This window comes from Sphingobium sp. SG1 (assembly GCF_057063145.1).
Genome location: NZ_JBVVOJ010000015.1, coordinates 1 through 106,443, shown reverse-complemented (window position 1 = coordinate 106,443; position 106,443 = coordinate 1). Strand labels below are relative to the sequence as shown.

Below are 106,443 nucleotides of genomic sequence, written 5' to 3'. Positions count from 1 at the left end.
CATCGCCGCTCCCTATCCGAGCGGCAATCAGCCCTTCATCCCCCAACCGCGCAAGGCGGCCTCGGCGCCACGGTTACCTGCGAAGTCCGGCAACCGCCGCAGCCACTCCTGCAACGCAACCTTCACCTCCAGACGCCCTGCGAAGGTCAAGGCTTTCTAATAAGCGGCCCAGCAAAGCTTGACAGACATATCTCTACTTAATTGGCAGATAAAGTCCTCTCATATCAGACGAGGACTTGGATATCATGGCGTGGACGCAGCGGTGGACGGATAGGCTGGCCCGGTTCAGGGCGGCGGCCCGGCGCGAATTGCTACGCGATCCGACGGTAATCCTGTTCGAACGTGATCCCAGCGCAGCAAGTGTGCGAGAAACGAGCGGCGGTCGCTGAGATGTTGTCCAGACGCAATCTGCTGGGTGCGGCGGCGGGCAGCCTGCTGCTCACCGCCTGCGGCACCGCTGGCAAGGGCCGGCCGAAGCTGCGCGTGTCGATCACCGGCAAGGGTGACGGGGACACGCGGCTGCTGTTCAAGGCGGCGGGCATCCAGCCCAAGGGTTTCGACCTTGTCTATAGCGAGTTCCAGTCCGGCCATCTGGTGGTCGAGGCGCTCAATGGCGGATCGCTCGACTATGGCGGGATGAGCGAAATTCCGCCCATCTTTGCGGCGGCTTCCACCATCCAGAGCTTCCGCCAGATTGCGGTCGCCCATGGCGACGTCAATAACCAGGTGGTGCTGGTTCCGAAGGGATCGAAGGCGCGCTCCATCGCCGACCTCAAGGGCAAGCGCGTCGGCTATGTCCGCGCCACCACCGCCCAATATTTCCTGATCCGCATGCTGGAGGAAGTCGGCCTGAGCTGGGACGACATCATCCCGGTCGCGATGGGCGTGTCCGATGGCGCCGCAGCCTTCTCGCAAGGGGCGCTCGATGCCTGGGCGATCTATGGCTTTCCGATCCAGCGCGCGATCGCGACCGAGGGCGCGCGGATATTGCGCACCGCTCATGGTATCCTGTCAGGCAATTATCTCGTCTCCGCTCATGTCGAGGCGCTGGCCGATCCCGACAAGGCGGCGATCCTCCGCGAATATCTGGCGCTGGTGCAGCAGGGCTTCGGCTGGGCGGCGGCGCATCAGGACGAGTGGGCCGGCATCGTCGCCCAGGATATCGGCGTGCCGCGCGACTATGTGCTCGACCAGTTCCGCCGTAAGAGCGCGACCTATGAACTGCGCCCGGTCACGCCCGAGGCGATCGGATCGCAGCAGCAGGTCGCCGATGTCTTCTTCAAGGCCGGGCTGGTGCCCAAGCGGGTGGACGTCCGCCCGCTATGGGACGCCCGCTTCAATGACGCCATTCCCAAGAGAGGCTGATATCATGGCGACCCAGGCAATTTCCGTGCAGCCGCAGCCGCCCGAAGGGCCGGTGCCCGCCGACCAGCTCGACCGGCTGACCCGGCTGCTGGCCGCCAATGCGGAGCAATATGACCGCAGCGCCGAATTTCCCCGCGCCAATTTCGACATATTGGCGCAACAGGGGCTGATCGCGCTGACCGTGCCACGCGCGCATGGCGGGCGGGGCGCGTCGGTTTCCGAAGCGCTGCGGGTGCTGGCGGCGGTGGCGAAGGGCGATCCTTCGACCGCGCTGATCCTGTTCATGACCTATCATTATCACGCCACGCCCAACCGGACGCGCGGCTGGCCGGCGGACATCTACGAGACGCTGGCGCGCGATGCGGTCGCGGGCCGGGGGCTGATCGGCGGGCTGCGGGTCGAACCGGAACTGGGCACGCCCGTGCGCGGCGGCCTACCTGCCACGATCGCGCGGCGCACGGCCCATGGCTGGGCGATCAGCGGCACGAAAATCTACTCGACCGGATCGACCGGGCTCGACTGGTATTCGGTCTGGGCCAAGACCGACGAGGATGTCCCGCGCGTCGGCAATTTCCTGGTTCGCGCCGGCAGTCCGGGGGTGGATATCGAGCCGGCCTGGGATCATCTGGGGATGCGCGCGACGGTCAGCCATGCCGTCCATTTCACCGACACGCCGACGCCGGCCGACCATGCGGTCGATATTCGCCGGCCGGAGGAATGGGGCGCGCCCGATCCGGTCCAGACGCTGTGGAATGCGCTCTCCATCTCGGTCATTTATGACGGGGTGGCGCGCGCCGCGCGCGACTGGCTGCGTGCCTATCTCAACGATCGGGTGCCGAGCAACCTCGCCGCATCGCTCGCTACCCTGCCGCGCGTGCAGGAGAAGTTCGGCGAGATCGAGGCGCTGTTGCAGGTCAACCGGACGCTGGTGCGCGACGCCGCCGCGCGGATCGACGCAGGCGATCCGCCACCGGCGGTCGAGGCCAATGCGATCAAATATGTCGCCACCGCCAACGCCATCCGCGCGGTCGAGATCGGGCTGGAACTGACCGGCAACCCCGGCATCAGCCGCCATAATCCGCTGGAGCGCCATTATCGCGACGTGCTGTGCAGCCGTATCCATTCGCCGCAGACCGACACCATCCTGATTGCCGCTGGTCGCGCGGCGCTGGGGAATTGAGCCCATGTCCCTGATCATCGCCAGCCAGATGGAGCCGGATTTCAACCGGAGTCTGGCCCGTCATCCGTCCGCCCCCGTGCTGATCGACGTTGCCGAGGACGCGCCCTGGAGCGCCGCCGACGAGGCCGACATATTGCTGATCCGCCCGTCGCCGGCCTGGCGCGCGCCGGAGGTGCGTCGTCCCGCACCCTGGCCGGGGCGCCTCAAATGGGTCTACAGCGCTTCGGTCGGGGTCGATTTCTATCCCGACTGGCTGCTTGACGCGCCGCTCGTCACCTGTGGCCGCGGCGTCGCGTCGGAGGAGATCGCCGATTATGCGATCGCCGCCATTTATGCCCATGCCAAGAATCTCGATGCCGTCACTGTCCGTTCGCGGGCGCAATGGGGACCGGCGCAGCTGGGCCGGGTATCGGGAACGACCATCGGCATCATTGGCATGGGCGCGATCGGCGCGGCGGTGGCGCGGCGCGGCCTGGCGCTGGGCGCGCAAGTAATCGGCGTGCGGCGATCCGGCGCGCAGCCCAGCGTGGCGGGCGTGCAACTGGTCGGCGATGTCGGCACTTTGGTGGAGGAGGCGGATCATATCCTGCTCGCCGTGCCCGCCACGGCCCAGACCCGCCATCTTGTCGATGATGCGCTGCTGGCGCGGGTGCGGCCGGGCGCGCATCTCATCAATGTCGCGCGCGGATCGGTGCTCGATCAGGCGGCTTTGGTGCGGGCGCTGGACGATGGCCGGCTGGGCTTTGCGACGCTGGACGTCACCGACCCCGAACCGCTGCCCGAGGGCCATGTCCTCTACACCCATCCCAAGGTGCGGCTGACCCCGCATATTTCCAGCAATTACCAACTGGTACGCCATCGCCTGCTGGAAAAGATCCAGGACGACCTGACCCGCTTCGTTCGGGGCGAGGCACCGTCCGACATCGTTGATCCGGCGCGCGGTTACTGACGTCTGGATGACCGGGCATTAATGCCCGGTCACCGTTTCGCGCGCCAGTTCCGCCAGTCGATGCGCGGCGCGGTCCAGCTTGTCGCTGGTGCGCAGGATCGCGGCGACGCGGGGCAGGGTGGGCAGCCGCTCATGCTCCAGCACCGTCATGTCATCCTGGAACAAATGGGTCCGTGCGGTGATGCCCAGCCCTGCGGCCACCGCTGCGCGCAGCGTGGCGAGGTTGGGTGTCTCGACCGCGATCCGCCATTGCAGCCCCATATCCTCCAGCGCGCGGATCGCCGCCTCGCGGAAACGGCACGGCTCCTCCAGCACCGCCAGCGGGATCGTGTCGCGCTCGACCAGTTCGGCCGTGCCATACCAGCTCATCGGCGCCACCGTGACCGCGCTGCCGTCATTGGGCGCGGCAAAGCCCAGCAAGATGTCCAGTTCGCGGCGGTCGAGCAGCGCCTGCAACTCCGCCGTGCCCGCGACCCGCGCATAGATTTGTGCGTCCGGGTGCAGCTCGGCAAAGCGGGAGAGCAGGCCCGAAAGCAGGCTGTCGGCAAAATCCTGGACCATGCCGATCCGCGCCGGGCCGGCAAAGCGTCCGGCGCTGACCGCCGCCACCGCCTCGTCATGCAGGCTCAGCACCCGGCGCGCATAGTCGAGCAGCACCTCGCCCGCCGCGGTCAGGTGCAGGCGGCGGCCTTCGCGCAGGAACAGCGACTGCTGGACCAGTTCCTCCAGCCGCTTGATCTGCAGGCTGAGGGCGGATTGGGTGACGAACACCTGTTCCGACGCATTGAGCATCGACCCGGTGTCGACGATCGCGACAAAGCTGCGCAGGAGATTGGTCGGCAAATTGACCGGCACGGCATATCCTTCTGATGGTGAAAGGGGCCGATCCGATGCCGGGCACGGGCCTGTGCTTATGATCCATGCCAATATATCAATCAAAATAGTAGAGTTTGTCCGGGGGCAGGAAAAGCTATCCCGCTCGTCGCGCGCCGAAATGCCCGGAATCGGGCCGGAATCAGCGGCGAATGACCACCTATGATTTTCCCTCATAGGCCCGTCGGATAAAACTCAATTGAATGAGTAGAGAATTGATGTTGGATGAAGGCGACTTCACCAGCATGACGGATGGACATGACCGCATTGGCAATAAGGGGCGACACGCCGTCGCAGCGCGCCAGACGCCGCTTCTCCCTCGCTCGCTTCGGCGGCCGATGGCTGTCACCTTTGCTGTTACTTTTGCTGTGGGAACTGGGCTCGCGCACGGGCCTCATCCCGGAACGCACGCTGGCCGCGCCCTCCGCCGTGATCGGCACGCTGATCCAGATGGTGCTGAGCGGCGAACTGCCCTCCAACCTGCTCGTCTCCTTCGCCCGCGTCGCGGTCGGCCTGCTGATCGGCGTCGGCCTGGGGCTGGCGCTGGGGCTGGCAGCGGGCCTGTCGCGCGGCGCGGAACTGGCGATCGACCCGCTGATGCAGATCAAGCGGACCATTCCCGCGCTGGCGCTGACGCCGCTGTTCATCGTCTGGTTCGGCATTGGCGAGACGCCCAAGATCGCGCTGATCGCCTTCGGCACCATCTTTCCGGTCTATCTCAACCTCTATGCCGGCATTCGCGGCGTCGATCCGCGCCTGCTCGATGCGGCCAAGAGTTTCGGCCTCAGCCGCTGGGAACAGGTCTGGCATGTCGTGCTGCCCGCCGCCTTGCCCTCGCTGCTGGTCGGGCTGCGCTATGCGCTCTCCATCTCGATCCTGGTGCTGGTGGTGGCGGAACAGATCAACGCCTCGGCCGGGCTTGGCTATCTCATCAACAATGCCCGCGACTTCATGCGCACCGACATCATCGTCGTCTGCCTCATGGTCTACGCCATTCTCGGCCTTGGCGCCGACTGGCTGGTCCGGTCCCTCGAAGCCCGCGCCCTCGTCTGGCGCCCCAGCATAGTGGAGAATTGATCATGGACGCGCGCCTCGGCTTTTCCACCATCGACAGCGCGGCGCACCAGCCGCATCCCGAACCGGTCGTCCGCCTGCAGCAATTCACCCGCAGCTTTGGCGCCAACCGCATCATCGACGGACTGGACCTGGAAATCGCGCCGGGCGAGTTCATCGCCCTGCTGGGCCGGTCGGGATCGGGCAAGACCACCTTGCTGCGCACCCTCGCTGGGCTGGACGATGCTGGCGCGCAGGATGTGGAGGTGCCCGACAGCCGCGCCGTGGTATTTCAGGACGCCCGGCTGCTGCCATGGAAGCCGGTCTGGAAGAATGTCGCGCTGGGCCTGAAGGGCGGCGCCATCCGCGACCGTGCGCAAGCCGCGCTGAAGGAGGTCGGCCTGGGCCATCGGCTCGACGCCTGGCCGCTCACCCTGTCCGGTGGCGAGGCGCAGCGCGCCGCGCTCGCCCGCGCACTGGTGCGCGAGCCCCAATTGCTGCTGCTCGACGAGCCCTTTGCCGCCCTCGACGCGCTGACCCGCTATCGCATGCACGACCTCGTTCTCTCGCTCTGGCGGACGCACCGGCCGGCGGTGCTGATCGTCACCCATGATGTCGAGGAAGCGATTGCGCTGGCCGACCGGGTGCTGGTGCTCGACAAGGGACGGATCGTCGCGGAGGAGCGCATCCACGCGGCGCGCGGCGAACGGTCGGGTCTTGCCGGCCGACTGCGCGAACAGCTTCTGTCCCATCTGGGCGGCGACCATCATGGTGAGGGTGTCGTGCCCTTCGCCCGCCAGGCGGAGGCGGCGGAATGAACGCGGTCACCACGATCGACCGGCCGGTCGATACCAGCCGCCTACGCGGTTTCGTCACGGCATTGGCCGATCTGATCGCCTGCACCCGCGACGAACAGGCGCTGCTGGAAAGTGGCCGCACGTTGCTCGCCCGGCTGATCGCCCGCGACGACTGGCTGCCGTCCGAATATGCCCGGCCCGATCCCGATCGCTATCAGCAATATCTGCTTCATTGCGACAGTCGCGAGCGGTTCAGCATCGTCAGCTTCGTCTGGGGACCGGGCCAGTCGACCCCGATCCATGACCATGGCGTCTGGGGGCTAGTCGGCGTGCTGCGCGGCAGCGAGCAGGTCGAGCGGTTTCACCGGCTGCCGGGTGGCGGGCTGGTCGCCCAGGGCACCGACATATTGCGCGAGGGCGAGGTTGATGCCGTCTCGCCCCGGATCGGTGACATTCACCGCGTCTCCAATGGCCGGGCCGACGCCCCGTCGGTCAGCATCCATGTCTATGGCGGCAATATCGGCGCGGTCGAGCGCGCGACCTTCGCTGCCGACGGCGCGCCCAAAAGCTTCATCTCCGGATACGCCAACCGCGTCATCCCCAACCTCTGGGACAGATCGAGAAACGCATGACCACCGACATATTGGACCGCATAGAGGTCGCTACCCCGGCCGATATCCGCACCGCGCTGATCGCCCGCGACGAGATCGCCCTGATCGACGTGCGCGAGGAGCATGATTTTGCGCAGGGCCATCCGCTCTTCGCTGCCCAGATCCCGCTGCGCCGCATCGATGAGGAAGCGCGCTGGCGCATCCCCCGGCTCGACACGCCGATCATCGTCTATGATGCGGGCGAGGGGCTGGCGCGCCGCGCGGCCGTGCGGCTGCAGGGGCTTGGCTATACCGACGTCCGCGAACTGGAGGGCGGGCTCAGCGCATGGCGCGATGCCGGTTATGAATTGTTCGAGGATGTGAACAGTTACTCCAAGGCGTTCGGCGAACTGGTCGAGCATCGCCGCCATACGCCCAGCCTCGCAGCCGAAGATGTGCAGGCGCTGATCGACGAGAAGGCCGACATCGCGATCCTCGACGCGCGCCGTTATGACGAATATCACACGATGAGCATCCCGACCGGGACCAGCGTGCCCGGCGCCGAACTGGTGCTGCGCGCCGGAACCATTGCGCCCGATCCCGATACCACCATCATCGTCAATTGCGCCGGCCGTACCCGGTCGATCATCGGCACCCAGTCGCTGGTCAATGCCGGCCTGCCGAACAAGGTCTATGCGCTGCGCAACGGCACGATCGGCTGGGCGCTGGCCGGGCAGGGGCTGGAAACCGGCCAGGTGCGTGCCGCGCCGGAGGTCGATGGCAAGGCGATCGAGGCGGCCCGTGCCCATGCCCGCGACGTCGCCTATCGCGCCGGGGTCAAGTGGATCGGCTGGGACGATCTGGAGCATCTGAAGGCCGACATCGCCCGGACCCTCTATCTCTATGACGTCCGCCAGCCGCGTGAATATGAGGCGGGGCATCTGCCCGGCTTCCGCAATGCGCAGGGCGGCCAGATGGTGCAGGAAACCGACCATAATGCCCCGGTGCGCGGCGCCCGCATCGTCGTCACCGACGATCTTGGCCCGCGTGCCGACATGAGCGCCTCCTGGCTCGCCCAGCTTGGCTGGGAAGTCTATGTCCTGTCCGTCGACTGGTCGGCGGTGGTGCTGGAACGCGGCAGTGACGGCGCGCCGGCGCCGCGTGGACCCGAGGGCCGCTACAAGCGCCCCTATGAGGGCACCGACAACAAGGCCGAGAAGATGCAGGCCTATCTCGATTGGGAATATGGCCTTGTCGCCCAGCTCGAAAAGGACGGCACCCACGGCTTCTACGTCATCTGATCAGCGGGAAGGAATGACCCCATGAGCGTCAAGTTCATCGGCTATATCGGCTTCAACAATGGCTCGGAAACCCAGGCGGCGGTGCGCAGCCGCGTGCTCGACAAGGATTATGTCGAGGCCGCAGCCAGGGCGCAGGAGGAGGGCGGCTTCGACCGTGTCCTCATCCCCTTCGGCTCCAACAGTCCGGAAAGCCAGATTGTCGCGGCCCATGCCGCTGCGCTGACCAGCAAGCTTGGTTTCCTTGTCGCCCATCGCCCCGGTTTCACCCAGCCGACCGTGGCCGCGCGCCAGCTGGCGACGCTCGACCAGCTGTCTGGCGGGCGGGTCGCGGTCCACATCATCACCGGCGGCGCGGACGATGAAATGGCACGCGATGGTGACACCGGCACGGTCAAGGCCCAGCGCTATCAGCGCACCGACGAATATCTGACCATCCTGCGCCAGGAATGGACGGCGGCCCAGCCGTTCGACCATCGCGGCGACTTCTACGACATTCGCCAGGCCTTCAGCGCGATCAAGCCGGACAATCTGCCGGTCTTCTTCGGCGGTTCCTCGGCTGAGGCGATCGAGGTCGCCGGGCGCCATGCCGACGTCTATGCGCTCTGGGGTGAAACGCTCGAAGCGGTGCAGGATACGGTACGCCAGGTGCGCCGTGCCGCCGCCCGTCATGGCCGCAATCCCGGCTTCTCGCTGTCGCTGCGCCCGGTGATCGCCGATACCGAGGAAGCGGCCTGGAAGCGCGCGGCGGAGATTGAGGAGCAGGTGCGCGCCAATCGGGTCGCCGCCGGACTTCCGCTGACCGGCCATCGCCCGCCCAATGTCGGATCGCTGCGCCTGCTGGAGGCGGCCAGGGCCAACCGGCAGGACAAGCGGCTGTGGACCGGCGTCGCTGCGCTCACCGGCGCGGCCGGCAATTCCACCGGCCTGGTCGGCACGCCCGAACAGGTGGCCGATGCGATGCTCGATTATTATGACATCGGCATCGATCATTTCCTGATCCGCGGTTTCGATCCGCTGGGCGATTCCATCCTCTATGGCCGCGAACTGCTGCCGGTCGTCCGCCGCAAGGTGGCCGAGCGGGAGAAGGTCGACGTCGCGCTCGCGGGCTGACATGGCGAGCAAGAAATCGATCCTGATCGTCGGCGCGCTGATCGCCTCCGCCGGTGTCGCCTTCGCTGTCACCCAATATCGCACTGAACAGGTGCCGGTGCTGCGCGTCGCCAACCAGAAGGGGCAGGTCAAGGCGATGATGCTTGCCTCTGGCGCGCTAGACGGCGCCTCCTACAAGGTCGAATGGTCGGAATTTCCCGCCGCCCAGCCGCTGCTGGAAGCGGTCGGTGGTGGCGCCGCGGACCTTGGCCTTGCCGCCGACGCGCCCTTCATCTTCGCCTATCAGAGCGGCAGCCCGGTCAAGGCGATCGCGGTGCAGGCACCCGCCAACCAGGCGGCCGAGGCGCTGGCGATCCTGGTGAAAAATGGCTCGCCCATCCGATCTGCCCAGGATCTGGTCGGCAGGACGATCGCCACCACGCGCGGATCGATCGGCCATCACCTGCTGCTCCAGGCGCTGGAGCGGGCGCATATCCCCGCCGACAAGGTCAAGGTCACCTTCCTGCCGCCGGGCGATGCCAAGGCTGCCTTCGACAGTGGATCGATCGACGCCTGGTCGACCTGGACCCCCTATACCAATGTCGCGGTCAAGGAAGGCGCGTGGGCGGTCGTCGATGCCAGGGATTATGGCCTGCCGCTCTATATCGACATCGCCCATGATGCCTCGATCGCGCCCAAGCGTGCGCTGCTGGCCGATTTCCTGAAGCGTGAGGCGAAGGCGGTTGCCTGGGCGCGCGCCCATCCCGACCAGTTCGCCGCCGTTCTGGCCAGGGAAACCGGCCTGCCGACGGACATCGCCCGCGCCAGTTTCGAACGCAGCAACCGCATTTCGCAGCCCGTCGATGCCAAGGTGATCGCCCATGAACAGGCGATCGTCGACCGCTACCGCCGCGCCGGCCTGATCGATCCCAAACGGGACGTGGCGCAGGCCTTCGACACCAGTTTCGGATCCTGACGCAAGGAGCTTTCCCCATGGCCACCATCCTCAAGGATGATCGTTTTTCGCGCACCGGCATCAGCGAAGCCGAATGGAAGGTGCGGGTCGATCTCGCCGCCTTCTATCGCCTCTCGGCGCTCTATGGCTGGGATGATTTCATCTACACCCATATTTCCGCCCGCGTGCCGGGCCCGGACCATCATTTCCTGATCAATCCGTTCGGCCTGATGTTCGACGAGATCACCGCATCCAGCCTGGTCAAGGTCGACCTCGACGGCAATGTCGTCGGGGAGAGCGACTATGGCATCAACTATGCGGGCTATGTCATCCATTCGGCGATCCACGGCGCGCGCGACGACGCCCATTATATCGCTCATTTTCACAGCGCCGACGGTATGGCGGTGTCCGCACATGCCAAAGGGCTGCTGCCCTTGAACCAGCGCGCGCTGGCCCTGATCCCGCGCCTGTCCTATCATGATTATGAAGGCGTGGCGCTGAACCTGGACGAGCGCGAGCGGCTGGTGGCGGATCTGGGCGATACCAAGGTCATGCTGCTGCGCAACCACGGCACGCTGGCGCTCGGCGCAAGCCCCGGTGAGGCGTGGAGCGGCATCTATCAGCTGGAATCCGCCTGCACCGCACAGGTTCGTTCGCTCAGCGTCGGGCGCGACAATGTGCTGATCGCGCCGGAGGAGGCGCAGGCGGAAGTGAAGCGCCAGATGTCGCGCGAGCGCCAACCGGTCGAGGGACGGCGCACCCATTATGATCTGGTCTGGGAAGCGGCGCTGCGCAAGGCATCGCGCCAGGCAGCGGGCTATGACGCCTGATCTATAAGGATTAATCGGCGGCTTTCCGCCAAGTCTCATTGGCGTCGCGTCACACGCGGCGCCATTTTCCTATCTCCAGCAAAGGAGACAGGCAGATGGCGACGATCGTCGGCGACAATTTGAGGGCGCGCTATGCCGCGCTTCAGGCAGAACGGGAACGGGACTGGCCGCCCGCCCAACTGGCGCGCAACGCGGCGCAGCGGCAGCAACTGGTGGCGCGCTTCGATGCCGCGACAGTGGCGCAGCCCGGCGATGTCCTGCCCGATCTGGGGTTTGATGATGTCGATGGCGGCACCCTGACGCTCGACGCGCTGACGGCGCAGGGATCGGCCTTGCTGATCTTCTTCCGCTTCGCCGGTTGCCCGGCCTGCAACATCGCCTTGCCCTATTATGCCGAAACGCTCTGGCCGGTGCTACGGGCGCGCGGCATCTCGCTGGTCGCGCTCAGCCCACAGCAGCCCGATCGGCTGGCGGAAATCAAGCGCCGCCATGATCTGCCCTTCGCTGTCGCGACCGATCGCGACAATCAGCTCGCCCGCCTGCTTGGCATCGCCTTCGTCCCCGATGATCGCCCGTCGCCGCCGCCCGCCGGCTGGATTGGCGAGGTGACCGGCACGGGCAGCTGGGAATTGCCGCAGCCCGCCGTGCTGCTGTTGGGGCCGGGCCGGGTGGTGCAGCGCTTGCAGGTCAGCCCCGACTGGCTCGACCGGCCAGAGGCGGACGACATCCTCGCCTGGCTGCGCTGAACGCCAGAAACAAAAAAGGCGCCCGGCAATCGATGTGCCGGGCGCCTTTTTGTTCGAGTGGATCAGGCGGCCGACTTGGCCTCGCGCGCAACGCTGTAGCGATTGTCCGGCACCGACAGGCCCAGATGCTCGCGGAAGGTCGTGCCCTCATAATCGGTCCTGAACAGGCCGCGCCGCTGCAGGATCGGGATCACCTTGTCGACGAACAGGGCCAACTGCCCCGGCAGCGGCTCGAACAGGACGAAGCCGTCGGCCGCGCCACTTTCGAACCAGCGCTGCAACTGATCCGCCACCGTTTCGGCCGAGCCCACGAAGGCGCCGCGCGGCGTCGCCAGCCGTTCGGCCACCTGGCGCAGCGTCAGCCCCTCCGCCTCGACTTCGGCCAGGATGCGCAGCGTCCCGCTCTGCTGGCTGTTGAGGCCCAGATGCGCGACATCGGGGAAGGGGGCATCGAGATCATATTGGCGGAAATCATGGTCGTTGAAGGTGCGCGACAGGAAGCCAAGGCCGGTGTCGATCGACTCCAGCGCGGCGAGTTCGCGGTAGCGCGCCTCGGCCTCCTCATCGCTGTCACCGACGATCGCGGCGATGCCCGGCAGGATGAACAACTGGTCGGCGTCCCGGCCAAAGCCCTTCGCCCGCGCCTTCACGTCGGCATAATAGGCGTGGCCCGCCTCGATCGTCTCGGCATGGGTGAAGATCACCTCGGCCCGGCGGGCGGCGAAGTTGCGGCCATCGTCCGACGCGCCGGCCTAGAAGATCACCGGCTGGCCCTGCGGCGTGCGCTTGATGTTGAGCGGCCCGCGCACCTGGAAGAACTCGCCCTTATGGTCGAGCGCATGCAGCCGATCGGGATCGACGAACTGGCCGCTTTCCTTGTCGGCGACATGGGCGCCGTCTTCCCAGCTGTCCCACAGGCCCTGGACCACATCGAGATATTCGGCGGCGATGCGATAGCGCACGGCATGGGCGGGATGTTCGCTCTTGCTGAAATTGGCGGCGGTGTCGCCCAGCCAGGACGTCACGACGTTCCAGCCGGCGCGCCCGCCGCTCAGATGATCGAGCGAGGCGAATTGCCGCGCGACGTTGAAGGGCTCGGAGTAACTGACCGTCAGCGTGCCGACCAGGCCGATCCGGCTGGTGGTTGCCGCCAGCGCCGACAGGATCGTGATCGGCTCGAACCGGTTGAGATAATGGGGGCTGGATCGTTCGGTGATCGACAGGCTGTCGGCGACGAACAGGAAGTCGAACTTGCCGCGTTCGGCGGTCGCTGCCTGTTCCTGATAGCGGGCAAGGCTAGTGCTGGCATTCACGTCACGATCGGGATGGCGCCAGTCATGCCAGGTGCGGCCGACGCCATGCAGGATGAAGCCGAGCTTGATATGCGGAGAACGGGCCATGGCCTTGTCCTTCTGCTGGAGGGGAGGGTGAGCCCATTCCATTTACGCCCGGACGGTTCGCGCGACCAACGCGGACTCATCAAGCGCATATGAAATGGGCCAATAGGGCAGGCGTCAGTAGGAGAAGCGGGCGCTCAGCAGCACCGTCGCGGGATCGGCATAATTTTTATAATAGACCCCGGTCGAGGGGATGTAGGTCGAACTGACCGGCTTGTTCGCGCCCAGGATATTCTTGCCCTGGATGGCGAACTGGAAGCGGTCGTCCGGCAATATCCAGGTAATCGAGCCGTTGACGAAGGTTTGGCCCGGCACCTGGTCCTGCGGCCGGGCAAGGGCGTTCTGATAGAAGCTGCTCTGATATTGGGCGTTGGCCGACAGGCGCAATGTGCTGCCGGATGCGCCCAGCGGCAGCGCATAATTGGCGCCGCCCGACAGGGACCATTTGGGCGCGTTCAGCAGCGGATTGCCATCGGCGTCCACGCCATTGCCCCCCGCACCCTTGTAATCGTCATAAATGGCCTTGAGGTAGCCGGCCGATGCCTGAAGCGAGAAGCGATCCGACAGGCGCAGGTCATTTTCCAGCTCCACGCCCCAGCTATGCGCCTTGCCGGCATTGCCGCGGCGTGATCCGACATAGGCAGGGTCGTAGAAGGATACCTGGAGATCCTTGTAATCATTGTAGAAGATGGCGAGATTGCTGCGCAGCGCGCCGCCGAACAAGGTGGCCTTGAGGCCGCCTTCATAGGTCGAGACCTTTTCCGGATCGAAGGGCAGGGTAGCCAGGTCCAGCCGGGTCGCGCGATTGTCGAACCCGCCCGATTTGAACCCGCGCGAATAGGTGAGGTAATTGAGCAGATTGGGCGTCCATTGCGCCTGCACCGACAATTTCGGTGTCAGCGCCTTCCAGGTCTTTTCCGCCTCGCCGGCGATCGACTGGGCCACGACATTGCGATCATCGTCGATCACCTTGTTGTCGAAGACGAAGCGCTTCTTTTCGATCGTGCCGCGCAGGCCGGCGGTCAGGCTGAATATGTCGTTTGCCTTCCAGGTGCCCTCGCCGAACACAGCATAGGCATCGGTGTAAGTGATGTTGTGGGCGCGCAACCGGTTGACCGGGGCGGTCGCGGCCGTGCCGGTGCGGCTGAAGCCGTCACGCTCCACGAAGAAACGTTCGTGCAGGTAGAAGAGGCCGCTGGTGAAGCTGAGGTCGCCAAAGTCGCCGTTCAGCTGCACCTCCTGGCTGAAGGCCCGGTCATTATAATGGATTAGGTTCTTCTGGATCAGCGCGGCCTCGCCGTCATTCTCGTAATTGACGGGGTTGAGGTTGAAGCCGGTATAGGCGCTGATCGACTTGATAGAGAGATTAGGCGACAGGTCATAGACCAGCCGCAGCGACGCGCTGCGCGAATTGAGATGCTGGTCCGGTTCGACCTCCGAATAGGATCGACGACGGCTGAAGCTGCCGGTCTGATTGACGGGGATATAGGATCGCGTATCGCTACGGTCGCGCAGGATATTGACGGTCAGCAGCGCGTCGAGATTGGCGATGCCGGTATAGCGCAGCTTGCCGCGCCAGGCGTCGAGGTCGATCCGGTTGACGTCATGGCCCAGCGTCGGGTCGTAAGTGACGCCGTCACGGGTGCGATGAATCCAGGCGATGCTGCCCGACAGGTCGCCCGCGATCTTGCCGCTGACCAGCGCCCGGCCCTGTACGTCATTATAGCTGCCATAGCCCAGTTCGGCGGTGACATGGGTGGTCTCGTCGGGCGCGCGGGTAATGATGCGCAAAGCACCGGCCGACGAGTTGCGGCCATAAAGCGTCCCCTGCGGCCCGCGCAGCAGCTCGATCCGTTCCAGATCGACAAATTCGCTCATCGAGGCGATCTGACGGGGGATGTAGACGTCATCGACATAGATGGCGAGCACCGGCTCCTGGATCGGATCGGATTCGCCCACGCCGCGCAGCGAGAAGGTCTGGGTGGTGTGGCTGATCGATGTCCGCGCGACGAAGAGGTTGGGTACCTGGCCGGCCAGGTCGCGGACATTGGTGATGTTGCGCTGCTCCAGCGTCTCGGGCGTGAAGGCAGAGATTGCGATCGCCGTCTTCTGAAGATCCGTGGCGCGCCGTTCGGCGGTGACGATGATGCCGCCACCGGCGTCGCCATCCTCTTCCGGCGCGGGCGCCTGTGCCCAGGCCGACCCGGCCATTGCCGCAGCCATGATCGCGCCGCCGCTGGCGCCCAGGAAAATCCCTTTTCTCATTGTTCCCCACTCAACCGTGATCCGCCGCGGCTTGGGGCCGAGCGTTGACTGTCAACTAAAGTTGTAGACAATTTGCGCAAATGAGTTCGGGCAATGTGGCGGGAGAATGGCTCATAGATTTGCGCGGCAGAGATGGTGGCGCCGATCATCGGCTGTGGTCAGCTTCGGCGTGCTCCGCGCCCGCTATAAAGAGTCAGGGGCGATAGCCGCAGATTATTCCGGATCAGCAGCTCCGCGCAGGAGCGGGTATCGGCGGTCAGCCGTTCGTCCAAGGGTATTGTGGGGGCAGAGCTGAGGCGTTGCGCATCGGCCAACGAGGCAAGCAGGACCAGTTCGTCGTCACTGACATAGCGGGTGCCGGGCGGCTGGATTCGGAGGCCGCATTCGATGGCGAGCTGGCGCAGGCGGGCAAAGCTGTCGATGGCCGCGAGACCGATCCGCTGCTCCTCGCCCCGCAGCATCGCGAGCACCCGGCGCTCGGTCCGCGTGCGGCGGTGGAGGGGCAGGGTGGAGCGGTTCACAGCGCACGCGCCAATGTCAGAGAGACGACGGCACCCTCCCACTGGTTGCGCTGTTCCTGCCCGCTATAGCTGCCTGCCCGGCTTGGACTGTAGAAGCGGCGCAGCCGATGATAATCCTGACCGTTGAGCGCGCTGGCCCGCAGCGTCGTCTTGAATCCGGCCAGCGCCGTGGTTTCGACATAGGCATCGCATGCGGCATCGTCGCGCCAGGTCAGTCGCTCACCGGTGTAGAAGACATCGCCCTGTTCGGCGGCGGTATAGCTGATCCCCCAGGATGAACGCAGTTTCGGCACGTCGTGGCGGAACTCGGCGGTCAGGCTGCGTGGCGCGATATCGTCCATCTTCCTGTTGTCTCCGGTTACAGGGTCGCGCATGCGCGATCCCCGTAGCGTACCGTCGAGCGTCAGCCGCGCGCCACGCAGGGCGGCATCGAGCGGCAGGGTTGCTTGCGTGCTGATGCCCCATTGCCGGGCATTGCCGATCGTCCCCAGCGCTTCGTCGCCGGTGGGGAGGAGGAGATAGCCGAGCATCCCCCGATGCCATTGATGATAGGCCTCGACCGCCAGCGCGCCGCCCTTGCCCCAGCGATGGTCGGCACGGGCAAGGGCGCGGGTAACGCGGGCTGGGCGCAATTGCGCGTTTCCACCGAGCGGCCGGCCGTCGGCCTGATTTACCGATGCGGCGAAGTCGCCGAAGTCGAGCTGATCGACCGTGCGGCGAATGCCCAGTCGCAACTGGCTGGTATCGCGTGGCGACCAGACCAGAGCGGCAGACGGTTTCCAATAGGACAGGCTTTGCTCGTTCGCAGCATCCCCCGTAACGCGGATACGCGACAGTTCGAACGCCATGCCGCTTTCCAGCGTCCAGCGCTTGCCCAGGCGCAGCGTGACATTGGCAAAGGCCTCGCCCCGCAGTTCGGATACACGGCTATTGGCATTCGCCAGGGTGATCGGGGTCAGGCCGCTGCCATTATCCTCCGCATAGTCGAGGGCGCTTCTGAGCCGGTTATAGGCGATCTCCATCCCTAGTTCCGGGCGGAGCACATGGTCGCCCCCCCGCGTCAGCGTCGTGCGACCGACCAGTTCCAACGGCTTCTGCGCCAGCGCCGAAACGCCACGATAGCCCGGCTCGACATAGTCCTCGCTGGTGGACAGGCGTTCGACCCGGCCAAGCCCCACCAGCTTTGCCGACCAGTCCTTGCCAAGGGCGCGGGTCCAGTCGAGCCCCAGCTCGCCACTGCGCCCCTTTTCGTCATAGCCGATGGTCCGCTCGATCATCGCTGTACTGTCCGTCGGGATGATCATGATCGCCCGGTCGGATTCATAGCCATCCCGATTGAGCCGCACATTGAGCGTCAGCGTACCGCCGGCCAGCGCGCCCGATGTCGATGCCGCAAGCCCTATCTCCGGCGCCTTGCCGATGATGCGCTCATGCCGCGTCTCGGTCGGCATGCCATTGCCGTCGCTGATATGGTAGATGCCGTCGATCGGATAGCGGACCTGCTCGACCGACAGTTCCACATTGCTCTGCCAGCCGGCAATCTTGCGTGCATGGCTGATCTGGGCAGAGGGCGATATTCGGCCGTCGCGGGTATGGCTGAGCTTCAGCGAGGCATTGCCCGATCCGCCCCCATCGGTGCGCAGGATGACATTGGCCACCAATGTCTGTCCCTGTGCCTCGGCCGCGTCGGTCCCGCGCAGCAGCACGACCCGCTCGACGCGTGCGGCACCGATCCGGCGCAGCACCTCGGTAATGCCGCCGGCCTTCACCGTAGGCCGCTGGCCATCGATCAGCACATTGCCAGCCGCGCCGCCAAAACCGCGCAGGCTGTTGCCCTCGCTCAGCAGGAAGCCGGGGGTGCGCTCCAGCATGTCGAGCGCGGTCTGGGGCTGGAAGGGCGCGTAGAAATCGGCCGGATAAACCGGATCAGGGCCGGCCGGGATGATTGGCGGATGGGCCGGCGGACTATTATCCTGCGCCCCTTCCTGTTCGCTCGCCATCGCGCCCGCCGTCATGGCAAGGCCGGCCATCAGCGCATGAAACAGCATCATTGCAGGAAAAACTCGACCGGCACGACTAGTTCGATGCTGTCGCCCTTCACATCCTCGGGCGGTTTGGGCAGCGGTTGCCGGGGCATAGGCTGCGACTTTTCCTTCTGGACCTGTTCGGGGTCGGGCGGCACTTCGCGTGCCGGTTCCGGTGGCGCAGCCGGCGGAGCAACGGCCAAGACACTCAGCGTCGCCGTCGATTTCGGCGCGACATAATCGCTCAGTGGCGCGCGGGCGAAAGTGAGCGAAGCCATATCTACTCCGAAAGCGCGAGCAGCAGCAGGGCGGGTGGCAGGGCGAGGAGGATCATGATGATCCAGGCCCGCACCGGATTGCGCGCGTGAAAGGCGCTCATCGCAATCACCGCGAACAGGGCGAAGCTGGCAAGCGTAACGCCGGTGACGGCTTCGACAGCATCAGTGCCAAGGCGAACGAGCAGGCGGGAAAGGGCGGCGGAGACGAGCGCAGTCAGGCCATAGGCGCCCAGCGTGCAGGCCGTGATCCGTCCGGCATTGGCCCAGCGCGCACGGGCGACAGAGCTGAACCCGATCATGGCCGCACCCGCGCGAGGATGCGCTCGCGATTGCAGTTGAGCGTCACGATCGTGACGGCGCCGGCGCTCAGCCAACCGAACCAGGCGACACTGCCATAGCCCCAGCCAAGGCCGAGGCCTGCGATCAGGAAGGCGATGCTCAGCAGCGCAAAGCCTGCGCGGCGCAACCGGCGTGATTGCGGGTCGGGCAGCTTGCGACGAAGCCAGTCTTGCTGGTGGCGGGCCATCGCCAGAAACAGCAGCGCAAAACCGCCGAGCGACAGCAGGGCTGTTGCGACATGGGTCATGCCGGCACCTCCTGAAAATCTGGCTTGGGCTGGCGCGTGCGGCGCGCCTTGGCCTTGGACTGGTGGGTCGCCACCTTGCGGGCGGCAAAGGCGAAGCCGGTGGCGGTCAGGATCATCATCAGGTCGAACAGGATGAAGATAGCGTCACCCGCCATCATGCTGGCAGGCAGGCCGCGGGCCGAAGTGGCGGCATTGGCCAGCGGAATGGCGGCATAGAGCAGGGCGCTGGCGGCCAGCGTCTCGAACCAGGCCTGCCGTGCCGGCCGGCCCAGGCTCCACACGAAGATCGCACCCCAGGCGATGAACAGGGCGTTGACCTCCCAATCGGCGCGTCCGGCCATGGCTGGATCGAGCAACCGGTTGGCGAGGAAATAGACCGCGATCCCTGCCGATGCGCCGGCGATGACGCCGATGTTCAGCCGTTCGACCAGACGGAAACCGAAATGGGGCCGGGCCGGGTCGGGCAGCTTGGCGCGGCGCTTGACCGTCCACAGCACCGGCCCGCTGCCGATCATGATCGTGCCGCCCACGCCGGAGAGGAAATAGAGCCAGCGCAAGGCCGGGTTGGCATAGCGGCCCGCATGAAGGTCGACCATCACCCCCTTGGTCGCTGTCGCTGCGCCGCCTTCGCGCGGGCCAGCCAGCGGCTTGCCGGTGGCGCCGTTGAGGTAGAGCATCGGCTGGTGGCCACCCAGCGTTTCGGTACGGGGCCAGATGCGGACGATAGCGGCTGCATTGCCAGGATGGCTGATGCTGACATAGCTGGGCTCGAAACCGGGACGCAAAGTGCGGGCACGCTGCAGCAGTTCGGGGATCGGGCGCAGGGCGGCCTTGGTTTCGCTCGGCTCGCTCTTCGGCCCGGACGGGAAGGCGGCCTCATAATAGGCGTCGGTCGACGGGAAATTGGCGCTGATCGCCCAGGGCATCAGGGTGAAGAGTAGGGTGACGAGCCCGGTATAGGTGATCATCAGATAGAAGGGCAGGGCGAGGACGGCGGTCACATTATGCGCGTCGAGCCAGGAGCGCTGGCCCTTGCCGAAGCGCAGCAGGAAGAAGTCGGTGAAGATCTTCTTGTGGGTGACGACGCCGCTCAGGATCGCGACCAGCATGGCGAGTGCAGCCAGGCTTACGAGCAGGCGCGCCCACATGACCGGCATATAATGAAGGTCGAAATGCATGCGATAGAGGAAGAAACCGCCGCGCGTGTCGCGTACGCTGGTCAGGGCGCCGCTGGTCGCGTCGAGCATGCGTTCCTGCTGACTTGAGCGGTCGCCGCCCGCCGGTGTCCAGCCGATGGAGAAGCCTTCGCCGCCGCGCGAACCGGGAAGGGAGAGCGTCCAGTCGTCTGCACCCGCGCCTTCCTTGCGCAGGATCGTGTCGGCGGCGTCGATTGCCTTATCACTGACCGGGGCGGGTGTCAGTTCAGGTCGCATCCATTGGGATATTTCCTGCTGGAAGAACGCAACCGTGCCGAACAGGAAGATGACAAACAGCAGCCAGCCAGGCAGCAGCCCGGTCCAGGTGTGCAGCGTCGACATGGTCTGGCGCAGCGATGCCTTCATGATGTCTTGCCTCCGGCGACCTCTGATGACCTGTGTTCGTGCATGTCCCGCTGTTCGCTAATGCCCATCAATGCCCTGTTTGGTTGACGTTTGGCGTGACTGGATTTCCAAAGAAAAACGTCGAGAAATATTGGAAAGCCGCCCCGTTGCCTACAAATTGCATACCCCATGGCGAGTGGCTCGCTTGGCACCTCGTCGCGTTGGGATGGTGCCATTAACGCAAATGAGATTTATTTGCAAAAAAAGATGTTTGATTTTTTGTGGTCGTAAGGGCTGCCATGTCCGGCAAATAGTCCTTGTCGAACGCGCAACATGCCCCGTACTGGACAGCATAAATCACAGCCCCTAATTCGCATATGCGAATCAATAGCAATAAAGAGGCTGGTATGCGACATATGAGATGGATGGGGGCGTTGCTGTCTGGGGGCGGTATCGTTGCCGCGGCGGTGCCTGCGTTTGGGCAGGAACAAGCCAGTCAGGATGGTCAGGCTGTCATGCTCGGGTCGGTCCGGGTCGAAGGGGAGGCCGTTGATGATGGGTTGACCAGCGATCCCGCATCTACCGAGGGGACCGGCTCTTACACGACCCGGTCGATGAAGACCGCGACGAAGCTGCCCATGTCGATCCGGGAGACGCCGCAGTCGGTGACCGTCGTCACCCGCCAGCGACTGGATGATCAGGTGATGACCAACATCACCGACGTGGTGAAAAATACGCCAGGCCTGTTCCTCAACTATTCCAGCGGGCCCGGCCGCCCGAGCTTTACCGCGCGCGGTTTCGATATCGACAACATCATGTATGACGGCCTGCCGTCCCGCTATCAGGGATGGGTCGTGGGAAGTCAGGCCAATATGGCCATCTATGACCGGGTGGAGGTGGTGCGCGGCGCTACGGGCCTTGTAACCGGTAGCGGCAATCCATCGGCGGCGATCAATCTGGTGCGCAAGCGCCCGACCCGCGACTTTCAGCTCAATCTCGAAGGATCGGCCGGCAGTTGGGACAATTATCGCGGGCAGATCGACATGTCGGGCGGTGTCGATCAGGCCGGTGATCTGCGGGTGCGGGTTATCGGCTCCTATCAGGACAGCAGCAGTTTCCGCGATGGCGAGGTCATTCATCGCGGCCTGATCCATGCGATCGGCGAATATGATATCGGCCCTGATACGACGCTCATGGTGGGCGCCACCCATCAGGATGATTTCTTCAACAGCTTCTGGGGCGGCTTGCCGCTCAGCGCTACCGGCGCGCATCTCGACCTGCCGCGCTCGACCCGACCCAGCTATGACTGGGAAGGCAAAAGCCAGAAGTCGAACACTGTCTTTGGCGAACTGACCCATCGGTTCGGTCACGACTGGAGCGTCCGGCTGGCGAGCATGAAGGTGTGGCAGGATGCCATGTTCTCCGGCACCTATGTCTATCGCCGGCCCGACCTGACGCTCACCCATTCCGCCTATCAGGCCGCCTATGACGAGGATCAGGCCAGTGTCGACCTCTATGCCAGCGGGCCGGTCACGTTGTTTGGTCGTGACCATGATCTGACATTCGGCGCCAGCCGACGCGAGACCTCGACAGGCACGCAAAATTACAGCGGGGGCGGGCTGCTCGCGGGCGATGTCGATATGTTCGATTTCGACCCGGCCAGCGGTGCTCGACCCAATTTCGTGCCGACGACCTACAGCCGGAACGTCATCACCCAGGGCGGTCTCTATGCCTCGACCCGGCTCAATCCGTTCGATGGGCTGAAGGTCATCCTGGGCGGGCGGCTGGATTGGTATGATTATGATAATCGCACGGCTGCGACCGGCGATTACAAGGTCGATGCCCACAAGACCGTCTATGCCGGCGCGATCCTGGACATCGATCGTCATCATTCTTTCTATGCCAGCTTCACCGACATTTTCCAGCCGCAGACGGCCAGGGGCTTTGCCGTAGACGCCGACAGCCAGACGATCCTGAAGCCGATCACCGGCCAGAACTACGAGGTGGGTATCAAGGGCGAATATCTCGACGGGGCGCTGAATGCGGCGATCGCGCTCTTCCGCATCGACCAACGGAATAGGGCATTTGTGCCGACCGATCAGAGCGGTTGTCCCAGCTTCCCGGCCAGCAGTTGCTCGACGGCTGCTGGCCTGGTGCGCAGCAAGGGCATTGATGCCGAGCTTCAGGGCGCGATTACGCCCGACTGGAACATTTCGCTCAGCTATACCTATACCAGCATTAAATTTGTGCGGGACACCAACCCCGAAAATGGCGGCAAGAATTTCGACACCGACATGCCCCGCCACATGGCTAAATTGTCGACCTTCTACACTCTGCCGGGGAAGCTCGACCGGCTGCGTGTCGGCGCCGGACTTAACTGGCAGAGTCGCATATACAACGACAATAACGGCGCCAATTTCAACAATGTCGCCTTCCGCGTCGAGCAGGGGGGCTATGCCGTTGCCGACCTGATGCTGGGATACAAGATCAGCGACCGGTTCGATCTTCAGGCCAACATCAACAATCTGTTCGACAAGCATTATTACAAGGCGATCGGCTATGATATCCGCTGGGGCTCGACCGATGCCTATGGCGATCCGCGCAATATTCTGGTGACCCTGCGCGGCAGAATCTGAAGGCATGCGCTCGCCAGCCATGGTTGGCGAGCGCCGCAATCGTGCGATGCGCTGAATTTCGGATTGTCTGGAGCCAGCCCGGCCTTGCCAAGGGCTGAAATAGTGGCTCCCCGAGTAGGATTCGAACCTACGGCCATTCGATTAACAGTCGAATGCTCTACCGCTGAGCTATCGGGGAGCAGCCCCGCTTGCGCCGGGCAGGCCGCGCATATGCAGCGGCTTGTCCCAAATGGCAAGCATGAAATTGCAGAAAATTACGCGATAAATTGTTCGGCCGCGATCCGGTCGTCCAGCGTATGTTCGGGGTCGAACAACAGGGTCAGCGGGGTGGCGCGGTCGATCTTGACCTCGACCTGGGCGACGTCGCGGACTTCGCGCTGGTCGGCGACGGCACTGACCGGACGCTTGACCGGATCGAGCACGGTAAAGCGAATCGCGGTATTTTCCGGCAGGATGGCGCCACGCCAGCGGCGCGGCCGGAACGGGCTGATCGGGGTCAGGGCGACCAGGGCGGACCCCAGCGGCAGGATTGGGCCATGGGCGGAAAGATTATAGGCGGTGGACCCGGCGGGGGTGGCTACCAGCACGCCGTCGCACACCAGTTCGGGCAGCACGGGGCGATCGTTGACCTGCACTTCCAGCTTGGCGGTCTGGCGGGTTTCGCGCAGCAGCGAGACTTCGTTGATCGCCGGGATGGAGAAACGCTCGCCATCGACCGTGTCGACCACCATGCGCAGCGGGTTGACCTTGAAGCTCTTGGCCTTTTCCAGTCGCTGTTCCAGCCGTTCCAGACGCCATTCGTTCATCAGGAAGCCGACCGTGCCGAGGTTCATGCCGAAGACCGGCAATATGCGGCGGGATTCCAGCATGGCGTGCAGCGTCTGCAGCATGAAACCGTCGCCGCCCAGCGCAATGACCGTGTCCGCCTGTTCCAGCGGCACGAAATCATAGGCGGCGCGCAACCGCTCTTCCGCTGCCCGTGCAGCCTGGGTCGGGGACGCGACGAGGGCGCGCCGGGGTTCGCTATTCATCCGCCGGTGACGCTCATATGTCGCTGGACCGCCGCAGTCGGAGCGCTCGCGCCGATCCGGAAATCATGGGCGGCGGGCTTGCGCTGCAGTGCGCGATCGACCAGCGGTTCGACTGCGGCGAGGCCGCCGCTGCGCAGGGCGGCCTTGAAATCGACATGGTCGTCATGGCCCAGGCACATGTAGATCTTGCCCTCGCAGGTCATGCGCATCCGGTTGCAGTCGGCGCAGAAATTGCGGGTGAGCGGGGTGATGAGGCCAAGGCGGATGCCCAGCCCCTCGACGTCATGATAGCGTGCAGGGCCACCCGTGCGCGCCGCGATCGGGGTGAGGGCATGATGGGCGTCAATCTCCTGCGCGACATACGACAGCGGCAGATAATGGTCGGTGCGATCCTCGCCGGTTTCGCCCAGCGGCATGGTCTCGATCAGGGTCAGGTCGAAGCCCTGGCTGTCGCACCAGCGCAGCATCGGCAGGATCTCGTCGGCATTGATATCCTTGAGCGCGACCATGTTGATTTTGACCGCAAGCCCCGCCGCGCGCGCTGCATCGACCCCGCGCAGCACGGCCGTCAGGTCGCCGCCGCGGGTGATATGGGCGAAGCGATCGGCCTGCAGGCTGTCGAGGCTGACATTGATGCGGCGGACGCCGGCGTCGTGCAGCGCCTCTGCATGATCGGCCAGGCGCGTGCCGTTGGTGGTCAGCGTCAGTTCCTGAAGGCCGGCATCCAGATGGCGACCGATTCGACGGATCAGGTCGATGATGTCGCGGCGTACCAGCGGTTCGCCGCCAGTCAGACGGATGCGGCGCACGCCGCGCGCAATGAAGAGATCGGCGAGCAGCGCGATTTCCTCCAGCGTCAGAACCTGATTTTTCGGCAGGAATTGCATCCGTTCGGCCATGCAGTAGCGGCAGCGCAGGTCGCATCGATCCGTAACGGAAATCCGCAGATAATCGATCCGGCGGCCAAGGCCGTCGGTCATGGAAGTTGCGGCAGGATCGACCATGGCCATGCCCCTAGCTAGGCCATGGGCATGGCGCGCGCAAGCTGGCCGGTTGCGGGGCGGTGAAGAGGTCGGTAACCGGTTGCTGTTACAAGAGCGGCATGCGCCTTGTCAGGGAGTCGATAAAAGAGTGAGCGGGCAGGCCGCCCCGGACGGGCAGCGCAGCATCTTCATCCTGTCGCCCGGCGACCGCGACCCCCTGTGCCGTGCCGCGCAGGAGGCGGGCTGGCGTGCGATCGGCGCGCGGCGTGCCACGGATGCGCCGCAACGTTTTCTGCGCAGCGATGCCCAGATCGCGCTGGTCGACATGCGCGGTGGGACGGCGGCCAAACTGATTGCGCCACTGGTGCCGGCGGTTGACGCTGGCGGCTGCGCGCTTGTGGTGCTGGTCGATGCGGCGGCGGTCGCGACGCTGCCGCAATTGTTCGATGCCGGCGCGACCCATTTTCTGGTGGCGCCGGTGACGCAACCCTTGTTGCAGGCGACGCTGGCATCGGCGCAGCGGCTGGTCGAGCGGTTAGGCGGCGGCGCGATGCAGAGCCAGCGGGCTCAACGCATCCGCCGGGGCGACGCGCTTTACTGGGAGATGGATCGTGACGGCGCCGGACTGCGGCTGAGCGAGAGTCTGGCCCGCAATCTGGGGATAGAGGCGTGGCAGCCGACGCCGTCGATCTTGATCCACCGGCTGGCGCGCAATGAACGCAAGGCGGTGCTGAACGCGCTGGAGGGGATGATGCAGTCGGGCCGTCCGGCGGCGTTTGCCCATGCCGTGCCGGATCGGCCGGGCAATCGGCTGGTGCATCATCTGCGCTTCGTCGACGGCACGGTGGCGGCCGATGTGGAGTGGTTGTCCGACGCGCAGGACCAGGATGTGGCGAGCCGCGACAATCTGACCGGGCTGCGTTCGCGCCAGGCGGCGCTGGACTGGCTGGATCGCCGGTCGGGGTTGCCGACGACGGTGGTGCTGCTGTCGATCAGCCAGTTCGATCGCATGAATGCGGCCTATGGCCAGGTGGTGGGCGACGCGCTGCTTGGGCGGATTGCGCGGCGGATCGAACAGATTGTCGATAGCGTGGCAGGCCATGCGATGGTCGCACGGATCGCCGGCACCGAATTTCTGGTCGGCCTGACCGGCGAGCCGGCGGCGGCGGAGCGGGCGACCTATCTGGCGCGGCAGTTGATCGAGGCGATCAGCCGGCCGTTCAGTGCGGGCGACCATCTGATCCGTTTGATTGCGCGATGCGGTATCGCTCAGGCGCGGGCGGAGGATGATGCGACCCAGTTGCTGCGGCGGGCAGGGGCTGCACTGGCCGATGCGCGACAGGGCGGGGGCGAAGGCATTCGCATCTTTTCCGCCGAGAAGCGCAGCCGCCAGCTCGACGCCGACCAACTGGAAACCGACCTGCGGCTGGCGCTGCACCGGGGCGAGATCGGCATCGTGTTCCAGCCGCAATATCCGGTCTATGACCATCGCATCAGCGGGGTCGAGGCGTTGGCGCGGTGGAACCACCCGATCTATGGTCCGCTGGGGGCCGGCATATTGTTCGGCACGGCGGAACGGTCCGACTATATGCTGCCGCTGTCGGCGCATATTCAGGCCGAGGCATTGCGGCAGGCGGCGGCCTGGCCGAGCGCGCTGTCCAATCTGCGCCTGTCGATCAACGTCACGGCGGCGGATATTTCGCAGCCGGGGTTCATGGCTGATTTCCTGGGCCAGGTGGATCGCAGTGGCTTTCCCCGGTCGCGGCTGACGGTGGAGATTACCGAAAGCGGGCTGATCCATGATGTCGACGCGGCGGCGGCGCTGCTGACGGCATTGCGGTCCGAAGGGCTGGCGGTGGCGATCGACGATTTCGGCACCGGCTATTCGAGCCTGGCCTATTTGAAGGGCCTGCCGCTCGACTATCTGAAGATCGACTCCAGCCTAGCCCAGGATATCGCCGGGTCGGCGCGCGACCGGATCATCGTGCGCGGGGTGATCCATATGGCGAAGTCGCTGGGCCTCAACGTCATCGCCGAAGGGGTGGAGACGGAGCAGCAGCTCGACCTGCTGGCACGGGAAGGCTGTGATTATTATCAGGGCTTCCTGCGCTCGGCCGGCGTCTCCACGCCCGAACTCATATCCCTGGTGCTACAGGGTTAGGCCGACCTTACCGATGAGGGCAGAGCCGGCGTGGCGCGCGTCGCGGTCGGCGATGTCGGTGTCGCTGTAGCGCAACTCCGCCGACCAGCGGCCGCGATACCAGACGATGGCAGCGCCATAATCCCAATAATCGTCGCCCGGCCGCAGCCGTTGCGATGCGATCGGATCGCGATCCGACCCGGAACTATGGCCGACCCGTGCCGAGGCTGTGAGCGGCGTGCCCGGAATGGCGAAGGAGGCGGCGGAGGACAGATAGAGATTGTCGCCGCCGATCGCCGACTGGCGCGGCGCATATTGGGCGCCGATGTCGATGCTGGCGGGGCCAATCAGGAAGCTGGCGCCGGCGCCCAATTCGCCATAGCCCTGATGATCGGCGCCGGGAAAGAGATGGTAGCGCGCGTCGAGCGACAGCCGCCACCCGCCCAGTTGATGGACATAGGAAGGGCCAAGATCGATCACGGCGTTGGCGCCGCCATGGCGATCGCTGCTCCAGAGGCTGGTCGCGGCGCCATCGAGCGACAGGCCCTGTGCGACCGGCACGGACAAGGTGCCGCGCAGCACCGGATCGCCATCGCTCCAGCTCAGACCGCGGCGGCGCTCGTCGCTGGCGACCTCGACCGTGGCGTTGGGGCCGCTGGCATATTGGGCGGCGGCCGGTACGGCATGGAGGGCGAGGCCAAGCCCGCCCAGCCATGCCAGGCCGATGGTCCGATCAGTTCGACGCAAGATTGCGCACCGAGTCCAGTTCGGCCAGCAGCGGCGCGCGATCGGCTTCCGCCACGGCGATCAGGTGCGCTTCGATCTTGTCCTGATACTGGGCCATGTTGCGTTCGCCCGATTGACGGCCGGTCGTGCAGGCACCAGCCTCGCTACCCGAAAAGCGTTTGTCGCTCGACACGGTGCGGGCGAGCGCAGGACCATGGTCCAGCTTGCGGTCGACGACGATCGTCGCGGTCCACTGGCAGCGCTGATTGTCCATGCGGTTGGGCGTCTTGGCGCCGATGGTCTTTGTGCGGATGTCGGCACGGGCGGTGTAGGTGGCGCCGATCTGGTTGCCATGATGCTCGACCGACACATTGTGGGTCGCGGCGGCGGCAAGCGCCATAAGGATCAAACTCATTTCATTCTCCTGCTGTGACGCCGCGCTTTGTTGCCCGGTCGTCACGAAGGCATGTAGGTTTCGACTGTTGCTGCTTCTTTTCCGGTTGATGATGAATGGCGACATGAGGGGCGCTGGGTCATGACAGGGGCATCGTGACGCGTCAGCCGCGAAGTTCACACCGTTCTTGCTCCGTATTTCTGGCTGATTTTGCGAAAAAGGTTATGGCAACGCGCCACGCAAGCGATAGCGACGCGTCAATTGAGTGCCGGTGACGCGACGGTCGGGTCATGGGGACGCGTCATCCGGGTCATGGGGACGCGTCATCCGGGGCATCAGGACGCGACAATCGGGTCATGATTTCATGCGGTGGTTGGGGCGCGGAGACAGGCGGCATCATCCGGCAGGATAGAGCAGAGAAAGTCCAAATAGGAAAGAAGTGGTTGCTGAACGTTTCTGTCGGCCATTGCGATTTGCAAGCCTGCGTCGATCCGCCACTATGAACTTGAGGAATGCAGGAGGGATATCATCATGTTCGCCCTTTTTCTTCTGTTGCAGGCAGCCGCGCCCGATATCGTCGTGACGGGCGAGAGGCTGGTCGAAGAGCAGGCGAAATGCGCGCGCGGCGAATGCACGCCACTGCGCGATGCGCAGGCGACGATCGCCCTGGCCGAGCAGCAGTTCCGCAATGGCGAATATGTGCATGCCAAGGGGCTGCTGGCCGCAGCGATCAGCCGCAACAAGGACAGAGGCGCGGAGGCGCCGCGAGCGGTTGCCGCCATCTATGAAGCGATGGCGACGGTGTCGCTGCATGAGGGCGATCAGGATGATTATCGCCGCGCGGTGGCGGGGCAGGTGAAGACGCTGCGCGACAATCTGCCGGCGGATGATGTGGCGGTGCAGGCGTCGGCCACGGCGCTGGGTGACATGTGGATCAAGCTGGGCCGCTATCGGCAGGCGGAATCGACCTTCCGTGGAATAGAGGAGCAGGCGCTGGCCGAAGGACAGGCCTATCCGGCGATGATGGCCGGGATGAAGCGGGTGTGGCTGGCCGGCGCGCTGGGCAAGGCGCGCGATGCGCGCGCGATGCTGGACGCGTTGGAGCGGCGGCCGATTGCGCGGGAACCGGGCTTTCGCACCGCCTTGCGCGTGGTGCGTCTGCGGCTGGCGGTGCGGGCCGGCGACGATGCGGAAATCACCCGGCTGGCCGGGATGATCGGTACGGACCAAGGCGGGCCGCCGGTGCTGATCTGGCAACCATCCTATCCAGGCAGTGCGGCGGTCGAGGCGAATAATAGTGCCCGGACCTTTGATCTCGTGGATGCGGTTCCGATCAATTCGTCCGACCTGGCTAGCATCCAGTGGGTGGATGTGGGCTTCTGGATCCGGCCGGATGGGCATACCGAGGAAGCGGAGATATTGCGGGGGTCGCGATCCCCCGCCTGGGCGCCGGCGATCCTGAAGCAGGTAGCGGGGCGGCGCTATGCGGCGCGTGCCAAGGTCGGCGAGGAAGATGCATCCGGCAGCTATCGGATCGAGCGTGTCACGCCCAAATATCAATATGTGGTTCCCAAGGGATCGGTGATCCGGCGTCGGGTTCCGGCAGCGGGTTTCGAGATACTGGACCTGACCGCATCGGAAGCGGCGATGCCGCCGCCCGGCGAATAAGGCCGGGCATGGGCATAGCGGTTCATGTGACAGGGTAGCTGACAGAAAGGAAGGAAATCATTATGTTCGCCCTTTTGCTTCTGGTGCAGGCGGCCTCGCCCGATATCGTCGTGACGGGCCAGCGGCTGGTCGAGGAGCAGGCAAAATGCGTGCGCGGCGAATGCACGCCGCTGCGCGATGCGCAGGCGACGATCGCGCTGGCCGAACAGCAGTTCCGCAATGGTGAATATGTGCATGCCAAGGGGCTGCTGGCCGCAGCGATCAGCCGCAACAAGAACAAGGGGGCGGAGGCACCGCGGGCGGTGGCCGCCATCTATGAAGCGATGGCGACGGTGTCGCTGCATGAGGGCGATCAGGATGATTATCGCCGCGCGGTGGCAGGGCAGGTCAAGACGCTGCGCGACAATCTGCCGGCGGATGATGTGGCGGTGCAGGCTTCGGCCACGGCCTTGGGTGACATGTGGATCAAGCTGGGCCGCTATCGGCAGGCGGAATCGACCTTCCGTGGAATAGAGGAGCAGGCTCTGGCCGAAGAGCGCGCCTATCCGGCGATGATGGCCGGGATGAAGAGGGTGTGGCTGGCCGGCGCGCTGGGCAAGGTGCGTGAAGCGAACATGATGCTGGATGCATTGGAGCAGCGGCCGATTGCGCAGGAACCGGGATTTCGTACCGCCCTGCGCGTGGTGCGCCTGCGCCTGGCGGTGCGGGCCGGCGACGATGCGGAAATCACCCGCCTGGCCGGAACCATCGCTGCGGACCAGGGCGGGCCGCCGGTCCTGGTCTGGCAACCGCCCTATCCGGGGGATGCGATGGCCGAGGCCAGCAATAATGTGCGGGCCTTTGGCGGCGTCGATGTGACGTCGGTCCGATCCACCGATGTGGCCAGCATCCAGTGGGTGGATGTGGGCTTCTGGGTTCGACCAGATGGGCATACCGAGGAAGCGGAAATCTTGCGCGGGTCGCGTGCGCCTGCCTGGGCGCCGGCGATCCTGAAACAGGTTGAGGGCCGGCGCTATGCGGCGAGTGCCAAGGTTGGCGAGGAAGATGGCCCTGGCAGCTATCGGATCGAGCGGGTGACCCGCAAGAACCTATATGCGACCCCGGTCGGGTCGAATATCCGGCGCCGGGTGGCTGCACCGGGCTTCGAGATACTGGACCTGACCGCATCGGAGGCCGCCATGTCCCCGCCGGGCGAATGAGGCAGGGGCAGCAGCGCAAAGTGCTTTCCACCCCGGACGGCAGGCTCTAAAGGCCCGCGCTCATCATTTTTCGAGACGGGAAGCCAGCGATGATTCAACCGGGTGCGACGTTCAAGGACAATCTACAGCTGCTGCCGCCGATCGATGGCATCGCCCGCATCGACCTGAAAGACGCGACCGGCGCGGTGGTCGCCAGCATCGAGAACCAGCCGGGCAAGCAGGGATCGTTGGCGGTTTATGCCTATTTGCAGCAGCTGTTCGGCACGCTCGACGCGGCCGCGGCCGAGCATGGGCTGGCGGTGTTTGCCGAACATACGGCGGACGCCCGCAACCGGCCGGGCGCGCACCCCAATGTCGATCGGTTGATCGCGATCGTGGACGGCGGCGATGCGCTGGCGATCGGGGTGGTTGCGGGCTGAACGAGCCGGGTAAATTATTGCCTTGACGCGCCATTTCTTTTGCCGCTGTCGGGGCATGACGCAGGGCCTGCCAGGTCGGGCGGGCGAAATCGGATGAGGACAGGTTGCTTCGAAAGGCCCTCACCCTCCCACGCCTGCGGCGCGGGCCCCTCCCTCTCCCGTGAACGGGAGAGGGCAATTGGCAATGGCGGGAATGGGGCGGGAAGCGGACTGACCGACAATCCTCCCCAAGCTTGCTTGGGGAGGGGGACCGCCGAAGGCGGTGGAGGGGCAAGTAGAGAAGGTCGCGCGTCAGCGCTTCGCGCTGCCACCTCCCCAAGACAAGCTTGGGGAGGAATGAGAAACGTCAGATTCTGGTCGTTTTCTCCCCGCGCGGCGGGGAGGAATAGAGGGCAGGCTTACCCTGCCGCCTTGGCCAGCCCCTTCGACAGTTGCAGCGCGCCGTTCAGGCGGGCGGCGGGGTCGGGCCAGGCGCGGGTGACGACCACCTTGCTGTCCGGGCGCAGGCGGGCGACGCCGTCGAGGCGCTGGACATAGGCGACCAGACCTGCGGGGTTGGGGAAGCGATCCTCGAAGAAGCTGACCAGCGCGCCCTTTGGCCCGACATCGATCTTGGCGATATTGGCCTTGAGGCAATTCTGCTTGATCTCGATGATCTTGAGCAGGTTCTGGGTCGGCGCGGGCAGCTTGCCGAAGCGGTCGATCAGCTCGGCGGCGAAGGCCTCCAGACCCTGGCGATCCTCCAGCTCGTTGATGCGGCGATAGAGACCCATGCGCAGGTCGAGGTCCGGCACGAATTCTTCCGGGATCATGATCGGCGCGTCGACGCTGATCTGCGGCGAGAAGCTGTCGCGGCGCGCTTCGAGACCGGCGCCGCCGGCCTTGGCGTCCATGATCGCGTCCTCCAGCATCGACTGGTAGAGTTCGAAGCCGACTTCCTTGATATGGCCCGACTGTTCGTCGCCGACGAGATTGCCGGCGCCGCGAATGTCGAGATCATGGCTGGCGAGCTGGAAACCGGCGCCCAGCGTATCGAGATCGGACAGCACCTTGAGCCGCTTTTCCGCGGTTTCGGTGATGATGCGGTTGGCGGGCGTGGTGAAATAGGCATAGGCGCGCGTCTTCGACCGGCCGACGCGACCGCGCAGCTGATAGAGCTGGGCAAGGCCGAAGCGGTCGGCGCGGTGGATGATGAGGGTGTTGGCGCTGGGGATGTCGAGCCCGGATTCGACGATGGTGGTGGAGAGCAGAACGTCATAGCGCTTGTCGTAGAAGGCGGACATGCGCTCCTCGACATCGGTGGCGCTCATCTGGCCATGGGCGACGATCGGCTTCACCTCGGGCACTTCGGTGCGCAGGAACTCCTCGACTTCGGTCAGGTCGGAGATGCGCGGCACGACGAAGAAGCTCTGGCCGCCGCGATAATGTTCGCGCAGCAGCGCCTCGCGGATGACGACGCCGTCCCAGGGCATGATGTAGGTGCGTACCGCCAGGCGATCGACCGGCGGGGTCTGGATGACCGAGAGTTCGCGCAGGCCCGACATCGCCATCTGGAGCGTGCGCGGGATCGGCGTGGCGGTGAGGGTCAGGACATGGACGTCGGTCTTGAGGGACTTCAGCCGTTCCTTGTGGGTGACGCCGAAACGCTGTTCCTCATCGACGATGACGAGGCCGAGGCGCTTGAACTCCAGCCCCTTGGCGAGCAGGGCGTGGGTGCCCACGACAATGTCGATCGTGCCGTCGGCCAGGCCCGCCTTGGTCGCCTTCGCCTCCTTGTCGGGGACGAGACGGGAGAGGCGGGCGATTTCCAGCGGGAAGCCGCGGAAGCGCTCGATGAAATTCATGTGATGCTGGCGCGCGAGCAGGGTGGTGGGGCAGATCACCACCACCTGCATCCCGGCCATGGCGGCGACGAAGGCGGCGCGCAGCGCGACCTCCGTCTTGCCGAAGCCGACATCGCCGCAGACCAGGCGGTCCATCGGACGGCCGGCGCCCAAATCCTCGATGACATCGCCGATCGCGCGGTCCTGATCGTCGGTTTCCTGATAGGGGAAGCGGTCGACGAAGGCGGGATAGCCGGCGGCGTCCGGCTCGGCGATTTCGGCCGGGCGCAGGGCGCGTTCGGCGGCGGTCTTGAGCAGTTCGCCCGCAATCTCGCGGATCCGCTCCTTCATCCGCGCCTTGCGCCGCTGCCAGGCCTCGCCGCCCAGCTTGTCGAGGCTCACGCCCTCGCTGTCGGAGCCGTAGCGCGAGAGGACTTCGAGATTTTCGACCGGCACATAGAGCTTGTCGCCGCCGGCATAGGAGAGGGCGACGCAGTCATGCGCGGTCTTGCTGACCGGGATCTGGGTCAGCCCCTCATAGCGGCCGATGCCATGGTCCATATGGACGACGAGATCGCCGGGCGAGAGGGTGGCGAGTTCGGCGAGGAAGGCGTCGGCGCTCTTCTTGCGCTTGGCGCGGCGGACCAGGCGATCGCCCAGCATATCCTGTTCGGTGAGGACGGCGACGTCGGGCGCGGTGAAGCCATGGTCGAGGCCGAGCACGGTGAGGACGGCGCTGCCGCCCGCCGCGGTGCCGAGTGCTTCCTGCCAGCTGTCGGCGGCAGCGAGGCGGGCGACGCCATGATCGGCGAGCAGGCCCGACAGGCGCTCGCGCGCGCCGGCGGAATAGCTGGCGATCACCACCTTCTTCTTCGTGCGGCGCAGGGCGTCGATATGCTTGCCGACCGCCTCATAGACATTGACGTTCTGCGCGCGTTCGGGCGCGAAATCGCGCGGGCCGTCGACCGCGAAGTCGAGGACGGTGGCGCTTTCGGGCTCGTGGAAGGGGGTGGTGGCGTGCATCGGCCAGACAGCGGCGGAGGCATCCCACTCGGCGGCGTCGAGATAGAGGGCTTCGGGCTTCAGCGGGCGATAGGCACCGGGATCGGCCGATTTCGCGGCGATGCGGTTGGCATGATAGTCGCGGATCGCCTCGAACCGGGCCTCGGCCGCGCCGACCACGCCATGGTCGCGGACGATGATCGCGTCATCGCCCAGATGCTCGGTCAGCGGAACCAGCTTTTCCTCGAACAAGGGTAGCCAATGTTCCATGCCGGCGAGGCGCCGGCCCTCGCTCACCGCCTGATAGAGCGGGTCGCCGGTCGCGGTCGCGCCGAAGGTTTCGCGATAGCGGCCGCGGAAGCGCTTGATCGTGTCTTCGTCGAGCAGCGCTTCGGACGCGGGAAGTAGGGTGAAGCCGTCGATGCTGCCGGTGGTGCGCTGGTCGGTCGGGTCGAAGCGGCGGACCGTCTCGATCTCGTCGCCGAAGAAGTCGAGCCGCAGCGGCTGGTCCTCGCCGCCAGGGAACAGGTCGACGATGCCGCCGCGAATGGCGAACTCGCCGCGATCATGGACGGTGTCGGTGCGGACATAGCCGTTAGATTGCAGCATGTCGGCAAGGCGCGTGATCGCGATCCGCTCCTTGGGCGCGAGGCGCGCGACCAGCTGGCGGACGCGGAACGGGGTGAGGGTGCGCTGGGTCAGGGCGTTGAGGGTGGTGAGGACCAGTTGTGGCCCTTTTGGTTTTGCCTGGAGCGCATGGAGGCCGGCAAGGCGCGCCGACGCGGTGCGCAGTGAGGGGCTGGCCCGGTCATAGGGCAGGCAGTCCCAGGCAGGAATTTCGATGAGCTCGATCTCTGGCGCAAAATAATGGGCGGTCTCGGCGACCGCGCGCATCAGCTGCTCGTCGGACGCGACGAAGACGGCGCGTGTCGCATCCGAACCATAGGCGGCGCGGGCAATGTCCGCCAGCAGCCAGGGCTGGAAGCCGGCGGGCACGCCGGACAGTGTGAGCGGCGCCTTCGCCTTCAGGATTTTCTGGAGATCGGTCATGGGTCCATCATCTTCAAAAATCCTCCCCTCTAAGGGGAGGTGGCTGGCCGAAGGCCTGACGGAGGGGTGTCACCCTATCGAGAGGGGGATACCCCTCCACCACTTCGTGGTCCCCCTCCCCTTGCAGGGGAGGAATGTTCAGTTCTCGATCTTGACGAAATCGAGCTTCAGGAACTGGTCCATCATCGGGCCTTTCCATTCTTCCGGCACCGGGATGGTGCCGAGCGCCCAGCCGATGATGTCGGCATCCTGTTCGTCCATGAAACGCTCGAACCAGGCGATCTGCTCTTCGTTCCAGCTCGCATGGTAGCGTTCGAAGAAGCCGCCGACCGTATAATCCGCCTCGCGCGTGCCCCGGTGCCAGGCGCGGAATTTCAGGCGACGCATCAGCGGGTTGTCGTTCACAATTTGTTCCTTTAACGGACGTGCCGAAACAGCCGATCGGATATTTGAATGACCGTCCCGGCTGCGTTAGAGAAGCCTCAGATAGCCATGCGACCCGATATTCTCAATCCGCTCTTTGCCGAAATCTCCGCGCTCAAGGGCATTGGCCCGGCGCTGGCCCGTCCGCTCGAACGGCTGGGGCTGGCGCGGGCGGTCGATGTCGCCTTCCATCTGCCGGTCAATTATGTCGACCGGAAACTGATCGACGAACTGGACATGGCGGACGCCGGCAAGGTGATCGGCATCATGCTGACACCGGTCGATTATCGCGCCAGCGGCAATGCGCGCGCGCCGTTCCGGGTGCAGGCGGTGGACGCCCATGGCAACGCCGTCTCCCTCGTCTATTTCGGTCGCAACAGCGCCTGGCCGCGCAAGCTGCTGCCGCTCAACGAACCGAAATTCGTGTCGGGCAAGCTGGAAGCCTATGGCGACAATCTGCAGATGGTCCATCCCGACTATGTGCTGCCGCCCGAGGAAGCCGACACCGTGCCGGCGCGCGAGAGCGTCTATGGCCTGTCGGAAGGGCTGACCAACAACCGGATGCGCGACCTGGTGGGGCAGGCGCTGGCGCGTGCGCCCGAACTGCCCGAATGGATCGAGCCGAGCCTGCTGGCGAGCAAGGGCTGGCCGGCCTGGCGCGAGGCACTGGAACGCTTCCATGCCGACCCGACCGACGCCCAGGCGCGCGAGCGGCTGGCCTATGACGAGATTTTCGCCGGGCAACTGGCGCTGATGCTGGTGCGGCAATCGTCGCGGCGGCGGCGCGGCGTGCCGATCAGCGGCGACGGACGGCTGCGCGCGATGCTGAAGCTGCCTTTCGCCCCGACCGGTGCCCAGCGCCGCGCGATCGGCGAGATTGAGGGCGACATGGCGCAGGCGACGCCGATGTTGCGGCTGCTGCAGGGCGATGTCGGATCGGGCAAGACGCTGGTGGCGCTGATGGCGCTGCTGAACGCGGTCGAGGCCGGGATGCAGGGGGCAATGCTGGCGCCGACGGAAATATTGGCGCGGCAACATTATGAGACGCTGCGCAAGATGGCATCGGGTCTGCCGATCGAGATCGCGATCCTGACCGGGCGCGAGAAGGGGAAGGTGCGTGAGGCGACGCTGATGGGGCTGGCCGATGGCAGCATCCATATATTGGTCGGCACCCACGCGATCTTTCAGGAGAAGGTGCAGTATAAGGCGCTGGGCCTGGCCGTGATCGACGAGCAGCATCGGTTCGGTGTGGCGCAGCGGATGATGCTGGCGAGCAAGGCCGAGCGATCCCCGCATCTGCTGGTGATGACGGCCACGCCGATCCCGCGCACGCTGACCCTGACCTATTATGGCGAGATGGACGTGTCGCGGCTGGACGAGATGCCGCCGGGCCGCCAGCCGATCCAGACTTTGGTGATGTCCGCCAACCGGCTGGACGAGGTGGTCGAGGGGCTGGCCCGCCATGTCGAAGGGGGCGGGCAGGCCTATTGGGTGTGCCCGCTGGTCGAGGAGAGCGAGACCAGCGACCAGGCGGCGGCCGAGATGCGGGCCGAGACGCTGCGCCAGCGCTTCGGCGACCGGGTAGGCCTCGTCCATGGCAAGATGAAGGGGCCGGACAAGGATGCGGCGATGGAGGCCTTTGCCGCCAACCGCACCCAGATATTGGTGGCGACCACGGTGATCGAGGTCGGCGTCGACGTGCCCAAGTCAAGCCTGATCGTGATCGAGGGGGCGGAGCGCTTCGGCCTGGCGCAGTTGCATCAGTTGCGTGGCCGGGTCGGGCGCGGCGACAAGCCGTCGGTCTGCCTGCTGCTGCGCGGCAATGCGCTGGGCGAGACGTCGCGGGCGCGGCTGGCGCTGATGCGCGAGACCAATGACGGTTTCCGCATCGCCGAGGAAGATCTGAAGCTGCGCGGCGCGGGCGAGGTGCTGGGAACGCGCCAGTCGGGCGAGGCGGAACTGAAGATCGCGACGCCCGAACATGTGTCGGCATTGGTGGACGCGGCGCGCGACGACGCCCATCTGCTGATCGATCGCGACGGTGGACTGGACAGCGAACGCGGACAGGCGGCGCGGACCTGCCTCTATCTGTTCGAGAAGGATGCGGCGGTGGGGTTGCTGCGCGGGGGGTGAGCGGCGCGGCCGTTCCCTTGACAGTATTGCTCGCATAGGACACCCCGTGGCGATGACGCCAGAACCGATCCGAAAGGTGAGCCGACGCGGCATTGTGGTCGAGATCGTGGCCTTTGTCGGCTTCGCGCTGTTGGCCAAATATGGGATGAGCCTGCTCTTCTGGCGCTACGCCGGCCCGGTGTCGCTGCTGCTGACGCTGGCCTTGCTGACGCTGTATATGCGTTTTTGCGGCCTGAGCTGGTCGGCGATGGGCTTGATCCCGCTGCCGGGATGGAGGGCCAAACTGATGGTCCTGCCCAAGGCGGGGTTGACGCTGCTGGCCTTTGCCATCGTCGTTGCACTGGTGACAATCGTCGGGCCGGCGATTGGACTGGCGTTCCTGGCGAAGGAATCCGCTGGCGTGGCCGATCGCTGGGGCGCGGTGGCGGGGAGCCTGTCGCATTTCCTGTTGTGGATCGGCATCGTGTGGAGTGCTGCGGCCTTTGGTGAGGAGATGTTCTTTCGCGGCTATCTGATCACCCGGTTGCAGGCGCTGTTTCCAGCCGGCCGCGTGGGCGCCATGCTGGCTGTCCTACTGTCCGCACTGATCTTTGGCTATGGCCATTTCTATTATCAGGGGTGGCGGGGGGCATTCGTGACGGGCGGGATCGGGCTGGCGTTCGGGACGATGTTCCTGCTGTTCAGGCGCAATCTGTGGCCGTTGATCCTGTTGCACGGCGTCATCGACACGCTCACCTTCACCGCCATATTCATGCGATGGAAGTAGCGATCGACCGGGGCTTCATCATGTAGGGCGTGGCGACAATCTCTGCTGCATCTGCGAAACAAAATGCGGGGCGGTCGCGTTGCCCCTGGCATGACCGACATCAGCCTGACCCATATCACACCGATGGCCGCGCTTTCGATCGCGCTGTCGGTGGTCGTCGCCTTCGCCGTTCACGGCGCGCTTTACTGGATTGCGGTGCGGATCGTCCGGCGGGCGCGGATCGAGCCTTTGTTGTTGCCGGCCATCTTCCAGCCGACGCGCTGGCTGGTGGTGCTGCTGGCTCTGGGCGCGGGGCTCAAGTCGATCGAGATGGGGCCACGGGTCGAGGATATCTGGTCCATCGGGGCGCGGATGATATTCGCGCTGCTGGTCGGCTGGCTGATCTTTCGCGCGATGCGGGCGGGCAAGGCGATGCTGGAGGCGCGCGCCGATGTCAGCGTCGAGGATAATCTGAAGGCGCGGCGGCAGCGCACCAAGATCAGCATCCTCTATCGTATCTGCCAGTGCATCGTCGGCTTCTTCGTGATCGCGATGATGCTGATCGCCATTCCGGGCGTGCGGACGATCGGCGTGTCGCTGATGGCGTCGGCGGGCCTCGCCGCGCTGGCGGTGGGCGCGGCGGCGCAACCGGCGCTCAAAAATCTGATCGCGGGCATCCAGATGGCCTTTTCAGAGCCGATCCGGCTGGACGATGTCGTCATCATCGAAGGGGAATGGGGGCGGATCGAGGAGATCAGGCTGACCTATGTGATCGTGCGCATCTGGGACGACAGGCGCATGGTGGTGCCGGTATCCTATTTCCTGGAGAAGCCGTTCCAGAACTGGACCACGAAGACATCGGACCTGCTGGGCACCGTCTTCCTCTATGTCGATCCGACCGCCGATATCGAGCGGATCCGCGCGCGCTTCGTCGAGGCGGTGAAGGCGAATGGACGCTGGGACGGGCGGGTGGCGATATTGCAGGTGACCGATCACCGCGCCGATGCGCTGGAACTGCGCGGGTTGCTGTCGGCGCGCAATGCCGGGATTGCCTTTGACCTGCGCTGCGAGGTGCGCGAGGCGATGCTGACCTTCCTGCGGACGGAGATGCCCGAGGCGCTGGTGCGCGGGCGTCAGACGCTGGAGAGGGATGAAGCCTTTACCAGGCGGTCCGGCGTGGCGGGATGAGCGCCATCATGGCGTCATAGCCGGCGGTCGGGATCGGCTCGACAAATTCGAGGCCGATCCGGCCTTCCTCGCTCCAGCGGACGAGCGCGCGACGATCCTTGAGCACCGGCAGCCAGATCAGCACCCGGCCGCTCAGCGAGAGCAACTCTTCCGTGCGGCACATCAGGCCGAGCGGCGAGATGTTGATGATCCGCACGCCATGGGTGCGGCCGTCCGCTGTGATATGGCTGACCATGTCGACCAGGTCGCGCGCCACCCGTCGCTGATCGACGGACGGGTCGCGCGACCGCATGACATGGCCAAGATTGGCGAAAACCGAGGAGGACATGGGTTTCAGCCTAGCGGGCGGAAAGTGGAGGCTTTCCTACCTGGTAGCGTTAACTGGGCTGAAACCCTGTTTGTCCTCAGGCGGTGACCAGGCCGTGCTTCTTGGCGCCGAAGCTGAGCTTGTCGCCGGCCTTGAGCGTAACGGCCGGGTCGGTGACGACCTCGCCATTCACCTTGATCGCGCCTTCGGCCAGCTTGCGGCGGACTTCCTTGTTGGAGGTCGCAAAGCCAAGGCCGGTAGTCGCCTGGATGACGGTCAGCCCCTCGGTGCCGAGCGCAACGGTCGGCAGATTGGCGTCCGACGCGCCTTCCTCGAAAGTCTTGCGCGCGGTTTCGGCGGCCAGAGCGGCGGCTTCGACGCCACGGCAGAGTGCTGTCGCCTCGTTCGCGAGGATCTTCTTGGCCTCGTTGATCTCCGCGCCCTGCAGCGCGGCGAGACGGTTGACCTCGTCCATCGGCAGGTCGGTGAACAGGCGCAGCCGGTTGAATACGTCGGCATCGGCGGTGTTGCGCCAGAACTGCCAATAATCATAGTCGGACAGCTGGTCCTGGTTCAGCCAGACGGCGCCGCCCACGGTCTTGCCCATCTTGGTGCCGTCGGCATTGGTCAGCAGCGGCGTGGTGAGGCCGAACACCTGCGTCCCATCGACGCGACGGGCCAGTTCGACGCCGTTGACGATATTGCCCCACTGGTCCGATCCGCCCATCTGCAGGCGGCAATCGCTGCGGCGCGACAGCTCCAGGAAGTCATAGGCCTGGAGGATCATGTAGTTGAATTCGAGGAAACTCAGCGACTGCTCGCGGTCTAGGCGCAGCTTGACGCTGTCGAAGCTCAGCATCCGGTTGACCGAGAAATGCTGGCCGATGTCGCGCAGGAAGGGGATATATTCGAGCTTGTCGAGCCAGTCGGCATTGTCGACCATGATCGCGTCGGTCGGGCCGTCGCCAAAGGTCAGGAAGCGTTCGAACACGCGCTTGATGCTGGCGACATTTTCCTGGATCAGGTCGACGGTCAGCAGCTTGCGCGCTTCATCCTTGAAGCTGGGATCGCCGATCTTGCCGGTGCCGCCGCCCATCAGGACGATCGGCTTGTGACCCGCCTTCTGCAGCTGGCGCAGCATCATGATCGACACGAGATGGCCGACATGGAGCGACGGCGCGGTCGGGTCGAAGCCGATATAGCCCGGCACCACCTGTTTGGCGGCCATGGCATCAAGCCCTTCCGCGTCGGTCAGCTGGTGGATGTAGCCGCGTGCTTCGAGCAGGCGGAGGAGATCGGACTGATAGTTGCTCATGACGCGCGCCTGTAGCATTGGGGCAGCAACTGGAAAAGAGGCGGAGTTTTCGATCATGTTGGCAATCGGTCTGATGTCCGGCACCTCGCGCGACGGGATCGACGCCGCGCTGATCGAGACGGACGGCGAGGGGCAGGCCGAGGCAATCATTTTCCACGCCCAGCCCTATAGCGATGATTTTCGCGAACGGCTGGCCGCCGCCTGCGCGCGGGCGATGGCGATGGACGCGCCGGGCGAGGACCCGCTGATCCGGGCGGTGGAGATGGACCTCACCAATTTCCATATCGATGCGATCGCCGACATGCTGGGTCGCAGCGGCCATGTGGCGGAGGATATCGGGGTGATCGGCTTTCATGGTCATACCGTTGCCCACCGGCCCGAGCGGCGCTGGACCTGGCAGATCGGCGACGGCGCAGTGCTGGCCGGCGCGTTCGGCATTCCCGTGGTTGCCGACCTGCGCAGCGCCGACGTGCAGGCGGGCGGGCAGGGGGCGCCGCTGATGCCGGTCTATCATCGGGCATTGTCCGATGGGCTGGCCAAGCCGGTCGGCATCCTCAACCTGGGCGGGGTGGCGAACATCACCGCGATCGGATCGGACGGCAGCCTGGTCGCCTTCGACACCGGCATGGCGAGCGGCCTGATCGACAATTGGATGCAGGCGCATGGCGACGCGGCCTATGATGCGGGTGGCGCGACCGCCGCGCGGGGCCAGGTGGACGAGGCGCGGCTGGCGGCGATGATGGCCGATCCCTGGTTCGCAGTGCCGCCGCCCAAGAGCATCGACCGCGAAGCCTTCACCATCGCGCCGGTCGAGGGATTGTCGCTGGCGGACGGGGCGGCGACGCTGACCGCCTTTTCCGCGCAGGCGGTGGCGCGCGGTGTCGATCATCTGCCTGAACGGCCGGCGCGCATCTATGTGGCGGGCGGCGGCCGCCATAATGCCACGCTGATGGCGATGCTGGCGGCGCGAACCGGCGCCGATGTCCGGTCGGTGGACGAACTGGGCTGGGATGGCGACGCGCTGGAGGCGCAGGGCTTTGCCTATATGGCGGTGCGGCACCTCAATGGCCTGCCGATCAGCTTTCCCGGCACCACCGGCGCGCCTGAACCGATGACCGGCGGCGTGCTGTTCCAGCCCTGAGAAAGGGGGATGGGGCGGCCGGGCGCCGCCCCTGATCCTTATTGCCGCAGGCGCTCGATCGCCTGGGCAAGGGCGACATAGAGCTTGCCCATGTCGGATGAGAGGATGGCGACGCCCAGGGCATTGCCGTCACGCGCCGACAGGATGATCCGCAGCATCGCCTCGAAATCGTGGATGTAGCGGTTCACATGCTCGCGGAAATCGGCGTCATTGTCGTAATGGAGCGCGATTTCGCGGGACTCGCCGGCGTCGAGCAGCTTGACCGCACGGCGGGTGAAGACGCCGCGATCGCCCTTGAGATAGGCCGACCAGTTGGTGTCGGTCACATCGTTGGACAGGATCTTGGCGACGTCGATCGCGGTGCTGTTGAGCGATTCGATCAGCAGGGCGGAGCGACGCGAGAAATGGTCGCGATCGCGTTCCTCGGCGGCGCGGCCGGCTTCCTCGATCCGCTGTTCCAGCCCGGCGCTGGTATCGGCGATCGTCATCAACTGGCGGGTCAGCCGGTCCGAGGCATTGTGCGCGGCGCGCACGGCCTCTTCCGCGACATCGGCCAGCTTCTCGATCTGGGCCGAAACCTGATCGCCGACGGCCTGCTGCATCGCCTGTTCGCTGGCTTCGGCCAGGTTCTGCACCGCGTCGGGGATGGCGCGGCCGAGCGCCTGACGGGCGCGCTCGGCGGCCTGTTCGGCGGTGTCCTTAACGCGGAGCAGCGCGGTGATGAGCAGCGGGCCGGCACCTTCCGTGATGCGGGTCGTGTCCTCATGCGCGGCGTCGAGCGCAGTGCGCAGCTTTTCCACCAGTTCGCGGTTGGATTCGATGCCGCTCTGGGTGCTTTCCAGCCATTCGGAGAGGCGACGCCCCTGGCCGCGCAGCATCTCTTCTGCTTCCTGGGTGCGGCCGACCAGTGCTTCCGAAATGGCTTCGAGCCGTTCCAGTTCCGGCGTCGCGGCGCCCAGCATGGCGCGGCTGGTTTCCAGCCGTGCGTCGAAGCGGGCGAGCGCGCCGGGATAGGTTTCGTCCAGTTCGCGGACGCTCGAGTCGAGCGCGACCATCAGCGTTTCGGCATTGCCGATCAGCTTTTCGGCGGTGGTGCCGCCATCATGCAGCGCCGTGTCGATCCGGCGGGTTTCCTCGGTCAGGCGGGTCAGCGCGTCGGTCAGCTTCTGGCTGCGGGCGAGGGCATTATCCTCCAGCGCGGCAAAGCGGGCCTCGGCCTGGTCGATCGTCTGGTTGAGCGTACCGTGCAGCCCGGCCATCAGGCTGCGCTGTCCTTCGACCAGATCGTTGATCTGGTGCAGTCGGCTTTCGACCTCGCCAATATCGTCGGCCAGCCCGGCGACGGTATCGGTGCCGATCGCGGCGATACTGTCACGCGAACGGGTGATGAGGCTATCGAGCGCACCTGCTTGATCGCGCAGCCCTGCATCGGTCAGGGCGAGCGTTTCACGGGCCTGGAGCAGGGTGGCGTCGAGCCGTTGGCGCAGATCGTCCTCGATCGAGCCAAGATCCTGGCCCAGCGCCGCGAGCGCATTCTGACTGGTGGCGGTGATGCTGGCCTGGGCACGGGCGACCAGCGCCTCCAGCGTGGCGCGCTGGGTCGAAAGCCCTTCCTGCGCGCGCTCCATCGTGTCGCGCACCTGATCCATCGAGCTTTCGAGGCGACCGCGCAGCGATGCCTCGACCAGATCGAGATCCTGGGTGAGGGCGCGAACGGCACCATCGCTGGTTTCGCCGAGCGACAGGGCGACGCGATTGACCAGCACGTCCAGTGCGGCCGACTGGGCATCGATATCCTGCCGGGTCTGGTCCATGGCGGCGCGCGCGCTCTGCGCCGATGTCTCGATCCGCCCGGCGGCGATGTCGGCGAGGCCGTTCACCTCGTCGGTGGCGCTGCGGGTCGTCTCCTGCAACTGGCCTAGCTGGCTCGACAGGCTCTTGGTCGCGGACAGGGTGCGGGTGCGCGTATCGTCGGACAGTTCGCCCAGCGCGTGGAGGCGCGCTTCGAGCGTGTCGATCCGTTCGGCGAGCGCATGGCCATTGTCCATGATCTGCGCGGCCATCCGCGCGGCCCGTTCTTCGAGCTGCGGCATGGCGGCGATCAGCGCGTCCATCCGCGCGACCAGGGCGGTGCCGGCACGCTCGGCGCTTTCGGCGCGATCGGCGGTGGTCTGGGCGCGGCCGGCGATCAGTTCGGCCGATGCCTCCATATTGCTGCTGGCGGCGGCGCCATAGCTGTCGAGCAGTTCGGCCTGATCCTGCATCGTCTGGCGCGCGGATTCGAGCCGGTCGGCGATCCGGCCGAGGCGCAGTTCGAGCAGTTCGGCCTCGGTCCGCAGCGCATGGGCGGTATCGAGATAGCGGCGCGATTCGGCGCGGCTGTTGCGCACGATCAGGAGGTAGGCGATGCCGAGCAGGCTGATCGGCACCAGCAGCGTGGCGACGAGCGCGGGCCAGGCGGCCGGGCCGGCGCGCCACTGATCCGACACGATCGTTGCCCAGAGCGCGAAGCCGAGCCAGAGCGCGGCCAGCAGGCCGAGCCCGATCCGGGCATTGCGCACCAGCTTTTCGCCTTCCCCCTGCGCGTCGTCAGGGGCATCATCAATGTCCAGTACGGCCTGCTTCAATAGCAGGATGTCATCCGCGGCCGGCGCGTTGCCGGTCGCGTTTCCCTCGTCTCGCCAGAATTCGACGATTGTGCTGCCCCCATTCATGGGTGTGATAATATCATCTTTTCCGTCTGCGCAAATGCCTTGTTACCAAAACTTAACGCAATTTCGATAGCTTCCGTCCCCATGTCCTATGATCCTGGCGCTCTTAATGCGGCATTGGCCGCCGCCGTCGGCGAAGACGCGGTGCTGATCGCCGATCTGCGCGTGGCTTTCCTTGAAAGCGCGGAGCGCCATCTCGACCTGATGAGCCGGGCGCACTGCGACGCCAATTGGGAATTGGCGGCCTGGCGTTTGAAAGGCCTGGCGGCGAGTTTCGGCCTGACCAGCCTGATGGCGTTGGCGGACGAGGCGGTCGAGGCCGCGCCGGGCGATCCGCGCGCCTTGCAGCGCCTGCGCAGCACGATCGCGCTGCTCCAGCAGGGCTGAAACCGGTGATTTGAAAGCGCCTGCTTGCGCTGCGTCGTTCGGCTTGCAAGAAGATCGTCGCAATCAAAACGGGTCGGTTTCCAGACAATATGACATTCGCGGCCATTCTCAGTGCCAGCCGGGCTTCAAGTGATTCGCCTGCAGCGCTTCGCGCCACCCTGCATTTCGCCGGCCAGACGCTGGTCGAATATCAGGCGCGACAGGCGGTCCGGGCCGGTGCGGACCGGATCATGATCCTGGTCAGCGTCATCACGCCGGCCATTTCGCAGGCGGTCGATCGGCTGAGCGCGGACGGCATTGCCGTCGCCCTGATCCGCGACATGGTGTCGATGGTGCGCGATGCGCCGCGCAACGCCGATGTGCTGCTGGTGGCCGATGGCGCGGTGGTGGCGCAGGGCCATTATGATGCGCTGGCCGGGCAGGCGGGCAATGCTTTGCTGGTCACCGACGACAGCCGCGCCAGTGCGCCGTTCGAGCGGATCGATGCGGGGCAGCGCTGGGCCGGGTTGGCGCGGATCAATCCGGCGCTGCTGTTCGGCACGCTGGACATGATCGGTGACTGGGATCTGGCGCTGACCTTGGTGCGATCGGCGGTGCAGGGCGGTGCGGTGCGAATCACCGTGCCGCAGGACGATCTGCTGGAGGGCCGAGTCGCGCTGGTCGACGGGCAGGAACAGGCGGACCTGGCCGCGCAGGCGGTGATGTCGACCGGGGCGCGGTCGGGATCGTCCAGCCGCGGCGGGATCGAACATTATCTGTTCGGGCCGCTCTCCCGGCTGCTCGGCCCCGCATTGATGCGCAGCCAGGTGCCGGCGATGCAGGTGCGGATCGGTTCGATCGCGCTGGCCGGCATTGCGCTGTTGCCGCTGGAACTGGGCTGGCCGGGCACCGGGATCAGCCTGTTGCTGCTGGCGCTGCTGCTGGCGGAACTGGCCGATCGGCTCGATGAAATGGCGCTGCGCCGGCCGCCGAGCGGCTGGATCGCCTTTCTGGCGCCGGGGCTGGCGCTGATCGGCGTGATGCTGTCGGGCAGCGGGATGGTGCCCAACTATCTGGCGTTGTTGCTGGGTATCATCACGGTTGCCGATCGCTGGCGCCGGACCGGGGCGGCGCGCCCCTGGATGATCTTCACGCCGGGCACCGCGTTGCTGGTACTGCTGGCAGCCTTGCTGACGGGGGCGGAGGCATTTGGTTTCGACGTTGCCATGCTGGCGGCGATCGGATCGATCGGGGCGATCATCCTGTCGCGTCGGGGCGGATGATTTTTGTCGCATCGAGATCGTTGATTTTGCTGTCAGGGTTTAGTGCATTTTAACGACGTGGGGTTATGCTGCCTTGCATGAGCGCCCACACGTCCCTTGCCGGATCCATCATGGCGGACAGCTGGCCCATGGCACATGTCATGGCCGGCATGTCGGCCGTGCCCGTCGGCCATGCGATTGATCTCGCCTTTTTCTTTCCGGTCGAGGACCGGGCGCGCCATGATGCGCTGATCGCGGAGACGCGCCGTCATCTGGGCGGATGCCTGACCGCGATCGAAACCGCGCTGCGGCTGAGCCTGGCGGGTGATCCTGCCATTGCGGCAGCGCTGGGGCGCTGGCCCGATGGGCTGTGCTGGCCGACCATCTGTGCGCAGCCGACCCTGCTGGGGCCGGCCCTGCTGGCCCATATGCAGATGCGTGCGGGGGTAAGCCTGTTGCTGCGGCAGATCGGGCGCCCTGATGGCGAGCCGCCGGAACAGCCCGAGGCCGAGTCGATCCTGTCGTCGGATGATCCCGAAATTGGTGACGCGATCGTCGCGCTGGCGCTGGCCGAAGGACAGTGGCAGGCGATGGGCGGCGAGGATCAGCCGATGCGGCCCGATCTGCCGGCCGAACATTTTGCCGAACTGGTGTGGACGGCGGCGGCCTGTCTGGCGGCGGTGGTGCAGCGGACCGCGCTGGAGCCCGACAATCAATTGCTCGGCGCGTTCGAGCGGGCGGGCTGGGCGCTGCTTGCCAGCCATGACGAAAGCAATGGCCCGATCGCGGCGGCCGACCAACTGGTGCGCCGGTTGGGGCCGCAGGCCGATGCGCCCGACCTTCTGGGCGCGGCGCTGGGGCAGCGACGTTTCCTGTTGTTTGCGGCGCTGGCCGGGCGACGGCTGCGCCTCGGCACCGCGCAGGTGACGGATATTTTGATCATGGGACCGGTGATGCAGGTCGCGACCCTGTGCCGGGCGCTGGGCGGAACCGGGGCGGATTATCGCCATCTGCTGCTGGCGCTGCGGCCGGTGCGGCCGGGCCTGTCGGACGCGGTGATCGTGGCCGAGGCCGATCAGTATCAACTGTTGAGCGACGTGAAGGCGGAAGCCGTGGTGGGGGCCTTGCGCGCGCCGGCCGCCTTCCGCGCGAAGCTCGATCATTTGCGGCGCGTCACCGGATGAACATGACGCTCCACCCCTCCATCGTCCGGGCAACGGCATCGGCGGACGGCACGCTTCTGAGTGCTGATGCGCCGCTGCTCGCCTTGCAGCGGGAGGCGGGGAGCGATCTGCTGGGGCCGCTCGCCATTCCGCAACTGGCCGCCGTGGTGCGGCTGGCGGCGCGGCTGGGCGTCACCGTATCGCGTCCCGTGGTCGCGGCGGCGGAGCGAGGCGACATCGACATGTGGGTGCGGGCGCGGAGCGACGAAGGGCCGGACGGGCGCATCGTGTCGCTGGCGGTGGTCGACTGGAGCGAGCGTCCGCCGCTGGCCAATGCCGGCGACCATAGCCGGCGCGAGGCCGACCTGGCGGCGCTGGCCGATGGCTGGACCTGGCAGATCGACACCCAGTTGCAGTTCCAGATGGCGATTGCCGGGACCGACCGGCAGGGCGCATTGCCGACGCAGCCGCCCCTGCCGGGTAGCCGTTTCTCCAGCTATTTCGAGCTGCAGAGCGATGGTGAGGGCGACATGGCGATCCTGCGCGGCTTCACCCAGCGCCGCGCCTTCCGCGATCAGGTCGCGACATTGGTGCATGATCCCGAACAGCATGTGCGGCTGGCGGGCTTTCCGCTGTTCGACCTGGCCGGCCATCTGGTCGGCTATCGCGGCAAGGCCTGCCCGATCGAGCGGCCGCCGGCGCTGGCGCGGGCGGATACGACGCAATTGTCGCTCTATCCCGGTGAGTTCGGCAAGCGGCTTGATCGATCGCTGCGCCAGCCGCTGGGGCGGATCATCGCGAATGCGGACACGATCGGCGCGCAACTGGAAGGGCCGTTGCGGCCCGATTATGCCGATTATGCCAATGATATCGCGACTGCCGGCCGTCATCTGATGGCGCTGGTCGACGATCTGGCGGATCTGCAGGCGATCGACCGACCCGATTTCGGCGTGATCATCGAGGATGTCGACCTGGCGGACCTGGGCCGGCGGGCCGGCGGCCTGCTGACGGTCAAGGCGTTGGATCGGCACATCAAGATCCATTGCCCGGATGTCGAGCAGATATTGATGGCGAGGGGCGAGTTCCGCCGCGTGCTGCAGATCCTGGTCAATCTGGTCGGCAATGCGGTGCGCTATTCACCCGAGGGATCACAGGTGCGCATCGTCGTCGAGCGCGAGCACCGGCAGGCTCGGGTGCTGGTGATCGACCAGGGTGCGGGCGTGGCGCTGGAGGATCGCGAGAAGATTTTCGACAAGTTCGAGCGGCTGGGACGTGACGATCCGGGCGGCAGCGGGCTTGGCCTCTATATCTCGCGCAAGCTGGCGCGGGCGATGGGCGGCGACATCAGCGTCGGCGGCACGCCGGGCGAGGGTGCGCGCTTCATCCTGACGCTGCCGGTGCTCGACTGACGGATGCGCGATCGCGCTTATATGAGATAAAGAGCGCTTGTTTGTCCGGCCGATGCTGCCCCGATAGGGTGGTGGCATGGACAGATCGCATTGCCTGGCCACCTATGGCACGCTGGCGCCCGGACGGGCCAATCATCATCAACTGGCGCAGCTGCAGGGCCGTTGGCAGGCGGGGCATGTGACCGGCCATCTGGTCGCGCATGGCTGGGCCGCGTCGATGGGCTTTCCCGCCTTCATTCCCGACGAGGGCGGCGCGGCGGTGCCGGTCCAGCTGTTCCGCTCGCCCGACCTGCCGGCGCACTGGGCGCGGCTCGATGCGTTCGAGGGGACGGATTATCGCCGTGCCGCGATCGATGTCGTTACCGATCAGGGGCGGGTGCCAGCCTGGATCTATGTCCATGCAGGGGTAGGCGGCTGAGCCCTAAACGAAAAACGGCGCCCGATGGGGCGCCGTTCCTCTTGTCTCTTGTGACCGCGTCTTAGCGCTTGTCGACGGCGACATAGTCGCGCTGCGTCGGGCCAGTGTAGAGCTGACGCGGACGACCGATCTTCTGCGCTGGGTCCGAAATCATTTCGTTCCACTGCGCGACCCAGCCCACGGTGCGGGCGAGGGCGAAGAGCACGGTGAACATTTCGGTCGGGAAGCCGATCGCCGAGAGGATCACGCCCGAATAGAAGTCGACATTCGGGTAGAGCTTCTTCTCGATGAAGTAGGGATCGTTGAGGGCGATCTGCTCCAGTTCCTTGGCAACGTCGAAGATCGGGTCGTTGACGCCCAGCTTCTCCAGCACGTCCTTCGCGGTCTTCTGCATCACGGTCGCGCGCGGATCGTAATTCTTGTAGACGCGATGGCCAAAGCCCATCAGGCGGAACGGATCGTCCTTGTTCTTGGCGCGGGCGATATATTCCGGAATGCGATCGACGGTGCCGATTTCGCGCAGCATGTTGAGCGCGGCTTCGTTCGCGCCGCCATGCGCCGGGCCCCACAGGCAAGCGATGCCGGCCGCGATGCAGGCGAAGGGATTGGCACCCGACGAACCGGCGAGGCGGACGGTCGAGGTCGACGCGTTCTGCTCATGGTCGGCATGCAGGGTGAAGATTTTGTCCATCGCGTCGACGACGATCGGATCGATCTTATACTCTTCCGCCGGGACCGAGAAGGTCATGTTCAGGAAGTTGGCGGTATAGCTCAGGTCGTTGCGCGGATAGACGAAGGGCTGGCCCACCGAATATTTGTACGCCATCGCAGCGATCGTCGGCATCTTGGCGATCAGGCGGTGGCTCGCAATGCGGCGCTGTTCCGGATCGTTGATGTCGGTCGAGTCATGATAGAAGGCCGACAGGGCGCCGACGACGCCGACCATGATCGCCATCGGGTGGGCGTCACGACGGAAGCCGCGGAAGAAGGCGGTCAGCTGTTCATGCACCATGGTGTGGCGCGTGATGGTGTTGGTGAACTCGGCCAGTTCCTTGGCCGACGGCAGTTCGCCGTTCAGCAGCAGGTAGCAGACTTCCATGAAGCTGGACTGTTCGGCGAGCTGGCCGATCGGATAGCCACGATGCAGCAGCACGCCGGCGTCGCCATCGATATAGGTCAGGCCCGATTCGCAGCTGGCGGTCGAGGTGAAGCCCGGATCGTAGGTGAACATGCCGGTGTTGGCGTAGAGCTTGCGAACGTCGATGACCTGGGGACCGACGGTACCATCCATGATGGCATAGTCCTTGGCCTCTCCGCCAACGGTCAAACTGGCATTATTATCCGACATGTTTTTCTCCTTAACTGCCGTCAACCGGCCACCACGTGCCCCGCAGCGGTCAGTCGCTTCAAGCTTTCCTCTTTCCCCAGAAGGAAGAGGACATCAAAAATACCCGGCGAGACCGTGCGCCCGGTGAGCGCCGCACGAAGCGGCTGTGCCACCTTGCCCAGGCCAAGCCCCGCATCCTCTGCCACGCGGCGTATCACTTCATCGATCGCTTCAACCGTCCAGGACTGGACGGGCTGGAGAGCGTCGGCTGTCTTTTTCAGCAGCTCACGCGCGGGTTCATCTAGCAGAGCAGACGCCTTCTCGTCAAAATCGAGCGGGCAAGATTTGAACAGAAACTCTGCGCCTTCTGCAATTTCGTTAAGCGTCTTGGCCCGCGGCTTGAGCGAAACCATCGCCTGGGTCAAAATATCGCGCTGGGCATCATTCAGTTGCGTATCAAGACGCGACTCAACGCGCGGGGCGACCAGGGCGGCCAGGCGCGCCTCGTCGGCCTCGCGCAGATAATGGCCGTTCAGATTTTCCAGCTTCTTGATGTCGAAGCGCGAGGGCGAACGGCCGACGCCGTCGATATCGAACAGTTCGATGGCGCGTTCGATCGAGATGATCTCCTCGTCCCCATGGCCCCAGCCGAGGCGCAGCAGATAGTTGAGCACCGCTTCGGGCAGCATCCCCATCTCGTCGCGATAGGCGTCGACGCCGAGCGCACCGTGGCGCTTCGACAGCTTCGCGCCGTCCGACCCGTGGATCAGCGGGATATGGCCATAGACCGGTTCTTCCCAACCCATCGCCTTGATGATCGCCAATTGGCGGAAGGCGTTGTTGAGATGATCGTCGCCGCGGATGACATGGGTGACGCCCATGTCATGGTCGTCGACCACAACGGCCAGCATATAGGTAGGGGTGCCGTCCGACCGGAGCAGGATCATGTCGTCTAGCTCGGCATTCTGCACCACGACGCGGCCCTGCACCGCATCCTCGATCACCGTTTCACCGGTCCGAGGGGCCTTGATACGGATGACGAAGGGGGCGCCTTCGGGCGCTTCCTCCGGCGAACGGTCGCGCCAGCGGCCGTCATAGCGCATCGGCTGCTTGGCGGCGCGCTGCTGTTCGCGCAGCTCGGCCAGCTCTTCCTGCGTCGCATAGCAGCGATAGGCATGACCATTGGCGAGCAGCTGATTGGCGACCTCGGCATGGCGCGGGGTGCGCTCGAACTGGAACACGGCGGGCTCATCGCCGCCCAGGTTCAGCCATTCCAGGCCGTCGAAAATGGCTGCCACAGCTTCCTCGGTGGAGCGGGCGCGATCGGTATCCTCGATGCGGAGCAGGAACTTGCCGCCATGATGGCGCGCAAACAGCCAGTTGAACAGCGCGGTGCGGGCGCCGCCAATATGCAGGAAGCCCGTTGGAGACGGGGCGAAACGGGTCACCACCTGCTTGTTCAATCCCGTTGCACTTGCCGTCATATTCGCTGACATTCTTCCTGCCTGATCCATGGATGCGACGCCCCCTAGCATGGCTTTTGAGCCACGACAAACGTCCGTTGGGCGCAGGACGGTGCGTATTGCGCACAATGGATTTGCGCGGATCGAACAATGGCTGGAGGTGGAGCGCGAACAGCTCGCCTTGTGGGTGCCGGTGGCGCTGGGCGCGGGCATTGCCGGCTGGTTCGTGCTGCCGGGGCCGGCACATTGGTTGGCCTGTTGCTGCGGGGCGCTGGGGCTGGCCTGTCTGGCGCTGTTGCTGCCGGTGGGCGCACGATTGCGGCACATGCTGGTGGCGGGCGGCTTGTTGGCTTGTGTTGGTTGCCTGCTGGTCTGGGGTAAGGCGACATGGCTGGGTCAGCCGCCGCTGGCCCGTCCCATATTCGCACAGGTGACCGGCACGGTGACGGCGGTTGCCAAGCTGCCGGCGCAGCAGATGGTGCGGGTGGGGCTGCGGCCGATCGAGGCGCCGGCGCTGCCCGCGGCGATCCGGGTGAATATCGCGGAGGCGGATGTGCCCGAAGGGCTGGGCAAGGGGGCGGTGCTGCGCTTTCGCGTGCGGCTGATGCCGCCCGCGCCGCCGAGCGTGCCGGGGGCGTTCGACTTCGCGCGACGCGCCTATTTCCAGGGGATCGGGGCGACCGGGCGGGCGCTGGCGCCGGTCGAAATGGTGGAGCAGGCGCGCGAGGGGGCGACGCTGCGGGCGCGACTGTTCGATCATATCAGCGGACAGGTGGCGGGCGCACCGGCGGGGATTGCGGTGGCGCTGGCGACCGGCGACCAGGGCGCGATTGCCGAAGCGGATGCGGAGGCGATGCGGCGTAGTGGCCTTGCCCATCTTCTCTCGATCAGCGGGCTGCATGTGACGGCGCTGATCGGGGCGGTGATATTCCTGCTGTTGCGCCTGCTGGCGCTGATCCCGCGCGCGGCGCTGGACTGGCCGCTGATGCTGATCGCGGCGGCCGGGGGCGCGCTGGCGGGGATCGGCTATACGCTGCTGACCGGCGCGGAGGTGCCGACGGTGCGATCCTGCATCGCGGCGCTGCTGGTGCTGGGCGGGCTGGCGCTGGGGCGCGAGGCGATCACCCTGCGGCTAGTGGCGACCGGGGCGCTGGTGGTGCTGGTCTTCTGGCCAGAGGCGCTGATCGGCCCAAGCTTCCAGATGAGCTTTGCCGCCGTGGTCGCGCTGGTGGCGCTGGGCGAGCATCGGCGGTTCAAGGCGTTCGCGATGGCGCGGGACGAGCCTTGGTTGCGCAAGGCCGGGCGGACGGTGGCGGCGATGCTGATGACCGGCCTTGCCATCGAAATGGTGCTGGCGCCGATCGCCCTTTTCCATTTTCACAAGGCAGGTTTGTTGGGCGCGGTGGCCAATCTGGTCGCGATCCCGCTCACCACCTTCGTCATCATGCCGCTGGAGGCGCTGGCGCTGGGCTTCGACCTCGTCGGGCTGGGCGCGCCCTTCTGGTGGCTCACGGCCAAGGCGATCGCGCTGTTGCTAGCGGTGGCGCATGGCGTGGCGGCGAGCCCGATGGCGGTGATGCTGGCGCCGGCGGTGCCGGGCGGGCTGTTCGCGGTCATCCTGGTGGGAGGTCTCTGGTGCCTGCTCTGGCGCAGTCGCTGGCGCTGGCTGGGGCTGGGGCCGGTCGCGATCGGCCTGATCGGCATCGCGTCGCTGGCGCCGCCCGATATCGTGGTGACCGGCGACGGGCGGCATGTCGCGGTGCGGACACCAGCGGGGACGATGGCGCTGCTGCGCGAGGGGGCGGGTGAGTATGTCCGCGACGTGCTGAGCGAGAGCGCGGGCTATGACGGGACGCTGGAGGCGATCGCGAAGATGAAGCAGTCGCGCTGCTCGACTGATCTATGTGCGGTGACGTTGCCACGGGACGGGCGCGACTGGCATTTGCTGGTGACGCGCAATGCGATGCTGGTTGATCGGCCGATATTGGAGCGGGATTGCGCGGCGGCCGATATCGTCATCAGTGACCGGGGCCTGCCTTATTGGTGCCGACCGCGCTGGATGAAGATTGACCGCCGGCTGCTGTCCCGCACCGGCGGCCTGTCGATTAGCCTTGAAAGCGGCAAAGTTCACACCGTCCATCGGCCCGGCGACGCACATCCTTGGATCGTGCGCCGCCGGCCCCGAAAAGCCGGTCAGTTGTAGCGGCGCAGCAGGCCGGCGAGCTTGCCCTGGATGCGGACCTGGCGCGGATCGTAGATTTGCGGTTCATAGGCGGCATTGGCGGGATCGAGCCGAACCCGGCTGCCTTCGCGGCGGAAATATTTGAGCGTCGCTTCGGCGTCGTCGATCAGAGCGACGACGATCTGGCCTTCGCGCGCGACATCGGTGCGCTGGATCAGCGCGAAGTCGCCGTCGAGAATGCCGGCCTCCATCATCGAGTCCCCCGACACTTCGAGCGCATAATGATCGCCCGAGCCGAGCAAGGCGGCGGGGACGGAGAGCATGGTGTGGCTTTCCATCGCCTCGATCGGCACGCCGGCGGCGATGCGGCCGTGCAGCGGGATTTCGATCACGTCATTGGCGGCGGTCGGCAGCAGCACGGCGGGCGCCGATATCTTGGGCGTCGGAATGGCCGGAGCCGGCGCGCGATGCATCGCATCGGGCAGCTTGAGCACTTCGAGCGCGCGGGCGCGGTTGGGCAGGCGGCGGATGAAGCCGCGCTCCTCCAGCGCATTGATCAGCCGGTGGATGCCGGACTTGGAGCGCAGGTCGAGCGCGTCCTTCATCTCCTCGAACGAAGGGGACACGCCGCCTTCTTCCAGCCGGGTCTGAATGAAGCTCAGCAATTCCTGCTGCTTGGGCGTCAACATCGGCGGTCCTCCATGGAACGAATGAAGAACGCATAGGAAACGGAAAGGGGCAAGTCAAGCGCGTTAAGCCATGCGCCGCTTTTGCCGGTCAGGCAGTCAGATAGTCAGGCGGTCAGGGGGATGATGTCGACCATGTCGCCGGCAATGGCGGGGGCTGAACCGGCCGGACGGCGGATCAGGCAGTCGGCCAGCGCCATGGCGGCGGTGGCGGCGCTGTCCTGCGATGTGACGGAGACGATGCCGTCGGCGCCGCGATAGGCGCGCAGATAATCGTCGCGTTCCGCCGTTGGGCCGAGTGGGGCGGCAAGGCGGGCCTGCACGATCGGCGGCAGCGGCGCGCGCGATCCGGCGAGATGGCGCACCAGCGGGCAGAGGAACAGCGTGCCGGTGACGAAGGCGGAGACCGGGTTGCCCGGCAGGCCGAGGAAGGTGGCGTTGCCGAGGCGCCCGGCCATCAGCGGTTTGCCCGGCCGCATCGCGATCTTGTAGAAATCGAGCGTGCCGCCGGCGGCCGCGAAGGCGGGGCGGACATAGTCATGGTCGCCGACCGAGGCGCCGCCGGTCGAGACGATGATATCGGCCTGTGCCGCCTGTTCCAGCGCCTGCGTCATGGCAGCGAGATCGTCGGGCACGATGCCAAGGTCGATCACGTCGCAGGGCAGGGCGGCGAGCAGGGCCGCGAGCATCGGCGCGTTGGACGAGGGGAGATAGCCCGGCGGCGTCGGCGCGCCGGGGGGAACAAGTTCATTGCCGGTCGAGAGCAGGGCGATGCGGGGCCGGGCGCCGACGGGCAGGCTGCCATGGCCGCCAAGGACGGCAAGCGCGATCTGGCCCGGCGTGAGGCGGCTGCCTGCGCTGACCAGCAGCGTGCCGGCGCGGAAATCGGAACCGAGCGGGCGGACATGCCTGCCGGGCGTCAATATGCCGTCATGCGCGGTCAGTTTGTCGCCGGCGCGCGTGGCATTTTCCTGGATCAGGATCGCATCGGCGCCGGCCGGCAAGGGCGCGCCGGTGAAGATGCGGCAAGCCTGGCCCGGTTGCAGGGCCGGGATATCGGCGTCGCCCGCGCTGCTGGTGGCGACCAGCTGCCACGGTCCGGCGCCTTCGGATGCGCGCACGGCATAGCCGTCCATCGCGGAAAGATCGGCCCAGGGCTGGTCGCGGCGCGCGCTGATGTCGGTGGCGAGCCAGCGACCGGCACAGGTGGCGACGGGCACATGTTCGGCCGGCAACGGATCGGCGAGGGCAAGTAGCCGCGCCTGCGCGTCCGCGACCGGCATCAGGTTCATCGGTCGCTGCTCTCCGGCGCGGTCCAGTCGCCCGATTTGCCGCCGCGCTTGGCGAGCAGGCGAACATCGCCGATTATCATGCCCTTATCGAGCGCCTTGGCCATGTCATAGACGGTGAGCAAGGCGGCAGTCGCGGCGGTCAGCGCCTCCATCTCCACCCCGGTCTGGCCGGCGGTGCGCGCGGTTGCGGTGACGGTGACGCCATCGTCGTGGAGGGTAAAGTCGATGGTGACGGCGCTCAGCGGGATCGGATGGCAGAGCGGGATCAGTTCGGCGGTGCGCTTGGCCGCCATGATGCCGGCGACACGGGCGACGGCCAGCACATCCCCCTTCTTGACGAGGCCGGCGGCGATCGCCTGCGCGGCGTCGGCCGCCATGGTGATGCGCCCAGCGGCCACCGCCTCGCGCGCGGTCACGGCCTTGGCCGAGACATCGACCATGCGGGCGGCGCCATCCTCGTCGAGATGGGTGAGGCCGGTCATGCGCCCGTCAGCAGGTTGCGGGTCGCCGCCTCGACATCGGCCTGGCGCATCAGGGTTTCGCCGACCAGGAAGCAGCGCACGCCATGATCGGCCATGGCGGTGAGGTCGGCGTGCGAGCCAAGGCCGCTTTCGGCGACGAAGGTGCAGCCGTCGGGCGCCTTGCCCACCAGTTCATAGGTACGGGCGAAATCGACGCTGAAATCGCGCAGGTCGCGGTTGTTGACGCCGATTAGGCGCGAGCGCAGCTTGAGCGCGCGCTCCAGTTCGGCCTCGTCATGCACCTCGATCAGGGCATCCATGCCAAGGCCAAGCGCAGCGTCCTCAATCTCCTGCATCTGGCCGTCTTCCAGCGCGGCGACGATGATGAGGATCGCGTCGGCGCCGAGCGCGCGGCTTTCGAGGATCTGCCAGGGGTCGACGATGAAATCCTTGCGCAGCACGGGCAGGGCGCAGGCCGAGCGGGCGGCCATCAGATAATCGTCATGGCCTTGGAAATAGGGCTCGTCGGTCAGCACCGAAAGGCAGGCAGCGCCACCGGCGGCATAGGCTTGCGCATGGGCCGGCGGATCGAAATCGGCGCGGATCAGCCCCTTGGACGGGCTGGCCTTCTTCACCTCGGCGATCAGGCCGAAGCCCGAGCGGGCGGCATCGTCCAGCGCCTTGCGGAAGCCGCGCGGCGGGGTCTGCTCGCTGGCGCGGGCGTGGAGCGACGCGATCGTTGTCGCGGCCTTGCGGCGGGCGACGTCCTCGCGCTTGAAATCGCAGATTTCGATGAGCTTGTTGGTCATTGATAGGCAATCCAGCAATTGAGGAGCGCGTTGGCAAGGCCGTTGTCGATCGCCTCGGCGGCCTGTTCGACGCCTTCCTGGAAATCATGGGCAGCGTCAGCCACCACCAAAGCGGCGGCGGCGTTGAGCAGCACGGCGTCGCGATAGGCGCCGGCCTCACCCCGGAGCAGGGCGCGAAGAGCCGCGGCATTATGGGCCGGGTCGCCGCCGCGAATGGCAGTGACGGGATGGGTCGAGAGGCCGAGGTCCGCGGCGGTCAGGCGGCGCATCGCGACCACGCCGTCGGCCGTCACCTCGGCAATGTCGTTGCCGCCGGCGAGCGAGAGTTCGTCGAGGCCCTCGTCGCCCGACACGATCATCGCATGGGTGGCGCCCAGCTGGCCCAGTGCGTCGGCATAGATGGGGACATAGGCGGGGCGAGCGATGCCGGCGAGCTGGCGACGGACATTGGCGGGATTGGCGAGCGGCCCCATCAGGTTGAAGATGGTGCGTTCGCCGATCGACCGGCGGATCGGGCCGAGACGCTTGAGCGCAGGATGATAATTTTGCGCGAACAGGAAGCAGATGCCCAGATCCTTGAGCGTCGCTTCCGCCGTGGCGGCGGCGCGATCAAGATCAAGGCCGAGCGCTTCGAGCGTGTCGGCGGCCCCCGCCTTGGACGAGGCGGCACGATTGCCATGCTTGGCGACCGGCACGCCGGCGGCCGCGACCACCAGGCTGACGGCGGTCGAGACGTTGAGCGTGTGATGGCCGTCGCCGCCGGTGCCACAAACGTCGATCGTGCCTTCGGGGGCATCGACCGGGATCATCCGGGCGCGCATCGCACGGGCGGCGGCGGCGATTTCCGTCGCAGTCTCGCCGCGCCGTGCCATGGTGACGAGGAAGCCGGCGATCGCCTCGTCCGACAGGTCGGCGTCGAACAGCAGGTCGAAGGCGCGGGCGGCTTCGTCGGCGGCCAGGGGCGCGCTGGGATCGGGCAACAGGGTCATGGGCCAAGCCTTTAGTCCCGGCCACGCGCGAAAGTCGAGGGCGACATGCTATTTGCCCGCCAATTGGAATTTTGTTGCGTGGTCCGGCAATTGGCTTGACGCGGGCACCAAAGGGGCGTTGTCGGGAAAACCATGCGCCGATCCTGGTCGACCCTGTTCTGGAGCCTTGCCATCCGCCAGCGCCGCCGGCTGCGCGAGAGCGAGGCGGCCTTCATCCTGCTCGCCATACTGGCGGGCGTGGCGGCGGGGCTGATCACCAACCTGTTGCAGCTGATGGCGCATGGCATTCAGGAACTGCTCTATGGCGTCAGCATCAACCGGCTGAGCGCGTTGGGCGAGATCCGCCATCCCTGGCGATTGCTCGGCCTGCCGCTGGGCGGGCTGGCGCTGGTGCTGCTGGCGCGGCTGCTGCGCCGGCGGCAACGGCCGCTGATCGACGTGGTGGAGGCCAATGCCCTGCATGGCGGGCGCATCCCGATGGCCGACAATCTGGTGATTGCCGGGCAGACGGTCTTGTCGAACGGAGCGGGCGCCTCGGTCGGGCTGGAGGCGGCCTATGCGCAGATGGGGGGCGGCGTCGCGTCGCTGCTGGGCCAATGGCTAAAGCTGCGGCGCAATGATCTGCGCACTTTGGTCGGCGCGGGTGCGGGGGCAGGGGTTGGCGCGGCCTTCGGCGCGCCGCTGGCCGGCGCCTTCTATGCGTTCGAGATCGTGATCGGCCATTATACGCCGGCCGCGATCGCGCCGGTCGTGGCGGCGGCCTTGAGCGCGGCGTTCGTGACCCGCGCGCTGGGCGTCGAGCCCTGGCTGATCGCGACCACGGCGGACCGGATATTGGGGACGGCGGACTATCTTCTCTATGCGCTGCTTGGCCTGCTGTGCGCGGGGCTGGGCATCCTCATCATGCGGATGGTGACCTTTGCCGAGCTGCGGGTGCAGGGCTGGACCTGGCCGGGGCGGTGGCGGCCGCTGATCGGTGGCGTGCTGCTGATGCCGCTCGCCTGGTTGACGCCGCAGACCTTGTCGGCCGGGCATGGCGCCTTGCACCTCAACCTCATCCTGCTGCCCGACTGGACCGTGCTGCTGATGATCCTATGCCTCAAGATCGCGGCGTCGGTGATCTCGCTCAGCTTCGGCTTTCGCGGTGGGCTGTTCTTTGCGTCATTGTTCCTGGGATCGCTGGCGGGGCAGATTTTCGCGCAGATCGTCGACCTCATCGGGATCGGCTGGTCGCTCGACCCCAATGATGCGGCGCTGGTGGGGATGGCGGCGCTGAGCGTCGCGATCGTCGGCGGGCCGATGACGCTGGGGCTGCTGATGCTGGAGACGACGCATGATTTCCAGCTGATGGGCGTGGTGCTGACTGCGTCGCTGCTGTCGAGCGCGGTGACGCGGGAAATGTTCGGCTATTCCTTCTCCACCTGGCGGCTGCATCTGCGCGGATCGACCATCCGCAGCCCGCGCGACATTGGCTGGGTGATGAACCTGACCGCCGGGCGGATGATGCGGCGGGACTGGGTGTCGGTGCCCGACACGATGAGCGTCGGCCAGTTTCGTGCGCTCGTGCCGCTGGGGTCGGCGAGCAAGGCGATCATGATCGACGGCGCCGGCGGCTATCGCGGTATCGTGCCGACGGCGGCGGCCTATCGCCCCGAACTGGCGGAGGATGCGCCGATCGCGCCGCTGGCAATAATGGCCGATATCTCGCTGCGGGCCGATGCGGATATCCGCGCGATCCTGCCCTTGTTCGACAAGGCGGCGGCGGACGAACTGGCGGTGGTCGATGAAAGCGGGCTGGTGCTGGGCGTGCTGACCGAGAAACATGCGCGGCGGCGCTATTTCGAGGAGATTGAGAGTTCGCAGCGGGCGCTGTTCGGCGAGGGATAGATGGGCAGGCCGGCGCGGGGTTGCATTGGCGGGGTAGGGCTGTAGAAGGCCCCCATTCGCATGGACCCGGTGAAATTCCGGGTGGCTATTCCGGCCGCCGATCCGCCGGACAACATCACACATGATTATCGATACCGCGCCCGGAGCTGGTGCCATGTGACCTGATGTGGATTTTCGACATGACCCAATTTTTCAGCCGCTATCGCCGCCAATGGTTCAGCGACGCCCGGACGGCGCGGCATGACATCATGGCCGGCATCGTCGTCGCACTCGCCCTGATCCCCGAAGCGATCGGCTTTTCCATCATCGCCGGGGTCGATCCGCGCGTCGGCCTCTATGCCTCGGTGGCGATCGCCATCACCATCGCGCTGATCGGCGGGCGGCCGGGGATGATCTCCGCCGCGACTGCCGCCGTCGCCGTGCTGGTCGGGCCGCTGGTGCGCGAGCATGGCGTCGAATATCTGTTTGCCGCGACGATCCTGATGGGAGTGGTGCAGATCATCGCCGGGCTGCTGCGGCTGGACCTGCTGATGCAGTTCGTGTCGCGATCGGTGATCACCGGCTTCGTCAATGCGCTGGCGATCCTGATCTTCATGGCGCAACTGCCGCAACTCACCAACGTCGGTTGGCAGACCTATGCGATGGTGCTGGGTGGCCTCGCCATCATCTATCTCTTCCCCCGGATCACCAAGGCGGTGCCGGCGCCGCTGGTGGCGATCGCGCTGCTGAGCGCGCTGTCGATCGGCCTGGGCCTGCCGGTCCATACCGTTGGCGACATGGGGCGGCTACCTGAGGGGCTACCGAGCCTTGCTTTGCCGCAGGTGCCGCTGACCTGGGACACGCTGCGCATCATCCTGCCCTATTCGGTGACGATGGCGGCGGTCGGCCTGCTCGAATCGCTTCTGACTGCGCAGATCGTCGACGATATGACCGACACCGACAGCGACAAGCAGCGCGAATGCATGGGGCAGGGCGGGGCGAATATCGTTGCGTCCCTGTTCGGCGGCATGGGCGGCTGCGCGATGATCGGCCAGTCGGTGATCAACGTCACGTCCGGCGGACGCGGGCGGCTGTCGACCTTCGTCGCCGGCGCCTTCCTGCTGTTCCTGCTGGCCGTGCTGGGGGCATGGGTCGGGCGCATCCCGATGCCGGCGCTGGTCGCGGTGATGGTGATGGTGTCGATCGGCACCTTCAGTTGGGCCTCGATTGCCAATCTGCGGCGCCATCCGCCGACTTCCTCGACCGTCATGCTGGCGACGGTTGTTGTCGTGGTGGCGACTCGCGACCTGTCGCTGGGCGTGCTGACCGGCGTGCTGCTGTCGGGCATCTTCTTTGCCGCGAAGGTGCAGCGCATGTTCGCGGTTGAGCGCAGCGAGGCCGATGGCCGGGCGATCTATCGCGTAACCGGCCAGATCTTCTTCGCCTCGGTCGACCGCTTCACCCGCGCCTTCACGGGCGAGGAAAGCGCGACCCATGTGCTGATCGACGTGTCGGGCGCCCATTTCTGGGATATTTCGGGCGTCGGCGCGCTCGACAAGATCATCGCCCGGCTGCGGCGCGAGGGGCGCATGGTCGAAGTGGTCGGCTATAACCGGGCGAGTGCCGACATCGTCGACCGCTTCGCCCTGCACGACAAGATCGGGGTGGAGACGGGGGCGGTGCCGCACTGACGTGCGGTCCGCCCAGGAGCGGCCTTACGCCGCTTCGCGCTCGCGGACCGGGATGCCGGCGATCTTCATGAAATTGGCCAGCATGTCATGGCCATGTTCGGTCGCGATGCTTTCCGGGTGGAACTGGACCGAATGGATCGGCAGGGTCGCGTGACGGAAGCCCATGACCGAACCGTCCTCGCTGGTCGCATTGACCACCAGGTCGACCGGAATATCCTCCACGATCAGCGAGTGATAGCGGGTCGCGGTGAAGGGCGAGGGGAGGCCGGCGAACAGGCCGGTGCCGTCATGGCGCACCGGCGACGTCTTGCCGTGCATCAGCCCGCCGCGCACCACCTTGCCGCCGAAATGCTGGCCGATCGCCTGATGGCCGAGGCACACGCCGAGCAGCGGCGCGCCGGCATCGGCGCAGGCCGCGACCAGGTCCAGGCTGACACCCGCCTCATTGGGGGTGCAGGGACCGGGCGACAGCAGGAAGGCCTTGGCCCCGCTCGACAGGGCCTGGCCCGCCGAGATGGCGTCGTTGCGCACGACCTCTATCTTGGCCCCCAGCTCCATCAGATAATGGACCAGGTTCCAGGTGAAGCTGTCATAATTGTCGATGACGAGGATCATGGGACACAGCCTATAGGCGCGGATGACGATGGGGGGAAGGGGGCGAACAACGCCTGATCTTAGTGGACTAACATGTAAATTGCCCCTGGCGCGGCGAGCAAGCATATGACTGACCAGTGCTTCCAGGTCAGGCGATCGATTTTTCTGAAAGCCAAGCCCGCCGCGAACGCCAATGTGCCAAACACCAAAAGGGCGCTTCGCAGAAGAATGGCATCGCCAGAGTCCGCCAGGATGCTGAGGACGATGGCTGAACAGGCAGCCATGAAGGCGCTGAGAAACAGACAGCCGACGACCACGATACGTATCATGGAATCCCAAGCCTGAGCTTGCGCATATTCGTTTGGCTTCATGCAGTCTGACTACACATAATTGATGGCACGGAAAAGCAGACCGCTATCATTTGACTTTCGTCATTCCCTCGAAAGCGGGAAACCATCACCGGACCTCGCGGCTGGGGTTATGGTGGGAGATGGATCCCCGCCTTCGCGGGGATGACGGTGAAAAAAAGCGGGGATGACGATGTAGGCCGAGGCGGCAGCGCCCCGCCACCCATCCCTTTACCGTTTCTTGTGCTTGCCCCGGCTGCTGCCGATATGGCGGATGTTGGTGGGGCGGCCGCGGTGGATTTTCGGGCGGGTGCGGTCGCGTTTGAGCGGGCTGCCGCGCGGGGCCGGATTGTCGGGCAGCTCGAAACGCAGCGCGCCGTTGATCGGATCGGCTTCGGCGAGGCGCAGTTCCAGCCGTTGGCCCACCGTATAGCGGTCGCCGCTTTCGACGCCCTGCAGCGCCTTGCCCGCTTCATCGAAGAAGAAATGTTCGGCGCCCAGCGTCGATACGGGCACGAGGCCGTCGCCGCCCAGTCCCTCAACCGTGGCGAAGAAGCCGAAATTCTGGACGCCGGTGATCCGTGCCTTCACCACCTCGCCGACATGGGCCGACAGGAAGGCGGCGACATAGCGGTCGATCGTCTCGCGCTCCGCCTCCATCGCGCGGCGTTCATGGCCCGAGATCATCTCGCCGACCCGGCCCATATTCTCATAATCCTCCTGGCTGAGGGAGGAGCGATCGGGGATCGCCCTGTCCTTGGGCGCGGGCAGTTCGAGATCATAGGCGCCGACCAACGCGCGATGGACTAGAAGGTCGGCATAGCGGCGGATGGGCGAGGTGAAATGGGCGTAGCTGCCCAGCGCCAGGCCGAAATGGCCCATATTCTGCGGCGCATAATAGGCCTGGGTCTGGGAGCGCAGGATCTGGGTCATGATCTGCTCCTTCTCCTCCGACTCGCCGACCTTCTTGATCAGCTGGTTGAAGGTGGACGGGCGGATCACCTGGCCCAGCGCGAAGTCGATGTCGAAGGTGGCGAGATATTCCTTGAGCGCGACCAGCTTGTCGCGGCCCGGCGTTTCATGGACGCGGTACATGACCGGCGCCTTCTTCGCCTCCAGCGCCTTGGCGGCGGCGACATTGGCGGCGATCATATAATCCTCGATCAGCATGTGGGCGTCGAGCCGTTCGCGCACCGCGACGCTGACGATCTTGCCCCATTCGTCGAGGACCACGCGCCGTTCGGGCAGGTCGAGCGCAAGCGGATCGCGCTTTTCGCGGGCCTTGCGCAGCAGCGCCCAGCAGGCCCAGAGCGGTTTCAGGGCATGTTCCACCAGATCCACTCCGTTCGGGCTGAGCGAAGTCGAAGCCGCTTGCTGAGCCGCAGGCGAAGCAGCCTCGCCTTCGGCTCGGCCCTGCCCTTCGACAGGCTCAGGGCGAACGGAAGAAAGAGCATCGATCGCCGCCTGCGCATTTTCATAGGCGAGGACGGCGGCGACGCGGATGATGGCGCGGGAGAAGCGGAAGCTTTTCACCTTGCCCTGCGCGTCGATCACCAGATGGCAGGCCATGGCGGCGCGGTCCTGCCCGGCGCGCAGCGAACACATGTCGGACGAGAGCTGATGCGGCAGCATCGGCACGACCAGGTCGGGGAAATAGACGCTGTTGCCGCGCTTGCGGGCTTCGCGGTCGAGCGCGCTGCCGGGGCGGACATAATAGCTGACATCGGCGATCGCGACGATCGCCTTGAAGCCGCCTTCATTGGCGGGATCTTCGTCCGGCGCGGCCCAGACGGCATCGTCATGGTCGCGGGCATCGACCGGGTCGATCGCGACGATCGGCAGATGGCGCAAATCCTCGCGCTTGTCCTCATGCAGCGGCAGCTTCGACGCGGTGACCGCTTCCTCCTCCACCGCTTCGGGGAAGACATGGGGGATGCCATGCTTGTGGATCGCGATCAGGCTGAAGCTGCGCGGGGCGAAGGGATCGCCGAGAATGTCGGTGACGCGCGCGCTGATCCGCGGCGGGCGGCCGGTCGGCTCGGCCAGGACCAGGTCGCCCTTCTTGGCGGTGCCGATGTCGCTGATCGGCGTATCCTTGCGGATGCGCTTGTCGACCGGGCGCAGCCAGAGCTTGCCGTCGGCCATTTCCTCGACCACGCCGAGCAGCATCTCGGTTGCCTTGGCGAGCTTCTTCATCGGATGGGCGAGCCAGCCCTTGCCCGCTTCCTCGGTGCGGGCGAGGATGCGGTCGCCGATCGTCAGCGCGCCGCGTTTGCCCCGTTCGACCACGCGGATGCGGGGCGCCGGCTGGCCCTCGGCCTCCCAGCGTTCGGGGGTGGCGATCAGGGTGGTGTCGTCGACATCGACGATGCGCAGCACCGTCACCTTGGGCACGCCGCCCATCTTGTGGAAGGCGCGGGCCGGGCCGATGTCGAGCAGGCCCTCGTCCGCCATGTCCTTGAGCAGCGCCTTCAAGGCGATTTTTTCCTGCCCTTTCAGCCCAAACGCCTTGGCGATTTCGCGCTTGCCTACCGGTGTGTCGGACTCGGTGATGAAGTCCATCACCTGCTGTCGGGTCGGGAACCCGGCGGGACGGACTTTTGCGCGGGCCGGGGCCGCCTTCTTCTGCTTCTGGGTCGATGCCATGGCTCCGCTATAGGGGGCAGGCCGCATGGGCGCCAGTGGCATGGCGGGATGGCGGGGACGGATCGTTGGAACGGGCATGACGATATTGCTTTTGCCCCTGCTGCTGGCCGCCGCGCCCGGCGCCTCGCCCGACACCGCGATCGCGCCGATCGATAAGGCCAATGCCGAACATTATGTCTGGGGCGGCCACAATGACGGCTGGCATCTGGTGAAGCGCGACGAGATGTCGGTGATCCAGGAACGGATCGTGCCGGGCGGGGCGGAAGTGCGCCATTATCATCGGCGAGCGCGGCAATTCTTCTATGTCCTGTCGGGCGAACTGACGCTGGAGGCGGGCGGGGTGACCCATGTGCTGAAGGCTGGCCAGGGGCTGGAAGTGCCGCCGGGCGTGCCGCACCGAGCGCAGAACAGGAGTAGCGCGCCGGTCGATTTCCTGGTCAATTCGACGCCCAAAAGCCATGGCGACCGCGTCGATGCGCCGGCGGAAAAATAGGAAATCCCCCGCTTAACTTCGCATATTTCCCGCACATTCTGATATTTTGGAACAATTGTTGGAAATCTTGTTGCGGGATCGGTGAGAGGGCTGTTCGTGGCGCGGGCGCAGGACATGGCGACATTCTAGACCGCCGGGCTGGCTGTAGGACAGGCTTGCCGGTAGAGGGGCGGGATGCAGCTTCTTATCGATGGTGAGCTGGTCGATGGCGCGCGCGCGATCGACCTTGTCAATCCGGCGGACGGGCAGGTCTTTGCCGCCGCGCCCTGTGCCGATGCGGCGCAGGTGGAGCGGGCGGTCGCGGCCGGGCAGCGGGCCTTTGCCGACTGGCGCGCGCTGGGCTTTGCCGAGCGTGGTGCGCGGATTGCGGCGCTGGCAGATGCGCTGGAGGGCCGGGCCGAGGATTTCGCCGCACTCCTGACACAGGAACAGGGCAAGCCGCTGGCCGAGGCGCGGGGCGAGATAGAGGGGGCGGTGGCGGCGCTGCGCTATCATGCCGGGCTGCGGCTGGAGCCGGTGGTGCTGAAGGACAGCGCGACCGAGCGCGTGGTCGAGCAGCGCCATCCGCTGGGCGTGGTGGCGGCGATCGTGCCGTGGAATTATCCGTTGCTGCTGCTGGCGCTCAAGCTCGCGCCGGCGCTGATCGCGGGCAATGTCGTGATCGCCAAGCCCGCGCCGACGACGCCGCTGACGACATTGATGCTGGGCGCGCTGGCGGCCGACATCTTCCCCGCCGGGGTGGTGCAGATGCTGGGCGATGCCGGCGATGTCGGGCCGATGCTGACCGCGCATCCGGGAATCGCCCATGTCAGCTTCACCGGATCGACTGCGACCGGGCGGCGGGTGATGGCGGCGGCGGCCGACACGGTGAAGCGCTTCACGCTGGAACTCGGCGGCAATGATCCGGCGATCCTGCTGGACGATGCCGATGTCGCGGCGGTGGCGCCGATCCTGTTCGATGGGGCGATGGGCAATGCCGGGCAGGTCTGCCTCGGCGTCAAGCGCATCTATGCGCCGCGCGCGCTGGTGCCGGCGCTGGGCGCGGCGCTGGTTGCCTGCGCCGAGCGGGCGGTGGTCGGCGACGGTCGGGCGGCCGGCACGACCATCGGCCCGGTGCAGAATGCGGCGCAATATGCGCGGCTGGTCGATCTGCTGGCGGAGGTGCGGGTGCAGGGGCGGGTGCTGCATGGCGGTGCCCCCATGGAGGGAGCCGGCTATTATATTGCGCCAACCATCGTCACCGACCTGCCCGACGCGGCGCGGCTGGTGCAGGAGGAGCAGTTCGGGCCGATCATCCCGCTGCTCGCCTATGATGACGAGGAGGAACTGGTCCGCCGGGTGAATGATGGCCCCTATGGGCTGGGCGCGTCGGTGTGGACGGCCGATGCGGCGCGCGGGCAGGCGATGGCCGCGCGGATCGACAGTGGGCTGGTCTGGGTCAACCGGCTGTTCGACCTGCCCTTCGACGTGCCGATCGGCGGCGCCAAGCAATCGGGCATCGGCCGGCACCAGGGGCTGGCCGGGGTGGAGGAATTCACCCAGATCCGCATCGTCAACGCGGCCCTGGGCTGAGCGGAGGTACGCGCAGATGACCGAGATATTGCTCTTTTCCTATGGCACGCTGCGGCTGGCAGAGGTGCAGAGGGCGCTGTTCGGCCGGCTGGTGCAGGGCGAGCCGGATGCGATGCCGGGCTATCGCCAGCGCATGATCGAGATCAGCGACCCCGACGTCATCGCCAAGAGCGGCACGCGCTGGCACCCGATGGTCGAGCCGAGCGACGATCCCGAGGATGCGGTGGAGGGGACGCTGTTCCGTCTGACGCAAGTGGATGTCGCCAGCGCCGACGCCTATGAGGTCGATTATGTCCGGCGGGAGGTGCTGCTGCGGTCGGGGCGGCGGGCGTTTGTCTATGGGGACAAGGGGGCTTAGGCTGACAGCGCCAAGGCACATATATGGAATGGCGGGGAAGGGTGGGTTGCGGCCATCCCACCTACGTCATGCTGAACTTGTTTCAGCATCTATCAAGCCTAACAAGCCAGCGGTCTATTGGGAGGAATGGACCCTGAAACAAGTTGGCATTTATCCCCTTGAAACATGTAAGGGGATGGGGCATACAATATGTATGAAAACGAAATCGCCCACGCTGCGCCAGTTTCAGGACCGCTTTCCGACTGAGGATAGTTGCTTGGACCACCTGTTTCAGGTTCGCTACGGCACGGATTTCGACTGCCCTAGCTGCGGTCGCTCGGCTAAGTTCTCGCGCGTAAATGGTCGTCGCTCCTATCAGTGCCAGTGGTGTGCGTATCAGGTCTATCCGACCGCTGGCACCCCTTTCGATCGCACCCGCACGCCGCTGCGCGACTGGTTCTTTGTCATGTTCCAGTTCTGCGCGTCGCGGAACGGCGTGGCGGCTAAGGAAGTCGAGCGCCAGCTAGGCGTGACCTACAAGACGGCATGGCGCATGTGCCACATGATCCGCGAATATATGGGTTCGCTGGACAGCGATGACCCCTTGGGCGGTGTTGGCGAAACTGTTGAGATTGACGAAACGCTGATCGGCGGTTCCGTCTCTGGTATGGGTTCGGGCTATAAGGGCAACAAGACCACGGTCGTCGGCATGATGGAGCGCGGCGGGGAATTGATTACCCGCGTTGTTCCTGCCCGTAACAAGGCCGCTATGCACAGCCTCATCAACGCCCATGTCCTGCCCGGCACGACCGTCAATACGGACGAATTCGGCGGCTACAAGGATTTGAGCCTGAACGGCTATCGCCACATGACCGTCAGCCACAAGGCGAAGGAATATGCGACACCGTGCGGCAAGGGCGTAAATTCGGTAGAAGGCTTCTGGGCGCAGCTAAAGCGCGGGATTAACGGCACCCACATTCACGTCAGCGGGAAGCATCTCCCGAAGTATCTGGGGAGTTTGAATATCGCTACAACATGCGTCAGGCGCCTCACCTGATGCTTGATCGGATGATGGTTTCTTTCCCGCGCTGACAGGGGGCTGGCCGTTGGCCATGCGCCCTAAGAGGCGGTCGAAGCGGTCATTTAGATTTCCGGTCATGTTCGTTCGCCTACTTCAAATTTTTCGATGTTGTTTTCACTCTCCTTTTCGAGAGAGTTGAATTCACCCACGATTTTAGACGCTCTTGTCCGGTTTCCCGCCCTCAGAAACGGGGCGATTTGCTGATAAACCATAGCGCATTTATAAACGGTAGTAGGTTTGTTGGTGCCCTTAGCGCAGTCAAATGCCGCTATACCGTGCTGTTCAAGCTGGCGTTCAATAGCGGCTGCTTGAGATAGCAGCATCATTGTGCGGTCATTTGAACCAGTGCCGTTTTGCAAAACTTCGGCCTGAAAGCGATCTATGTCGCCTAAAAGTTCCGCGTATCTCGCCCGGTCCAAACGATCGAATACCACATCTAGCCATGCGCCCAAACATAGCCCGCATGTCGCAAAAACCAGCCAATAGAAGCCGCTCTCGCCGAATATACTTTGCGCCCACGTTACCACCGCCGTGGGGTCTTTCCATATTCGCTCGCTGATGCCATCGAACGCGAGTGGCAACAAAAACACAGCGGCAACGCCGCTTGTGGCAGCCCTGAATGTAGAGCGAATTCCCATACCCCTCCCATCACGCCGATTCCCCTTCGGCGCAACGGTGAGATACTAGATTTGCCCCTACATGTCCAAAGGGGATAAATGCCAAACAAGTTCAGGGTGACGATGTGGGATGGACCGCTTCTGGTCGCTTCGAGACCGGCAGAATATATCCTCGCTGCTAGGCCGCCGGCCAATGGAAGGGGATGCGGCTGTCGCCGGTGACGTTGCCGTCCGCGTCGAAGCGGCGTTCCAGCGCCAGGCCGGTGCCGTCCGGCGCGATGGCGAGGATGCTGCTGCAGCGTGTGCCATAGATGGGGTTGCGGATGAAGATGGGGGATACGGGCGGCTCCAGCGGGGCGTCGGACGGTGTGGCCGGGGCGATGCCGGTGGCGGGCAGGGTCTCGCGGCGCAGGGCGTCGAACAGGCTTTCCGGATCGGTGGCGCCGGCGACGAGCCATTGCAGCATCGCGTCCTTGAGTGCGAGCGTCTTGGGCCAGGGCTGGTCGAGCGGGCCGTTGGAGAGGCCATAGAGGCCGGGCGCGAGCAGGCTGCGCTGGGGTTCGGGGCGATTGGTGAGGAAGATGAGCCGGTCGCGGTCGGCGAGCAGCAGGTTGAACGGGTTGAAATCGTCGAGCACCGCCGCATAGGGATCGGCATAGGTGCCGGCGCTGGTCAGCAGATCGGTCACCAGTGCGCCGCGTGAGGCGCGGTCGGGCAGGGGATCGCCATAGCCGCGCAAATTGGTGATGACGGCGGCCCGGCCATCCTCGTCCGCGCCGAGCCAGGTGCCGCCCGATTGCAGGTCGCGCCCGGCGATCAGGCCCGGCCGATCGTCCCAGCGCGCCATCGCGGCGGCGGGACGGGCATGATATTCGTCGCGATTGCCGATCAGGACAAGCTGCCAGCGCGGGTGCGCCCGCCAGGCCAGTGCCACGATACACATTTGCTGCCTCCATCACCCAACACCGGCTTGATAAATGGCGCGGCCGCCGCCATATAGGGGGTGCCGGGTTCGCCCGGCTATGGTGATAAATCGTGTCGTATAATAGACGCAGCGGACCCGGGGGCAGTACCCGGCGGTTCCACCACATGTCCCGGATGACCTTTGGTCTGGCGGGGTGTCTGATGGGGCCGAACTAGGATCGACGTGTGTTCAAAGGCGATGCTTTTACCCGGCCCGTGTAAGCCGTTAAACTGTGCAAAACTCACAAGTGCCAACGATAACGAAGCACTCGCCATTGCAGCGTAATTGAGGGCCTCACGGCCTGACATTACTCTAAAATAGCGCGGTTGAACCCACCGGGCAACAGAAGGGAATTCAGCGGCCCCCGGAGGCGCCGGGCAACAGAAGCCTCCGGACCCAATCCATCAGACGATGTTTTTTCAGGCCACGCCGCTTGCGGCGAATGGCCTTTTCGCGCGTCCATGATGCGATTCGAATCGGGTGAAATTTGCGTATCGCATTCGATTTCACTTTTATGACACTGATGTGAAAAACGCATAAGGCGATGAAATTACGCCGATATAAAATGGAATCGACGCCCATGCCTGATCTTGTGTCGATGTCATCAAGATGAAATAATTCCGGCTATGTTAGAAAGTTTTTTTCGGAGAAAATCGATGTTCAAGGCGGCGGCAGTTGCGGGCTTTCTTCTGGCTTCGGCAGTGCCGGCCATGGCGTCGGCGGCGGATGACGTGATCGTCAGCGTCGTGCCGGATGCGGGTCTGGCCGCGTCGGCGCTGCTCGCCCATGATTTCGACAAGGCCGCGCGCAAGCTGCAGGCGGTCTGGCCCGACACTATCAACGATCCGGCACGCCTGATCAACCTGGGCAATGCCTATGCGGGGATGGGGCGCACCAGCGATGCGCGTGAGGCCTATGCCGCGGTGGCACGCGTGCCTGACATGACGCTGGTGCTGGCCGATGGCAGCGAGGAATCCTCGCGCTCGATCGCGCAGCGCGCTTCGGCCCGCCTGAATACGAGCTATGCGATGCGCTGAACGCCCTGTTTCAGTGGCTCGTACAGGGGCGTCGTCCGGTGGATGGCGCCCCTTTCTGTTGGCTGTGGCGGTTGGGTCACTGTCTTTGAACTGTAATTTTATCGACCCCGATATGTCATAAAAGGAAAATGAGGCTGTCATTTACCGCGCCTACCTGCCGCTTCCGAGGGCGACAGGGGGCGTTGTCCGATTCGCTTTTCCCCCTTGCGCTCCGCATCGCAACAAACCCGGCAGAAGCCGGAGCGGAGACGACATGGCCAAGATCAACCGTATCCATAATATCCTGATGGCGGGCTGCGCCTGCGCGGCGCTGGCTGCCTGCGGCGCGGACGACATTGCTTCGCCCGGCACCGGTGGCGACGTCATCATCAACCCGACGCCGACCCCCACGCCGACCCCGACCCCCACGCCGACCCCGGCCGCCGTTACCCCGGCTGCGGGCTGCCCGACGATCGCCGACCCCAAGGGCCTGACCGACGAGGGCACCATTTCCAGCGCGAACGGTGATGCCTGGCGCGTCTGCACGCTGCCTTCGATCATCGCCAAGAGCATCACCCTGCCCAAGATCGCAGGCCTGGTCTATCAGATGAAGGGCCGCGTCGACGTCGGCTGCGACAGCGGCTTCGCTGCGCCCACCGCCTCGGCGCCCGTCACCAGCTCGACCGTGGGCTGCACCACCGCCAACGGCTTCACGCTGGTCGGTGGCCAACTGACCGCCGACACCAACGTCACCCTGACCATCGAGCCGGGCGTCATTGTCTATGGCGGCACTGGCACGAGCTGGCTGGCCGTCAACCGCGGCAACAAGATCAACGCCGTCGGCACCGCCAGCGCGCCGATCATCTTCACCAGCCGCGACAATATCAATGGCAACTCGACCGAAACGTCGATGGGCCAGTGGGGCGGCGTCGTGCTGATGGGCCGTGCGCGCACCACGGACTGCAACAGCGGTTCGGTCGGCGCCGACACCTGCGAGCGTCAGACCGAAGGTTCGGCCGATCCGGCGACCTTTGGCGGTCGCGACGACGCCTATAATGCGGGCACCATGAAATATGTCCAGATCCGCTATTCGGGCTATGTTCTGGGCGCCAACACCGAACTGCAGGCGCTGACCGGCGAAAGCATCGGCAGCGGCACCACGCTGGACTATATCCAGAGCTTCAACAGCTCGGACGACGGCGCGGAATTCTTCGGCGGCACCGTGCGCATGAAGCATTATATCGCGACCGGCGCGGACGATGACAGCCTCGACGCCGACACCGGCATCCAGGGTCGCTTCCAATATGTGCTGATCGTGCAGCGTCCGGGTCAGGGCGACGCGCTGATGGAAATCGACAGCAACGGTCTGGAAAGCGATACCCCGCGCCAGAACACCATCGTCGCCAACTTCACCGCGATCCAGTCGCAGGTCAGCAGCAACAACGAAGCCAATGACCAGGCCTCGATCCTGAACCGCGGCAACAGCGATCTGTCGCTGGTGAACGGCATCGTCGTGTCGCCCAACAACGAGTGCGTCCGCCTGCATGGCACGGGCACCGCTTCGACCCGCGCCACGCTGACCGCCCGTTCGGTGCTGATGCAGTGCAACGCGACGAAGTATATCGGTTCGGGTAGCGGCGCGACCGCCTACACCGCCGCCGATGTCGCTGCCATCTTCAGCGGCAACAACAACAATGATGCCTACACGGCCTCGCTGAGCGCGGTGTTCATCAACGGTGCGGCCGAAACCGCCGCCACCGCGATCGACGCCAAGACGCTGGACAGCTTCTTCGACACGACGACCTATGTCGGCGCGGTCAAGGACGCCAACGACACCTGGTTCGCCGGCTGGACCTGCAACTCGGCCTACGCGCCGTTTGACAGCACCAGCACCGCGCGCCGCGCCTGCACCTCGATCCCGCTCTAAGACGGGACGGACCTGATGCGGGGCGGGACGCGGCCATGATCGGCCGCATCCCGCCCCGAAACGTGCAATGACCTTATCTAGGGGATATTCGATGGCGACGCCGCTCAAGTTCGCGGGCCTGCTGCTGCTTTCCACTGCGCTGGTCGCGCCGGCCGCGCTGGCCCAGGAAGTGCCCGCGCCCGCCGATGCCACCACGTCCGACCCGCAGGCGGCCGATCCTGCTGCTGCTGCCGGTCGTTCGACCGCTGAGGATCCGGAGGCGGCGCCCGACATTTCGGTCCCCGGTTCCGACATCATCGTCACCGGCCGCCGCAGTGCCAACGTCCAGAAGAATATTCCGGCGGTGGTTTCGGTCTTGTCTTCGGCCGATATCGCCCGGACGGGCGACGGCAACATCGCCGGCGCGCTGGGCCGCGTCACCGGCCTGTCGGTGGTCGGCAACGGCTATGTCTATGTCCGAGGGCTGGGCGATCGCTATTCGCTCGCGCTGCTGAACGGTTCGCCGCTGCCCAGCCCCGAGCCGCTCAAGCGAGTCGTGCCGCTGGACCTGTTCCCGACGAACATCGTCTCGTCCTCGATGGTGCAGAAGAGCTATTCGGCCAATTATCCCGGCGAGTTCGGCGGCGGCGTGATCAACCTGACGACCAATGCGGTGCCGGCGGAAAGCTTCCTGACGATCAGCGGCGGTATCGGTGCCAACACCGAAACCACCTATCAGATGGGCTATAGCTATTATGGCAGCAAGAGCGACTGGACCGGCTTCGACAATGGCAGCCGCGACATTCCGCCGGCGCTCGCCGCCTTCTTCGCCAGCGGCGAACGGATCAGCTCGGGCAATGTCGATACCACCGCGATCGCGGCGGAAATGGTGCGCTTCAGCAAGGGCACCGTCCAGCGCATCAAGGATATCGACCCCAATTATTCGGCGACCATCTCGGGCGGCACTTCGTTCGATCTGGGCGGTTCGACCCTGGGCCTGATCGCCACCGCGGGCTACAGCAACAAGTGGACCACGCGCGACCAGCGCCAGCAAAATTCGATCACGCCCGACCTGTCGGCGCTCAATTCGGATTTCCAGCGCGTTACCACCGACAATCGCATCGTCGTCAACGGCCTGCTGGGCCTGGGCCTGGAGTTTGGCGATAACAAGATCCGCTGGACCAACCTCTATATCCGCGACACGCTCAAGCACACCCGCATGGGCCTGGGCAACACCCAGACCCAGCCGACGTCGGACATCATGGAGCAGGATACCGCCTGGTATGAGCGCCAGCTGATCGACACGCAGGTGGTGGGCGAGTTCAAGCTGAGCCCGGCGTTCAGCCTGGACGTGCGCGGCGGCTTTGCCAATTCGCAGCGCGAAGCCCCCTATGAACTGTCGTTCGAATATATCCGCACCAATGCGGCGGCCGACCCCTATGGCAATCTGTTCGTCAATCGTCTGAACGGCAATACCGGCCAGACCGCGACGGTCAGCTTCTCCGACCTCAACGAGGATCTGTGGTCGGGCGGCGCGGACCTGACCTGGAAGCCGTCGGCCGACATGGCGCTGACCGCCGGCTATGCCTATGTCGACACCAACCGCACCAGCTCGCGCCGCGACTTCCAGTTCCGCGCGTCGAGCGACATGCCCGAGGGCGTGGGCGTGCTGCGCCCTGACCTGCTGCTGGCACCGGGCATCGTCAACTATTATGACATCAGCCTGATCGAGACCAACGAAGGCAATCCCGCCTTCCGCGCGACGCTCAAGAACCATGCCGGCTATGGCAAGCTGAACTGGCAGATCCTGGACGATCTGTCGCTCGACGCAGGCGTTCGCTACGAAACGGCCAAGCTGACCGTGTCGCCGCTGCAGGTGTTCAGCACGCCGGGCGCCAGTACGGCCTCGACCCAGCTCGACAATGACTATTGGCTGCCCAGCGGCACGCTGACCTGGCAGATGCGCGACGACATGCAGGTGCGCCTGAACGCGTCGAAGACCATCGCCCGGCCGCAGTTCCGCGAGCTGATCTATCAGTTCTACTTCGACCCGGACACCAACCGTCGCTATCAGGGCAACCCCTATCTGCAGGACAGCAAGCTGTTCAACGCGGAAGCGCGCTATGAATGGTATTTCGCGCGGGATCAGCGCTTCTCGCTGTCGGGCTTCTTCAAGAAGATCGACAACCCGATCGAAACCTTCATCACGCTCAACGGCGACAATTTCGTCACCAGCTTCGCCAACGCGCCCAAGGCGGACCTCTATGGCGGCGAAGTCGAGTTGCAGAAATATTTCGACCTGTCGTCCATGTCGGACAGCGCGTTCTTCTCGACCCGCCGTCTGGTGACGATCGCCAACTATACCTACACCAAGTCGAAGCTGAAGGTGAAGGAAGGCGATACGACCGCCGTGTTCGGCGCGTCGTCGACGCTGGCGACCGACTATTTCCGCAACGGTTCGCCGCTGACGGGCCAGTCGGACCATCTGGTCAACTTCCAGTTCGGCCTGGAAGACCAGGACAAGCTGTCGCAGCAGACGTTGATCCTGTCCTATGCCAGCAAGCGCGTGACCAGCCGTGGCCTGGCCAACCAGGACCAGCCGGACGTCTATGAACATCCCGGCATCAACCTGGACTTCGTGGCGCGCCAGGGCGTCTATGTTGCGGGGCGCCAGTTCGACGCCAAGTTCGAGGTGCGCAACATCCTGGGCAACGACTATGAGGAAAGCCAGTCGAACGGCACCAACAAGGTCATCTACAACGCCTATAATTATGGCACGACCTTCAACTTCTCGCTGTCGACGACCTTCTGACGTCAGGCACAGCCGAAACGGAAAGGGCGCCCGATCGGGCGCCCTTTTGCGTTGGGGGATCGGCGGCGCGGGCTCATTTCTCGATCAGCAGCTTCACGATCCGGCGCTTGCCGAAGCGCAGCGGGTCGGCGAACCAGGTTATCTCCACTTTCTGCCCCTCGCGCAGATAGGGTGGACCGCCGGCAAAGCCGCAGAAGGTCGCCACCGGACAGCGGCTGCCCTCGTGCCAGGAAAAACTCTCCTCGCCGATATCGAAGCCATGGGTGACATTGGCCTGATGCTTCTGGAAGGAGAGGGGGTCGGTATTCCGGCTGCGCGTGCGGATGTCCCATAATTTGCTGATCCGCCCCTTGGTCACGCTCATCTGGTCCATGTCCATGGCGCCGACCCGCAACTGGTCGAACAGCGGCAGGCCGCCGAACCACATGCCGGCAAGCAGGATCGCGGCCGGCGTATAGCGCGGCATTCGTCGCCCGGATCGCTTCCACCAGCGGGCGCCCAGGAACAAGAGGGCAAAGAAGATCAGATAAAGGATCGCCGCCCAGTCGAACGGCGCCATGCTCCTGTCATAGGCTGTAATCACCTCATCCTCCCCCTGTGCATTGTTCCCGTCATGCCATGACGGTTGCGAAAGGAAAGAGGCTGGCGGTGCGCGCGTTCGGGGAGGGGCCTGGACGCGGGCAGGCATGTTGTCCGTGCATCATCGCGGACGCTTCACAGGGTTTTCCCCGATAGCCGGCTGGTCAGGCAGGATGCAGACAAAGGCGACCCAATTCCTGTTCATGCGAAGGGAAAGCACCATGGCCGACAAAAAACCCAATATCCTCGTCATCTGGGGCGACGATATCGGGATATCGAACCTCAGTTGCTACACCGACGGGGTGATGGGCTATCGCACGCCCAATATCGACCGGATCGCCAAGGAGGGGATGAAGTTCACCGACAGCTATGGCGAGCAGAGCTGCACCGCCGGCCGTTCTTCCTTCATCACCGGACAGAGCGTGCTGCGCACCGGCCTGTCCAAGGTCGGCATTCCCGGCGCGCCGGTGGGCATGAGCGACAAGATCATCACCATCGCCGCGCTGCTGAAGGAACAGGGCTATGCCACCGGCCAGTTCGGCAAGAACCATCTGGGCGACCTGAACCACATGCTGCCGACCAATCACGGCTTCGACGAATTTTTCGGCAATCTCTATCACCTGAACGCCGAAGAAGAGCCGGAGATGGAAAATTATCCGCTCAACGAACCGGACATGCCGCATTTCAAGGAACGCTTCGGCCCGCGCGGGGTGATCCATTCCTTCGCGACCGATGTCGACGACGCCACCGAAATGCCGCGCTGGGGCAAGGTCGGCAAGCAGAAGATCGAGGATACCGGCCCGCTGACGGCCAAGCGCATGGAAACCTGCGACGATGAATTCGTCGAGCGCGCGTCGAAATTCATCAAGCAGGCGGAGGCCGATGGAAAGCCGTGGTTCGTATGGGTGAACACCACCCATATGCACATGTTCACGCACCCCAAGCCGGGCAGCAAGGGCCAGGCCGGCCGCTGGCAGTCCGACTATCACGACACCATGATCGATCATGACAAGAATGTCGGCCAGCTGCTCGACCTGCTGGACGAACTGGGCATCGCCGAGGATACGCTGGTCCAATATTCGACCGACAATGGCCCGCATCGCAACAGCTGGCCCGATTGCGGCACGACGCCGTTCCGCAGCGAAAAGAACACCAATTGGGAAGGCGCCTTCCGCATTCCGATGATGGTGCGCTGGCCGGGCAAGGTGCCGGCCGGATCAGTTTCCAACGGCATCGTCCAGCATCATGACTGGCTGCCGACCTTCCTGGAAATGGCGGGCGAGCCCGACATCGTCGAGAAGGTGAAGAAGGGCTACAAGGCGATCGGCCGGACCTACAAGAACCATATCGACGGCGTCAGCCTGGTCGGCCATATCACCGGCAAGGAGGAGAAGAGCCCGCGCAATGCCTTCTTCTACATCAGCGACGATGGCGACATCCTGGCGATGCGCTACGACAATTGGAAATGCGTGTTCCTGGAACAGCGCTGCGTCGGCACGATGAAGGTATGGGGCGAGCCGTTCACCCGGTTGCGCATTCCCAAGCTCTTCAACCTGCGGATCGATCCTTATGAGTTCGCCGACATCACATCCAACACCTATTATGACTGGGTGTTGAAGAACACCTTCCTGCTCTATGGCGCGCAGGCGGGGGCGGCCCAATTTGCCGACACCTTCAAGGAATTCCCGCCGATCCAGAAGCCCAACACCTTCACCATTGACGACGCGATCAACGCGATGGGCGATGCGGCGGGCGGCGCGAGCTGAACCATGAAAAAAAGCGGCGCGGGATACTGTCCCGCGCCGCTCCTGATAATCGCTGTCCTGATGCCGCCGCCTGATCCTGCGATCGGGCGGCGGTCTTGATCAGGCCGCCTTGGGCGGGGCGAACTTGGTGAGGTCGATGCCGACCACGGCCTTCTTATATTCGTCCATGTTGGGCGTGCGGCCCAGGATGGTCGAGAGCACCACCAACGGGGTCGAGGCGAGGAGGGATTCGCCCTTCTTCTCGGCCGTGTCTTCCACCACGCGGCCCTGGAACAGGCGGGTCGAGGTGGCGAGGACGGTGTCGCCCTTCGCGGCCTTTTCCTGGTTGCCCATGCACAGGTTGCAGCCCGGACGCTCCAGATAGAGAGTGTTCTCATATTCGGTGCGGGCGGCGTTCTTGGGGTGGCTGTCGTCGAACTCGAAGCCGGCATACTTCTTGAGCACGTCCCAGTCGCCTTCGGCCTTCAGCTCGTCGACGATATTGTAGGTCGGCGGAGCGACGACCAGCGGCGCCTTGAACTCGACCTTGCCCTCGGCGGCTTCGATGTTCTTGAGCATCTGGGCCAGGATCTTCATGTCGCCCTTGTGCACCATGCACGATCCGATGAAGCCCAGATCCACCTTCTTGGTGCCGCCATAATAGGAAACCGGGCGGATGGTGTCATGGGTGTAGCGCTTCGACACGTCGGCATTGTTGACGTCCGGGTCCGCGATCATCGGTTCGTCGATCTGATCGAGGTCGACGACGACTTCGGCATAATATTTGGCGTTGGCGTCGGGCGACAGGGCCGGCTTCTCGCCCGAGCGGATCTCGGCGATGCGCTTGTCGGCCAGAGCGATCAGGCCACGGAGCGTGCCGGCGGCATTTTCCATGCCCTTGTCGATCATGATCTGGATGCGCGACTTGGCGATTTCCAGCGACTCGATCAGCGTTTCGTCCTGCGAGATGCAGATCGACGCCTTCGCCTTCATTTCGGCGGTCCAGTCGGTGAAGGTGAAGGCCTGGTCGGCCAGCAGCGTGCCGATATGGACTTCGATGATGCGGCCCTGGAAGACATTCTCGCCAGCGAACTGGTGGAGCATCTGCGCCTGGGTGGCGTGGACGACGTCGCGGAAGTCCATATAGGGCGCCATCTGGCCCTTGAAGGTGACCTTGACCGACTGCGGGATCGGCATGGTGGCCTCACCGGTGGCCAGCGCCAGCGCAACCGTGCCCGAGTCCGCGCCGAAGGCCACGCCCTTCGACATGCGGGTGTGGCTGTCGCCGCCGATGATGATTGCCCAGTCGTCCACGGTGATGTCGTTCAGCACCTTGTGGATGACGTCGGTCATCGCGTGATAGACGCCCTTGGGGTCGCGCGCGGTGATCAGGCCGAAATTGTTCATGAAGCTCATGAGCTTGGGAATGTTGGCCTGGGCCTTCTTGTCCCACACCGACGCGGTGTGGCAGCCCGACTGATAGGCGCCATCGACCAGTGGCGAGATGACGGTGGCGGCCATCGCCTCCAGTTCCTGCGCGGTCATCAGGCCGGTGGTGTCCTGCGAGCCGACGATGTTGACCTTCACGCGCACGTCCGAACCGGCATGCAGTATCTTGCCCGGCGTCACGCCCACGGCGTTGCGGTTGAAGATCTTCTCAACCGCGGTCAGGCCCTGGTCGTCGACCGTGATTTCCTTGTTCGGCGCAAACACCTTGGGTGCTTCGATGCCCAGCGTTTCGGCAGCGAAGGTCTGGAGCTTCTTGCCGAAGACGATGGCGTAGCTGCTGCCCGCCTTCATGAATTCCATCTTCTGGGGCGTGAAGGCGGCGGCGACGTCGACCAGTTCCTTGCCGGCCTCGTCGGTCAGCTTCTTGTTCTTGACGTCGATCTTCAGCACCGTGCCGGTCGCGACCGAGAAGGCCTCTTCCAGCACCGGATTACCGTCATTGTTGATGATCGCCTTGCCCTCGCCATCGGTCTTCTTGACCCAGTTCTTGAGGTTGAGGCCGATGCCGCCGGTGACGTCCACGGTGGTCGCGAAGATCGGCGAGATGCCGTTGGTGCCGGCGACTACGGGCGCATAGTTGACGAAGGGGACATAGGGGCTCTGCTGCTTGCCGGCCCACAGCGCCACATTGTTGACGCCCGACATGCGCGACGAGCCAACGCCCATCGTGCCCTTTTCGGCGATCAGCATGACGCGCGCGTCGGGATGCTGGGCCTTCAGGGCAACGATTTCCTGCTGCGCTTCGGGCGAGATCATGCACAGGCCGTGCAGTTCGCGGTCCGAGCGCGAGTGCGCCTGGTTGCCCGGCGAGAGAAGGTCGGTCGAGATGTCGCCTTCGCCGGCGATGAAGGTCACGACCTTGATCTCGTCCTCGACCTCGGGGAGCTTGGTGAAGAATTCGGCCTTGGCATAGCTTTCCAGCACATCCTTGGCGACGGCATTGCCAGCGGCGAAGGCGTCGCGCAGGCGGAACATGTCGGCGTCGTATAGGAAGACCTGGGTCTTGAGCACTTCGCCCGCCTGAACGGCCAGCGCGGCGTCATCGCCGAGCGCGATGTCGAGCAACACGGCGATCGAGGGGCCGCCCTTCATATGGCTGAGCAGTTCCAGCGCGAAGGCAGGGGTGATTTCCGCGACGGTGACGTCGCCCAGCACGATCTTCTTGAGGAAGTCGGCCTTTACGCCCGCAGCGCTGGTGGTGCCGGGCAGGGTGTTGTAGATGAAGAATTTGAGCGCGTCGGCGCGATGTTCGCTGCCCGCGTCCTGGATCAGGGTGATGAGTTCGGCGACGAGGGCGCCGTCGTCGATCGGCTTGGGTGCGAGCCCCTGGACTTTCCTGCTGTCGATTTCGGCCAGATAATCCAGGTAGATGCTCATTATAAATCCAATGCCATAAAGTGTATGAATCCGGGCGTGGCACCACCGGACGGCTTTATGGACCGACCTGGGGCGGTGACGGGTCGCGCGTAGGCCAAGATCGCCCGGCTTGCAAGCTGCCCGATAGGCCCGGATGCACCGATCCGGATCGCCCCGGCGCTCGCTGCGCGGGGAGCGGCGGCGATCCGTAGCGGCGGACGAGTGTCGAAGCGGATATTGGGTGCCACCATGATGTCTGCAACCCTTCTTATGTTGCCCAGGCGGCTCCAATATGTCCCGTAAAGAAAAGGCCTGCGCTCCGCCGGTGTCGCGATTGTGAGAAATTGTTGCGCAGGCGGCCGGGCATATCATCATTGATTGACCGCCACCTTCTTCCTCCACATCAGCCCGTGAAATTCTAATGCGACTAAGTCGCACTATTATTTCAATGGGGGTCTGAAATGCCATTTCCTGTAATCTTCTCTACGCGTGCCCATCTGCTGGCGGGCGCTGCCCTGATCGGTGCGCTCGCACTGCCCGTTGCCGCCCAGGCTCAGGCTCCCGCGCCCGATGCCGATGCGCAGTCCAGCGCGATCGTCGTCACCGCGGCCGGCTATGAACAGAATATCATCGAGGCACCGGCCAGCATCACCGTGCTGGGCCGCGAGGAATTGCAGGAAAAGCGGTTCGGCAGTCTGGCCGAAGCACTGCAGGATGTGCAGGGCGTCGATGTCGGCGGCGAAGCGGGCAAGACCGGCGGCCTCAACATCTCGATCCGCGGCATGCCCAGCGACTATACGCTGGTGCTGATCGACGGCCGGCGCCAGAATGCGCCCGGCGGCGTCACGCCCAACGGCTTTGGCGAAACCTCCACCAGCTTCCTGCCGCCCTTCTCCGCGATCGACCGGATCGAGGTGGTGCGCGGCCCGATGTCCACCCTCTACGGCTCGGACGCGATGGGCGGTGTCGTCAACATCATCACCCGCAAGGTCGGCGATCGCTGGGTCGGCACCGCCAGCGCCGAAAGCACGATCCAGGGCGATGACCGCTTCGGCAATATCCAGTCGGTCAACGGCTTTGCCCAGGGGCCGATCATCAAGGGGCTGGCCGGCCTGACCCTGCGCGGCAGCGTCTTCCATCGCGCCGGCTCCGACATCGAGATCCCCGGCGACCCGGCGCTGACCTTGGGCCGGAACCCGGTGGAATCCGACATCTATAATTATGGCGGCCGGCTGACGCTGACGCCCCATGCCGATCATGACCTGTGGTTCGAATATGATCGCAACGAACAAAGCTATGACAATAGCCGGGGCCAGCTCGGCACGCTGGGATCGGGCGGCTATGCCCCCGAACAGCGGTTCAACCGCAGCAATTATGTGATCGCGCACAACTGGCGCATGGGCTTCGGCCAGCTCGACACCACCCTGACCCGCAACGAGACCGAGACGATCGGCCGCCTGATCCCCAATGGCACGCCGGGCGCGGTGCCGGGCAGCCCGCGCACGCTGGAGGCGCGCAACGACATCATCGATTCCCGCTTTGCCGGCAAGGCGGGAGCGCTGGCCTTCACCGTCGGCGGCCAATATTGGAAGGCGCGGATGGTCGAGGGCGTGGCCCCCGAGCCGTTCAAGTTCACCCAGTGGGCGGGCTTTGCCGAAGCGACGCTGACCGTCGTCGACGGCTTCAACATCACCGGCGGCGCGCGCTACGACAATCACTCGACCTTCGGCGACAAATGGTCGCCGCGCGCCTATACGGTGTGGAACATCAATGATGTGCTGACCCTGAAGGGCGGCGTCAGCCGCGGTTTCAAGACGCCGCGCGTCGAACAGATTGCCGAGGGCATCATCGGCTTTGGCGGGCAGGGGCGCATCCCGCTGCTTGGTACGCCGGGGCTGAAGCCGGAAACCAGCACCAGCTATGAAGCGGGCCTCTATTATGACGGCGACGGCTTCTTCAGCGGCAATGTCACCCTGTTCAACAATGACTTCACCGACAAGATCGCCAGCGGTCCGGGTATCCCCAACTGCCAGTTTTCGGGCAATCCCAATCGCCCCGGCTGTCTGGATGTCGGCCCGTTCCCGACCGTCGACCTGTTCAGCCAGTCGATCAACATCGACAAGGCCCGCACCCGCGGCGTCGAGGTGGCAACCCGTTTCGCCCTGACGTCGACCCTGTCGCTGACTGCCAACTATACCTATACCGAGACCGAACAGCGGAGCGGCGCGGAAGAGGGGCTGCCGCTGATCGGCATGCCCAAGCATATGCTGAACGGCAATCTGCGCTGGAAGCTGGGCGACAAGGCCAGCGTCTGGACCCGCGCCGAAATCCGTTCCAGCCGTTATCGCGGCGCCAATGCGCAGCAGACGTCCGTGGGCGACTTCCGCAGCTATGAAGTCTTCCACCTGGGCGGTTCCTACCAGGTCGCACCGGCCTTCCGCCTGTCGGCGACGCTCTACAACATCCTCGACACCGACTATGCGGTCTATGTGCCCTATCAGACCGGCACGACGACCGCCTGGACCCCGGCCTATTCGATCAACCAGGAAGGGCGCCGCCTCTGGCTCTCGGCTACGGTCGACTTCTGACGGGAGAAGGGCGCCGCCCTGCGCGCCAGGCGCGGGGCGGTGTCATGGTTGCCTTGCAGGGCGGACGTTGCGAACGCCCACCCCGCTGGCGGAAAATCACCCAGCGCGGCTGTAATATGTGCGCCGCCTGGGGCACCACCTCAACCCCAGGGGCGTTCGCGATACCATTTGGTGATGACATGCTTGACGCCGCTGCGGACCTTCATGCCGTGGTGGATGCTGGCGGGGTTGAAGCGATCCGGGGTGATGCGGTTGTTCCAGGCGAGCAGCTTGCCGGTTTCGGGCTGGACCGTCTTGCCTATCTTCGTGAAGCGGGTGGCGCCGCCGGCGGCGGGCTCGTTGAGATAGACCATCAAGGTCCATGTGCGGTTGCCCGCGACCGCGCAGAATCTGTCATAGTCCGCGCCCTTGGGTTCGAAATAATCGGTATGCGCCTTGAATTCCTGGCCGACGCCATAGCGCTGGCCCTGGATCGGTTCGCCATATTGGGTGGCGATGCCGGCGAAGCTGTCGAGGCGGGCGTTGATGGCGGCGACGAACGGGTCGCCATGGTCGAGGTCACAGGTCTCGCTGGTGCGGAAATAGCCATCGCCATTGGCGTCCGCGATGGTCGAGGGGCGACGGTCCGCATCGATCCGCGCGATCACCTGCGCGCATTCGTCAAGACTCAGGAAATCACGCTGGATGAAGAGGGTGAGATCCTTGCTGGGCACGCGCTGGACGCGCGGATGGCTGGCGATCCAGGCCGGATCGGCGTCGGCTGCGGCGGGCGGTGACAGGATCGGGTCGGACAAGGTCATGGGCATTTCCGCGAATGACGGCGCTACAGGCCGGTTTCCGTGGCCCTAGCTATCGTTGACCCTGCGAAATGCAAGCATCGTCGCGGCCCCATTGCTACCTGTCATATTATGGTAACATAAACGTCATCTGGCAGTAAGAAGAGTTGCCTAGCAGGCGGGCGAACCAAGGGGGACATTCCGGCTCATGCGTGTGCCGTTCGGCGACAAGTTGCAAGGGTGGCGGCGCTATGCGCGGCCGGTCGACTGGCTGGGGCTGGTCGAGAAGCTGTTGCTGGCAGTGCTGGCATTGCAGCTCGCCCGGCTGGTGTGGGTGTTGCTGACGCCGGTCGGCGCCTTCGGCCCCTGGGAAGGGCGCCAGGCGCAGCTGCTTTCTGCTAGTGCGCGGCAGGCGCTGTTCGCCAGCTTCGATCCCTTTTTCCGCACCGGCGCGCCGCAGGCGGGCAATGGCGTCGTCACCTCGCTGGCGCTGACGCTCTATGGCGTGCGGCTGAACGAGGGGACGGGGCAGGGATCGGCGATCCTGGCGACGCCTGACGGCATCCAGAACAGCTATGCCGTGGGGGACGAGATCATGCCCGGCGTGGTGTTGAAGGCGGTGTTGTTCGACCATGTGACCATCGATCGCGGCGGGGCGGAGGAGCAGTTGTTCCTCGACCAGTCGCAGCCGGAGTCGGCGGCCGGCGGACCGGCTGGTGGGCCGGGCGGCGCGCCCGAGGGGGATATGGCGCCGGGCGAAGGTGCGCCCTCGCCGGTGCCGGGCCGCGATGCGCCGAGCGCCGATGCGGTGAAGCGCGACATCGGCTTTTCCCCGCGCACCCAGAATGGCCGGGTGACCGGGCTGGTGCTGAGCCCCAAGGGGCCGGGCTTTCAAAATGCCGGTTTCCAGGCCGGTGACATCGTGACCCAGATCAACGGCCAGCCGATCGGATCGGCCGGTGACCTGGCATCATTGCAGAACCAGATCGTGCCCGGCGCACGCCTGTCCCTGACCGTGGAGCGCGGCGCCGTCACCGTGCCGATCAACCTGATATTGCAAGGCCAATGACCAGACATATCCTCAAATATTCCGCCGCCCTCGCGCTGGTCCTGGCTGCCCCGGTCCCCGGCCATGCGCAGCAGACGCTGAACGTGCGCGATGCCGATATCCGCGCCTTCATCCAGGATGCCGCGCGCGTCACCGGCCGCACCTTCATCATCGACAACCGGGTGCAGGGCAAGGTGTCGGTGGTGACCGACCGGCCGCTGTCCAAGTCGGAATATTTCGAGATCGTGCTGTCGACGCTGCGCGCCAATGGCCTGGTCGCGGTGCCGGCGCCCGGTGGCGCCTATCGCATCCAGCCAGCGGACGGCGCGGCCGGCCAGCCGAGCGCGGTGGGCCGGGCGGCGACCCGCAACAGCTTCGTCACCGAAGTCTTCCGCCTGCGATCGGTCGATGCGGCAAGCGTGCTGGAAACGCTGCGCCCGCTGATCAGCAAGGAAGGCACGGTTACGGCCAATCGCGCCGGTAACAGCATCGTCGTCGCCGACTATGCCGACAATGTCGCGCGCATCCGCCAAGTGATTGCGCGGGTCGACCGCGACACCAGCTCGACCCAGATGGTGATGCTGAAAAATGCCGGCGCACGCGAGATCGCGACATCGCTGCAGGCGCTGGTGCAAAGTGGCGGCGGCGAGAATGGCGCGCCGGCGGCCGCCAGCGTGGTGCCGATCGACAGCAGCAATGCGATTGCGATCCGCGGCGATGTGAACACCGTCACCCGGCTGGCCAATATGGCGCGCGAGCTGGACCGTCAGGCGGCGAGCGGCACGGAAATCCGCGTCTATTGGCTGGAGCATGCCGATGCGGAGAAGCTGTTGCCGGTGTTGCAGCAGTTGATCGGCCAGTCGAGCAGTTCGCCCGTCACCTCGTCGGTGCCGGCGGCTGGCGCCAGCGGCGGCGCTGGTGGCGGCGCGGCTCCGGCCAGCGCCGCGGCAGCGCCGGTCGCAGCGGCCTCCAGCGGATCGAGCGGCAGTGGCATTTCGACCCGCGGCCCGGCGATCGTCACCCGCTATGAAGGCGCCAATGCGATCATCGTCGCGGCCAACAGCGACGTGCAGCGCATGCTGGGCGAGACCATCCGCCAGATCGATACCCGCCGCGAGCAGGTGCTGGTGGAGGCGATCATCGTCGAGATCAGCGACGCAGCGGCCAAGAAGCTGGGCGTGCAGTTCCTGCTCGGCAGCACGTCGACCGGCTTTGCCGCGACCAATTACAGCAATGCCTCGCCCAGCCTGATCACCATTGCCGGTGCCTATGGCGCGACCAAGCTGGGCACCACCAAGACGACGGTGGTGGCGGCCGACGGCACGACCACGACGACCGAGACGCAGACCAACAGCGACCTCGCCAGCAGCCTGACCCAGGCGGCGGTGGACAGCCTGGCCAGCGCGACCGGCATCGTCGGCGGCCTGGGCACCCAGATCGGCAAGAATGGCATTTTCGGCGCGATCATCAATGCGGTGAAGTCGGATACCGAGAGCAATCTGCTTTCCACGCCGTCGGTGATGACGCTGGACAATCAGAAGGCGTCGATCCTGGTCGGCCAGCAGGTGCCGGTGACCACCGGCGAGGCGCTGAGCCAGAATTTCGACAACCAGTTCCGCACCGTCCAGCGCCAAGATGTCGGCATCAAGCTGGAGGTGAAGCCGCAGATCAACACCGGCGGTGCGATCAAGCTGTTCCTGAAGCAGGAAGTGTCGAGCGTGGCCGGCCCGGTCAGCAATTCGAGCAGCGACCTGATCATCAACAAGCGCGAGATCGAGACCACGGTCACGGTCGATGACGGCGAAATCCTGGCGCTGGGTGGCCTGCTGGACGATAATGAGCGCAAGACGATCGAGCGCATCCCTCTGCTGTCCGACATTCCGGGCATTGGCGAGTTGTTCAAGTCGCGCAGCAAGAGCCGGACCAAGACCAACCTCATGGTCTTCATCCGGCCGACCATCCTGCGCACCAAGGAAGATGCGCAGCGCCTGACCCAGCAGCGCTATGGCTATGTGCGCGGCATGCAGTTGCAGCGCAGCCCCGACAGCGAGCCGACCATCGACGAGCTGGTGCGCGACTATATGGGTGCGCAGCCGCCGATCGCGCCACAGCCCGGCGATATGACGGTCGAGCCGCAGGCCGGTGCCGCCGCGCCGGCGACATCGCCGGCACCGGGACAGGTGCAGGTCATCGAACCCACGGTGCGGCAGTCGAGCGGCGTCGTCCGCCCGGTCGATCTGCCGCCAAGCGGAGAGCAGAAGTGAGCGAACAGGAGCATGTGACGGTAATGCCGTCGGTTCTTCCGCCACGACCGGTCGACATTCCTTATGGCTTTGCCCGCAAGCATGGCGTGGTGATGCTGCCGCAGGATGGCGAGCGACTGTCGATCGCGGTGCGCGAGGGCAGCGATCCGCGCGTGCTGCTGGAGGTGCGTCGCCATCTTGCCCGCAGCTTCGACGTGCGCTTCGTCGAGGCGCCGCAGTTCGACCGGCATCTGTCCGATCATTATGCGATGGAGGGCAGCGCCGCCGCCATGGCTGGGTCGATCGACGTCGGCGCGGATGAACTGGACATATTGGCCGCCGATATTCCGACCGCCGACGACCTGCTCGACAGCGCGGACGACGCGCCGGCGATCCGTCTGATCAACGGCATCATTGCCGAGGCCGCACGCCAGGGCGTGTCGGACATTCATATCGAACCCTATGAGACGGGGCTGATCGTGCGGATGCGCGTGGATGGCGTGCTGCGCGAGACGCTGCGCATGCCGCCGCATGTCGCGCCGGTGGTGGTCAGCCGCATCAAGGTGATGGCGCGGCTCGACATTGCCGAACGGCGCGTGCCGCAGGATGGCCGCATCGGCCTGACCCTGGGCGGCAAGCTGCTCGACGTGCGTGTTTCGACCCTGCCGAGCCGGGCGGGCGAACGGGTGGTGCTGCGTATCCTGGACAAGGAAAATGCCGGTATCACGCTCGACCTGCTGGGCATGACCGGCGCGCCCGACCGCATCTTCCGTGAGGGGCTGAGCGAGCCCAATGGCATCATCCTGGTCACCGGCCCGACCGGTTCGGGCAAGACCACCACGCTCTATGCCGGCCTGCGCAACCTGAACGATGGCAGCCGCAATATCCTGACCGTCGAAGACCCGGTCGAATATGCGATGGAAGGCGTCGGCCAGACCCAGGTCAATGCCAAGGTCGGCCTGACCTTCGCCGCCGGGCTGCGCGCAATCCTGCGCCAGGACCCCGATGTCGTGATGGTCGGCGAAATCCGCGACCGCGAAACGGCCGAGATTGCGGTGCAGGCATCTCTGACCGGCCATCTCGTGCTGTCGACCGTCCATACCAATGACGCGGTCGGCGCGATCACCCGTATGCGCGACATGCGGGTCGAACCCTTCCTGCTCGCCTCCACGCTGCGCGCCGTCGTCGCCCAGCGGCTGGTGCGGCGCCTGTGTCAGCATTGCCGCGAGCCGGTGCAGGCCGACAAGTCGGCAAGCGCGCTGCTGGGCTTTGACCCCGGCACCATCATCTACCGGGCGCGCGGCTGCGACGAATGCAACGGCACCGGCTACAAGGGCCGGATCGGGGTGTTCGAGGCGATCCGCGTCGACGACACGATCCGCCGCCTGATCAACGATGGCGGCGACGAATCGCTGATCGCCCGCCATGCCTTCCTGAATGCGCCGAACCTGGGGTCGGCCGCGCGCGCGCTGGTGCGCGACGGCCAGACCACGGCCGAGGAAGCGATCCGCGTGTCGCGCCGCGATGCGACCGAGGTGGAAACCATTGCCGATGGCTGATTTCGACTATGTCGCGATCGACCCGGCGGGCAAGGAACGCAAGGGCAGCGTCAAGGCGGACAGCCTGGACGAGGCGCGGGTAAAGCTGGATGCGCGCAAGCTGTTCGTCGTCCGGCTGGAACCGGGCGCGGTGTCGGTCGCGCGCAAGCGGGCCGGCCTGTCGCTGCGCGCGCCCAAGCTGTCGGCCAAGGAACTGACGCTGTTTACCCGTCAGCTTTCCACCCTGATCCAGGTGAGCCCGCTGGAGGAATCGCTGCGCACGATCAGCCGGCAGAGCGAGCAGGATCATGTCCGGGCGATCGTCGGCAAGGTCCATTCGGGCGTGCTGGAGGGGCGGCGGCTGGCCGATGCGCTGGGCGCGGAGCCCAAAAGCTTTCCCGCCCTCTATCGCGCGATGATCTCGGCCGGCGAAAGCTCGGGCAGCCTGCCCACCATCATGGAGCGTCTGTCCGAACTGATGGAGCGGCAGGCGGTGATGCGCTCCAAGGTGCTGACCGCGATCGCCTATCCTTCGGTGCTGGCGACCTTCGCCGTGTTCGTGGTCGCGGCGCTGATGATCTTCGTCGTGCCCAAGGTGGTCGAACAGTTTGACACGGTGGGCCAGCAATTGCCGCTGCTTACGCGGATGGTGATGGGCATTTCCGCCTTCCTGGCAGGCTATTGGTGGTTGTTGCTGATCCTGATCGGGCTTGGCGCCTTCGGCTTCTGGCGCGCGCTCAAGATCGACAGCTTCCGCTATCGCTTCGACGCGATGCTGCTGGGCCTGCCGGTGCTGGGCCGGCTGATCCGCGATCTGCACGCCGCGCGGATGGCGCGCACGCTCTCGACCATGGTGGCGAGCCGGCTGCCGTTGATGGAGGGGCTGTCGCTGACCGCAAACACGGTGCATAATCGGGTGCTGCGCAAGGCGTCGGACGAGATTGTCGAGGCGATCCGGGGCGGTGGCAGCCTGTCGGCGGCGTTGAAGCGGGCAGGGGTGTTTCCCCCGCTGCTGGTCTATCTGGCAGCGAGCGGCGAGAGTGCTGGGCGGCTCGACACGATGCTGGAGCGCGCGGCCGATTATCTGGAGCGCGAGTTCGACGCCTTCACCTCGGCCGCGCTCGCCATGCTGGAGCCGATCATCATCATATTGATGGGCGGCATCGTCGCCGTCATCATCCTGTCCATCCTGCTGCCGATCCTGCAGCTGCAAAGCCTGACCGGGGCTTGAAGGAGTAGAATATGCGAAAGATCCTCTCCCACTCTCATGCGCATTGCGAAAAGCAAGTGGGGCGTTCCGCCGAAAACGGCTTCACGTCTTCGAGGCGTTCCGCCGAACACGGCTTCACGCTGGTTGAACTGATGGTCGTGATCGTCATCATCGGCCTGCTGGCGACGATCGTGGCGATCAACGTCATTCCCGCGACCGACACCGCGCGCGTCGAAAAGGCCAAGGCCGACATTTCGACCATCGAGCAGGCGCTGGAGCAATATCGCCTCGACAACCTGACCTATCCCGCCGCGTCGGACGGGCTGCAGGCGCTGCTCAACCCGCCCGCCTCGCTGGCGCAGCCGCAGCGCTACCGCCGTGGCGGCTATATCAAGAAGCTGCCGCAGGACCCGTGGGGCCGTGCCTATATCTACACCGTGCCGGGCAAGAAGGGCGCGTTCGACATCAGCTCGCTGGGCGCCGATGGCCAGCCGGGCGGCGAGAATGAGAATGCGGACATTTATTCCAGCGAAATGTGATGCCGCACGCCTTCCGCTCGCCTTGAGGGCCGGGCGGTGGATGACGGCGGCTGACCGGTGGATTTCTCCTGCCGTCATTCTGACGAAAGTCAGGATCCATTCGGCGCTGCGTCGCGAGCGGAGCGCCGAATGGATCCCGGATCAAGTCCGGGATGACGGCGGTGAGCGGGGCGGCCGTACCGCCCAACAGGACTTCATGCCTGTGAAACGTTCCGCCCAACAGGACTTCACGCCTTTGTCGCGTTCCGCCGAACACGGCTTTACCCTCATAGAGCTGATGGTCGTGCTGACGATCATCGGCTTCATTTCGGCTGCCGTGGTGATCGCCATTCCCGATCCGCGCGGCCGGATCGTCGATGATGCCGATCGCTTTGCCGCGCGCGTTGCCGCCGCGCGCGACGAAGCGGTCGTCACCGCGCGCCCTATGGGCGTGTGGGTCTCCGCCTCGGGCTATGGCTTCCAGCGCCGCGAGGGCGGCCAATGGGTGCCGATGGAGGAAAAGCCCTTCGTCAGCGCCAATTGGAAGATCGGCACGCGGGCGCTGGTGGGCCAGGACGGCCGCCAGCAGATCGCCTTCGACGGCACCGGCCTGCCCACCGATCCGCTGACTATCACCCTGGCGCGCGAGGCGGAGCGGGTGCAGGTCAGCGTCGACATGGCCGGAAAGGTCGCAGTCGGTGGTTGATCGGCGGTCCTTTTCTTCCGTCATCCTGACGAAAGTCAGGATCCATTCGGCGCTGCGCTTTGAAGCGTTCCACCCAACAGGGCTCCACGCCCGGCGATGGAGTGCTGAATGGATCCCGGATCAAGTCCGGGATGACGGCAGTAAGAGGGGGAGGCGTTCCGCCGAAAACGGCTTCACGTCTTCGTCCCGTTCCGCCCAACAGGGCTTCACGTTGCTCGAAATGCTGGTCGCGCTGGCGGTGTTCAGCCTGGCGGCGCTGGCGCTGGTGCGGTTGCAGGGGGTGACGCTGCGCACCGCTGCCGATCTCGACAGCAAGGCGCTGGGCCAGATCGTCGCTCGCAACCTGATGGTTGAGGTGCAGAGCGATGTGGCCCCGCCCTCGGTCGGCGAGGAGGATGGCGAGGTCGAGAATGGCGGTCGCCGCTGGCACTGGACCCGCACCGTCAAGGCGACCGAGGACAAGCGCCTGTTGCAGGTCGATCTGGTGGTCGATGGCCAGCCGGGCGCCTCACCGGTGGTGCTCAGCTTCCTGCGAGAGGTGGAGTGATGAGGCCGGAGAAGCCGGAAGGCGGACGAGGGGAACAAGGTTTTACGTCTTTGAGGCGTTCCGCCGAACACGGCTTCACGCTGATCGAGCTGCTCGTCGCGCTGATGATCTTTGCGATGCTGGCGGCGGCAGGCGTGCTGTTGCTGGGCAACAGCGTGTCGGCGCAGGCGCAGGTCAAGGCGAGGCTGGACGACATGGCGGCGATCCAGCGGGCGGCGGGCGCGCTGTCGGCCGATCTTGGCCAGGCGGTGCCGCGCATCAGTCGCACCGAGGCGGGGACGCTGGCGCCGGCCTTCTGGGCGCATCGTGATGGCGAGGAACAGCCGGTGATGCAGTTCGTGCGCGGCGGATGGGACAATCTGGGCGACCTGCCCCGGCCATCGTTGCAGAAGGTCGAATATTGGGTGCGGCAAGGCCGGCTGGAACGGCGCGGCTATGCCCAAATCGACGGGGCGGCGGGCGACGAGCCGGCGGCGCTGCTCGACCATGTCGAGGAGGTGACGCTGCGCTTCCGCGACGTAGAGGGCAAGTGGCGCGAGGACTGGACGCCGGGCCAGCCCGACCTGATGCCGCGCGCGGTGGAGATGGTGGTCAAGCGCACGGGCGAGCCGCCGGTCACGCTGCGCTTCCTGGTGGCGCCCGGTCCCAAGGAAGCCCCGCTCGACGATCAGGAGGCGGCCAATGCGGCGGCCTGATCCCAACCGGCCCGAAGAGCGCGGCGCCGCGCTGCTGACCGTGTTGCTGCTGGTCGCGGTGATGGCGGTGGTGGCGGCCACGGCGCTGGAGCGGGTGGCGCTGGCGACACGGATGACCGGCAATGGCGGCGCGGTCGATCAGGGGCGGGCCTTTGCCGATGCCGGCATGGTGATCGCGCGCCTCAAGATCGGCGATCTGGTCGCGGCCAGCCCCGGCAAGACGACCTTGGCGGGCAACTGGATGGGCACGCCGCAGGCGATCCCGGTGCCCGGCGGCATGGCGACGGCGCGGGTGACCGACGGCAGCAACTGCTTCAACCTCAACAGCGTGGTCGCCGGCAATAATGAGAACAGCCTGAAGGTGCGCCCGGTGGCGGTTTCGCAGTTTCAGGCGCTGTTGCAGGCGCTGGGCGTCGATGTGCGCCAGGCGCAGGTCGCCGCCGCCTCGCTCGCCGACTGGATCGATACCGACAGCGTGCCCCAACCGGCTGGGGCGGAGGACGAGACCTATGCCCGCGCGGCGCGGCCCTATCGCACCGCCAACCGCTTCATGGTCGACGCCAGCGAGCTGCGGGCGGTGAACGGCATCACGCCGGCGGTCTATGATCTGGTCCGGCCGTGGGTCTGCGCGCTGCCGGTATCGGACATGTCGCCGATCAATATCAACACCTTGCTGCCCGATCAGGCACCCCTGTTCGCGATGTTGCTGCCGGGGCAGTTGAGCGTGGCGCAGGCACGGCAATTGCTGGCGCAACGGCCGGCGGAAGGCTACGGCAGCACAACCCAATTCTGGCAGGCACCCTCTCTGGTCGGGCTCAGCCCGCTCACCGAGGTGGCCGAGCAGGTCAAGTTGACGACGGGATTTTTCAGAGTGGACGTGTCGGTGAATGTAGGGGGAACGCAAGTGGTGGAGCGCGGGCTGATCGATGCCCGGCAACCGCCGATCCGGCTGGTGCGGCGCGATTGGGGGGCGGGCGCATGAGTTCGGCCGATGCCCTGATCATCGCCCTGCCCGAAGGGGCGGAGGACGCGCCGACATGGATGCGGGTGGTGGATGGCGCGATCGTCCAGACCGGCGCCGGTGCCAACTGGCTCGCCGCCTGTGGCCTTGCTGCGCTGTCAGACAAGGCGCGGGTGATGCTGGTGCCGCCGGCCGCGCTGGTGGCGCTGCACTGGGTGTCGCATCCTGACCTGCCGGCGCGACAGGGGCGGGCGGCGGCGCGGCTGGGCGCGCTGGCCGGCGCCATCCTGCCGTCCGGCCAGCTGTTCGCCGCCGCCGACGAGAATGACGATCCCGCCCGCCCGCATATCGTGGCGGTCGCGGCGCGCAGCGACATGCAGCATTGGCTGCTCTGGGCGCAGCATCATGGGCTGGACCCGGACATCATCGTGCCGGCGGCGCTGTTGCTGCCGGAAAATGAAGTTGGTTTCGTATCCGGAATGATTGGCGGGGCGCAGGTGCTGCGCGGCGCGGACATGACGCTGACCGCTGACATGGCGCTGCCCGAACTGATCGGCGATGCGCCGGTGAGGGAGGTTGGGGCGGACGAGACCGAAGCGCGGCTGGTGGCGGCGCTCGACGCGCCGCCGATCGACCTGCGCCAGGGCGATTTCGCCAAGCGGGTGCGGCGGCAGATCGATACGCGGGCGCTGGGCCGGGTCGCGATCTGGTGCGGCCTGATCCTGCTGGCCAGCCTGCTCATCAGCCTGGTAACGCTGGTGCGGCAGAATGTTGCCGCCAGCCAGGTCGATGGCGAGAGCCTGGCGCTGGCGCGGCAGGTGCTGCCCGAGGCGAACGACGTGATGCAGGTCGAGGCGGAGATGGACCGGCAACTCGCCGCGCGCGGGGCCGGAGCCTATGCCTTCACCGCGCCGGTCGCGGGCCTGATGAGCGCGATGCAGGATGCGCCGGGCGTGTCGCTGACGGCGCTGTCGCGCGATCCCGACGGGATGCTGCGCGCGACGCTGGCCGCCGCCAAGGCGGATGACATCAACATCGTGCTGCTGGCGCTGCAGGCGGCCGGTTACACGATCACCGCGACCCCGTCCCAGGATCCGGGCGGGCGCACGCTGGCAGATATTACGGTGCGGTCATGATGGACAGGATGAAAGCCTATTGGATCGAGCGGTCGCCGCGCGAGCAATGGATGCTGGGCGTGATGTTCGCGCTGCTGGCGGTGGTGATATTGTGGTTGGGCGTGGCCCGGCCGCTGACCCATGCGCAGGTTTCCGCCCGCGATGCTTTGCGCGAGGCGACCGATCGCAACGCGGCGATCCGCGCCAAGGTGAAGCTGCTCAAGCATCTGCCGCGCAGGCCCGCGCCGACCGGCCCGGCCGTCCCGATCGAACAATTTGTCGGCCAGAGCGCGGGCGAGGCCGGGCTGACGCTGGAACGGGCGCAGCCGCAGGGCAATGACCGGATGGAGATCGCCATCGCCTCGGTCCGTCCAGTGGCGATGATGAGCTGGATAGCGGGACTGGAGGCGCAGGGGCTTCGCGTCGAGACGATGAGCGCGCGGCCCTCGCCGACGGCGGGCAGCGTGTCGGTGCAGGCGGTGCTGGTGCGGGGAGGCGGCCAATGAAGGGGCTGATCCTGTCGCGCCGGATGCGCATCATCCTGATCGCGCTGTTCGTGTTTGGCCTGATCCTCTTCATTCCGATGCGGGTGGCGCTGGGGCTGGCGCAGCTCGACCGGCTGGGCCTGGCCGCGCGCGAGATACGCGGCAGCGTGTGGAGCGGGCGGATCGACCAGCTGATGCTGGGTGAAATGCCGATGGGGTCGGTGCGCGCCGGCTTGTCGCCTGTCTCGCTGCTGGTCGGCCGGGCGCGGTTCGACATCGCCCGGCATCGCGGCCAGCCCGACGACATCGTCGGCGCGCTGACCGTCGGGCTCGACCGGATCGGCATCGATGACGTGACCGGTTCGGTGCCGCTGGGCCGCACCTTCGCGCCGCTGCCGGTCAGCGGGCTGATGATGGAGGATGTCAGCGGCTATTATCGCGGCGACGTCTGCGGCCATGCCGAAGGTCGGGTGCGGGCGCGGATGGCGACGCAGATTGCCGGGCTGAACCTGTCGCAGGGGCTGTCGGGCACGGTTGCCTGCGATGGTGACGCGCTGCTGCTGCCGCTGGTCAGCCAGTCGGGGATGGAGAAGATCAACCTGCGCATCTGGCGGTCGGGCCGCTATACTGCGGAAATGCGGGTGGAAACCGCCGACCCGGCGCTGGCCGGGACACTGGGCCAGGCGGGCTTCGCCACGGTCGGCAACGCCTATGTGCTGAAGGTCGAAGGGACGTTGTGATCGATCCCTGGGCGGCCCTGGTCGGCGCGGTCGCGGGGGCGATCGCGGGCAGCTTTCTTGCCACCCTGATCCTGCGCTGGCCGCAGGGGCGTGGCGTGATGCGCGGCCGGTCGGCCTGCGACGGTTGTGGCCGGCTACTGGGGCCGATCGACCTGGTCCCGATGCTGAGCGCGCTGGTGCAGCGCGGCCGATGCCGGACCTGCGGCGCGGCGATCGATCCGCTCCATGGCCGGGTGGAGGCGGGCTGCGCCATTACCGGCGCGCTGGCGCTGGGTTTCGTGCCGGATCTGGGCGGGATCGGCTGGGCGCTGCTCGGCTGGCTGCTGCTGACCCTGGCGGTGCTGGACTGGCGCCATTTCTGGCTGCCCGATGCGCTGACCCTGCCCCTGGCCTTCTTCGGCTTCACGCTGGGGCTGTGGACCACCGATGTTGCGTTGATCGATCGGGTGATCGGCGCGGCGGCGGGCTATCTGGGGCTGCTGGCGATCGCGCTTGGCTATCGCGCGCTGCGCGGGCGTGAAGGGCTGGGGCTGGGCGACGCCAAGCTGCTCGGCGCGATCGGCGCCTGGCTGGGCTGGCAGGCGCTGCCCTTCATCCTGCTGATCGCGGCGTCGCTGGGGCTGGTAGGGGCGCTGATCGCGCTGGCGCTGGGCCGGGCGGTGCAGGGGCAGAGCCGGGTGCCATTGGGGACGTTGCTGGCGATCGCGACGCTGCCGGGCTGGATCGTGCGAGGGCTGATCTAGCGGGGCCGTGAGGGCAAATTTGGGCGGGCAGGAAGCGACCATTTGTTGCCGTTCAGAGTGGCGTTCTCTGGTCGCCATTGCAGACATACTTGGTCGGTGGCAGGATCATGCACATAGTGTGAGGCTTGCGCGATCGTATGTTCAATAGAGAGTCGTTAGCATATTTGGGCGCTGCCCTTCTCTGCCTTGCCGGTCTTGTGCAGGCATGGGTCTTTAAGGACGGGCAAAATTGGCCGATCTGGGTTTGGCTTCCGCTGTTGGTAATTGGACTAGGCTCGGTTTGGGTGCTCCGCGATCCGCCTGACCCAAAAGCCAAAGCAATTGATTTCAATCCACGGCGCGGTGTATTCTATTTCTGTGCCGGGTTTGTTGTCTTTCCAATCACAGCCGTCATAAACGCGATTTTTGGTGCTGATCTGTCTATAGCTTCGATGGCTGCGTTCACGGTAATTGGATCATGTATCGCTGGGATAGCGGGCACATTCGCAGAAAATATAGGCATTTAAGCTACGCAGTTCGGCAAATGTCGGCTTTCTCAACGGTTCAAGCTAGAAGCCGACGGTCCGCTATCCACCCATTTTAGCCATTTTGACGGACACCCGATTTTCTCCCGCGGTCTACTCCCCCAACTGCCTGGCCACCAACGGCGCGACCTTGGCGGTGATGCGCTGGACGCCTTGCGGGTTGGGGTGGATGCCGTCGGGCAGCAGCAGGCTGCGCTCCCCGATCACGCCGTCGAGGAAGAAGGGGTAGAGCGGCACGCCGTGCTTCTTTGCCAGATTGGGATAGATGGGGTTGAAGGCGGCGGCATAGTCCGGTCCCATATTGGGGGATGCCATCATGCCGGTCAGCATCGCGGGAATGCCGCGCTTGGCGAACTCGGTCAGGATGGCGTCGATATTGGTCCGGGTCGCCTGCGGGCTGAGGCCGCGCAGCATGTCGTTGCCGCCCAGGCCCACCAGCACCAGGTCGGGCTTGCGCGGCAGGCCGTCGAGACCGAAGGCGAGGCGGGCGAGGCCGTCGGCGCTGGTGTCGCCCGACACGCCGGCATTGACGACATGGGCCTTGATCCCCTGTTTTGACAGGGTTTGTTCAAGAATGGGTGCAAAGCCCTGATCCTGCTGAAGATTATAGCCGGCATAGAGGCTGTCGCCGAACACTACGACCAACTTGCCATCGGCGATTGGCTGTGTCGCCTTCGCTGTCAGGTTTGCGGCGCCATTGTCAGCGGCGGGAAGCGCCTGCTCCTTCGTTGGGGAACAGGCGGCGAGCAGTTGGACAAGCAGCAGCGAGAACCCATATAGCCGGAAACCGTTCGCCAAGGAGCCTTCCTTCTTCATGCATGCGACCATCGATGCCCCCCATATCGCGATCCAGGCGCGCAATGTCACCCTCTCGCTCGGCAACACGCAGATATTGAAGGGCATCGACCTGGATATTCGTCGCGGCGAGAGCCTGGCGATATTGGGCGCGTCGGGATCGGGCAAGTCATCGCTGATGGCGATCCTGTCGGGGCTGGAACAGGCGAGCGGCGGCACGGTCAGCGTCGCGGGCGTCAATTATCGCTCGCTGGACGAGGATGGGCTGGCGCGGGCGCGGCGCGGGCGGATCGGCATCATCCTGCAATCCTTCCATCTGTTGCCGACGATGACGGCGCTGGAGAATGTCGCCGTGCCGCTGGAACTGACGGGACTTACCGATCCGTTCGAGCGGGCGGCGCAGGAATTGAAGGCGGTGGGCCTGGGCCATCGCCTGTCCCATTATCCCGCCCAGCTATCGGGCGGCGAGCAGCAACGCGTGGCGATCGCGCGGGCCATGGCGCCCGATCCGGCGATATTGTTCGCCGACGAGCCGACCGGCAATCTGGACCAGGCGACCGGCACGGCGATCATCGACCTGCTGTTCGCTAGGCAACAGGCCAGCGGCGCGACCCTGCTGATCATCACCCATGATCCGGCGCTGGCGGCGCGGTGCGACCGGACCGTCGAGATGCGCGACGGCCAGTTGAGCGGCGAGGTTGCCGCGTGACGACATTGGGGTGGGGGGCAAGCTGGCGGATCGCGCGGCGCGACCTGCATGCCGGGTTCCGCGGCTTGCGGCTGCTGTTCGTCTGCCTGTTCCTGGGCGTGATGACGCTGGCGGCGATCGGCAGCCTGACCAGCGCGATCACCGGCGAGATTTCGGCGCGGGGGCAGATGATCCTGGGCGGCGATGTCGAGATCGCCATGACGCAGCGGGTGATGGACGCGCGCGACCAGCAGGCGATCGCGCGGCTGGGCCGGACGAGCGAGACGGTGCGGCTGCGCGCCATGGTCCACAAGGGCGGCGCGCGCGCGGCGCCGCCGCTGCTGACCGAGTTGAAAGGCGTGGACGATGCCTATCCGCTCTATGGCACGCTGGCGTTGCAGCATGGACGCTATGCGTCGCTGGCGGCCGACCGCATCCTGATCAGCCCGGCCCTGGCGGAGCGGATGGCGATCGGCGTCGGTGACGCGCTGCGCTATGGCACTGCCGATTTCACCGTCGCCGCCATCATCGCCGACGAGCCGGACCGGGTGGGCGAGGGCTTTACCCTGGGGCCGGTGGCGATCGTGTCGATGGACGGGCTGGACCGCACCGGGCTGATCCAGCCGGGCAGCCTCTACCGCGCCAAATATCGGCTGCGCCTGCCCGCCGGGGCGGATGCGCAGGCGCTGCGCGAGCGGCTGGAGAAGCGCTATGTCGAGCAGGGCTGGGAATTTAAGGACCGTGAACGGGCGGCGCCGGGCACCAACCGCTTCATCGAGAATATGGGCCAGTTCCTGTCGCTGATCGGCCTGGCTGCGCTGGTGATCGCCGGGATCGGCGTCAGCAATGGCGTCGCGTCCTATCTGGCGATCAAGCGCGGTGCGCTGGCGACCTTCAAGGTGCTGGGGGCGACTTCGGCCGATATCCAGCGCATCTATCTGCTGCAGATCGGGGTGGTTGCGGGGCTGGCCATATTGGCCGGGCTGGTGGCGGGCGCGCTGTCGCCACCCCTGCTGGTCTGGGCGGCGGGCGACATGCTGCCGGTGGCACCGGGCTTCCATCTCTATCCGCTGCCGCTGGTGACGAGCGCGGCCTATGGCCTGCTGATCGCGCTGATCTTCACCCTGCCGCCGCTGGCCCGTGCGCGGACCGAGCCGGTGGCGGCGATCCTGCGCACCCTGGTCGACGGGCGGCGGCGGATCGACCGGCGGACGCTGGCGCTGGTTGGCGGTGCGATCGCGCTGCTGGTCGCGGTCGTGCTGCTGACGGCCCGCACACCGATGTTCGCCGCGGCCATGCTGGGCGCCATTACGGCGACCCTGTTGCTGCTGCTGGCGATGGGGCAGGGGATAAGGTGGCTGGCGCGGCGTATGCCCCATGCGCGGCGGCCGCTGCTGCGGCTGGCGCTCGCCAACCTGCATCGGCCCGGCGCGCAGACGGCGGCGTTGACCGTGGCACTGGGGCTGGCGCTTACCCTGTTCGTCACGCTGGCGGCGATCCAGACCAGCATCCAGGCGGAGATCGGCCGGACCGTGCCGAAACAGGCGCCCAACCTGTTCATACTCGACATGCCGGCCGGGGCGGAGGCGCAGTTTCGCGCTTTGATGGCCAAACGCGTGCCGACGGCGAAGCTGAATGTCGTGCCGATCCTGCGTGGCACGGTGACCGGCTATTCGGGCAAGCGCGTCGCCGACCTGAAGGAAAAGCCCGAAGGGGCGTGGATCCTGCGCGGCGAGCGCGGCGTCACCTATAGCGCGACCCTGCCGGAAGGCAGCGAGATCGTGGAGGGACGCTGGTGGCCGCGCGATTATGTCGGGCCGCCGCTGGTGTCGCTGGACGCCGACCAGGCCAAGGCGCTGGACATCTGGGTCGGCGATCGCATCACCGTGTCGATCCTGGGCCGCGAGATCGAGGCGCGGGTCGCGTCGCTGCGCAAGATCAACTGGGACACGATGGGCTTCAACTATGTGATGGTCTTTTCGCCGAGCACGCTGGCGTCGGCGCCGCACAGCCTGACCGCGACGATCAGCCTGCCCGACAAGCGCCAGGAGCAGGCGGTGACGAGCGCGCTGCTGGCGACCTTCCCCGGCGCGTCGGTGATCGAGGTGGGGCAGGTGATCAGCCAGGTGTCCGGCCTGCTGGACCAGATGTCCGGCGCGATCCTGGCGGCGGCATCGGTGACGGTGCTGGCGGGTGTCGCCGTGCTGATCGGGGCGATCGCGGCCGGGCGGCAGAGCCGCAGCTATGACAGCGTGGTGCTGAAGCTGCTGGGCGCCACGCGCGGCCAGATATTGGGGGCGCAGGCGCTGGAATATGGCGTGCTGGCCGGATTGCTGGCGCTGGTCGCGCTGCTGCTGGGCGGGGTGGCCGCCTGGTATGTGGTGGTGCAGCTGTTCAACTTTGGCTGGGCGCCCGACTGGGGCGTGGTGCTGGCGACGCTGGCGGGCGGGGCGGTGCTGACGCTGGGGATCGGCCTTGCCGGATCGATCCCGCTGATGTCGGTGCGGCCCGCAAGGGCGCTGCGGCAGCTATAGAGGGGATGCCCCGGCGCTATTGCGGGGGCATCTTCATGTAGAGCGGGAGGCTGAGGCTGAGGAAGAAGGCCTCGCCCTTCAGCCGGTTGGTGGCGTCGAGTTCCTTGAAGGCGCGCAGGCGGAAGGTCGCGGGCGAGCGGCCCATGGTGACATTGAGCGCGGCGGTGCCGCCAACGCCGACCACCTCGCCCCGGAAGGCGCCGAGCAGGGCGCCGCTGCTCTTGTCATCGCTGATCTGCTTGAGCCAATAGCCCTGGGCGCCGATGGAGAATTTCTTCGACAGCGCCTTTTCCACCGATCCTTCGAGGTGGAACTCGTTGCCGCTGTCGTATTCCGTGTAATCATTCTTGCCGTTGAAGGTGACGCCGGCCTTGCCGGTCAGATCCCAGCCACTCTCATCATCATGCAGGCTGAGCGCGAGCGAGGTGTCGACCGCCCAGCGATGCAGCGCCAGATTGGCCAGCTGGTCCTCGCGATAATGGCCGACCGGGATGTTGACCATGCTACTGGCCTGGATGTGGAGCTTGCCCGCCTTCCAGCCGAGCATGGTGTTGAACACCGGATCGCCGACCACCAGCGCGGAATCATGGACGTTGAGGCTGCGCAGATTGCCGAACGGGCCGGTGACGACGGCATTGGCATCGATCATCGGCGCGCCGACCGGCACGGTCACGCCCATCGACAATGTGCCGCCCAGGAAGTTGGTGGAGGGCACGACCAGCGTCGTCAGGAAGTCGGCGACGATCGTTGCATCGAGACCGGCGACGACATTGCCGCCGACGACGAATTCCTTGCTGGCGCTGGCGCTGCCATTGTAGATGTAGATGGTGTCGTCGAAATAGACACCCTCCAGCGGCGGCATCACGGCGGTCGCGGGGCCGCCGGTGCCGGGAACATAGAGGCTGGCTGCGCCCTCGACGGCCTTCGCCGGGGTGCTGATCGCCCCGGCCAGCGGCAGGAGGACGCCCAGCAGGCAGGTCTTCACGTTGCGCATCATCTGTCCCCATTTTCCCTGAAGGCCATGAAGCCCGGTGCCATCATCCATCGGCGCGGCGGGTGGGGCCATCGGGATAATCCCCGACCCGGTTGGGGGACGCTCGCATCGCAGAAAACCCTGTGATCGATGCTAAGATCAGGAAAATGCACGATAACCATGCTTTCCTCTCGCCAAATATGGCGGGGCATGGCAGATTTTCCGCTGCCAGGCCCCGCGTAGACCATGACGGAAAGGCGGATATTGGCGGCTTTGCGCGCTGTCGGGGCAATATCGGCTAATGCGGGGGAAAACCCCCATTGTTTCAGGCGGGCGGGCCGCAAAGATAGGCAGGCTCATCATGGGCGCCATCGGGAGTGGACAGGGGTAAGGGATGAGCAAGCCATTGACGCGGATATTGATTGCCGACGATCATCAGGCCTTGCGCCAGGGGGTTCGGACTTTCCTCGAAACCCAGGATCGCTGGCAGATCGTCGCCGAGGCATCGGACGGGCATGACGCGCTGAAGGCGGCGCGCGATACCCAGCCGGACATCGCGATCCTGGATTATTCGCTGCCGCTGATGAACGGGCTGGAACTGACCCGCGCGCTCAAGCAGGAATTCCCGCGGATCGAGATATTGATCTACACCATGCATGATCGAGAGGATCTGCTGGTCGAGGTGTTGCGCGCGGGCGCGCGTGGCTATGTGCTCAAGTCCGACAGCGGCCAGCATCTGCAGTCGGCGGTCGAGGCGCTGTCGCTGCGCAAGCCCTATTTCTCGGCGGCGATCTCCGAAACATTGCTCGACCATTATGTAAAAAGCAGCGTGGCCGGCAGCAATGTCGCCACGCTGACCCCGCGCGAGCGCGAGATCGTCCAGTTGATCGCGGAAGGGAAGATCAACAAGCAGATCGCCCATCTGCTCGATATCAGCGTGAAGACGGTCGAAACCCATCGCGCGGCGGCGATGCACAAACTGAAGCTGGGGACGACGGCGGAACTGGTGCGCTACGCGGTGCGCAATAATATCGTCGAACCCTGATCGGCGGGCGATCGGCGGGCGGGCCTGATCCTGCTCCGCCGATCAGGCGAGATCAGTCGGTCTGGCGGCGGCGCGGTATGGTCGCGGTGACGAGCGTGCCGGCGCCGGTGCGGCGGACTTCCAACTGGCCGGCGAGGGCCACGACGCGCTCTCGCATGCCCGACAGGCCGACGCCGACGATGTCGCGGCCCTGGCCGTTGAGGATATGTTCCGGCACGCCCCGGCCATCATCTTCTATCTCCAGCGCGAAGCCAGTCTGGGTCCGCCGCAACCGGACGACCGCATGATTGGCATTGGCATGTTTGTAGACATTGGCCAGTGCTTCCTGCGCGACGCGATAGAAGGCGATTTCCATGTCCGGATCGCGCTTGATCGGTCCCGAAAGGCAGCGAAATTCGACCTGTAGCCCGGACCGGCGGGCGAAGCCGCGGGTGAAATGGGCGAGGGCCGCCTCGATGCCATCTTCCGCCAGTTCGGGCGGATGGAGCAGATAGCTGAGCGTGCGTACCTGATCCTGGATCGCCTTGAGCGCGCTTTCCATCGCCTGATAGGCGTCGTTTGCCTGCGGGCTCATGTCGCTGTTGCGCAGCGCCATGAGGTTGAACTGCATCAGGGCCAGTTGCTGGGCCGTTTCGTCATGCAGCTCGCGGGCGATCCGCTTGCGCTCCTCTTCCTCCGCCTGCAGCATCGAGAGGTGGTAGCGACGGGGATTTGCGGTTTCGCTTTCCGGATCTTCATCGTCGAGATGGCTGAGGATGAACAGATCCTCGGTGCCCGGCAGGCGTTCGCCATGGACGACCATGCGGATGTCCTGCCCGGCGAGCGGGAAGCTGAGTGTCTGGCTGAAGGGCGTGCTGTGCTGGCAGAGGGCGGCGACATGCTCGCTCACGCTGCGGGCATCTGGCGGTGGTGCGGCGAAACGTGCCTTGACGGCGTAATAGCTCTGGCCTGCCACGAGATGCAGGTCGAGACCGACGGCACGGAGATAGGGTTGGCAGGCGCCATTGATGGCCACGATGCAGGCATCGCGATCCACCACCACGATCTTGACCGGAATGCTGTTGATCAGCCGCTGCAGGTCTGCGCGGGACGCCAAATGGGGCTGACTGGGCGGAACCAGGTAGATCGGGGCGGGAACTGCGGCACTGCCACGTTCGTCACCGAAAAACTTCGGATAATAGGGTGCCCCCGCTTGATGTAGTTCGAGCATGACGTCTCCCTCACCAGCTAAAATGCCCGTATCATTCGACCGGGGCGAAAGTCCCGGCGCGTAAAGATCATCTGCGCGGCAAATGCCGCGTGAAAATGGACTAACTAACGAGCGACCCTGTTATCGGTAAGTATACCGATGGTGATTCTATGTAGCAATGGTCAAGCCTGTGTAAAAAGCAGAGTTTTTCCTGGCCTTTCGATGCTTTCCGCATTGATGAATGTTTGGCGGGTTGCTGCTACGAAACCTATGTGAAATGGGCGTTTAACAGCGTTAATGGACCAAAGTATGACATTGTATACTTTGAAGAAATGTGGGTTTTATGTATAATTTTAGGTATAAGGAAATATACCTAGGTTTCGTGGACAAAGGGTATCCATTGCAGGGCTGAGACGAGATTGACGAAGCCGAGGTAGGACTCTTTGGTTT

89 protein-coding genes, 1 tRNA gene, 1 other RNA gene, 2 pseudogenes and 1 other annotated feature are annotated in these 106,443 nt (G+C 65.4%); of the genes and pseudogenes, 55 read left to right on the top strand and 38 right to left on the bottom strand.

The features are described from left to right. Positions 1 to 390 precede the first annotated feature (390 nt). The 3 genes from AC0KVN_RS22730 to AC0KVN_RS22720 are packed head-to-tail and all read left to right on the top strand — an operon-like array spanning position 391 to position 3,494. Positions 391 to 1,365: an ABC transporter substrate-binding protein gene (locus AC0KVN_RS22730; protein ID WP_435568172.1), complete on the top strand. Its 975-nt coding sequence runs from the start codon at positions 391 to 393 to the stop codon at positions 1,363 to 1,365. A 4-nt stretch (positions 1,366 to 1,369) separates the two neighbouring features. Next, entirely contained in the window at positions 1,370 to 2,545 is a 1,176-nt protein-coding gene (locus AC0KVN_RS22725) for an acyl-CoA dehydrogenase family protein (RefSeq protein WP_435568171.1), read from the top strand. A gap of 4 nt (positions 2,546 to 2,549) precedes the next feature. After that, on the top strand, positions 2,550 to 3,494 hold the full coding sequence (locus AC0KVN_RS22720) for an NAD(P)-dependent oxidoreductase (RefSeq protein ID WP_435568170.1): 945 nt from the start codon (positions 2,550 to 2,552) through the stop codon (positions 3,492 to 3,494). 18 nt (positions 3,495 to 3,512) lie between these two features. On the opposite strand, the gene AC0KVN_RS22715 is transcribed toward AC0KVN_RS22720, so the two are convergent. Beyond that, a complete protein-coding gene (locus AC0KVN_RS22715) occupies positions 3,513 to 4,349 on the bottom strand; it encodes a LysR substrate-binding domain-containing protein (RefSeq protein ID WP_435568169.1) in 837 nt (278 codons plus the stop codon). Positions 4,350 to 4,625: 276 nt separating this feature from the next. Between AC0KVN_RS22715 and AC0KVN_RS22710 the strand changes: the two genes are divergently transcribed. From AC0KVN_RS22710 to AC0KVN_RS22675, 8 genes are all read left to right on the top strand, one after another. After that, positions 4,626 to 5,444: an ABC transporter permease gene (locus AC0KVN_RS22710; RefSeq protein ID WP_069338654.1), complete on the top strand. Its 819-nt coding sequence runs from the start codon at positions 4,626 to 4,628 to the stop codon at positions 5,442 to 5,444. A 2-nt stretch (positions 5,445 to 5,446) separates the two neighbouring features. Continuing rightward, entirely contained in the window at positions 5,447 to 6,238 is a 792-nt protein-coding gene (locus tag AC0KVN_RS22705) for an ABC transporter ATP-binding protein (RefSeq protein WP_435568168.1), read from the top strand. Then, complete coding sequence (locus tag AC0KVN_RS22700) at positions 6,235 to 6,849, top strand: cysteine dioxygenase family protein (RefSeq protein ID WP_435568167.1); 615 nt, start codon at positions 6,235 to 6,237, stop codon at positions 6,847 to 6,849. Before AC0KVN_RS22705 ends, AC0KVN_RS22700 begins: the two co-directional genes overlap by 4 nt. Continuing rightward, the gene (locus AC0KVN_RS22695) at positions 6,846 to 8,108 is read left to right on the top strand and encodes a rhodanese-like domain-containing protein (RefSeq protein WP_435568166.1); all 1,263 of its coding nucleotides are present in this window, start codon (positions 6,846 to 6,848) and stop codon (positions 8,106 to 8,108) included. Before AC0KVN_RS22700 ends, AC0KVN_RS22695 begins: the two co-directional genes overlap by 4 nt. Before the next feature lie 21 nt (positions 8,109 to 8,129). Next, the gene (locus AC0KVN_RS22690) at positions 8,130 to 9,218 is read left to right on the top strand and encodes an LLM class flavin-dependent oxidoreductase (protein ID WP_048936659.1); all 1,089 of its coding nucleotides are present in this window, start codon (positions 8,130 to 8,132) and stop codon (positions 9,216 to 9,218) included. 1 nt (position 9,219) lies between these two features. Beyond that, entirely contained in the window at positions 9,220 to 10,173 is a 954-nt protein-coding gene (locus tag AC0KVN_RS22685; RefSeq protein ID WP_435568165.1) for an ABC transporter substrate-binding protein, read from the top strand. Positions 10,174 to 10,190: 17 nt separating this feature from the next. Continuing rightward, entirely contained in the window at positions 10,191 to 10,982 is a 792-nt protein-coding gene (locus tag AC0KVN_RS22680; protein WP_435568164.1) for a class II aldolase/adducin family protein, read from the top strand. Positions 10,983 to 11,077: 95 nt separating this feature from the next. Then, a complete protein-coding gene (locus AC0KVN_RS22675; RefSeq protein WP_435568163.1) occupies positions 11,078 to 11,728 on the top strand; it encodes a peroxiredoxin-like family protein in 651 nt (216 codons plus the stop codon). Between the two features lie 62 nt (positions 11,729 to 11,790). Here the strand turns inward: AC0KVN_RS22675 and AC0KVN_RS22670 are convergent. The 8 genes and pseudogenes from AC0KVN_RS22670 to AC0KVN_RS22635 all read right to left on the bottom strand — a co-directional run bounded on the left by AC0KVN_RS22670 (position 11,791) and on the right by AC0KVN_RS22635 (position 20,361). Then, positions 11,791 to 13,128, bottom strand: a pseudogene (locus AC0KVN_RS22670) (LLM class flavin-dependent oxidoreductase). 114 nt (positions 13,129 to 13,242) lie between these two features. Beyond that, the gene (locus AC0KVN_RS22665; RefSeq protein ID WP_435568162.1) at positions 13,243 to 15,390 is read right to left on the bottom strand and encodes a TonB-dependent receptor; all 2,148 of its coding nucleotides are present in this window, start codon (positions 15,388 to 15,390) and stop codon (positions 13,243 to 13,245) included. A 158-nt stretch (positions 15,391 to 15,548) separates the two neighbouring features. Beyond that, positions 15,549 to 15,911: a hypothetical protein gene (locus AC0KVN_RS22660; RefSeq protein WP_435568161.1), complete on the bottom strand. Its 363-nt coding sequence runs from the start codon at positions 15,909 to 15,911 to the stop codon at positions 15,549 to 15,551. After that, positions 15,908 to 17,962: a TonB-dependent receptor plug domain-containing protein gene (locus AC0KVN_RS22655; protein ID WP_435568160.1), complete on the bottom strand. Its 2,055-nt coding sequence runs from the start codon at positions 17,960 to 17,962 to the stop codon at positions 15,908 to 15,910. The genes AC0KVN_RS22660 and AC0KVN_RS22655 overlap by 4 nt, the downstream gene beginning before the upstream one ends. Next, entirely contained in the window at positions 17,959 to 18,213 is a 255-nt protein-coding gene (locus AC0KVN_RS22650; RefSeq protein ID WP_435568159.1) for a hypothetical protein, read from the bottom strand. Before AC0KVN_RS22650 ends, AC0KVN_RS22655 begins: the two co-directional genes overlap by 4 nt. 2 nt (positions 18,214 to 18,215) lie before the next feature. After that, positions 18,216 to 18,512 carry a hypothetical protein gene (locus tag AC0KVN_RS22645; protein ID WP_435568158.1) on the bottom strand — a complete coding sequence of 99 codons (297 nt, stop codon included), beginning with the start codon at positions 18,510 to 18,512 and terminating at the stop codon, positions 18,216 to 18,218. Then, complete coding sequence (locus tag AC0KVN_RS22640; RefSeq protein WP_435568157.1) at positions 18,509 to 18,799, bottom strand: DUF3325 domain-containing protein; 291 nt, start codon at positions 18,797 to 18,799, stop codon at positions 18,509 to 18,511. Before AC0KVN_RS22640 ends, AC0KVN_RS22645 begins: the two co-directional genes overlap by 4 nt. Continuing rightward, positions 18,796 to 20,361 carry a PepSY-associated TM helix domain-containing protein gene (locus tag AC0KVN_RS22635; RefSeq protein WP_483656394.1) on the bottom strand — a complete coding sequence of 522 codons (1,566 nt, stop codon included), beginning with the start codon at positions 20,359 to 20,361 and terminating at the stop codon, positions 18,796 to 18,798. Before AC0KVN_RS22635 ends, AC0KVN_RS22640 begins: the two co-directional genes overlap by 4 nt. A 386-nt stretch (positions 20,362 to 20,747) precedes the next feature. Here AC0KVN_RS22635 and AC0KVN_RS22630 point away from each other — a divergent pair, with 386 nt between their 5' ends. Next, positions 20,748 to 22,976 (top strand): TonB-dependent siderophore receptor, encoded by a 2,229-nt coding sequence (locus AC0KVN_RS22630; protein ID WP_483656393.1) that lies wholly within the window; start codon positions 20,748 to 20,750, stop codon positions 22,974 to 22,976. A gap of 103 nt (positions 22,977 to 23,079) precedes the next feature. Here AC0KVN_RS22630 and AC0KVN_RS22625 read toward each other — a convergent pair. From AC0KVN_RS22625 to moaA, 3 genes are all read right to left on the bottom strand, one after another. Then, positions 23,080 to 23,154 (bottom strand) — tRNA-Asn (locus AC0KVN_RS22625). Positions 23,155 to 23,230: 76 nt separating this feature from the next. Further along, a complete protein-coding gene (locus tag AC0KVN_RS22620; RefSeq protein ID WP_004207502.1) occupies positions 23,231 to 24,007 on the bottom strand; it encodes an NAD kinase in 777 nt (258 codons plus the stop codon). After that, positions 24,004 to 25,017 (bottom strand): GTP 3',8-cyclase MoaA, encoded by a 1,014-nt coding sequence (gene moaA, locus AC0KVN_RS22615; protein ID WP_435568154.1) that lies wholly within the window; start codon positions 25,015 to 25,017, stop codon positions 24,004 to 24,006. Before moaA ends, AC0KVN_RS22620 begins: the two co-directional genes overlap by 4 nt. 121 nt (positions 25,018 to 25,138) lie before the next feature. Here moaA and AC0KVN_RS22610 point away from each other — a divergent pair, with 121 nt between their 5' ends. After that, on the top strand, positions 25,139 to 27,151 hold the full coding sequence (locus AC0KVN_RS22610; RefSeq protein WP_435568153.1) for a putative bifunctional diguanylate cyclase/phosphodiesterase: 2,013 nt from the start codon (positions 25,139 to 25,141) through the stop codon (positions 27,149 to 27,151). On the opposite strand, the gene AC0KVN_RS22605 is transcribed toward AC0KVN_RS22610, so the two are convergent. Both AC0KVN_RS22605 and AC0KVN_RS22600 read right to left on the bottom strand, forming a co-directional pair. Further along, the gene (locus AC0KVN_RS22605; protein ID WP_435568152.1) at positions 27,140 to 27,877 is read right to left on the bottom strand and encodes a TorF family putative porin; all 738 of its coding nucleotides are present in this window, start codon (positions 27,875 to 27,877) and stop codon (positions 27,140 to 27,142) included. The two genes, AC0KVN_RS22610 and AC0KVN_RS22605, sit on opposite strands and share 12 nt — an antisense overlap. Further along, complete coding sequence (locus AC0KVN_RS22600; protein ID WP_004207498.1) at positions 27,864 to 28,271, bottom strand: hypothetical protein; 408 nt, start codon at positions 28,269 to 28,271, stop codon at positions 27,864 to 27,866. Before AC0KVN_RS22600 ends, AC0KVN_RS22605 begins: the two co-directional genes overlap by 14 nt. 510 nt (positions 28,272 to 28,781) lie before the next feature. Between AC0KVN_RS22600 and AC0KVN_RS22595 the strand changes: the two genes are divergently transcribed. The 3 genes from AC0KVN_RS22595 (at position 28,782) to AC0KVN_RS22585 (ending at position 31,536) form a co-directional block, all read left to right on the top strand. Beyond that, entirely contained in the window at positions 28,782 to 29,918 is a 1,137-nt protein-coding gene (locus tag AC0KVN_RS22595; protein WP_037520426.1) for a tetratricopeptide repeat protein, read from the top strand. A 62-nt stretch (positions 29,919 to 29,980) separates the two neighbouring features. After that, a complete protein-coding gene (locus AC0KVN_RS22590) occupies positions 29,981 to 31,117 on the top strand; it encodes a hypothetical protein (RefSeq protein ID WP_435568151.1) in 1,137 nt (378 codons plus the stop codon). A gap of 89 nt (positions 31,118 to 31,206) precedes the next feature. After that, complete coding sequence (locus AC0KVN_RS22585; protein WP_435568150.1) at positions 31,207 to 31,536, top strand: DUF2322 family protein; 330 nt, start codon at positions 31,207 to 31,209, stop codon at positions 31,534 to 31,536. 398 nt (positions 31,537 to 31,934) lie between these two features. Here AC0KVN_RS22585 and mfd read toward each other — a convergent pair whose 3' ends face one another. Both mfd and AC0KVN_RS22575 read right to left on the bottom strand, forming a co-directional pair. Beyond that, on the bottom strand, positions 31,935 to 35,411 hold the full coding sequence (mfd, locus tag AC0KVN_RS22580; protein WP_435568149.1) for a transcription-repair coupling factor: 3,477 nt from the start codon (positions 35,409 to 35,411) through the stop codon (positions 31,935 to 31,937). Positions 35,412 to 35,549: 138 nt separating this feature from the next. After that, the gene (locus AC0KVN_RS22575) at positions 35,550 to 35,816 is read right to left on the bottom strand and encodes a succinate dehydrogenase assembly factor 2 (RefSeq protein WP_278987828.1); all 267 of its coding nucleotides are present in this window, start codon (positions 35,814 to 35,816) and stop codon (positions 35,550 to 35,552) included. 87 nt (positions 35,817 to 35,903) lie between these two features. On the opposite strand from AC0KVN_RS22575, the gene recG reads away from it, so the two are divergent. From recG to AC0KVN_RS22560, 3 genes are all read left to right on the top strand, one after another. Then, complete coding sequence (recG, locus tag AC0KVN_RS22570) at positions 35,904 to 37,967, top strand: ATP-dependent DNA helicase RecG (protein ID WP_435568148.1); 2,064 nt, start codon at positions 35,904 to 35,906, stop codon at positions 37,965 to 37,967. A 52-nt stretch (positions 37,968 to 38,019) separates the two neighbouring features. Continuing rightward, positions 38,020 to 38,733 carry a lysostaphin resistance A-like protein gene (locus AC0KVN_RS22565; protein WP_483656395.1) on the top strand — a complete coding sequence of 238 codons (714 nt, stop codon included), beginning with the start codon at positions 38,020 to 38,022 and terminating at the stop codon, positions 38,731 to 38,733. A 90-nt stretch (positions 38,734 to 38,823) separates the two neighbouring features. Then, positions 38,824 to 39,900 (top strand): mechanosensitive ion channel family protein, encoded by a 1,077-nt coding sequence (locus AC0KVN_RS22560; RefSeq protein WP_435568147.1) that lies wholly within the window; start codon positions 38,824 to 38,826, stop codon positions 39,898 to 39,900. Here AC0KVN_RS22560 and AC0KVN_RS22555 read toward each other — a convergent pair. Continuing rightward, positions 39,872 to 40,228 (bottom strand): PilZ domain-containing protein, encoded by a 357-nt coding sequence (locus AC0KVN_RS22555; RefSeq protein WP_161733260.1) that lies wholly within the window; start codon positions 40,226 to 40,228, stop codon positions 39,872 to 39,874. The two genes, AC0KVN_RS22560 and AC0KVN_RS22555, sit on opposite strands and share 29 nt — an antisense overlap. Before the next feature lie 76 nt (positions 40,229 to 40,304). Beyond that, the gene (tyrS, locus tag AC0KVN_RS22550; protein WP_010338019.1) at positions 40,305 to 41,522 is read right to left on the bottom strand and encodes a tyrosine--tRNA ligase; all 1,218 of its coding nucleotides are present in this window, start codon (positions 41,520 to 41,522) and stop codon (positions 40,305 to 40,307) included. A 55-nt stretch (positions 41,523 to 41,577) separates the two neighbouring features. Between tyrS and AC0KVN_RS22545 the strand changes: the two genes are divergently transcribed. Then, positions 41,578 to 42,663, top strand: a complete 1,086-nt coding sequence (locus tag AC0KVN_RS22545) for an anhydro-N-acetylmuramic acid kinase (protein WP_435568146.1) — start codon at positions 41,578 to 41,580, stop codon at positions 42,661 to 42,663. A gap of 38 nt (positions 42,664 to 42,701) precedes the next feature. Here AC0KVN_RS22545 and AC0KVN_RS22540 read toward each other — a convergent pair whose 3' ends face one another. Next, positions 42,702 to 45,377, bottom strand: a complete 2,676-nt coding sequence (locus AC0KVN_RS22540; protein ID WP_435568145.1) for a coiled-coil domain-containing protein — start codon at positions 45,375 to 45,377, stop codon at positions 42,702 to 42,704. An 81-nt stretch (positions 45,378 to 45,458) separates the two neighbouring features. Between AC0KVN_RS22540 and AC0KVN_RS22535 the strand changes: the two genes are divergently transcribed. The 5 genes from AC0KVN_RS22535 (at position 45,459) to AC0KVN_RS22515 (ending at position 49,992) form a co-directional block, all read left to right on the top strand. Continuing rightward, positions 45,459 to 45,761, top strand: coding sequence for an Hpt domain-containing protein (locus AC0KVN_RS22535; protein ID WP_017500592.1), 303 nt, complete (start codon positions 45,459 to 45,461; stop codon positions 45,759 to 45,761). Positions 45,762 to 45,850: 89 nt separating this feature from the next. After that, a complete protein-coding gene (locus AC0KVN_RS22530; protein WP_435568144.1) occupies positions 45,851 to 47,023 on the top strand; it encodes a hypothetical protein in 1,173 nt (390 codons plus the stop codon). A gap of 77 nt (positions 47,024 to 47,100) precedes the next feature. Further along, positions 47,101 to 48,186, top strand: coding sequence for a DUF2336 domain-containing protein (locus AC0KVN_RS22525; protein ID WP_017500594.1), 1,086 nt, complete (start codon positions 47,101 to 47,103; stop codon positions 48,184 to 48,186). Then, complete coding sequence (locus AC0KVN_RS22520; RefSeq protein WP_435568143.1) at positions 48,183 to 49,574, top strand: sensor histidine kinase; 1,392 nt, start codon at positions 48,183 to 48,185, stop codon at positions 49,572 to 49,574. Before AC0KVN_RS22525 ends, AC0KVN_RS22520 begins: the two co-directional genes overlap by 4 nt. Positions 49,575 to 49,650: 76 nt before the next feature. Beyond that, positions 49,651 to 49,992, top strand: a complete 342-nt coding sequence (locus AC0KVN_RS22515) for a gamma-glutamylcyclotransferase family protein (protein ID WP_483656392.1) — start codon at positions 49,651 to 49,653, stop codon at positions 49,990 to 49,992. A 61-nt stretch (positions 49,993 to 50,053) separates the two neighbouring features. Here the strand turns inward: AC0KVN_RS22515 and AC0KVN_RS22510 are convergent, their stop codons facing one another. Continuing rightward, complete coding sequence (locus AC0KVN_RS22510; RefSeq protein WP_010336542.1) at positions 50,054 to 51,340, bottom strand: citrate synthase; 1,287 nt, start codon at positions 51,338 to 51,340, stop codon at positions 50,054 to 50,056. A 20-nt stretch (positions 51,341 to 51,360) separates the two neighbouring features. Then, a complete protein-coding gene (gene gltX / locus AC0KVN_RS22505) occupies positions 51,361 to 52,803 on the bottom strand; it encodes a glutamate--tRNA ligase (protein ID WP_010336543.1) in 1,443 nt (480 codons plus the stop codon). 49 nt (positions 52,804 to 52,852) lie between these two features. On the opposite strand from gltX, the gene AC0KVN_RS22500 reads away from it, so the two are divergent. Further along, positions 52,853 to 54,985 (top strand): ComEC/Rec2 family competence protein, encoded by a 2,133-nt coding sequence (locus AC0KVN_RS22500; RefSeq protein ID WP_435568141.1) that lies wholly within the window; start codon positions 52,853 to 52,855, stop codon positions 54,983 to 54,985. Here the strand turns inward: AC0KVN_RS22500 and lexA are convergent. The 5 genes from lexA to trpD form a co-directional block, all read right to left on the bottom strand. After that, entirely contained in the window at positions 54,976 to 55,653 is a 678-nt protein-coding gene (gene lexA, locus AC0KVN_RS22495; RefSeq protein WP_097383507.1) for a transcriptional repressor LexA, read from the bottom strand. The two genes, AC0KVN_RS22500 and lexA, sit on opposite strands and share 10 nt — an antisense overlap. Positions 55,654 to 55,757: 104 nt before the next feature. Beyond that, positions 55,758 to 56,942 carry a molybdopterin molybdotransferase MoeA gene (locus AC0KVN_RS22490; RefSeq protein WP_435568140.1) on the bottom strand — a complete coding sequence of 395 codons (1,185 nt, stop codon included), beginning with the start codon at positions 56,940 to 56,942 and terminating at the stop codon, positions 55,758 to 55,760. Next, positions 56,939 to 57,424, bottom strand: a complete 486-nt coding sequence (moaC, locus tag AC0KVN_RS22485) for a cyclic pyranopterin monophosphate synthase MoaC (RefSeq protein ID WP_037520395.1) — start codon at positions 57,422 to 57,424, stop codon at positions 56,939 to 56,941. The genes AC0KVN_RS22490 and moaC overlap by 4 nt, the downstream gene beginning before the upstream one ends. Further along, complete coding sequence (gene trpC, locus AC0KVN_RS22480; RefSeq protein WP_435568139.1) at positions 57,421 to 58,212, bottom strand: indole-3-glycerol phosphate synthase TrpC; 792 nt, start codon at positions 58,210 to 58,212, stop codon at positions 57,421 to 57,423. The genes moaC and trpC overlap by 4 nt, the downstream gene beginning before the upstream one ends. Continuing rightward, positions 58,209 to 59,201, bottom strand: a complete 993-nt coding sequence (trpD, locus tag AC0KVN_RS22475; protein WP_435568138.1) for an anthranilate phosphoribosyltransferase — start codon at positions 59,199 to 59,201, stop codon at positions 58,209 to 58,211. The genes trpC and trpD overlap by 4 nt, the downstream gene beginning before the upstream one ends. Positions 59,202 to 59,333: 132 nt before the next feature. Between trpD and AC0KVN_RS22470 the strand changes: the two genes are divergently transcribed. Together AC0KVN_RS22470 and AC0KVN_RS22465 are read left to right on the top strand one after the other, a co-directional pair. Beyond that, positions 59,334 to 61,088: a chloride channel protein gene (locus AC0KVN_RS22470; RefSeq protein WP_435568137.1), complete on the top strand. Its 1,755-nt coding sequence runs from the start codon at positions 59,334 to 59,336 to the stop codon at positions 61,086 to 61,088. Positions 61,089 to 61,147: 59 nt separating this feature from the next. Then, positions 61,148 to 61,203: a sequence feature (sul1 is cis-regulatory element that is thought to sense ions involved in sulfur or methionine metabolism; They are found in Alphaproteobacteria), on the top strand. Positions 61,204 to 61,267: 64 nt separating this feature from the next. Then, positions 61,268 to 62,758: a SulP family inorganic anion transporter gene (locus tag AC0KVN_RS22465; protein ID WP_435568136.1), complete on the top strand. Its 1,491-nt coding sequence runs from the start codon at positions 61,268 to 61,270 to the stop codon at positions 62,756 to 62,758. A gap of 24 nt (positions 62,759 to 62,782) precedes the next feature. On the opposite strand, the gene AC0KVN_RS22460 is transcribed toward AC0KVN_RS22465, so the two are convergent. The 3 genes from AC0KVN_RS22460 to AC0KVN_RS22450 all read right to left on the bottom strand — a co-directional run bounded on the left by AC0KVN_RS22460 (position 62,783) and on the right by AC0KVN_RS22450 (position 66,345). Beyond that, on the bottom strand, positions 62,783 to 63,373 hold the full coding sequence (locus AC0KVN_RS22460) for an anthranilate synthase component II (RefSeq protein WP_435568135.1): 591 nt from the start codon (positions 63,371 to 63,373) through the stop codon (positions 62,783 to 62,785). A gap of 59 nt (positions 63,374 to 63,432) precedes the next feature. Further along, positions 63,433 to 63,723, bottom strand: a complete 291-nt coding sequence (locus tag AC0KVN_RS22455) for a hypothetical protein (protein ID WP_249258594.1) — start codon at positions 63,721 to 63,723, stop codon at positions 63,433 to 63,435. Between the two features lie 207 nt (positions 63,724 to 63,930). Next, the gene (locus AC0KVN_RS22450) at positions 63,931 to 66,345 is read right to left on the bottom strand and encodes a ribonuclease R family protein (RefSeq protein ID WP_435568134.1); all 2,415 of its coding nucleotides are present in this window, start codon (positions 66,343 to 66,345) and stop codon (positions 63,931 to 63,933) included. A 25-nt stretch (positions 66,346 to 66,370) separates the two neighbouring features. On the opposite strand from AC0KVN_RS22450, the gene AC0KVN_RS22445 reads away from it, so the two are divergent. The 4 genes and pseudogenes from AC0KVN_RS22445 to AC0KVN_RS22430 all read left to right on the top strand — a co-directional run bounded on the left by AC0KVN_RS22445 (position 66,371) and on the right by AC0KVN_RS22430 (position 69,839). Then, entirely contained in the window at positions 66,371 to 66,838 is a 468-nt protein-coding gene (locus AC0KVN_RS22445; protein WP_435568133.1) for a cupin domain-containing protein, read from the top strand. A gap of 174 nt (positions 66,839 to 67,012) precedes the next feature. Next, the gene (locus AC0KVN_RS22440) at positions 67,013 to 68,410 is read left to right on the top strand and encodes an aldehyde dehydrogenase family protein (RefSeq protein ID WP_435568132.1); all 1,398 of its coding nucleotides are present in this window, start codon (positions 67,013 to 67,015) and stop codon (positions 68,408 to 68,410) included. A 16-nt stretch (positions 68,411 to 68,426) separates the two neighbouring features. Continuing rightward, positions 68,427 to 68,768 (top strand): gamma-glutamylcyclotransferase family protein, encoded by a 342-nt coding sequence (locus AC0KVN_RS22435; RefSeq protein WP_435568131.1) that lies wholly within the window; start codon positions 68,427 to 68,429, stop codon positions 68,766 to 68,768. 193 nt (positions 68,769 to 68,961) lie between these two features. Continuing rightward, a pseudogene (locus tag AC0KVN_RS22430) lies at positions 68,962 to 69,839 on the top strand (IS1595 family transposase). A gap of 63 nt (positions 69,840 to 69,902) precedes the next feature. On the opposite strand, the gene AC0KVN_RS22425 reads toward AC0KVN_RS22430, so the two are convergent. Beyond that, on the bottom strand, positions 69,903 to 70,466 hold the full coding sequence (locus AC0KVN_RS22425; RefSeq protein ID WP_435568130.1) for a hypothetical protein: 564 nt from the start codon (positions 70,464 to 70,466) through the stop codon (positions 69,903 to 69,905). 157 nt (positions 70,467 to 70,623) lie between these two features. Then, on the bottom strand, positions 70,624 to 71,388 hold the full coding sequence (locus tag AC0KVN_RS22420; RefSeq protein ID WP_435568129.1) for an NRDE family protein: 765 nt from the start codon (positions 71,386 to 71,388) through the stop codon (positions 70,624 to 70,626). A gap of 23 nt (positions 71,389 to 71,411) precedes the next feature. Between AC0KVN_RS22420 and ssrA the strand changes: the two genes are divergently transcribed. Beyond that, positions 71,412 to 71,766: a transfer-messenger RNA gene (ssrA, locus tag AC0KVN_RS22415) on the top strand. Here the strand turns inward: ssrA and AC0KVN_RS22410 are convergent. Further along, on the bottom strand, positions 71,764 to 71,991 hold the full coding sequence (locus AC0KVN_RS22410) for a hypothetical protein (RefSeq protein WP_435568128.1): 228 nt from the start codon (positions 71,989 to 71,991) through the stop codon (positions 71,764 to 71,766). The two genes, ssrA and AC0KVN_RS22410, sit on opposite strands and share 3 nt — an antisense overlap. 74 nt (positions 71,992 to 72,065) lie before the next feature. Between AC0KVN_RS22410 and AC0KVN_RS22405 the strand changes: the two genes are divergently transcribed. The 3 genes from AC0KVN_RS22405 to AC0KVN_RS22395 all read left to right on the top strand — a co-directional run bounded on the left by AC0KVN_RS22405 (position 72,066) and on the right by AC0KVN_RS22395 (position 77,143). Continuing rightward, entirely contained in the window at positions 72,066 to 72,446 is a 381-nt protein-coding gene (locus AC0KVN_RS22405; RefSeq protein ID WP_004207460.1) for a hypothetical protein, read from the top strand. Positions 72,447 to 72,699: 253 nt separating this feature from the next. Then, positions 72,700 to 74,352, top strand: coding sequence for a hypothetical protein (locus AC0KVN_RS22400; RefSeq protein WP_435568127.1), 1,653 nt, complete (start codon positions 72,700 to 72,702; stop codon positions 74,350 to 74,352). A gap of 91 nt (positions 74,353 to 74,443) precedes the next feature. Continuing rightward, positions 74,444 to 77,143, top strand: coding sequence for a TonB-dependent receptor domain-containing protein (locus AC0KVN_RS22395; RefSeq protein ID WP_017500618.1), 2,700 nt, complete (start codon positions 74,444 to 74,446; stop codon positions 77,141 to 77,143). 73 nt (positions 77,144 to 77,216) lie between these two features. Here the strand turns inward: AC0KVN_RS22395 and AC0KVN_RS22390 are convergent, their stop codons facing one another. Beyond that, positions 77,217 to 77,726 carry a hypothetical protein gene (locus tag AC0KVN_RS22390; RefSeq protein ID WP_435568126.1) on the bottom strand — a complete coding sequence of 170 codons (510 nt, stop codon included), beginning with the start codon at positions 77,724 to 77,726 and terminating at the stop codon, positions 77,217 to 77,219. Between the two features lie 217 nt (positions 77,727 to 77,943). Here AC0KVN_RS22390 and AC0KVN_RS22385 point away from each other — a divergent pair, with 217 nt between their 5' ends. Beyond that, a complete protein-coding gene (locus AC0KVN_RS22385) occupies positions 77,944 to 79,488 on the top strand; it encodes an arylsulfatase (RefSeq protein ID WP_435568125.1) in 1,545 nt (514 codons plus the stop codon). Between the two features lie 99 nt (positions 79,489 to 79,587). On the opposite strand, the gene AC0KVN_RS22380 is transcribed toward AC0KVN_RS22385, so the two are convergent. Then, on the bottom strand, positions 79,588 to 82,353 hold the full coding sequence (locus tag AC0KVN_RS22380; RefSeq protein WP_435568124.1) for a bifunctional aconitate hydratase 2/2-methylisocitrate dehydratase: 2,766 nt from the start codon (positions 82,351 to 82,353) through the stop codon (positions 79,588 to 79,590). Positions 82,354 to 82,793: 440 nt separating this feature from the next. Between AC0KVN_RS22380 and AC0KVN_RS22375 the strand changes: the two genes are divergently transcribed. Further along, the gene (locus AC0KVN_RS22375) at positions 82,794 to 84,920 is read left to right on the top strand and encodes a TonB-dependent receptor domain-containing protein (RefSeq protein ID WP_435568123.1); all 2,127 of its coding nucleotides are present in this window, start codon (positions 82,794 to 82,796) and stop codon (positions 84,918 to 84,920) included. A gap of 140 nt (positions 84,921 to 85,060) precedes the next feature. Here AC0KVN_RS22375 and AC0KVN_RS22370 read toward each other — a convergent pair whose 3' ends face one another. After that, the gene (locus AC0KVN_RS22370) at positions 85,061 to 85,720 is read right to left on the bottom strand and encodes a prolyl hydroxylase family protein (protein ID WP_435568122.1); all 660 of its coding nucleotides are present in this window, start codon (positions 85,718 to 85,720) and stop codon (positions 85,061 to 85,063) included. A 184-nt stretch (positions 85,721 to 85,904) separates the two neighbouring features. On the opposite strand from AC0KVN_RS22370, the gene AC0KVN_RS22365 reads away from it, so the two are divergent. From AC0KVN_RS22365 to AC0KVN_RS22300, 14 genes are all read left to right on the top strand, one after another. Further along, entirely contained in the window at positions 85,905 to 86,765 is an 861-nt protein-coding gene (locus tag AC0KVN_RS22365; protein WP_435568121.1) for a type II secretion system protein N, read from the top strand. Beyond that, positions 86,762 to 89,008, top strand: a complete 2,247-nt coding sequence (gspD, locus tag AC0KVN_RS22360) for a type II secretion system secretin GspD (RefSeq protein ID WP_048937269.1) — start codon at positions 86,762 to 86,764, stop codon at positions 89,006 to 89,008. The genes AC0KVN_RS22365 and gspD overlap by 4 nt, the downstream gene beginning before the upstream one ends. A 23-nt stretch (positions 89,009 to 89,031) precedes the next feature. Next, positions 89,032 to 90,546 carry a type II secretion system ATPase GspE gene (gspE, locus tag AC0KVN_RS22355; RefSeq protein WP_010336568.1) on the top strand — a complete coding sequence of 505 codons (1,515 nt, stop codon included), beginning with the start codon at positions 89,032 to 89,034 and terminating at the stop codon, positions 90,544 to 90,546. After that, positions 90,539 to 91,756, top strand: a complete 1,218-nt coding sequence (gene gspF, locus AC0KVN_RS22350; RefSeq protein WP_004207447.1) for a type II secretion system inner membrane protein GspF — start codon at positions 90,539 to 90,541, stop codon at positions 91,754 to 91,756. The genes gspE and gspF overlap by 8 nt, the downstream gene beginning before the upstream one ends. Before the next feature lie 11 nt (positions 91,757 to 91,767). Beyond that, positions 91,768 to 92,274 (top strand): type II secretion system major pseudopilin GspG, encoded by a 507-nt coding sequence (gspG, locus tag AC0KVN_RS22345; protein ID WP_435568120.1) that lies wholly within the window; start codon positions 91,768 to 91,770, stop codon positions 92,272 to 92,274. A 235-nt stretch (positions 92,275 to 92,509) separates the two neighbouring features. Next, positions 92,510 to 92,959, top strand: a complete 450-nt coding sequence (locus tag AC0KVN_RS22340) for a GspH/FimT family pseudopilin (protein ID WP_435568174.1) — start codon at positions 92,510 to 92,512, stop codon at positions 92,957 to 92,959. 112 nt (positions 92,960 to 93,071) lie between these two features. Continuing rightward, the gene (gspI, locus tag AC0KVN_RS22335) at positions 93,072 to 93,506 is read left to right on the top strand and encodes a type II secretion system minor pseudopilin GspI (RefSeq protein WP_435568173.1); all 435 of its coding nucleotides are present in this window, start codon (positions 93,072 to 93,074) and stop codon (positions 93,504 to 93,506) included. Then, entirely contained in the window at positions 93,506 to 94,201 is a 696-nt protein-coding gene (gene gspJ / locus AC0KVN_RS22330) for a type II secretion system minor pseudopilin GspJ (protein WP_435568119.1), read from the top strand. Before gspI ends, gspJ begins: the two co-directional genes overlap by 1 nt. Continuing rightward, positions 94,188 to 95,183 (top strand): type II secretion system minor pseudopilin GspK, encoded by a 996-nt coding sequence (gspK, locus tag AC0KVN_RS22325; protein ID WP_125999318.1) that lies wholly within the window; start codon positions 94,188 to 94,190, stop codon positions 95,181 to 95,183. The genes gspJ and gspK overlap by 14 nt, the downstream gene beginning before the upstream one ends. Next, positions 95,180 to 96,298 (top strand): type II secretion system protein GspL, encoded by a 1,119-nt coding sequence (gene gspL, locus AC0KVN_RS22320; RefSeq protein WP_483656391.1) that lies wholly within the window; start codon positions 95,180 to 95,182, stop codon positions 96,296 to 96,298. Before gspK ends, gspL begins: the two co-directional genes overlap by 4 nt. Further along, positions 96,295 to 96,783 (top strand): type II secretion system protein GspM, encoded by a 489-nt coding sequence (gspM, locus tag AC0KVN_RS22315; protein WP_029547544.1) that lies wholly within the window; start codon positions 96,295 to 96,297, stop codon positions 96,781 to 96,783. The genes gspL and gspM overlap by 4 nt, the downstream gene beginning before the upstream one ends. Next, positions 96,780 to 97,502: a type II secretion system protein N gene (gene gspN, locus AC0KVN_RS22310; protein WP_435568117.1), complete on the top strand. Its 723-nt coding sequence runs from the start codon at positions 96,780 to 96,782 to the stop codon at positions 97,500 to 97,502. The genes gspM and gspN overlap by 4 nt, the downstream gene beginning before the upstream one ends. Continuing rightward, positions 97,499 to 98,245 (top strand): prepilin peptidase, encoded by a 747-nt coding sequence (locus tag AC0KVN_RS22305; RefSeq protein ID WP_435568116.1) that lies wholly within the window; start codon positions 97,499 to 97,501, stop codon positions 98,243 to 98,245. The genes gspN and AC0KVN_RS22305 overlap by 4 nt, the downstream gene beginning before the upstream one ends. Positions 98,246 to 98,409: 164 nt before the next feature. Continuing rightward, complete coding sequence (locus tag AC0KVN_RS22300) at positions 98,410 to 98,751, top strand: hypothetical protein (protein WP_483656390.1); 342 nt, start codon at positions 98,410 to 98,412, stop codon at positions 98,749 to 98,751. A gap of 111 nt (positions 98,752 to 98,862) precedes the next feature. Here AC0KVN_RS22300 and AC0KVN_RS22295 read toward each other — a convergent pair whose 3' ends face one another. Then, positions 98,863 to 99,585 (bottom strand): arylesterase, encoded by a 723-nt coding sequence (locus tag AC0KVN_RS22295; protein WP_435568115.1) that lies wholly within the window; start codon positions 99,583 to 99,585, stop codon positions 98,863 to 98,865. Between AC0KVN_RS22295 and AC0KVN_RS22290 the strand changes: the two genes are divergently transcribed. Together AC0KVN_RS22290 and AC0KVN_RS22285 are read left to right on the top strand one after the other, a co-directional pair. Continuing rightward, entirely contained in the window at positions 99,584 to 100,273 is a 690-nt protein-coding gene (locus AC0KVN_RS22290; protein WP_483656389.1) for an ABC transporter ATP-binding protein, read from the top strand. The genes AC0KVN_RS22295 and AC0KVN_RS22290 overlap by 2 nt on opposite strands. After that, on the top strand, positions 100,270 to 102,786 hold the full coding sequence (locus AC0KVN_RS22285) for an ABC transporter permease (RefSeq protein ID WP_435568114.1): 2,517 nt from the start codon (positions 100,270 to 100,272) through the stop codon (positions 102,784 to 102,786). The genes AC0KVN_RS22290 and AC0KVN_RS22285 overlap by 4 nt, the downstream gene beginning before the upstream one ends. 16 nt (positions 102,787 to 102,802) lie before the next feature. On the opposite strand, the gene AC0KVN_RS22280 is transcribed toward AC0KVN_RS22285, so the two are convergent. Then, a complete protein-coding gene (locus AC0KVN_RS22280; RefSeq protein WP_435568113.1) occupies positions 102,803 to 103,852 on the bottom strand; it encodes a SphA family protein in 1,050 nt (349 codons plus the stop codon). 301 nt (positions 103,853 to 104,153) lie between these two features. On the opposite strand from AC0KVN_RS22280, the gene AC0KVN_RS22275 reads away from it, so the two are divergent. Next, entirely contained in the window at positions 104,154 to 104,804 is a 651-nt protein-coding gene (locus tag AC0KVN_RS22275; RefSeq protein WP_004207433.1) for a response regulator, read from the top strand. Between the two features lie 52 nt (positions 104,805 to 104,856). Here the strand turns inward: AC0KVN_RS22275 and AC0KVN_RS22270 are convergent, their stop codons facing one another. Continuing rightward, the gene (locus tag AC0KVN_RS22270) at positions 104,857 to 106,014 is read right to left on the bottom strand and encodes a sensor histidine kinase (RefSeq protein WP_435568111.1); all 1,158 of its coding nucleotides are present in this window, start codon (positions 106,012 to 106,014) and stop codon (positions 104,857 to 104,859) included. Positions 106,015 to 106,443 lie beyond the last annotated feature (429 nt).

Excerpts from the sequence above, each read along its gene's own strand:
- gspE (WP_010336568.1), top strand. The coding sequence starts at position 89,032 with ATGCCGTCGGTTCTTCCGCCACGACCGGTCGACATTCCTTATGGCTTT.
- gspK (WP_125999318.1), top strand. The coding sequence starts at position 94,188 with ATGCGGCGGCCTGATCCCAACCGGCCCGAAGAGCGCGGCGCCGCGCTG.
- AC0KVN_RS22290 (WP_483656389.1), top strand. The coding sequence starts at position 99,584 with ATGCATGCGACCATCGATGCCCCCCATATCGCGATCCAGGCGCGCAAT.
- AC0KVN_RS22595 (WP_037520426.1), top strand. The coding sequence starts at position 28,782 with ATGTTCGCCCTTTTTCTTCTGTTGCAGGCAGCCGCGCCCGATATCGTC.
- gltX (WP_010336543.1), bottom strand. The coding sequence starts at position 52,803 with ATGACGGCAAGTGCAACGGGATTGAACAAGCAGGTGGTGACCCGTTTC.
- AC0KVN_RS22525 (WP_017500594.1), top strand. The coding sequence starts at position 47,101 with ATGAGCGCCCACACGTCCCTTGCCGGATCCATCATGGCGGACAGCTGG.
- gspG (WP_435568120.1), top strand. The coding sequence starts at position 91,768 with ATGCGAAAGATCCTCTCCCACTCTCATGCGCATTGCGAAAAGCAAGTG.
- gspF (WP_004207447.1), top strand. The coding sequence starts at position 90,539 with ATGGCTGATTTCGACTATGTCGCGATCGACCCGGCGGGCAAGGAACGC.
- AC0KVN_RS22675 (WP_435568163.1), top strand. The coding sequence starts at position 11,078 with ATGGCGACGATCGTCGGCGACAATTTGAGGGCGCGCTATGCCGCGCTT.
- AC0KVN_RS22515 (WP_483656392.1), top strand. The coding sequence starts at position 49,651 with ATGGACAGATCGCATTGCCTGGCCACCTATGGCACGCTGGCGCCCGGA.
- AC0KVN_RS22705 (WP_435568168.1), top strand. The coding sequence starts at position 5,447 with ATGGACGCGCGCCTCGGCTTTTCCACCATCGACAGCGCGGCGCACCAG.
- trpC (WP_435568139.1), bottom strand. The coding sequence starts at position 58,212 with ATGACCAACAAGCTCATCGAAATCTGCGATTTCAAGCGCGAGGACGTC.
- AC0KVN_RS22560 (WP_435568147.1), top strand. The coding sequence starts at position 38,824 with ATGACCGACATCAGCCTGACCCATATCACACCGATGGCCGCGCTTTCG.
- gspM (WP_029547544.1), top strand. The coding sequence starts at position 96,295 with ATGATGGACAGGATGAAAGCCTATTGGATCGAGCGGTCGCCGCGCGAG.
- AC0KVN_RS22730 (WP_435568172.1), top strand. The coding sequence starts at position 391 with ATGTTGTCCAGACGCAATCTGCTGGGTGCGGCGGCGGGCAGCCTGCTG.
- AC0KVN_RS22635 (WP_483656394.1), bottom strand. The coding sequence starts at position 20,361 with ATGAAGGCATCGCTGCGCCAGACCATGTCGACGCTGCACACCTGGACC.
- moaA (WP_435568154.1), bottom strand. The coding sequence starts at position 25,017 with ATGGCCATGGTCGATCCTGCCGCAACTTCCATGACCGACGGCCTTGGC.
- AC0KVN_RS22410 (WP_435568128.1), bottom strand. The coding sequence starts at position 71,991 with ATGGGCGTCGATTCCATTTTATATCGGCGTAATTTCATCGCCTTATGC.
- AC0KVN_RS22380 (WP_435568124.1), bottom strand. The coding sequence starts at position 82,353 with ATGAGCATCTACCTGGATTATCTGGCCGAAATCGACAGCAGGAAAGTC.
- AC0KVN_RS22365 (WP_435568121.1), top strand. The coding sequence starts at position 85,905 with ATGCGTGTGCCGTTCGGCGACAAGTTGCAAGGGTGGCGGCGCTATGCG.
- AC0KVN_RS22375 (WP_435568123.1), top strand. The coding sequence starts at position 82,794 with ATGCCATTTCCTGTAATCTTCTCTACGCGTGCCCATCTGCTGGCGGGC.
- AC0KVN_RS22710 (WP_069338654.1), top strand. The coding sequence starts at position 4,626 with ATGACCGCATTGGCAATAAGGGGCGACACGCCGTCGCAGCGCGCCAGA.
- AC0KVN_RS22555 (WP_161733260.1), bottom strand. The coding sequence starts at position 40,228 with ATGTCCTCCTCGGTTTTCGCCAATCTTGGCCATGTCATGCGGTCGCGC.
- AC0KVN_RS22695 (WP_435568166.1), top strand. The coding sequence starts at position 6,846 with ATGACCACCGACATATTGGACCGCATAGAGGTCGCTACCCCGGCCGAT.
- AC0KVN_RS22540 (WP_435568145.1), bottom strand. The coding sequence starts at position 45,377 with ATGAATGGGGGCAGCACAATCGTCGAATTCTGGCGAGACGAGGGAAAC.
- AC0KVN_RS22425 (WP_435568130.1), bottom strand. The coding sequence starts at position 70,466 with ATGGGAATTCGCTCTACATTCAGGGCTGCCACAAGCGGCGTTGCCGCT.
- AC0KVN_RS22270 (WP_435568111.1), bottom strand. The coding sequence starts at position 106,014 with ATGCTCGAACTACATCAAGCGGGGGCACCCTATTATCCGAAGTTTTTC.
- AC0KVN_RS22530 (WP_435568144.1), top strand. The coding sequence starts at position 45,851 with ATGACATTCGCGGCCATTCTCAGTGCCAGCCGGGCTTCAAGTGATTCG.
- AC0KVN_RS22690 (WP_048936659.1), top strand. The coding sequence starts at position 8,130 with ATGAGCGTCAAGTTCATCGGCTATATCGGCTTCAACAATGGCTCGGAA.
- AC0KVN_RS22500 (WP_435568141.1), top strand. The coding sequence starts at position 52,853 with ATGGCTTTTGAGCCACGACAAACGTCCGTTGGGCGCAGGACGGTGCGT.
- AC0KVN_RS22700 (WP_435568167.1), top strand. The coding sequence starts at position 6,235 with ATGAACGCGGTCACCACGATCGACCGGCCGGTCGATACCAGCCGCCTA.
- AC0KVN_RS22450 (WP_435568134.1), bottom strand. The coding sequence starts at position 66,345 with ATGGCATCGACCCAGAAGCAGAAGAAGGCGGCCCCGGCCCGCGCAAAA.
- AC0KVN_RS22470 (WP_435568137.1), top strand. The coding sequence starts at position 59,334 with ATGCGCCGATCCTGGTCGACCCTGTTCTGGAGCCTTGCCATCCGCCAG.
- gspN (WP_435568117.1), top strand. The coding sequence starts at position 96,780 with ATGAAGGGGCTGATCCTGTCGCGCCGGATGCGCATCATCCTGATCGCG.
- AC0KVN_RS22620 (WP_004207502.1), bottom strand. The coding sequence starts at position 24,007 with ATGAATAGCGAACCCCGGCGCGCCCTCGTCGCGTCCCCGACCCAGGCT.
- AC0KVN_RS22630 (WP_483656393.1), top strand. The coding sequence starts at position 20,748 with ATGCGACATATGAGATGGATGGGGGCGTTGCTGTCTGGGGGCGGTATC.
- AC0KVN_RS22720 (WP_435568170.1), top strand. The coding sequence starts at position 2,550 with ATGTCCCTGATCATCGCCAGCCAGATGGAGCCGGATTTCAACCGGAGT.
- AC0KVN_RS22590 (WP_435568151.1), top strand. The coding sequence starts at position 29,981 with ATGTTCGCCCTTTTGCTTCTGGTGCAGGCGGCCTCGCCCGATATCGTC.
- AC0KVN_RS22420 (WP_435568129.1), bottom strand. The coding sequence starts at position 71,388 with ATGTGTATCGTGGCACTGGCCTGGCGGGCGCACCCGCGCTGGCAGCTT.
- AC0KVN_RS22455 (WP_249258594.1), bottom strand. The coding sequence starts at position 63,723 with ATGAAGCCAAACGAATATGCGCAAGCTCAGGCTTGGGATTCCATGATA.
- AC0KVN_RS22370 (WP_435568122.1), bottom strand. The coding sequence starts at position 85,720 with ATGACCTTGTCCGACCCGATCCTGTCACCGCCCGCCGCAGCCGACGCC.
- AC0KVN_RS22385 (WP_435568125.1), top strand. The coding sequence starts at position 77,944 with ATGGCCGACAAAAAACCCAATATCCTCGTCATCTGGGGCGACGATATC.
- AC0KVN_RS22395 (WP_017500618.1), top strand. The coding sequence starts at position 74,444 with ATGGCGACGCCGCTCAAGTTCGCGGGCCTGCTGCTGCTTTCCACTGCG.
- tyrS (WP_010338019.1), bottom strand. The coding sequence starts at position 41,522 with ATGAGCAACTATCAGTCCGATCTCCTCCGCCTGCTCGAAGCACGCGGC.
- AC0KVN_RS22545 (WP_435568146.1), top strand. The coding sequence starts at position 41,578 with ATGTTGGCAATCGGTCTGATGTCCGGCACCTCGCGCGACGGGATCGAC.
- AC0KVN_RS22460 (WP_435568135.1), bottom strand. The coding sequence starts at position 63,373 with ATGATCCTCGTCATCGACAATTATGACAGCTTCACCTGGAACCTGGTC.
- AC0KVN_RS22600 (WP_004207498.1), bottom strand. The coding sequence starts at position 28,271 with ATGAGTTTGATCCTTATGGCGCTTGCCGCCGCCGCGACCCACAATGTG.
- AC0KVN_RS22665 (WP_435568162.1), bottom strand. The coding sequence starts at position 15,390 with ATGAGAAAAGGGATTTTCCTGGGCGCCAGCGGCGGCGCGATCATGGCT.
- AC0KVN_RS22405 (WP_004207460.1), top strand. The coding sequence starts at position 72,066 with ATGTTCAAGGCGGCGGCAGTTGCGGGCTTTCTTCTGGCTTCGGCAGTG.
- AC0KVN_RS22280 (WP_435568113.1), bottom strand. The coding sequence starts at position 103,852 with ATGGCCCCACCCGCCGCGCCGATGGATGATGGCACCGGGCTTCATGGC.
- AC0KVN_RS22680 (WP_435568164.1), top strand. The coding sequence starts at position 10,191 with ATGGCCACCATCCTCAAGGATGATCGTTTTTCGCGCACCGGCATCAGC.
- AC0KVN_RS22640 (WP_435568157.1), bottom strand. The coding sequence starts at position 18,799 with ATGACCCATGTCGCAACAGCCCTGCTGTCGCTCGGCGGTTTTGCGCTG.
- AC0KVN_RS22295 (WP_435568115.1), bottom strand. The coding sequence starts at position 99,585 with ATGAAGAAGGAAGGCTCCTTGGCGAACGGTTTCCGGCTATATGGGTTC.
- lexA (WP_097383507.1), bottom strand. The coding sequence starts at position 55,653 with ATGTTGACGCCCAAGCAGCAGGAATTGCTGAGCTTCATTCAGACCCGG.
- mfd (WP_435568149.1), bottom strand. The coding sequence starts at position 35,411 with ATGACCGATCTCCAGAAAATCCTGAAGGCGAAGGCGCCGCTCACACTG.
- AC0KVN_RS22645 (WP_435568158.1), bottom strand. The coding sequence starts at position 18,512 with ATGATCGGGTTCAGCTCTGTCGCCCGTGCGCGCTGGGCCAATGCCGGA.
- AC0KVN_RS22685 (WP_435568165.1), top strand. The coding sequence starts at position 9,220 with ATGGCGAGCAAGAAATCGATCCTGATCGTCGGCGCGCTGATCGCCTCC.
- moaC (WP_037520395.1), bottom strand. The coding sequence starts at position 57,424 with ATGACCGGCCTCACCCATCTCGACGAGGATGGCGCCGCCCGCATGGTC.
- gspJ (WP_435568119.1), top strand. The coding sequence starts at position 93,506 with ATGAGGCCGGAGAAGCCGGAAGGCGGACGAGGGGAACAAGGTTTTACG.
- AC0KVN_RS22510 (WP_010336542.1), bottom strand. The coding sequence starts at position 51,340 with ATGTCGGATAATAATGCCAGTTTGACCGTTGGCGGAGAGGCCAAGGAC.
- recG (WP_435568148.1), top strand. The coding sequence starts at position 35,904 with ATGCGACCCGATATTCTCAATCCGCTCTTTGCCGAAATCTCCGCGCTC.
- AC0KVN_RS22650 (WP_435568159.1), bottom strand. The coding sequence starts at position 18,213 with ATGGCTTCGCTCACTTTCGCCCGCGCGCCACTGAGCGATTATGTCGCG.
- AC0KVN_RS22275 (WP_004207433.1), top strand. The coding sequence starts at position 104,154 with ATGAGCAAGCCATTGACGCGGATATTGATTGCCGACGATCATCAGGCC.
- AC0KVN_RS22445 (WP_435568133.1), top strand. The coding sequence starts at position 66,371 with ATGGGCGCCAGTGGCATGGCGGGATGGCGGGGACGGATCGTTGGAACG.
- AC0KVN_RS22655 (WP_435568160.1), bottom strand. The coding sequence starts at position 17,962 with ATGATGCTGTTTCATGCGCTGATGGCCGGCCTTGCCATGACGGCGGGC.
- AC0KVN_RS22585 (WP_435568150.1), top strand. The coding sequence starts at position 31,207 with ATGATTCAACCGGGTGCGACGTTCAAGGACAATCTACAGCTGCTGCCG.
- AC0KVN_RS22435 (WP_435568131.1), top strand. The coding sequence starts at position 68,427 with ATGACCGAGATATTGCTCTTTTCCTATGGCACGCTGCGGCTGGCAGAG.
- trpD (WP_435568138.1), bottom strand. The coding sequence starts at position 59,201 with ATGACCCTGTTGCCCGATCCCAGCGCGCCCCTGGCCGCCGACGAAGCC.
- AC0KVN_RS22725 (WP_435568171.1), top strand. The coding sequence starts at position 1,370 with ATGGCGACCCAGGCAATTTCCGTGCAGCCGCAGCCGCCCGAAGGGCCG.
- gspL (WP_483656391.1), top strand. The coding sequence starts at position 95,180 with ATGAGTTCGGCCGATGCCCTGATCATCGCCCTGCCCGAAGGGGCGGAG.
- AC0KVN_RS22400 (WP_435568127.1), top strand. The coding sequence starts at position 72,700 with ATGGCCAAGATCAACCGTATCCATAATATCCTGATGGCGGGCTGCGCC.
- AC0KVN_RS22520 (WP_435568143.1), top strand. The coding sequence starts at position 48,183 with ATGAACATGACGCTCCACCCCTCCATCGTCCGGGCAACGGCATCGGCG.
- gspD (WP_048937269.1), top strand. The coding sequence starts at position 86,762 with ATGACCAGACATATCCTCAAATATTCCGCCGCCCTCGCGCTGGTCCTG.
- AC0KVN_RS22535 (WP_017500592.1), top strand. The coding sequence starts at position 45,459 with ATGTCCTATGATCCTGGCGCTCTTAATGCGGCATTGGCCGCCGCCGTC.
- AC0KVN_RS22490 (WP_435568140.1), bottom strand. The coding sequence starts at position 56,942 with ATGAACCTGATGCCGGTCGCGGACGCGCAGGCGCGGCTACTTGCCCTC.
- AC0KVN_RS22565 (WP_483656395.1), top strand. The coding sequence starts at position 38,020 with ATGACGCCAGAACCGATCCGAAAGGTGAGCCGACGCGGCATTGTGGTC.
- AC0KVN_RS22465 (WP_435568136.1), top strand. The coding sequence starts at position 61,268 with ATGACCCAATTTTTCAGCCGCTATCGCCGCCAATGGTTCAGCGACGCC.
- AC0KVN_RS22440 (WP_435568132.1), top strand. The coding sequence starts at position 67,013 with ATGCAGCTTCTTATCGATGGTGAGCTGGTCGATGGCGCGCGCGCGATC.